Source organism: Candidatus Omnitrophota bacterium, assembly GCA_028699255.1.
In the GTDB taxonomy this organism is placed as follows: domain Bacteria; phylum Omnitrophota; class Gorgyraeia; order 2-01-FULL-45-10; family 2-01-FULL-45-10; genus FEN-1322.
This window is the reverse complement of record JAQVUX010000003.1, coordinates 57,672-173,014: the sequence shown is the minus strand read 5'-3', so window position 1 is coordinate 173,014 and position 115,343 is coordinate 57,672. Positions and strand designations below refer to the sequence as shown.

Annotated in this window: 116 protein-coding genes (2 of these 116 cut by a window edge); all 116 read right to left on the bottom strand. The window is 47.8% G+C overall.

Annotated elements, in window-relative coordinates:
- Positions 1-2,197 carry the 5' portion of a hypothetical protein gene (locus PHS46_03790; protein ID MDD3905639.1) on the bottom strand. It extends 935 nt beyond the left edge of the window, so the window shows 2,197 of its 3,132 coding nt (coding positions 1-2,197); the start codon lies at positions 2,195-2,197; its stop codon lies off the left edge, out of view.
- 203 nt (positions 2,198-2,400) lie between these two features.
- Positions 2,401-3,009, bottom strand: a complete 609-nt coding sequence (locus tag PHS46_03785) for an HAD hydrolase-like protein (GenBank protein ID MDD3905638.1) — start codon at positions 3,007-3,009, stop codon at positions 2,401-2,403.
- Positions 3,010-3,246, bottom strand: coding sequence for a hypothetical protein (locus PHS46_03780; GenBank protein ID MDD3905637.1), 237 nt, complete (start codon positions 3,244-3,246; stop codon positions 3,010-3,012).
- 15 nt (positions 3,247-3,261) lie between these two features.
- Positions 3,262-3,996, bottom strand: a complete 735-nt coding sequence (gene truA, locus PHS46_03775) for a tRNA pseudouridine(38-40) synthase TruA (protein MDD3905636.1) — start codon at positions 3,994-3,996, stop codon at positions 3,262-3,264.
- 45 nt (positions 3,997-4,041) lie between these two features.
- A complete protein-coding gene (locus PHS46_03770) occupies positions 4,042-5,061 on the bottom strand; it encodes an aspartate-semialdehyde dehydrogenase (GenBank protein MDD3905635.1) in 1,020 nt (339 codons plus the stop codon).
- Positions 5,062-5,078: 17 nt separating this feature from the next.
- On the bottom strand, positions 5,079-6,140 hold the full coding sequence (locus PHS46_03765) for a 3-isopropylmalate dehydrogenase (GenBank protein MDD3905634.1): 1,062 nt from the start codon (positions 6,138-6,140) through the stop codon (positions 5,079-5,081).
- Position 6,141: 1 nt separating this feature from the next.
- On the bottom strand, positions 6,142-6,636 hold the full coding sequence (locus tag PHS46_03760) for a 3-isopropylmalate dehydratase small subunit (GenBank protein ID MDD3905633.1): 495 nt from the start codon (positions 6,634-6,636) through the stop codon (positions 6,142-6,144).
- Position 6,637: 1 nt separating this feature from the next.
- Positions 6,638-7,915: a 3-isopropylmalate dehydratase large subunit gene (gene leuC, locus PHS46_03755; GenBank protein MDD3905632.1), complete on the bottom strand. Its 1,278-nt coding sequence runs from the start codon at positions 7,913-7,915 to the stop codon at positions 6,638-6,640.
- Positions 7,915-8,364 (bottom strand): N-acetyltransferase, encoded by a 450-nt coding sequence (locus PHS46_03750; protein ID MDD3905631.1) that lies wholly within the window; start codon positions 8,362-8,364, stop codon positions 7,915-7,917. Before PHS46_03750 ends, leuC begins: the two co-directional genes overlap by 1 nt.
- A 2-nt stretch (positions 8,365-8,366) precedes the next feature.
- Positions 8,367-9,125: an endonuclease III gene (locus tag PHS46_03745; GenBank protein MDD3905630.1), complete on the bottom strand. Its 759-nt coding sequence runs from the start codon at positions 9,123-9,125 to the stop codon at positions 8,367-8,369.
- Positions 9,122-9,868 (bottom strand): ATP-binding cassette domain-containing protein, encoded by a 747-nt coding sequence (locus PHS46_03740; protein ID MDD3905629.1) that lies wholly within the window; start codon positions 9,866-9,868, stop codon positions 9,122-9,124. Before PHS46_03740 ends, PHS46_03745 begins: the two co-directional genes overlap by 4 nt.
- Complete coding sequence (locus PHS46_03735) at positions 9,865-10,650, bottom strand: ABC transporter ATP-binding protein (protein MDD3905628.1); 786 nt, start codon at positions 10,648-10,650, stop codon at positions 9,865-9,867. Before PHS46_03735 ends, PHS46_03740 begins: the two co-directional genes overlap by 4 nt.
- Positions 10,647-11,459, bottom strand: coding sequence for an ABC transporter permease (locus tag PHS46_03730; protein MDD3905627.1), 813 nt, complete (start codon positions 11,457-11,459; stop codon positions 10,647-10,649). The genes PHS46_03735 and PHS46_03730 overlap by 4 nt, the downstream gene beginning before the upstream one ends.
- Positions 11,456-12,436: an ABC transporter permease gene (locus PHS46_03725; GenBank protein MDD3905626.1), complete on the bottom strand. Its 981-nt coding sequence runs from the start codon at positions 12,434-12,436 to the stop codon at positions 11,456-11,458. Before PHS46_03725 ends, PHS46_03730 begins: the two co-directional genes overlap by 4 nt.
- 14 nt (positions 12,437-12,450) lie before the next feature.
- A complete protein-coding gene (locus PHS46_03720; GenBank protein ID MDD3905625.1) occupies positions 12,451-12,816 on the bottom strand; it encodes a GIY-YIG nuclease family protein in 366 nt (121 codons plus the stop codon).
- Between the two features lie 155 nt (positions 12,817-12,971).
- Positions 12,972-14,576 carry a peptide-binding protein gene (locus PHS46_03715; protein MDD3905624.1) on the bottom strand — a complete coding sequence of 535 codons (1,605 nt, stop codon included), beginning with the start codon at positions 14,574-14,576 and terminating at the stop codon, positions 12,972-12,974.
- A 17-nt stretch (positions 14,577-14,593) separates the two neighbouring features.
- Positions 14,594-14,914, bottom strand: a complete 321-nt coding sequence (gene secG / locus PHS46_03710; GenBank protein ID MDD3905623.1) for a preprotein translocase subunit SecG — start codon at positions 14,912-14,914, stop codon at positions 14,594-14,596.
- Positions 14,915-14,941: 27 nt separating this feature from the next.
- The gene (tpiA, locus tag PHS46_03705) at positions 14,942-15,697 is read right to left on the bottom strand and encodes a triose-phosphate isomerase (protein ID MDD3905622.1); all 756 of its coding nucleotides are present in this window, start codon (positions 15,695-15,697) and stop codon (positions 14,942-14,944) included.
- 2 nt (positions 15,698-15,699) lie between these two features.
- Positions 15,700-16,917 (bottom strand): phosphoglycerate kinase, encoded by a 1,218-nt coding sequence (locus tag PHS46_03700; protein ID MDD3905621.1) that lies wholly within the window; start codon positions 16,915-16,917, stop codon positions 15,700-15,702.
- Positions 16,918-17,125: 208 nt separating this feature from the next.
- Entirely contained in the window at positions 17,126-17,773 is a 648-nt protein-coding gene (locus PHS46_03695) for an N-glycosylase/DNA lyase (protein ID MDD3905620.1), read from the bottom strand.
- Between the two features lie 5 nt (positions 17,774-17,778).
- Positions 17,779-18,684: an FAD-dependent oxidoreductase gene (locus PHS46_03690; GenBank protein MDD3905619.1), complete on the bottom strand. Its 906-nt coding sequence runs from the start codon at positions 18,682-18,684 to the stop codon at positions 17,779-17,781.
- On the bottom strand, positions 18,681-18,917 hold the full coding sequence (locus PHS46_03685) for a glutaredoxin domain-containing protein (protein ID MDD3905618.1): 237 nt from the start codon (positions 18,915-18,917) through the stop codon (positions 18,681-18,683). Before PHS46_03685 ends, PHS46_03690 begins: the two co-directional genes overlap by 4 nt.
- Positions 18,918-18,929: 12 nt before the next feature.
- Entirely contained in the window at positions 18,930-19,577 is a 648-nt protein-coding gene (locus tag PHS46_03680) for an HAD-IA family hydrolase (GenBank protein ID MDD3905617.1), read from the bottom strand.
- Positions 19,578-19,579: 2 nt separating this feature from the next.
- On the bottom strand, positions 19,580-19,975 hold the full coding sequence (locus PHS46_03675) for a class II SORL domain-containing protein (GenBank protein MDD3905616.1): 396 nt from the start codon (positions 19,973-19,975) through the stop codon (positions 19,580-19,582).
- Positions 19,976-20,012: 37 nt separating this feature from the next.
- The gene (locus PHS46_03670) at positions 20,013-21,200 is read right to left on the bottom strand and encodes a flavodoxin domain-containing protein (GenBank protein ID MDD3905615.1); all 1,188 of its coding nucleotides are present in this window, start codon (positions 21,198-21,200) and stop codon (positions 20,013-20,015) included.
- Between the two features lie 12 nt (positions 21,201-21,212).
- A complete protein-coding gene (locus PHS46_03665) occupies positions 21,213-21,740 on the bottom strand; it encodes a flavin reductase family protein (protein ID MDD3905614.1) in 528 nt (175 codons plus the stop codon).
- Entirely contained in the window at positions 21,737-22,582 is an 846-nt protein-coding gene (locus PHS46_03660; GenBank protein ID MDD3905613.1) for a thiamine pyrophosphate-dependent enzyme, read from the bottom strand. Before PHS46_03660 ends, PHS46_03665 begins: the two co-directional genes overlap by 4 nt.
- Positions 22,579-24,210 carry a 2-oxoacid:acceptor oxidoreductase subunit alpha gene (locus PHS46_03655; protein MDD3905612.1) on the bottom strand — a complete coding sequence of 544 codons (1,632 nt, stop codon included), beginning with the start codon at positions 24,208-24,210 and terminating at the stop codon, positions 22,579-22,581. The genes PHS46_03660 and PHS46_03655 overlap by 4 nt, the downstream gene beginning before the upstream one ends.
- 13 nt (positions 24,211-24,223) lie before the next feature.
- Positions 24,224-24,412: a ferredoxin gene (locus PHS46_03650; GenBank protein MDD3905611.1), complete on the bottom strand. Its 189-nt coding sequence runs from the start codon at positions 24,410-24,412 to the stop codon at positions 24,224-24,226.
- Between the two features lie 13 nt (positions 24,413-24,425).
- Positions 24,426-24,584, bottom strand: coding sequence for a rubredoxin (locus tag PHS46_03645; GenBank protein MDD3905610.1), 159 nt, complete (start codon positions 24,582-24,584; stop codon positions 24,426-24,428).
- A 14-nt stretch (positions 24,585-24,598) separates the two neighbouring features.
- On the bottom strand, positions 24,599-25,240 hold the full coding sequence (locus PHS46_03640; GenBank protein ID MDD3905609.1) for an NAD(P)H-dependent oxidoreductase: 642 nt from the start codon (positions 25,238-25,240) through the stop codon (positions 24,599-24,601).
- Between the two features lie 42 nt (positions 25,241-25,282).
- On the bottom strand, positions 25,283-25,690 hold the full coding sequence (locus PHS46_03635; protein ID MDD3905608.1) for an Rrf2 family transcriptional regulator: 408 nt from the start codon (positions 25,688-25,690) through the stop codon (positions 25,283-25,285).
- Positions 25,691-25,820: 130 nt separating this feature from the next.
- Positions 25,821-26,873 (bottom strand): type I glyceraldehyde-3-phosphate dehydrogenase, encoded by a 1,053-nt coding sequence (gene gap / locus PHS46_03630; GenBank protein ID MDD3905607.1) that lies wholly within the window; start codon positions 26,871-26,873, stop codon positions 25,821-25,823.
- A 79-nt stretch (positions 26,874-26,952) separates the two neighbouring features.
- Positions 26,953-27,960: a galactose-1-phosphate uridylyltransferase gene (galT, locus tag PHS46_03625; protein ID MDD3905606.1), complete on the bottom strand. Its 1,008-nt coding sequence runs from the start codon at positions 27,958-27,960 to the stop codon at positions 26,953-26,955.
- A gap of 4 nt (positions 27,961-27,964) precedes the next feature.
- Positions 27,965-29,005: a galactose-1-phosphate uridylyltransferase gene (gene galT / locus PHS46_03620; protein MDD3905605.1), complete on the bottom strand. Its 1,041-nt coding sequence runs from the start codon at positions 29,003-29,005 to the stop codon at positions 27,965-27,967.
- 14 nt (positions 29,006-29,019) lie between these two features.
- Complete coding sequence (locus PHS46_03615) at positions 29,020-30,321, bottom strand: CBS domain-containing protein (protein ID MDD3905604.1); 1,302 nt, start codon at positions 30,319-30,321, stop codon at positions 29,020-29,022.
- Between the two features lie 141 nt (positions 30,322-30,462).
- Positions 30,463-31,350: a glycosyltransferase family 2 protein gene (locus tag PHS46_03610; GenBank protein MDD3905603.1), complete on the bottom strand. Its 888-nt coding sequence runs from the start codon at positions 31,348-31,350 to the stop codon at positions 30,463-30,465.
- Between the two features lie 38 nt (positions 31,351-31,388).
- On the bottom strand, positions 31,389-32,330 hold the full coding sequence (gene fmt / locus PHS46_03605; GenBank protein ID MDD3905602.1) for a methionyl-tRNA formyltransferase: 942 nt from the start codon (positions 32,328-32,330) through the stop codon (positions 31,389-31,391).
- A 792-nt stretch (positions 32,331-33,122) separates the two neighbouring features.
- Positions 33,123-35,126: a primosomal protein N' gene (gene priA, locus PHS46_03600; GenBank protein ID MDD3905601.1), complete on the bottom strand. Its 2,004-nt coding sequence runs from the start codon at positions 35,124-35,126 to the stop codon at positions 33,123-33,125.
- A gap of 8 nt (positions 35,127-35,134) precedes the next feature.
- Positions 35,135-35,785, bottom strand: a complete 651-nt coding sequence (locus PHS46_03595) for a uracil-DNA glycosylase (protein MDD3905600.1) — start codon at positions 35,783-35,785, stop codon at positions 35,135-35,137.
- Positions 35,776-36,900 carry a glycosyltransferase gene (locus PHS46_03590; GenBank protein MDD3905599.1) on the bottom strand — a complete coding sequence of 375 codons (1,125 nt, stop codon included), beginning with the start codon at positions 36,898-36,900 and terminating at the stop codon, positions 35,776-35,778. The genes PHS46_03595 and PHS46_03590 overlap by 10 nt, the downstream gene beginning before the upstream one ends.
- An 18-nt stretch (positions 36,901-36,918) precedes the next feature.
- Positions 36,919-37,959, bottom strand: coding sequence for a GDP-mannose 4,6-dehydratase (locus PHS46_03585; protein ID MDD3905598.1), 1,041 nt, complete (start codon positions 37,957-37,959; stop codon positions 36,919-36,921).
- Positions 37,956-38,522: an HAD family hydrolase gene (locus tag PHS46_03580; GenBank protein ID MDD3905597.1), complete on the bottom strand. Its 567-nt coding sequence runs from the start codon at positions 38,520-38,522 to the stop codon at positions 37,956-37,958. The genes PHS46_03585 and PHS46_03580 overlap by 4 nt, the downstream gene beginning before the upstream one ends.
- Positions 38,519-40,258, bottom strand: coding sequence for a glycosyltransferase family 39 protein (locus tag PHS46_03575; protein ID MDD3905596.1), 1,740 nt, complete (start codon positions 40,256-40,258; stop codon positions 38,519-38,521). Before PHS46_03575 ends, PHS46_03580 begins: the two co-directional genes overlap by 4 nt.
- Positions 40,236-41,639: a hypothetical protein gene (locus PHS46_03570; protein MDD3905595.1), complete on the bottom strand. Its 1,404-nt coding sequence runs from the start codon at positions 41,637-41,639 to the stop codon at positions 40,236-40,238. The genes PHS46_03575 and PHS46_03570 overlap by 23 nt, the downstream gene beginning before the upstream one ends.
- On the bottom strand, positions 41,639-42,043 hold the full coding sequence (locus PHS46_03565) for a hypothetical protein (protein ID MDD3905594.1): 405 nt from the start codon (positions 42,041-42,043) through the stop codon (positions 41,639-41,641). The genes PHS46_03570 and PHS46_03565 overlap by 1 nt, the downstream gene beginning before the upstream one ends.
- The gene (locus tag PHS46_03560; protein ID MDD3905593.1) at positions 42,043-42,741 is read right to left on the bottom strand and encodes a glycosyltransferase family 2 protein; all 699 of its coding nucleotides are present in this window, start codon (positions 42,739-42,741) and stop codon (positions 42,043-42,045) included. The genes PHS46_03565 and PHS46_03560 overlap by 1 nt, the downstream gene beginning before the upstream one ends.
- Positions 42,734-43,792 (bottom strand): glycosyltransferase family 2 protein, encoded by a 1,059-nt coding sequence (locus PHS46_03555; protein MDD3905592.1) that lies wholly within the window; start codon positions 43,790-43,792, stop codon positions 42,734-42,736. The genes PHS46_03560 and PHS46_03555 overlap by 8 nt, the downstream gene beginning before the upstream one ends.
- Positions 43,773-44,540 carry a glycosyltransferase family 2 protein gene (locus tag PHS46_03550; protein ID MDD3905591.1) on the bottom strand — a complete coding sequence of 256 codons (768 nt, stop codon included), beginning with the start codon at positions 44,538-44,540 and terminating at the stop codon, positions 43,773-43,775. The genes PHS46_03555 and PHS46_03550 overlap by 20 nt, the downstream gene beginning before the upstream one ends.
- 113 nt (positions 44,541-44,653) lie before the next feature.
- A complete protein-coding gene (locus PHS46_03545; GenBank protein MDD3905590.1) occupies positions 44,654-45,670 on the bottom strand; it encodes a glycosyltransferase family 2 protein in 1,017 nt (338 codons plus the stop codon).
- A gap of 104 nt (positions 45,671-45,774) precedes the next feature.
- Complete coding sequence (locus PHS46_03540; GenBank protein MDD3905589.1) at positions 45,775-47,484, bottom strand: carbamoyltransferase C-terminal domain-containing protein; 1,710 nt, start codon at positions 47,482-47,484, stop codon at positions 45,775-45,777.
- Positions 47,485-47,539: 55 nt separating this feature from the next.
- The gene (locus tag PHS46_03535; protein ID MDD3905588.1) at positions 47,540-48,370 is read right to left on the bottom strand and encodes a glycosyltransferase family 2 protein; all 831 of its coding nucleotides are present in this window, start codon (positions 48,368-48,370) and stop codon (positions 47,540-47,542) included.
- A gap of 9 nt (positions 48,371-48,379) precedes the next feature.
- The gene (locus tag PHS46_03530) at positions 48,380-49,483 is read right to left on the bottom strand and encodes a glycosyltransferase (protein MDD3905587.1); all 1,104 of its coding nucleotides are present in this window, start codon (positions 49,481-49,483) and stop codon (positions 48,380-48,382) included.
- 11 nt (positions 49,484-49,494) lie between these two features.
- On the bottom strand, positions 49,495-50,616 hold the full coding sequence (locus tag PHS46_03525; protein ID MDD3905586.1) for an SDR family NAD(P)-dependent oxidoreductase: 1,122 nt from the start codon (positions 50,614-50,616) through the stop codon (positions 49,495-49,497).
- Positions 50,617-50,641: 25 nt separating this feature from the next.
- Positions 50,642-51,760, bottom strand: a complete 1,119-nt coding sequence (locus tag PHS46_03520) for a glycosyltransferase family 2 protein (protein MDD3905585.1) — start codon at positions 51,758-51,760, stop codon at positions 50,642-50,644.
- Entirely contained in the window at positions 51,757-52,839 is a 1,083-nt protein-coding gene (gene waaF / locus PHS46_03515) for a lipopolysaccharide heptosyltransferase II (GenBank protein MDD3905584.1), read from the bottom strand. Before waaF ends, PHS46_03520 begins: the two co-directional genes overlap by 4 nt.
- The gene (locus tag PHS46_03510) at positions 52,836-54,068 is read right to left on the bottom strand and encodes an O-antigen ligase family protein (GenBank protein MDD3905583.1); all 1,233 of its coding nucleotides are present in this window, start codon (positions 54,066-54,068) and stop codon (positions 52,836-52,838) included. Before PHS46_03510 ends, waaF begins: the two co-directional genes overlap by 4 nt.
- Positions 54,052-55,092 (bottom strand): MraY family glycosyltransferase, encoded by a 1,041-nt coding sequence (locus PHS46_03505; protein ID MDD3905582.1) that lies wholly within the window; start codon positions 55,090-55,092, stop codon positions 54,052-54,054. Before PHS46_03505 ends, PHS46_03510 begins: the two co-directional genes overlap by 17 nt.
- A 9-nt stretch (positions 55,093-55,101) precedes the next feature.
- Complete coding sequence (locus tag PHS46_03500; protein ID MDD3905581.1) at positions 55,102-56,082, bottom strand: GDP-mannose 4,6-dehydratase; 981 nt, start codon at positions 56,080-56,082, stop codon at positions 55,102-55,104.
- Positions 56,083-56,099: 17 nt separating this feature from the next.
- Positions 56,100-57,278 (bottom strand): glycosyltransferase family 4 protein, encoded by a 1,179-nt coding sequence (locus tag PHS46_03495; protein ID MDD3905580.1) that lies wholly within the window; start codon positions 57,276-57,278, stop codon positions 56,100-56,102.
- Positions 57,271-59,112 carry an ElyC/SanA/YdcF family protein gene (locus PHS46_03490; protein ID MDD3905579.1) on the bottom strand — a complete coding sequence of 614 codons (1,842 nt, stop codon included), beginning with the start codon at positions 59,110-59,112 and terminating at the stop codon, positions 57,271-57,273. The genes PHS46_03495 and PHS46_03490 overlap by 8 nt, the downstream gene beginning before the upstream one ends.
- Positions 59,112-59,939: a class I SAM-dependent methyltransferase gene (locus PHS46_03485; protein ID MDD3905578.1), complete on the bottom strand. Its 828-nt coding sequence runs from the start codon at positions 59,937-59,939 to the stop codon at positions 59,112-59,114. The genes PHS46_03490 and PHS46_03485 overlap by 1 nt, the downstream gene beginning before the upstream one ends.
- Positions 59,940-60,020: 81 nt before the next feature.
- The gene (locus tag PHS46_03480; protein ID MDD3905577.1) at positions 60,021-61,148 is read right to left on the bottom strand and encodes a GNAT family N-acetyltransferase; all 1,128 of its coding nucleotides are present in this window, start codon (positions 61,146-61,148) and stop codon (positions 60,021-60,023) included.
- 15 nt (positions 61,149-61,163) lie between these two features.
- Positions 61,164-62,078 (bottom strand): glycosyltransferase, encoded by a 915-nt coding sequence (locus PHS46_03475; GenBank protein MDD3905576.1) that lies wholly within the window; start codon positions 62,076-62,078, stop codon positions 61,164-61,166.
- Positions 62,075-62,974, bottom strand: coding sequence for an NAD(P)-dependent oxidoreductase (locus tag PHS46_03470; protein MDD3905575.1), 900 nt, complete (start codon positions 62,972-62,974; stop codon positions 62,075-62,077). The genes PHS46_03475 and PHS46_03470 overlap by 4 nt, the downstream gene beginning before the upstream one ends.
- Positions 62,971-64,932: a hypothetical protein gene (locus PHS46_03465; GenBank protein ID MDD3905574.1), complete on the bottom strand. Its 1,962-nt coding sequence runs from the start codon at positions 64,930-64,932 to the stop codon at positions 62,971-62,973. Before PHS46_03465 ends, PHS46_03470 begins: the two co-directional genes overlap by 4 nt.
- On the bottom strand, positions 64,929-65,573 hold the full coding sequence (locus tag PHS46_03460; GenBank protein MDD3905573.1) for an HAD-IA family hydrolase: 645 nt from the start codon (positions 65,571-65,573) through the stop codon (positions 64,929-64,931). Before PHS46_03460 ends, PHS46_03465 begins: the two co-directional genes overlap by 4 nt.
- Entirely contained in the window at positions 65,570-66,241 is a 672-nt protein-coding gene (locus tag PHS46_03455; protein MDD3905572.1) for a cyclase family protein, read from the bottom strand. Before PHS46_03455 ends, PHS46_03460 begins: the two co-directional genes overlap by 4 nt.
- Positions 66,238-67,107, bottom strand: a complete 870-nt coding sequence (locus PHS46_03450; protein MDD3905571.1) for an NAD(P)-dependent oxidoreductase — start codon at positions 67,105-67,107, stop codon at positions 66,238-66,240. Before PHS46_03450 ends, PHS46_03455 begins: the two co-directional genes overlap by 4 nt.
- A complete protein-coding gene (locus PHS46_03445) occupies positions 67,104-68,018 on the bottom strand; it encodes a phosphoglycerate dehydrogenase (GenBank protein MDD3905570.1) in 915 nt (304 codons plus the stop codon). Before PHS46_03445 ends, PHS46_03450 begins: the two co-directional genes overlap by 4 nt.
- On the bottom strand, positions 68,018-69,091 hold the full coding sequence (locus PHS46_03440; GenBank protein MDD3905569.1) for a histidinol-phosphate transaminase: 1,074 nt from the start codon (positions 69,089-69,091) through the stop codon (positions 68,018-68,020). The genes PHS46_03445 and PHS46_03440 overlap by 1 nt, the downstream gene beginning before the upstream one ends.
- Before the next feature lie 5 nt (positions 69,092-69,096).
- Positions 69,097-70,137, bottom strand: a complete 1,041-nt coding sequence (locus PHS46_03435; GenBank protein ID MDD3905568.1) for a class I SAM-dependent methyltransferase — start codon at positions 70,135-70,137, stop codon at positions 69,097-69,099.
- Entirely contained in the window at positions 70,086-71,069 is a 984-nt protein-coding gene (locus PHS46_03430; GenBank protein MDD3905567.1) for a radical SAM protein, read from the bottom strand. Before PHS46_03430 ends, PHS46_03435 begins: the two co-directional genes overlap by 52 nt.
- Before the next feature lie 2 nt (positions 71,070-71,071).
- Positions 71,072-71,809 (bottom strand): cytidylyltransferase, encoded by a 738-nt coding sequence (locus tag PHS46_03425; protein MDD3905566.1) that lies wholly within the window; start codon positions 71,807-71,809, stop codon positions 71,072-71,074.
- 33 nt (positions 71,810-71,842) lie between these two features.
- Complete coding sequence (locus tag PHS46_03420; GenBank protein MDD3905565.1) at positions 71,843-73,507, bottom strand: hypothetical protein; 1,665 nt, start codon at positions 73,505-73,507, stop codon at positions 71,843-71,845.
- A gap of 10 nt (positions 73,508-73,517) precedes the next feature.
- Positions 73,518-74,552 (bottom strand): radical SAM protein, encoded by a 1,035-nt coding sequence (locus PHS46_03415; GenBank protein MDD3905564.1) that lies wholly within the window; start codon positions 74,550-74,552, stop codon positions 73,518-73,520.
- A 21-nt stretch (positions 74,553-74,573) separates the two neighbouring features.
- The gene (locus PHS46_03410; protein MDD3905563.1) at positions 74,574-75,536 is read right to left on the bottom strand and encodes a glycosyltransferase family 2 protein; all 963 of its coding nucleotides are present in this window, start codon (positions 75,534-75,536) and stop codon (positions 74,574-74,576) included.
- Positions 75,533-77,890, bottom strand: coding sequence for a hypothetical protein (locus tag PHS46_03405; GenBank protein MDD3905562.1), 2,358 nt, complete (start codon positions 77,888-77,890; stop codon positions 75,533-75,535). The genes PHS46_03410 and PHS46_03405 overlap by 4 nt, the downstream gene beginning before the upstream one ends.
- Positions 77,891-79,477 carry a lipopolysaccharide biosynthesis protein gene (locus tag PHS46_03400; protein ID MDD3905561.1) on the bottom strand — a complete coding sequence of 529 codons (1,587 nt, stop codon included), beginning with the start codon at positions 79,475-79,477 and terminating at the stop codon, positions 77,891-77,893. It lies immediately after the preceding gene.
- A gap of 6 nt (positions 79,478-79,483) precedes the next feature.
- Entirely contained in the window at positions 79,484-81,292 is a 1,809-nt protein-coding gene (locus PHS46_03395; protein ID MDD3905560.1) for a hypothetical protein, read from the bottom strand.
- A 3-nt stretch (positions 81,293-81,295) separates the two neighbouring features.
- A complete protein-coding gene (locus tag PHS46_03390) occupies positions 81,296-82,339 on the bottom strand; it encodes a radical SAM protein (protein MDD3905559.1) in 1,044 nt (347 codons plus the stop codon).
- Positions 82,340-82,363: 24 nt separating this feature from the next.
- Entirely contained in the window at positions 82,364-83,380 is a 1,017-nt protein-coding gene (locus tag PHS46_03385) for a methyltransferase domain-containing protein (protein ID MDD3905558.1), read from the bottom strand.
- A complete protein-coding gene (locus PHS46_03380; GenBank protein ID MDD3905557.1) occupies positions 83,361-84,593 on the bottom strand; it encodes an N-acetyl sugar amidotransferase in 1,233 nt (410 codons plus the stop codon). The genes PHS46_03385 and PHS46_03380 overlap by 20 nt, the downstream gene beginning before the upstream one ends.
- Before the next feature lie 8 nt (positions 84,594-84,601).
- Positions 84,602-85,390 (bottom strand): imidazole glycerol phosphate synthase cyclase subunit, encoded by a 789-nt coding sequence (locus PHS46_03375; GenBank protein ID MDD3905556.1) that lies wholly within the window; start codon positions 85,388-85,390, stop codon positions 84,602-84,604.
- 7 nt (positions 85,391-85,397) lie between these two features.
- Positions 85,398-86,021, bottom strand: a complete 624-nt coding sequence (gene hisH, locus PHS46_03370) for an imidazole glycerol phosphate synthase subunit HisH (GenBank protein MDD3905555.1) — start codon at positions 86,019-86,021, stop codon at positions 85,398-85,400.
- 10 nt (positions 86,022-86,031) lie between these two features.
- A complete protein-coding gene (locus PHS46_03365; protein MDD3905554.1) occupies positions 86,032-86,952 on the bottom strand; it encodes a methionyl-tRNA formyltransferase in 921 nt (306 codons plus the stop codon).
- On the bottom strand, positions 86,949-87,932 hold the full coding sequence (locus PHS46_03360; protein ID MDD3905553.1) for a class I SAM-dependent methyltransferase: 984 nt from the start codon (positions 87,930-87,932) through the stop codon (positions 86,949-86,951). The genes PHS46_03365 and PHS46_03360 overlap by 4 nt, the downstream gene beginning before the upstream one ends.
- A gap of 18 nt (positions 87,933-87,950) precedes the next feature.
- Positions 87,951-88,616 (bottom strand): PIG-L family deacetylase, encoded by a 666-nt coding sequence (locus tag PHS46_03355; GenBank protein MDD3905552.1) that lies wholly within the window; start codon positions 88,614-88,616, stop codon positions 87,951-87,953.
- Between the two features lies 1 nt (position 88,617).
- On the bottom strand, positions 88,618-89,385 hold the full coding sequence (locus PHS46_03350) for a GNAT family N-acetyltransferase (protein ID MDD3905551.1): 768 nt from the start codon (positions 89,383-89,385) through the stop codon (positions 88,618-88,620).
- A complete protein-coding gene (locus PHS46_03345; protein ID MDD3905550.1) occupies positions 89,363-90,361 on the bottom strand; it encodes a hypothetical protein in 999 nt (332 codons plus the stop codon). The genes PHS46_03350 and PHS46_03345 overlap by 23 nt, the downstream gene beginning before the upstream one ends.
- A complete protein-coding gene (locus tag PHS46_03340; GenBank protein MDD3905549.1) occupies positions 90,358-91,419 on the bottom strand; it encodes an N-acetylneuraminate synthase family protein in 1,062 nt (353 codons plus the stop codon). The genes PHS46_03345 and PHS46_03340 overlap by 4 nt, the downstream gene beginning before the upstream one ends.
- A complete protein-coding gene (locus PHS46_03335) occupies positions 91,385-92,479 on the bottom strand; it encodes a class I SAM-dependent methyltransferase (protein MDD3905548.1) in 1,095 nt (364 codons plus the stop codon). The genes PHS46_03340 and PHS46_03335 overlap by 35 nt, the downstream gene beginning before the upstream one ends.
- Before the next feature lie 3 nt (positions 92,480-92,482).
- Positions 92,483-94,147: an asparagine synthase (glutamine-hydrolyzing) gene (gene asnB / locus PHS46_03330; GenBank protein ID MDD3905547.1), complete on the bottom strand. Its 1,665-nt coding sequence runs from the start codon at positions 94,145-94,147 to the stop codon at positions 92,483-92,485.
- 1 nt (position 94,148) lies between these two features.
- Positions 94,149-95,456 (bottom strand): UDP binding domain-containing protein, encoded by a 1,308-nt coding sequence (locus PHS46_03325; GenBank protein ID MDD3905546.1) that lies wholly within the window; start codon positions 95,454-95,456, stop codon positions 94,149-94,151.
- On the bottom strand, positions 95,449-96,603 hold the full coding sequence (locus tag PHS46_03320; GenBank protein ID MDD3905545.1) for a DegT/DnrJ/EryC1/StrS family aminotransferase: 1,155 nt from the start codon (positions 96,601-96,603) through the stop codon (positions 95,449-95,451). Before PHS46_03320 ends, PHS46_03325 begins: the two co-directional genes overlap by 8 nt.
- Positions 96,584-97,444, bottom strand: coding sequence for a radical SAM protein (locus PHS46_03315; protein MDD3905544.1), 861 nt, complete (start codon positions 97,442-97,444; stop codon positions 96,584-96,586). Before PHS46_03315 ends, PHS46_03320 begins: the two co-directional genes overlap by 20 nt.
- A 3-nt stretch (positions 97,445-97,447) precedes the next feature.
- Entirely contained in the window at positions 97,448-98,134 is a 687-nt protein-coding gene (locus PHS46_03310) for a hypothetical protein (GenBank protein MDD3905543.1), read from the bottom strand.
- 16 nt (positions 98,135-98,150) lie between these two features.
- Positions 98,151-98,645 (bottom strand): hypothetical protein, encoded by a 495-nt coding sequence (locus tag PHS46_03305; protein MDD3905542.1) that lies wholly within the window; start codon positions 98,643-98,645, stop codon positions 98,151-98,153.
- 75 nt (positions 98,646-98,720) lie between these two features.
- On the bottom strand, positions 98,721-99,821 hold the full coding sequence (locus PHS46_03300) for a GNAT family N-acetyltransferase (GenBank protein ID MDD3905541.1): 1,101 nt from the start codon (positions 99,819-99,821) through the stop codon (positions 98,721-98,723).
- The gene (locus tag PHS46_03295) at positions 99,794-100,600 is read right to left on the bottom strand and encodes a polysaccharide deacetylase family protein (GenBank protein MDD3905540.1); all 807 of its coding nucleotides are present in this window, start codon (positions 100,598-100,600) and stop codon (positions 99,794-99,796) included. Before PHS46_03295 ends, PHS46_03300 begins: the two co-directional genes overlap by 28 nt.
- Positions 100,601-100,610: 10 nt before the next feature.
- The gene (locus PHS46_03290; protein ID MDD3905539.1) at positions 100,611-101,360 is read right to left on the bottom strand and encodes an SDR family oxidoreductase; all 750 of its coding nucleotides are present in this window, start codon (positions 101,358-101,360) and stop codon (positions 100,611-100,613) included.
- A 3-nt stretch (positions 101,361-101,363) separates the two neighbouring features.
- Entirely contained in the window at positions 101,364-101,798 is a 435-nt protein-coding gene (locus tag PHS46_03285; protein MDD3905538.1) for a MaoC family dehydratase, read from the bottom strand.
- Entirely contained in the window at positions 101,785-102,024 is a 240-nt protein-coding gene (locus PHS46_03280) for an acyl carrier protein (GenBank protein ID MDD3905537.1), read from the bottom strand. The genes PHS46_03285 and PHS46_03280 overlap by 14 nt, the downstream gene beginning before the upstream one ends.
- Positions 102,021-103,805: an HAD-IIIC family phosphatase gene (locus tag PHS46_03275; GenBank protein MDD3905536.1), complete on the bottom strand. Its 1,785-nt coding sequence runs from the start codon at positions 103,803-103,805 to the stop codon at positions 102,021-102,023. Before PHS46_03275 ends, PHS46_03280 begins: the two co-directional genes overlap by 4 nt.
- A gap of 8 nt (positions 103,806-103,813) precedes the next feature.
- On the bottom strand, positions 103,814-104,191 hold the full coding sequence (acpS, locus tag PHS46_03270) for a holo-ACP synthase (GenBank protein MDD3905535.1): 378 nt from the start codon (positions 104,189-104,191) through the stop codon (positions 103,814-103,816).
- A complete protein-coding gene (locus tag PHS46_03265; protein ID MDD3905534.1) occupies positions 104,188-104,922 on the bottom strand; it encodes a transglutaminase domain-containing protein in 735 nt (244 codons plus the stop codon). Before PHS46_03265 ends, acpS begins: the two co-directional genes overlap by 4 nt.
- A complete protein-coding gene (locus PHS46_03260) occupies positions 104,919-106,721 on the bottom strand; it encodes a hypothetical protein (protein MDD3905533.1) in 1,803 nt (600 codons plus the stop codon). Before PHS46_03260 ends, PHS46_03265 begins: the two co-directional genes overlap by 4 nt.
- Positions 106,718-107,458 carry a class I SAM-dependent methyltransferase gene (locus PHS46_03255; GenBank protein MDD3905532.1) on the bottom strand — a complete coding sequence of 247 codons (741 nt, stop codon included), beginning with the start codon at positions 107,456-107,458 and terminating at the stop codon, positions 106,718-106,720. Before PHS46_03255 ends, PHS46_03260 begins: the two co-directional genes overlap by 4 nt.
- A 4-nt stretch (positions 107,459-107,462) precedes the next feature.
- A complete protein-coding gene (locus tag PHS46_03250; GenBank protein MDD3905531.1) occupies positions 107,463-108,194 on the bottom strand; it encodes a glycosyltransferase family 2 protein in 732 nt (243 codons plus the stop codon).
- The gene (locus tag PHS46_03245; protein MDD3905530.1) at positions 108,191-109,594 is read right to left on the bottom strand and encodes a radical SAM protein; all 1,404 of its coding nucleotides are present in this window, start codon (positions 109,592-109,594) and stop codon (positions 108,191-108,193) included. The genes PHS46_03250 and PHS46_03245 overlap by 4 nt, the downstream gene beginning before the upstream one ends.
- The gene (locus PHS46_03240; protein ID MDD3905529.1) at positions 109,591-110,688 is read right to left on the bottom strand and encodes a glycosyltransferase family 4 protein; all 1,098 of its coding nucleotides are present in this window, start codon (positions 110,686-110,688) and stop codon (positions 109,591-109,593) included. Before PHS46_03240 ends, PHS46_03245 begins: the two co-directional genes overlap by 4 nt.
- The gene (locus PHS46_03235; GenBank protein ID MDD3905528.1) at positions 110,685-111,899 is read right to left on the bottom strand and encodes a glycosyltransferase; all 1,215 of its coding nucleotides are present in this window, start codon (positions 111,897-111,899) and stop codon (positions 110,685-110,687) included. The genes PHS46_03240 and PHS46_03235 overlap by 4 nt, the downstream gene beginning before the upstream one ends.
- Positions 111,899-113,380 carry a radical SAM protein gene (locus PHS46_03230; protein ID MDD3905527.1) on the bottom strand — a complete coding sequence of 494 codons (1,482 nt, stop codon included), beginning with the start codon at positions 113,378-113,380 and terminating at the stop codon, positions 111,899-111,901. Before PHS46_03230 ends, PHS46_03235 begins: the two co-directional genes overlap by 1 nt.
- Positions 113,377-114,117 carry a class I SAM-dependent methyltransferase gene (locus PHS46_03225; protein MDD3905526.1) on the bottom strand — a complete coding sequence of 247 codons (741 nt, stop codon included), beginning with the start codon at positions 114,115-114,117 and terminating at the stop codon, positions 113,377-113,379. The genes PHS46_03230 and PHS46_03225 overlap by 4 nt, the downstream gene beginning before the upstream one ends.
- Positions 114,105-115,064, bottom strand: coding sequence for a glycosyltransferase (locus PHS46_03220; protein MDD3905525.1), 960 nt, complete (start codon positions 115,062-115,064; stop codon positions 114,105-114,107). Before PHS46_03220 ends, PHS46_03225 begins: the two co-directional genes overlap by 13 nt.
- 7 nt (positions 115,065-115,071) lie before the next feature.
- Positions 115,072-115,343, bottom strand: partial view of a radical SAM protein gene (locus PHS46_03215; protein ID MDD3905524.1) — the 3' end only. It continues 1,087 nt past the right edge of the window; 272 of the gene's 1,359 nt are visible here — the last part of the coding sequence; its start codon lies beyond the right edge, outside the window — the gene reads right to left on this strand; its stop codon occupies positions 115,072-115,074.

Below are 115,343 nucleotides of genomic sequence, written 5' to 3'. Positions count from 1 at the left end.
GAGCGTCCGACATGAAGTGCCTGCCGAAATCTCTAGGAGTAACATCATTCACGGCTGTATTTAATACGGTATTCGTCACCGGCTGATCGCCGGATATGGCTTCGGGCACAGTCATCGACGGTGTCCTATAATATTGACCCCACACGTAACGAACGCCAGCTCCACGGAAACGTTTGTCATTACAATACCCATAACAACGCTCTCCATCTTTTAAATAGTCTGAGTATTCAATCTCCTTCCGTTCCCTAAGCTCATCGAAATGGTCACTAATAGTATTGCGGTCCATATCAGGGAACTCTAACTCTTCCATAAAATCGGTTACCGTTAATAATCCACGACGCGCATAATCGTGCAGGTCTTCGGAATTTTTTATCCTTATGAGCGTCACATAAGCGGCGGCTCTCAGCTTTTCTTCTACTATCTTCTTCTTGATTTTCGCGTCCATCTTTTTTATGTCTTCACGGATTTGCTTATTGCCGGATGAAAATTCATCGAATATCGCGTATCGCACAACAGGCCCGTACTTTTTTCTTAATCTGTTCAGTAAAGCCTTTGCCGCTTTTTTGCCGGAAGCGCTAAGCTTATATGTAACCGGGCTGACGTCGCTCTCTATCTGATCGGCATCGCTATCTATAATATCTATGAGATAGCCCGCTTCCCTTAGTACTTCTCTATCGCGCCTTAAAGTACGGTCAGAAATATTCACAAACCCTGAAAAATCATCGGCTATCCTGCGATGCGTCTTTGCTGTGATCTTATCATCGAGTTTACCGCAATAGGCAAACAATAAAAGCACCATCGCCGGACTTCCCGGCAATTTTGTCTCAAATCTACCGGTCTTGGGATCTCGCGGCTGTGCTTGCGACGGCATGCTTAAGCCGAATTTCTTAAATGCTTCCGCAACTACACTATAGAAGGCGGGCCTAACAAGTTCGTTCAGCTGTCTGCGCATCTCTTCATTTTGCGCAAAAACTCCCGGCATCTTGATTATTGCCGTATCGCCTGTTAATTCTTCCAGGAATTTCTCCCACAGCAACTCCTGGGCGCCTGCTATAACTTCTCGGACATCGGCGAATTCAGTTACCATCAAAACATCGCTTTTACACGCTTTAGAAACTCTTTCGACTGACAGTTTAATATAGCGTTCGCAGGCGGACGTGATCAGCTTTTCAAGCTCGGTAGGATTCGAAGCAATAAAAGATTCTGCCGTCAGGCCTGAGTCGGCAATCTGCCCATGAATATTCTCATCCCAATCGGGAGTGTACTTCACATGCGTAAACATCACGCTTGCTATTTTTTGTTTTACTTCGGAGGGGATTGTTTCGGTAGCATTACTTTGATCTGTCCCCGCCTGCTCCGCGTCGGACTGCGCGACTTGTTTATCTGGAGCGTAGAAACAGCGGTTTATGAAACGCACAAGTTCTACGCCGCGCGCAAGCGTCTCGTCGGTTTCGGCCATATATGGAAACGCTTTTAAGAAACCCATTTCTGCGGCTTTGGCGTCGCGGCAAAACCACCTTACTCTCTCTTCGAGCTTATCGTTATTATATCTTGTTTCATTCGACAGGCAGTATGAACCCACAAACCACGCCCTTACGGCATCGCGCACGATACCTGTGCGGCCGTCGTCATGCGGCCTTTTGCCAAGGCTTGTTACTTCGTCGAGTAATAAACTGGCCAGGCTGAATGCCTCAGCATGCCCATCCTGATAAGTGTATGTAAAAATGACATCTCGGGACTTTATATTCTCCCATGCTGAAGCCATATATTCATGCACTGTCCATTTTTTTCTATCGCCGTCACGGCTCATCTTAGCGACGGGAAAGTCTCCCGGGTTATCGGCGCGATAATTATCCACAGAAACAACATCGCCCGGCAAAACTTTTTCGATCGCCTCAGCGAGGTTTTCGGCGTTAAATGCCGGATCACTTTCCATACCGGCCGGAACTCCGTCCAGAAGCCTGATACCGTTTGCCGCCGGTTCCACCGACGGGCTAAACTCCGCGTGGATCGTCTCCGATGACAGGGCATCTCTCAACGCGCTTGGCCCCTTCTTAAGAAGTCCGTCGCGAAGCATGTTAATCATCTCATCCTGCACAGCCGGCTGTGTAGTGCCGGGCATAGTGCCCAAACCATACGCGACGCTGTTGAGCAGAAACGCGCTCGCGACCACCAAGGATATTATTTTCGTTATCATATTCAAATCCCCTCTTGTTAGATTGCTTCGCTCGGCTTCGCCTCGCTCGCAATGACGGAAGAATTAAAATACTTTAATAATAAAAAAATGCCTGGCCTTTCTAGCGCCAAGCATCGTTGTCCATATAAACCGAATGCAAAAGTATGTTTAGTTTACCACAGCGGAAAGATATGTCAAGTGGATAAAACTAACTTTTTGAAATCTTAAATTACGCCGAGTTCGGAGAGCTGATCTTTCAATTTATCGGCGCCTTCGAAGCGGATAGAGGGTATGCCTAAAGCGGTCGCTTCCTTAATAAGGTCTTCGCGGTCGTCGATGTAAAGCATTCTCGACCTATCGCCGCCGGCGCGGCGCACGACATCGTCGAATATCGGCCGTTCCGGCTTGACGGCGCCGACAACAAACGACAGAACCAGCTCGTCGAATATCTTTATTATGTCAAACTTCTCCTCGATGTATTCGAAGTGCAGGCGATTCACATTGGACAGGAGAAACAACCGGTGGGTCTTCTTTAACTGCCTGGCAAGACGGCAGACTTTTTCGTCTTCCCGGAAAATATCATTCCAGATCGGCACAAAGTCCTCGTAGGATATTTTTATCCCAAGGAACTCCGTTGCCTTTATATAAAACCCCCTCGGAGATAACAAGCCTTTTTCGAAGGCTCTGGTTATCTCCGAGTCAAAAAAGAAATCATAGACCTTCTTCTGGTCCAGATTAAAAAGGTTAACCAGCTTCCCTGCGGAAATATTATGGTCGAACCTTATGACCGTATTGCCAAGATCAAATACTATCGTGTCGTATTTATTCTTCACTTATTTATGCTTCATCATCGCCATGCAGGGCATCTTGCCGTGCATATGGCCGCAAGGGCATTTGATCGCAGGTGCCGTATGAACCGCGATAAGGGCCGTAAGAAAGGTGAGCGCTATTATCGATACGCCGAGCGTATAACCAAGAGTTTTCAATACTGAAACCTGTTTCTTCGCGATAACGCAAAGAACGTAACCGAGCGCAAGCGATAGGCAAAACAAAAATACGTCTTTACACATATCATGCCCCCTTTTTTAATACCGCACCTTAACCATGCATAGCCCCTTGCCAGGCATGGTAGGCCCGGAAAATCTTATATCGCGTTTACGGATGATCTCTTTGACGCTATCGGCCGATATCTTGCCCCGGCCGGCTTCAATAATGGTACCGACGATATTACGCACCATATTATAGAGAAAACCGTTCGCTTCTATGTAAATATACACCATGTCCCCCGCTTTTTCAATTTCAATGTACTTCACCGTCCTGACGGCATTACCATCGGTACCGCCCGTAGCCCTGAACGAACGAAAGTCATGTCTGCCTACGATATGCCGGGCGGCGCGGCGCATAAGACGCAGATCGAGCTTGTAGTAACACTTTGCCGCGAAATGCCGGACGAGCGGATCCATATAATCGTTATTCATTATCGTATAACGATAGAGTTTCGAGCGCGCGTTTTTCTGGGCATTGAATTTCAACGCGACCTCTTCCGCGGCGGTTATCGCGATATCTTTGGGAAGATTGGTGTTAAGGGCCATCACAAGATTCTTGAGCGGTATCTTCGAGCGTGTCCTGAAATTGGCGACCTGGGCTTCGGCATGGACGCCCGCGTCGGTACGGCCCGAGCCTATAAGCGAGGGACGGGCGCCGGTTATCTTAGCGATAGCGTCCTGGATGACATCCTGGATGGCAAGGCCGTTCGTCTGCGATTGCCAGCCAGCATAGCGGGTACCATCGTAACGGATGGTGAGTTTGATATTACGCATAGTAACCATGTCAACCTACGCGGTAACCGCGTAGGTTGTATAATATTATATAAGATATTCCGCGATCTGAATCGCGTTCAAGGCGGCGCCTTTACGGATATTATCGGCTACAACCCACATTGAAATACCGTTCTTTACAGAATCATCCTGGCGGATACGCCCGACAAGGGTCAGGTCTTTACCCTCCGCATCTACGGGCATCGGGTATTTCTTATTCATGGGGTCGTCGATAAGCCTGACACCGGGCGCTTTCAGGAGAAGCTCGCGGACTTCGTTTGCGCTGATATATTTTTCGGTCTCGATATTGACGCTCTCGGAATGGGCGTAGAATACCGGCACCCGCACGCATGTGGCATTTACCTTGATCGAATCGTCGCCCATTATCTTGCGGGTCTCATTAACCATCTTCATCTCTTCTTTGGTATAGCCGTTATCCATGAATACGTCTATCTGTGGAATCAGATTGAACGCGATCTGGTACGGAAACTCCGTCGGCCTTATCGGTATACAGGGCACACTAAAGTGCGCCCTACCGGTAAAAATTTTAGATTGCTCCCATAATTCGGTTATCTTCTTCTGTCCGCCGCCGGAAACCGATTGAAAAGTAGTAACGACTATCCTTTTTATCTTCGCGGCCTTATGTATCGGGCAGAGCGCCACAACCATCTGTATGGTGGAGCAATTAGGATTGGCGATTATGCCTTTATGTTTTTTTATATCCTGCGGATTCACTTCCGGCACGACGAGCGGCACCTCTTCATCCATCCTGAAAGCGCTTGAATTATCGACGCACACAGCGCCCGCCGCGACCGCGCTCGGTAAAAACTCCATCGAACGCGAAGCGCCCGCCGAAGCCAGTACAATGTCTATGTCTTTGAAAGAATCGTGGGTCAGCACTTCTATCGGGTGCTCTTTGCCCATAAATTTGAGCGTCTTGCCCTTCGAGCGTTCGGAGGCAAGAAGACGTATCTTGTTGATAGGAAACGATCTCTCTTCCAGTATCTTAAGAAAACAGTTGCCTACGGCGCCTGTCGCGCCCATTATAGCTACATTGACTTTTTTCATAACTTGCTCGCTTATTCTTATAAGTTCGCTACCACCAAGTCCCCGACTTCTTCGGTCGAGTACCCCATCTTCCCCGCCGCTAAACTCTTCAGCTTCGCGCTCGCCACCTTTATAACGGCGCTCTCGATCGCCTTTGCCGCCGCGGGCTGGCCGATATTATCGAGGAGCATCCCGCCCGCGCATATAGCCGCGAGAGGGTTAATAATATGCTTGCCGGTGTATTTCGGCGCGGAACCGCCGATAGGTTCGAACATCGAAACGCCTTCCGGGTTTATATTGCCTCCGGCCGCGATTCCCATACCGCCCTGTATCATCGCTCCGAGATCGGTTATAATATCACCGAAAAGATTGTCGGTTACTATAACGTCGAACCACTCGGGGTTTTTCACAAACCACATCGTCGTAGCGTCGACGTGCACGTAATCTGTCTGGATGTCCGGATAATCCTTTTTCACTTCATCAAACGTTCTCTGCCATAGATCCCAGGCGTATGTCAATACGTTCGTTTTGCCGCAAAGAGTCAGTTTTTTTCTCTTGTTGCGCTTCCTCGCGAACTCGAACGCGTAACGGATACAGCGCTCGACACCCTTCCGTGTATTATAAGAAAGTTGTATCGCGACTTCATCGGCTTTACCCTTATTCTGAAACTCGCCCATACCTTTATAAAGCCCTTCGGAGTTTTCGCGCACGACGACAAAATCGATATCTTCCGGCTTCTTGTCTTTCAACGGACAGAACGCGGAGCTGTATAATTTCACCGGCCTTAAATTAATATACTGGTCGAGGCCAAACCTCGTCTTAAGCAATATCCCCTGCTCCAGGATACCGGGTTTTACGTCCGGATGACCTATGGCTCCTAAAAATATCGCGTCGAATTTCTTTAATCCCTCAAGCTCCTCGTCGGTTATCGTCTTGCCCGTCTTTAAATATCTGGCGCCACCGTAATCGAAAGGCGTTTCAGTATATGTAAAACCGAATTTCTTCGACGCCGCTTTCAGGACTTTTAATCCTTCGGCTACGACTTCAGGTCCTGTCCCATCACCGGCTATCACCGCTATCTTATAATTTTTTACCGCCATTTTATTTTTTCCTTTTTCTCTTTAATGATTCGATCAATCCGCCGGAGGCAAATATAGCCTGCATAAACGGCGGATATTTCTCTATCTTGTAAGTCTCTTTTCGCGTAAGGTTCTTTATTAGCCCGGCTTTCGTATCTATCTGCACCTCATCCCCCGCCTCGATCCTATCCGAAGCCTCCCTGGATTCTATTATAGGAAGGCCGATATTGATACTGTTGCGGAAAAATATCCTTGCGAAACTATCCGCTATAACGCACGATGCCCCGGCGGCTTTTATCGCTATGGGGGCGTGCTCTCTCGACGAGCCACAACCGAAATTTTTCCCCGCTACTATGACATCCCCCGGCTTCATCGAGCTTGCGAAATCTTTGACGATATGTTCCATGCAATGGCTCGCCAGTTCCGCCCTGTCGGTCGTATTGAGATATTTGGCGGCTATTATATCGTCGGTATTTATATCGTTTCCGAATTTATGCGCTTTGGATTTGCGTATCATATTACATCACCTCGTCCGGGTGAGTGATCTTCCCGGTTATTGCCGTCGCCGCGGCGACAGCCGGGTTGGATAAATAAACGGCGCTATTAGGATGCCCCATGCGGCCGACGAAGTTCCTATTGGTCGTCGCGATGGCCGTCTCGCCCTCGGCGAGGATGCCCATGTGCCCGCCCAGGCACGGCCCGCAGGTCGGCGTCGAGAATACCCCGCCCGCTTCCACAAATATCTTCGCGAGCCCCTCATTCACACATTCCAAGTATATCTTCTGCGTCCCGGGTATCACTATCAGCCGGACGGACGGGTTGACTTTTTTGCCGCGCAGTATCTTCGCGGCAAGCCTCATGTCCGTTATCCTGCCGTTCGTGCACGAGCCGATGACGACCTGGTCGACCGCGACATTTTTAAGCCGGCTGACCGGCTTTGTGTTGCTCGGCAGATTCGGGCACGCTACGACCGGCTCGGTTATCTTCCTGACGTCATACTCTTTGACGGCGGCGTAGACGGCATCTTTATCGCTTTCGTATATTTTTCCGAAACCCTGCCTCGGTTTATTTTTTATCGCTTTTATATATTTTGAAGTAATTTTATCCGGCGCTATGATACCGTTCTTCCCGCCGGCCTCTATGGCCATGTTGCACATGCTCAGGCGATCGTCTATACCGAGAGATTCGATGGTCTCGCCGCAGAACTCCATCGCCCGGTAACGCGCCCCGTCGACTCCGATGTCACCTATTGTATAAAGTATAAGGTCTTTGCCGCCGACCCATTTCGGCAATTTCCCGTAGTAAACAAATTTCATCGACTCCGGCACTTTAAGCCAGCATTCACCCGTCGCAATAGCCGCGGCGAGATCCGTCGAACCCACGCCCGAGGAGAACGCGCCCAGGGCCCCGTAAGTGCACGTGTGGGAGTCCGCCCCTATCACCAGATCTCCGGGCAGGACGAGCCCCATCTCCGGCAGGAGCGCGTGCTCTATCCCCATCCGGCCTATCTCGAAGTAGTTCTTCACGCCGTATTTTTTCGCGAATGTAGCCAGCACCTTGCACTGATTGGCGCTCTTCATGTCTTTAGCGGGCGCGAAATGGTCTGGCACAAGCACAACTCTGTTCCTGTCAAACACCTTCTTCGTGCCGAGCTTCTCGAACTCCTCTATAGCGAACGGCGCGGTGATGTCGTTACCCAGACAGAGATCGACTTTAGCGTCGATGAACTTGCCGGGGTGCACCTCTTTTTCTTTCGTGTGTTTCAGCAATATCTTTTCGGTTATCGTATATCCCATTATATTTCCCTCATCACGGCTATTTCCTTACATCCCGGAAAATAGACGCATTTAATGCACTCGCTCCATATCTTATGCGGAAGGTCGGATTTGTTGATCACATGAAATCCGAGCTTCTCGAAAAAACCCGGCGCGTAAGTAAGGGCGAAGACTTTTTTCAATTTGAGCGTCTTCGCCTCTTTCATACATTCGTTCAGGAGCTTCCTGCCTATCCCCTTACCCGATTTTCCCGGCGCGACCGCCAGCGATTTTATTTCCGAAAGATCCTCCCAGTCGATGTGAAGCGCGCAACATCCGCAGACCTTTTTGCCGTCCACATATACAAAGAAGTCTCGTATATTTTCATAAAGCTCGTTTAACGACCTCGGCAACATCTTATCGCGTTTGGCATAATAGCCGATAAGTTCCTGGATCCTTTTAACGTCGGTTACCTTAGCCTTACGTATCACGCTTACTCGCTTTCATCGTCATTGCGAGGATGCGGCTGACTGCCGAAGGCAGGCGAATCCGAAGCAATCTCGTTTTTAGATTGCTTCGCTTCGCTCGCAATGACGGATTTCTTTTCATATCCACAAAGGCCATAAACAACACAAACCCCGCACTTTGGGGTTTGCGATTTGCAGGTCCTGCGACCGTGCACTATTATACATAAATGGAAGGCGTATATCAAGTCCTTTGGAATAATTTTTGTCAACGCTTTATGCGCCTGTTTTATGTCCGTACCGGCGCCTATAAGGGACAACCGTTTAGCCACCCGGAAAATATGCGTATCAACCGGCATTACGGGCCTATCGAACGCGAACAAAAGGACGCACGAGGCCGTCTTCGGCCCCACCCCGCCCAGCGATTCGAGGTATTCACCCGCGCCTTCATCGTCTAAACGGTCAAGACCGGCCAAGTCAATCCTGCCTTCGCGCTTTTTTATCTCCGCGAGAACCGCTTTTATCCTGCGCGCTTTTATATTCGCCAGGCCCGCATGTTTTATTATCTCTGTTATCTCCGGTACCGGCGCGCAAAGCGCCCTCTCCCACGACACGAAATGTTTTTTGAGCGCGTTAAAAGCCGGGACAGAGTTTTTGTCCGACGTATTTTGCGACAATATCGTGCGCACAAGAACATCCACGGGCTCGTCTTTGACAAACAGCGCGGGACGGCCGTACGCGGCTTCAAGCAGATATAATATCTTCTTTGCTCTATCCCGAAGGTTCATATTTTATAGTCCGGAATCGATGAAAGTAATAATCTGGTGTACGGCTCCGACGGGTTCGAATATACCAACCGGGCCGGGCCCTCTTCTATTATCCGCCCATCCTTCATTACCGCAACCCTGTCGCACATGTATCTGACCACTCTCAGGTCGTGGCTTATAAAAAGATAAGTTATTTTAAAATCCTTCTGTATCTTTTTTAAAAGTCTCAATATCTGCAACTGCACGGTCACGTCTAAGCTCGACACAGGCTCGTCGCAGACGATAAACTCCGGGCCGGTTATCACCGCGCGCGCTATCGCGATGCGCTGGCGCTCCCCTCCTGAAAATTGATGGGGATATTTATCCGCGGATGTCGCGAGCAGATTAACTAACCCGAGCGCGTCGCGGACTTTTTTATCTATCTCCAGTCTACGCGTTACTGCGCCGTGCAGTAAAAGCCCTTCCGCTATTATATCGCGCACCCGCATCTTCGGATCGAGCGAACTATGCGGGTCCTGGAATATCACCTGGCGGCGACGGGTCGACAGTTTCACCCCGCCCGAATCCGGCTTTAAGATACCGAGGATGAGCTTTCCCAAAGTCGTCTTGCCGCAGGCGGATTCCCCGACGAGCCCGAAAGTCTCTCCCGCGGCTATCTCGAAACTTACGCCGTCGACGGCTTTGACCGTACCGAAGTCCTTTCGGAGATATCCTCTGCGTACCGGGAAATATTTTTTTAAATTATCGCATATCAATATGCTCATATAAGCGCCTTCACCGACTCCAAAAGCGATATCGTGTATTTCTCCCGCGGAGCATTCAATATATTTTTCGTATATCCCCGCTCGACCATCTTTCCTTTATACATCACACCAACCTCATCGCACATCCGAGCGATTATGCCGAAATCATGGCTGATAAAGAGTATCGACAGCTTCTCTTTTTCTATTATCTCCTCGAGAAGCTCGAGTATCTGAGCCTGTATCGTTACATCCAAAGCCGTCGTCGGCTCGTCGAGGATAAGAAGTTCCGGCGAATTGACAAGCGCCATGGCTATCATGATCCGTTGTTTGGTGCCACCGGAGAGCTGGTGCGGGTAATCATCGAATATCCTCAGCGGGTCGCGCAGGTGGACTCGCCTCAGATATTCGAGCGCGATCTCTTTTGCCTTCGCGTAGGGCATGGCGCGATGCGCCAGCACGGCCTCGGCCACCTGCCGGCCTACGGTAAACACCGGGTTGAACGAACTCGACGGATCCTGAAAGACCATCGCTATCTTTGATCCGCGCACAGCGCGCAGAGGCTCATCTTTCAATTTAAAAAGATCGGCGCCGGAGAATATAACATTACCGCTTACTGTCGCGCCGGGCGCTGAAACCAGTTTAAGTAGCGCAAGCGCCGTCATCGTCTTGCCTGAACCCGATTCCCCGACGAGCCCGAAGACCTTATTTTTTTCTATGTCGAAACTTACGCCGTCGACGGCCTTCACTACGCCCCGGGCGGCAGTAAAATACACCTTAAGATCATTTACCTGCAATATCTTCATATGGTTTCCTTCGTACGCGGATCCAGATTGTCGCGCAAAGCTTCACTCAGGAGATTATACGAAAGCACCGTAAATAATATGAATAGCCCCGGGAATACCGTAAGCCACCATGCCACTCCCAGGGTCGATTTGCCGTCCATCAGGATATTGCCCCAGCTCGGCGTCGGCGGTTGAACGCCGATACCCAGGAAACTCAATGCCGACTCCGTAAGTATGGCGCCGCCTATGCCGAGAGTGGCGCTCACGAGTACGGGGCCTATCGCGTTGGGGATCAGGTGCCGGACTATTATCCACACGTCTCCGGCGCCCATGACCCGCGCGGCGGAAATAAAATCACGCTCTTTGAGCGCTAATATTTCGGCTCGCACGAGGCGCGAGGTGCCCATCCAGCTCGTGGCGCCTATGACGGCCATGATATTGAATATCGACGGCTCGAGTATCGCTATCACGGCAAGTATCAGAAAGAACGTCGGGAAGCAAAGCATGATATCGACAAAACGCATTATGATAGAGTCCACCCTGCCGCCGTAATATCCGGCGATAGAACCGAAGAATAATCCTATAACTACCGCTATGCCCACAGCGATAAATCCGATGGAGAGCGATATCCTCGAGCCATATACTATACGGGAGAAAATATCGCGGCCGAGCGTATCGGTCCCGAATATGTGCGCGCCCGACGGGCCCTGGAGTATGGCATTCGTATCTATCGCCGACGGATCGTATCGCGCTATCAAAGGCGCGAAGAGCGCGAATAGCAGTATCACGGTTATGAATAAAAGCGCCGTCAGTGTCAGCTTATTCTTCATTCTGTCTCCGTAACGCGTATCCTCGGATCGGCGTATGAGTACGCTATATCGGCGAGGAGATTTCCCAGTAAAGTAAGTATCGCGCCTATCGAGAGGATGCCCATTATCGTCGGGTAGTCCCTCGCCATAACGGATTCATAAAATAACCGGCCCATCCCCGGGATGGCGAATATCGATTCGAATATGACACTGCCGCCTATGAGCCCGGGAACGGACAATCCCAATATCGTGATGACCGGTAACGCCGCGTTCTTCAGCGCGTGCCGGTATATGACCTGCCGCTCGTCGAGACCTTTCGCGCGCGCCGTCCTGATATAGTCCTGATGGATAACACCGATCATGGCCGAGCGCATGTACCTGGAGATGCCCGCCAGAGCCCCGAACGCCGTTATCGCCACCGGCAGTATCAGGTGCCTGGCGACGTCCAATATCTTTCCGGTTATGGAATAATATTCGAAATCGAGGGATTTGATGCCCGATATCGGAAGCCAATTTAAATTTATCGCGAATAAACTCATTAAAAGCAGGGCGAGCCAGAACTCCGGCACGGAGAATCCGATAAAAGCGATAACGGCTGTGGACTTGTCGAGGAACGAACCGCGTTTTACCGCCGAGATAACGCCCAGAGGTATCCCGACAGCTAATATCAATATCATCGCCAGCGCGTTTATGAGCAGTGTTATCGGGATGCGTTCGGCGATCTTGGAAGCGACGGGCCTATCGTCGACGTACGAGCGTCCGAAGTCGAAAAAGCAGAAGCGCTTGAACCAATCGAAGTACTGGACGTGAAGCGGCTTGTCGAGCCCATACAATTTGTCAAGCCGCTCGCGCGCCTCGAAAGATACCTTCGGGTTTAAGCTCGTCTGCATGTCGGTCGGTTTTCCCGGCGCGATATGTATCACGAGGAACGAGACTATCGTTATCCCGAAAAATACCGGTATGAGCCCCGCCAATCTTTTAGCGATGTAATGCAACATTTTTTCCTTAATCTTCAATCTTCCAAAATATTATTGTTCGAGCGAGCGACTGCGAGGCGAAGCCGAAGCAGGAGCGAGTCGAGAACATCCAAAGCAACTAAACAAAATACTACCACTATTTCCCCCCACTGCCCCGATATTAATTTCCTCTTCTTTTTCTGGCCCCATCCTTTAATTTGTTTTTCTCTCGTTCGTGCCGCCTCAATCTCCTCATGTTCCTCGATATAAGCCATTTTTTTCACACCATGCTTTGCAGTATAGACTCCACCCAGACCGGAAAGATGCTGATCATATCTGAGGTCGGGTTTCCAAGTCATTCCCGTATAGTATGTGCCGTCCTTGCATTCGATTATATAAACATACCATTTCCATTGATTCATAAAATGAACTTCTCGACTCGTCCAAAATTATTCTTCGAATACTCGGAATAATTTTGTCCTCGCTCGAAGAATATACTACGTTTTTCCACTCCGGGGGTGCCCTCTCACGCCACGACGGCACCGATTAAATTTTCCACTCCTTACAAGAGGAAATTTTACCTGTATCGTTGCTCACTTTTCGGCACGTACCACTTTATAAAATTGTACCCGATGCCGATGGGCGAGGATTCGACGTTACGGAAGCGCGAATTCACTATCGGCAACATATCGGCCGAATAGAGGAACATGTACGGCTGATCCGCGTAGATGATCTCATGCACCCGGCGGTATATCGCCGCGCGCCTTGCTTCGTCGAACGTGCGCCGGCCTTCCGCAAGCAGGCGGTCGACCTCCGCGTTTTTATACCCGATAAAATTAAACTCCCCCTCTCGAGTCTTTGACGAATGCCATATATCGTAATTATCCGGGTCGCGGCCGAGGAACCATCCCATGAGCACCGCCTCAAAACGCTTCTTGCCCAGGAATTCGCCGATGAGCGTGCTCCACTCGACGACGCGTATCTTCATCCTTATCCCGACGGCTTTAAGGTCATTCTGTATCATCTCGGCGGCGCGTTGCCGCTCACCGTTTCCCTGATTTACGAGGATCGTGAACTCGAAAACCCTTCTCTCCTTTTCGACCCACCCGTCCTTATCGGTATCCTCCCAACCCGCTTCGCGCAAAAGCGCCCTTGCCTTCGCGATGTTGTACGGAGCTGGCTTCACATCCTTATTGTACGCCCACGAATCCTTCATAAAAGGCCCGGTCGTAACCTCGGCGAGGCCGAAGAATATCGCCTTCACCATCGCGTCTTTATCGACGGCGTAGTTTATAGCCTGCCGCACCCTGATGTCGCCGAATCTCGGATCGGCGAGATTGTAAGCCATATAGGTATAACCGAAACCTGGATATCTGAATTTATTATAATGCCCGCGGAAGAATTTGTTACCCGTCTGCCGCGCATATTGCAGAGGCGATAGCCCGGCCATATCCACGCCCTGCGTCTGGAGTTCGAGAAATATCGTGGCGTCGTCGGGTATTATGCGGTATATGTATCTATCGATATAAGGCCTTCCTTCGAAATAGTCGCGATTCGAGACGAGCTCTATCTTCTCTCCCGTCCTCCACGATTTGAACTTATACGGCCCGGTACCTATGGGATTACGCGAAAAAGACGACTTATTCAGATCTTCGCCTTTCAGTAAATGTTCCGGCATTATCCACATGCCCCAGCTGGAAAGCGCCGGCGCGAACGGCTCCTTGTAAATAATTTTAACCGTATACTCGTCCGGGATTTCTACCGATTTTATCCTGTCGAAATCACCGCTGTACGGCGTCTTTACTACGGGATCAACCAATTTTTCGTACGTGAATAGTACGTCTTTTGCGGTAAATGGCGCGCCGTCATGCCAGCGCACATTTTTTTTCAGATGGAATACTATGACAGCGCCGCCGTCTAAGATTTCCCAATTCTCGGCGAGATCGCCTGTTATGCGAACGGTTTTATCGTATTTGATAAGGCCGTTAAATATCATGCCACAGATATCGCTTGAGGCCGAATCCGAAGCAAGTATCGGAATAAGCGTTCTGGGATCGCTTATAGAACTTACGACTATGGCATCGCCATGCGGGTCATCGGAAGCGCCCGACGAACCGGATGAGAACAAAAAAAATACCGCCAGGATAATCAGCGGTATTTTTATCTTTCGTACAACGAACATATTTATCTCATCATTTCTTAGAAATCCATCGGCTCGTCGGCTAAAGGATTTGCGCCGCCCTGGACAGGCATAGGCATCGTGGTACCCTGCGACACCAGAGATTTGCTCTGGTGGCTCGTCATGACTGCCAGCGCAAGGCATGTAATTATATAAATTATCGCCGAGGCCGCCGTAGCGCGCGCCAAGAAAACCGACGTCTTCGTGCCGAAAAGCGTCTGTGTCGAGCTACCGCCGAATGTTTCGCTTAACCCACCGCCGCGGCCCGCCTGCAGTAATATAACGGCTATCAGCACCAACGACGCTATCACGTGTATCGCAATGACCAACCCGTATAACATATCAACCTCGCTCTTTAGTTATTCGCTTTATAAACAGTTACGCACTATCTGGGCGAATGTCTCCGCCTTCAGGCTCGCCCCGCCTACAAGCGCACCGTCGACATCTTCCTGCGACATAAGTTCCTTCGCGTTCTCCGGCTTCACACTACCGCCGTATTGTATCCTCACGGATTTCGCGACGGAATCATCGAACATCTCTTTTATGAGGCCGCGTATATATTTATGTACTTCCTGGGCCTGCTCCTTGGTAGCGTTAACACCGGTTCCTATCGCCCAGACCGGCTCGTAAGCTATGATTACGCTCTCCATGTCCTCTTTCGTTAATCCGGCAAGCGAACCGGCAATATGATCCTTTATTACATTGAATGTTTTATTGGCTTTTCTATCTTCGAGCTTCTCCCCGACACAAACGATAGGTTTAATGCCCGCGGCCAGAAGAGCTTTTGCCTTTTTATTTACCATAGTATTCGTCTCGCCGAAAAACTGCCTTCTCTCCGAATGCCCCACTATGCAGTATCCGCAGGCGGCGCTCTTCAGCATTCCGCAGGATACCTCGCCCGTGAACGCGCCTTCCTTCTCCCAGTAAACATCCTGCGCTCCGAGGCCGATATTCGATTCCATGACGACCTCATTGACATCGCTCAAGGATACGAATGGCGGACATACCACTATCTCTATGCCTTCGGTATCGTATAATAGCCTCTTTACGGAATTGGCAAGATCGATCGATTCCGCTATGTTCTTATTCATCTTCCAGTTACCCGCGATTATTATCCGTCTCATTATTATTTCGCCCCTCCGCAACTACAGCAGGAACAGCCTTTATCCATCAGCGCGTCTATCCCCGGAAGGCCGCGCCCTTCGAGATATTCCAGCGAAGCGCCGCCGCCCGTCGATATGTGTGTCATTTTGCCGTCAACTTTGAACTTAGCCATGGCCGCGGCCGTGTCTCCGCCGCCTATAATAGAAATAGCGCCTTTAAGGCCCGCTATGAACTTCGCGACTTCTTCGGTACCTTTGGCAAACTTATCCATTTCGAATACGCCGACCGGCCCGTTCCATAGAATGGTTTTGGCGGTTTTCAGCTTGTCTTCAAAAAGCTTTATCGTCTTCGGGCCTATGTCGAGCCCCATCCATCCGTCCGGTATATTCTCACCGACGATCTGTGTTTCGGCATTCGCGTCAAATTTATCCGCGATGACGTTGTCGACAGGAAGCAATATCGGTATCTTCTTTTTAGTGGCTTTATCGAGCGCGTTCTTAGCCGTCTCGAGGCCGTCTTTATCCAGCTTGGAAGAACCTATAGTCTTGCCCTGCGCTTTCAGGAATGTGTACGCCATGCCGCCGCCTATAAGAAGCGCGTCGACCTTATCGAGCAGATTATCTATAACCTTTATCTTGTCTTTGACCTTCGCTCCGCCGAGTATCGCGACGAACGGCCTCTTCGGATCGGCAACGGTATTGCCGAGATACTGTATCTCTTTCTCCAATAGGAACCCGGCAACAGACGGCAGGTAGTGCGTAACTCCTTCCGTCGACGCATGCGCCCTGTGGGCTGTGCCGAACGCGTCGTTGATAAATACGTCGCCTAAGGACGCGAGCTTTTTAGCGAAGGCGGGGTCGTTCTTCTCTTCTTCGGCGTGGAACCTCAAATTCTCGAGCAATATAACATCGCCGGGCTTCATGTCCGAAACCGCTTTTTCCACATCACTGCCTACGCAATCTTTAAGAGCGGTAACGGGCCTACCAAGAAGTTCCCGCAGACGTTTTGCCGCAGGAGACAACCGCAGAGCCTCGTCCGGCTTTCCATCCGGCCTGCCGAGATGGCTCATGAGAATGACTTTTGCGCCTTTATCCAACGCGTATTTTATAGTAGGAACGGCTGACCGTATCCTTATATCGTCGGTTATATTCAGATTGTCATCGAGGGGAACGTTAAAATCGACCCGGATAAGAGCCCTCTTGCCCTTTAAATCCACGTCTTTTATCGTCTTCTTTGCCATTTTTAACTCCTAATGTTAAGGGATAAGATTATAGTAGCGTCGGCAGGTTTTGTCAAGGCCATTTCAGTGGACATTCAGTGGAGTGTTAAGTCTTAAATAAAATTTGGGGACGGTTCTTGTCGCCATCCCAGACCTGTCCCTTGATAGTATCTTAGGCCTGTCCCGTTGGGTTGGCAAGTGATTTTTGACGGAATACAACGAATCATTTTTATTTAAATACAAATCCTGTCTGCATGGCCCAGAAGAGTAAATCCATGTGCTCAAGGGGTATCCCGACCTTCTTTGAGAAGGCCCTCATCTTGTCTTCTATCTCAAGATAGACACTCCTTGCGCCGACGGAATCCGGCACGCGGGCGATCACCCCGTATTTTTTAAGATTGGCTAAAATATGCCTGTCCAATATGGCTATGTCCCGCCCTAAGCCGATATTGCGCAAAAAATGGCTCGCCTCCTTATATCCGAAGCCCTTTATATTCTCGACCAGCCATTCACGTACTTTAAAAACATCTTTAGGTTTTATGTGCCGTTTAATATCGATAGCGCCGCCGCCGGAAAAAATCTTCCTGGCGCCTATTATGTACTCGGCTTTCTTATTATGAAACCTCGCCCGCCCCTTTATGTGCGGGCGTATACGGGCGGCCGTGCCTTTAAGCAAAAGACCGCGTTTCTTAAGTTCACTTATAGCCAGGTCGCATTTAACGGCGTTGGCATTGGCGGTAAGGATGCAGTAGCAGAGTTCGGGGAATATCTCTTCGTCGCTTGCTTTATGGATATGCCGGAATTCGGCGAGACGCTTCTTTATTTGTGGACGGAGACTTTTATGCGCTTCTTTGAGGGCGCGGATGGAGTTATCCATAGATGTTATTTGCTCTGGTTTATATATTTGAAAGCGGCGAGGGCGGCCTTAGACCCTTCTCCTGCCGCTATGACTATCTGTTTTTCGGGAACATCGGTAACATCCCCTGCCGCGAACACCCCGGGAATATTGGTCTCATTTCTGCAATTAATCTTTATCTCGCCGCGCGCGTTCTTCTCTATCGTGCGGGCGAACTCGGAATTGGGCAGAAGCCCTATCTCCACGAATACCCCGCCCACCGGGATATCCTCGATCTTGCCGCCGCGCTTTATCTTTATGCCGGTTACGAACTTATCGCCCGATACGGCCGTCACCTGCGCGTCGTTTCGCACCGTAACCTTATCGCTCGCTTCCACTTTTTCGCGCATCACCGCGTCACCGCCCAGCGCGGAGGTAGCGTTCACGACATAGACCCGGGCGGCTATCTTCATCAGCTGAAGCGCGGCATCCAGCGCGGAGTTGCCGCCGCCTATGACCGCCACATCCTTGCCGGCGAATAGCGGGCCGTCGCAGGTGGCGCAGTAGGTAAGCCCCCTGTTCTTGAATTCCTTCTCACCCGGGACACCGAGCTCTTTGGAAACTTTGCCCGACGCTATTATAACCGCCTTCGCCTCGTACTGGGCCTTCGCGGTCTTCACGCGTATCACGCCTCCCGCCCTGACAATATCAACTGCAGGCTCGTTTTCCCTGACGGTAATGCCGTATTTACGCATATGCTCTTCGAACTTGCCGACAAGGTCCGGGCCTGTAATGAACTGGTAACCCGTATAATTTTCGATATCGCCCGACCAGGCCGCCTGGCCGCCGACATCGCCGGTGATGACGATAAAACTCATCCGCTTACGGGCGGCGTATACCGCCGCGGTAATACCGGCAGGGCCCGCGCCTATAATGATCAGATCGTAGATCATTTTATATCCAAAGCATCCTTTATCTTATCTTTATCAAATCCTACGATTATCGCGCCGTCTATCTCGATAACCGGAACGCCCATCTGGCCCGAGCGCTTTATCATCTCCTGGGCTTTCTTCTCATCCTCGGAGACATCTATGTCGTCGAATGGAATATTATTATCTTTAAGGTACTGTTTTGCCCGTATGCAGAACGGGCAGGTAGGCGTGCTGTAAACAGTTACTTTTTTCATACCGGTTACCTCCTATATTATTATGTTTTTCAACTCCGCGAGATCGTCTATCGTGAAATCCGGCTTAAGCGGTTCGACGTCCGCGGCCTTACCCAGTCCGTGGCGTATCCAGCAGGTCTTGATCCCCGAGTTCTTGCCGGTTTCGACATCGATAGCCATGTCGCCTACTATGAGCGCCTCTGGCTTGGCTATGCCCAACCGCGCGACATACGGATCCAGTACGCATGCGGATGGTTTAATGCAATTCTCATCATCGCCGCCGATAATATCCTCGAAGTAATCACGTATGCCGAGCGCCTTAAGCACGGCGTCGGCAAATCTCGCGTATCTATTGGTAAGAATGATCTTTCGTTTATTTTTGAAATATTCAAGTATCTCTTTGGCGTGTGGGTAGAGATACGCCTTATCCGCGGGATGCGCCATATAATAATCGCTGTACATCCCGGCCGCCTTATCGATTAGTCCGGCATCGTCCGAATCGAGGCTCCTGGCAACCAGGTCTTTTACCCCGGTGCCGACATAAGAGACTATACTGCCGAAGGATTTCTCGGGAAAGCCCATTTGCCGGAGGGCGTGGTTCATCGCGTTAACGATATCCTGCCTTGCGTCAATGAGAGTGCCGTCGATGTCAAAGAAGATGGTGTTTACTTTAATTTGCAAAATTACTTCACCCCTATTTTCTTCGAATCCTGCCATAGGCCGTGTATATTGCAATACGAGGTAGCCATAATGGTTCCGGGCTTGTCCGTCTTCATGGACAATACAGCCTCGGAATGGGTAAATACAGTGCTCGTATCCGCGCCGAGTGTAGACGCGCCATGCGCGTCAAACTCAGCCCTGCCTATCTGGTACGGGAACTTTTCACCGTCCGGCAAAAAGAATACCGCTATCCACATTATGTGGTGAGCGGTCGTGTTAGGATGCGCTATCTCCTTGCCCACACATACCGATATGCGAAAAAACTCGCCCTTTTTTACATCGGCGGGCGCGTCGATAACCGGGATGTGTTTCTCTTTTTTCCAATCAGCCGACTGGAATATTTCGTTTAACTGAGCCATATTGTCACAGCTCCTTCTTTTGTGTTATTATACCACGTCACTTTATCCTGCCCGCGAAATCTTTGCCAAATTGGTATGCGGTTTTTATCTCATTTTCATCCGGCATGAATTTCGCCGATACGCCGGGTTGCGCTATTTCCATTCCTCCCTCTTTTAACAGATTTTCGATAGAAGCTACGGCTCCTCCGGACCAGCCGTACGAACCGAATGCGGCCGCGATCCTGCCTTTAGGCTTCAATCCCTTCAGGAATTCGAGAAATCCCGCGATCGTCGTGAGCATATCGTTATCGTGCGTGGACGAGCCTATGATGAAACCTCTGGCATCAAGCATCTCCTTTATGACTTCCGTACCGTCGGAGACCGCTATGTCGAAAAGCTTAATCTCAACGCCGGAATCTATGAGCGCCTCCGCTATCTTCCGCGCCATCTTTTCGGTAGCGCCCCACATCGTCTCGTAGACGATAACCACTTTTGGCTTAGTCGTATTCTTCGCCCAGCGGACATACGAATCGATTATCTTTCCCGGACTGCGGCGCCATATAACACCGTGGCTTGGAGCTATCATCTTTATCGGGACACCCATCTTCACAATATCCTCTATTTTTCTTAAAATTAGCGAGCTCAACGGCCAGAGGATATTCCCGTAATACTTTGCCGCCTCATCCATCAACGCGCACTCATCGACCTCATCGTCAAATCGCCCGCCGGACGCCAGGTGCTGTCCGAACGCGTCATTCGACATAAGAAGTTCTTCCTCGGCGCAATATGTAAACATGCTGTCCGGCCAATGTATCATCGGCGCTTCGATAAAAGTGAGCGTCCTTTTGCCCAGTTTTAATTTGTCGCCGGTTTTGACCGCCTGAAAATCCCAATTCTCATAATAATTTTTGTACAACCCTTCTTTGCATTTCTGTGTACCGTAAACTTTCGCCTTCGGGCATAATTTCATAAGCGCCGGCATGGCGCTCGAATGGTCCCTCTCGACATGGTTCGCGATAACGTAATCTATCTTCTCCGGAGGAATTATAGCTTTTATATTCTCGATCAATTCCCCGGCGAATGAACCGAGTACCGTATCCACCAGGGCAATCTTCTCATCAACGATCAGGTAGGCGTTATAGGTCGTGCCTCTTTTCGTCGTGTACGTGTGCCCGTGGAAATTTCTGATGTTCCAGTCAACTACTCCGACGGAATATATGCCTTTCTTTATCTCAAGCGGTTTCACGTTTTCCTCCTGTTACTTTTTATCGATCGTCTCGCCCTTAATAAACGTCGGCGCGGATCTGGGCGTCGAGCCGTGTTTGACCATATGATAATAAGCATATGTCATCGGGTTGGCCTGTTTTAACATTTCAGACGCCGTCATTTTTCCCAAAAACAACGTGTGGGTAAGACAATCAAGCCTGCCGGTAACCTCTGCGGCGACATAGCATATGGAATGCTCCAACACGACGGGGCAACCCGATTCGAGTGTTTTAAAACTTATGCCGCTGAACTTATCCTCTTTCCGTCCCGTCCTGAACCCGAATCTGCCTATAAACTCGAGCGGCGCGTCCTCGCCGAGTACAGATACTGTAAAAACACCGCTGGTCTCTATAAGCTCATGCGTCAGGTTCTTCTTATTTATACTTACCGCTATCGTAACCGGTTCGCTCGTTATCTGGAAGACCGTATTCGCGATCTGGCCGTTTAGCTTATCGCTATTATAAGATGAGACGATATACATTCCGTAGCTTAAGTTGTGCAGAACGTTCGGATCCGTCATGGTCTGCCTTTCACCGTCGCCTCTACTTTGCGGCGTCTTTCGTCTATTGGCATTTTCTTAACGTTAAAACTATCTTCAAAAACCGGCGCTTCTTTTTTATAAAATACGCCCAACGCTATCTTGCCGTCCTTATTATAATCCCACTCCCGTATCTTAGCCTCCGCCGAGGCGTAATCATACGGATTGTGCCCGCTTAATTCATAAACACGTTTATCGTAATATTCGTACAGGTTGCAATATGTAACGCAAACCTGCAGAACATCAACGAGCGAAAAACCTTTGTGCAATATCGCTTCTCTGAATATTTTCTTTAAAAGCTCGATCCCGTGCGACGTACCTCGCGCCAAAAATGTCGCCCCGGACGCTAAAAGAAGATCCATCGGATTTATCGGCATCTCCTTAGCCCCCGATGGAGTGGAACGCCCCTTATATCCGTATGGAGAAGTCGGGGTATATTGCCCTGTGGTCAGGCCGTACACCCTGTTATTGTGTATTATGACCGTCATGTCCACATTACGCTTCGCGGCAAATATCAGGTGCTCCAGCCCTTCACCGTAAGCGTCTCCGTCGCCGGAGTGGCCTATGACCTTGAGGGCGGGATTCGCTATCTTTATCCCTGTGGCCGGCGGAATGACGCGGCCATGCAGTGAATAGAAACTGTTTACGTTGACATAATCGACTATCTTGGCATGACAGCCGATGCCGGAGACGAGCACGACATTCTCTACTGGCAGTCCTTCGTCGACAAAAGACGCGAGCACGGACTTCATCGCGTTCAATATGGAGAAGTTACCGCATCCCAGGCACCATGTATTAACGGCTTTCGTATCAAGGCCTTTCACGCTATCGCCTCCCGAAGTTTTCTTTCCAGCTCGTCCACGCTAAAAGGCCTTCCGTCGTATTTTAATATCTCTTTATCCACGCCGAGAGCGTGAAGATTCATCAGCTTTACAAGCTGGGCGGTCGCATTCGACTCGACGGCCAAAAGCTTCCTGACGCCTTTCATCGCCCGCTCCATCTGCATGGCCGGGAACGGTGACATATAGAGCGGCTGGATGACTTTTAACCCCATGCGCCCGGCGGCCTCTACGCACACACCTTTATTCGAGCCCCAGCATATGACGGCGATATCCGAATCTTTGTTACCGTAAGTCTTTACCATTTCGCACTGCTCAAGCTCTTCCGCCAGGCGATTGCCTTTTTGCAAACGCCGTTCCTGCATCTTAGCTGTCAGGGCCGGGTCTTCTATAGTTAGCCCCGCCTCATCGTGTTCGTAACTATTCACTTTTATAACGTTATCTTTTCCCGGGACGAACATGAGCTTTTTCCCGTCCCAGGATACATCGTCATCTATCCTTACCTCGGGCGATAAGTCAGCGTCAAAACTATATACCCCTTCCCCCATATTCTTATCGCTTAATATTATGGCCGGCATGCGATACTTCCGCGCAAGTTTCAAGGCGACCTGCGCCAGATAATACGCTTCCTCCGCGTCACCGGGCGCGAGAACAAGGCGCGCGAACTCTCCCTGTCCCGCGTTAAGCGCGAAATGCAGTTCCGTCTGCGAACTGTATGTGGGCAGGCCCGTCGATGGGCCGGGCCGCTGGCCCAGAACTATCACCACCGGCAGTTCCGCCATCGCCGAAAAGCTTACTCCCTCCGTCATCAGGCAAAATCCGCCGCCGGAGGTCCCGACCGCCGTCTTCTCGCCGCAGTACGCGGCGCCGAGCGCCATCAATATCACGGCGATCTCGCTCTCCGGATGGATCACTTTAAGCGAAAACTCTCCGGAGCGGCTCGCCAGGAAATGGAGTATCGGCGAAGTAGGCGTCATCGGATAAGAGATGTAGGTGTCGAGTCCGCCCATGACCAGGCCGAGCCCTATAGCTTCGTTGCCGGTGAATACGGGAAGGGGCTCCTGCCCCGTCGGCTCTATCCTGTATACCTTCTCGACAGCGTCGTATCCCCGGCGGGCAACCTTTAAGTTAATATCCGCCTCCGAGGAGAAACTATTCCTGAATTCCTTATCGAGCAGATCCCACGGCATATCCACCGCCTTGCACAACGCCCCTATACTGCATGAATTACGCGTTATCTCCGGGGCAAGCTCTTCCTTTAATATATTCGCCGCGGGAACCATCACGATCTTGTTCGCCCCACCCAGACCGTCAACTTTCACTACACCGGCGTCATAAATCACCATGGCATTGTCGGTCAATCTGTTCTTGTGCAGATCGAATGTCTCCTGGTTGAAAGCGAGGAGTATCTCCACCTTATCTTTATGCGAATATATTTTGCGGCGCGCGGCTCTTATTATGGAAAAAGTGTGTCCGCCGCGTATCAATGAAGGATAATCGCGGTATATATACAACCGGTAACCGAGCCGGTTCAATATATTCGCTATTATAAGTCCGGCTTTATCTATTCCGAAGCCGGCCTTGCCGCCGATAAGGATCGAGAAGTCTTCCACCCGATGCACCTTCTTATTTTGTTACCGTTATAGCCGTTACAGGGCATTCATCGCACGCCTTCTGGCAATTCTCTTCCGCCCCACCCGGAACTATTCCGACGTACACAACCGCTTTATCATCCTGCATCTTATAAACCTCCGGGCATGTGCTGACGCACAACCCGCAACCTATACACACATCCGCATCGATCTTTGCAGTCACTTTTTTCTCCTTGTTATATTTTTTCAAACTCACTTTTGGGAGCGCCGCACTCCGGACAGACCCAGCCGTCCGGTAATTTTTCGAAACTCGTCCCCGCCGCTACACCGTTATCCGGATCGCCCTTAGCGGGATCGTATATGTAACCGCACACAAGGCACTTGTATTTATCCATATCCGCCTCCTTTTTTATACCGTTTCGCCTATTGCATTGGCCGCCTGGACAGCCTCTTTTTTCGCCGCCTCGAGAGCGCGCGCCGCCGCCGCAGGATCCATATCCATCGGCTGGGCATTTATAAAAGTCATATCCGTAATGCCGCAGAATCCGAAGACCGTCTTCAGGTATGGCATCTGATGGTCTGATTTCGCCATCGGCCCCGTCGAAGAATAATCTCCTCCGCGGCTTGTAATAACTATCATCTTTTTATTTTTCGCAAGCCCCTCCACGCCATTGGCTGTATACCGAAAAAGGTATCGCGGCTGGAGGATGATATCGATGTAGTGTTTTAACTGGTACGGTATGCTGAAGTTCCACATGGGAGCGCTTAAAAGGATTACATCCGCCGAAAGGAATTGGCTGATATAACGTTCGATAATTTTCCACGCGTCCTTAAACTCTTCGGCAATGTCCTTGCCTCCGAGGAGCATGTATTTACCCTTAACCATCTTTATGGTCAATGGCTGTAGAGGTTCGTCGAATAGATTGATACTTTCTATCGCGCAGGCAGGATGTTTTTTGGAAAAAATATCGAGGAAGACGCCGCTTACCTTAAGCGTTCTGGAATCTTCGCCTCGTGGAGACGCTATTATATGCAGTAATTTTTTATGCATATCACTCATGTATTATACCCCATCCGTTAATTATACTTCCACTCATTTCTGGCTTTTTATCAATTCCGCTATTGTTATGGAATCCAGCTCCGACATCATGTATTTCTCGATCTTGTCGATCCTTTCTTTTAAAGGGCAAATTCTCCGATTGGGGCAAAGCTCTTTTTTTAACAAACACTCGGTCAGGCTCAACGGCCCCTGGAACGCTTTGGCAACCTTCATTATATATAGTTTATTCGCGGACATCTTAAGAGCGAAACCGCCGCCAACTCCTTTATACGATCTTACAAAACCCTTCCCGGTCAGAGACTGGAGTATCTTTCTTAAAAACGGCTTCGGGATCTTCAATGCTCTCACGAGTTCCGATACTGAAACTATATCGCCATCCTTTTTCGCGATAAAACATAACGCCCTTATCCCGTAGTCCGTATTACGCGTAAAAAGCTTCATCTTATAACTCTCCTTTTTCCTGCTAAATGATACCATATTAGTATCATTTTGCCAAGTAAAAAAAACCACCTGCAAACCGCGCAGGTTGCTTTACGGCAAAAACCGATAAGCAACCTGCGCGGTTAGACAGTTACAAACCTTTCTTCACCATATACTCGATAAGATCGACCACTCTGCAGGAATATCCCCACTCGTTGTCGTACCACGCGAGAACCTTGGCAAAGTTCCCATCGAGAACTTTCGTCATCTTCGAGTCAACCGTAGCCGAGGCCGGATAGTGGTTGAAATCGACGGAAACAACATCGTCTTCGGTGTAATCTAATATGCCCTTCATCTTGCCCTGCGAAGCCGCTTTAAGCGCCGCATTGATTTCCTCGGCGGTGGCTTTCTTCTTTAATAAGCAGGTCAAGTCTACTACGGAAACGTTAGCGACAGGTACGCGCATTGAGAAACCATCGAGCTTGCCTTTCAGCTCAGGCAACACAAGCCCTATGGCCTTCGCGGCCCCCGTCGAAGTGGGTATCATCGAAATTGCCGCGGCGCGTGCCCTGCGCGGATCCGGATGCGGAAGATCCTGCACTCTCTGGTCATTCGTATACGCGTGAATGGTCGTCATTAGACCCTTTTCAATGCCGAATAAATCGTTCACGACCTTGGCGACTGGCCCGAGACAGTTTGTGGTGCATGACGCATTCGAAACTACCGAATGGCTCTTCGGATCATATTTATCTTCGTTGACGCCCATCACTATCGTAAGATCTTCGCCCTGCGCCGGAGCTGAGATAATAACCTTCTTCGCCCCGCCTCTGGAGATATGGTTTACTGCGCCTTTTACCTCTTTGCCCTTCTTATTCACACCGTCATCCTTTATCGTGAATAATCCGGTGGACTCTACCACTATCTCCACGCCCAGCTCTTTCCATGGAAGCTCACCCGGATCCTTCTTCGCCAGCACCTTTATCTCTTTGCCGTTGACGACGATAGATTCGTTGCCCGCCTTCACATTCCCTCCCGGGAACCGGCCATGTACGGAGTCATACTTCAAAAGATGAGCCAGCGTCTTCGCGTCCGTGATGTCGTTTACGGCGACTAACTCTATCGACTTCGAATTCCTTTCAAGGATAGCCCTTCCGACCATCCTGCCTATCCTTCCAAAACCATTTATTCCAACCTTTACTGCCATTTTATTGCCCTCCGATTTGTTGTTGCTTCACCTTATACAAATCGCCCCGCCCGTATTCTCACCCCGGCGGGGCCATACTTTATTTATCCGGAATTACAACGCTCATCAGATCCTTCGCGGCGGTATGCGGCAGTACCGGATTAACATAAAAGCCGCTCCCCCATTCGAAACCGGCGACTTTGGAAAGCTTGGGCATTATCTCGACGTGCCAGTGGTAATCAGCTCTCTCATGACCGTTTATCGGCGAAGTATGTATTATAAAATTATACGAGGGATCTTTCAACAACCCTTTTATCCTGGCCAGGGAATCCCTCATAGCCCTGGCGAAAGACGCGACATAGTCCCTGTCGATATTTACGAAATCGGACATGTGTTTCTTCGGCAATACCCATATCTCGTAGGGAAACCGCGAAACGTAAGGACAAAACGCTACGAACAATTCGTCATTATACACTATCCTGTCTTTTTCTTCCAGCTCTTCCCGCACTATGTCGCAAAATACGCATCTGTCCTTGTAATCGTAATATTTGGCCGCGCCTTCCATCTCCTCATGCACCCTTTTGGGCACAATGGGAAGCGCGATAAGCTGGCTGTGAGGATGCTCGAGCGACGCGCCGGCGGATTTGCCGTAATTTTTGAATATAAGTATATATTTGAACCGTTTATCCCTGCGCAGGTCCAGAGACCTCGCCCGGTAAGCCCACACGACCTCTTCCGCTTCCGCGTGCGTTAAGTCCGCCATGTCCCTGAAATGGTCGGGCGTATCCACTATGACCTCGTGCGCCCCGACGCCATTCATGAGGTCGAATACGCCGATGCCTTCGCGGTTCAAGTCGCCCTCTATGCGGAGCGCCGGGAACTTGTTCGGCACGACCCTGACGGTCCAATTAGGAGTATTCGGCCCGCCGACTTCCCTATGCGCCACGATCTCCGGCGGAGTCAGCGTCTCGCCGCCGTAGCAGAAAGGACAGCTGTTCTTGTTGATCTTTGGCGGCTGTTCCGTAATAAGACTGGCGACTTCCGCGGGCTTATCCATCGGAACTATTATCCATCTCGCCGTTATCGGATCCCGCCTTAGCTCGTTCATTCCGTTAAACCTTTGCCTCTTTTACCGCTTTGCACGCGTCTTCAGGCGGAAGAGGATTTATATAAAAACCACTGCCCCACTCAAAACCCGCGACTCTGGTGAGTATAGGTAGTATCTCAAAATGCCAGTGATAATCCGACTCGATCGTCTCCCAGTAACCGCGGGAGGTGACATTGCGCCTGAACGGAGCCGTATGCAGTACAAAATTAAACGGAAAATCGCCTATAACTTTGCGCATCTTCGCAAAAAGCAATATCATAAGTTCCGCGAAGTCGGCTATCCTGGCCCTGTCCACTTTGTAAAAATCGCACGAATGTTCTTTCGGCATTATCCATGTCTCGAAGGGAAATCGCGCGGCGAATGCGGCCAATGCGACAAAATGTTTCGACTCGGCCATTACGCGTTCGCCCGAAGACAGCTCCTGCTTCAGCATATCACAGAAGATGCACCTGTCTTTGTAATCGTAATAAGCTTTACTGCCGGCGAGCTCTTCTTTGACCCTCTTGAGATTTACCGGCGTACCTATTATCTGAGTCCTGGCGTGCTGGATGTGCCCGCCGCCGGCCGCCGCGCCGTAATTTTTGAAGATGAGGACGTATTTTATCTCTTTATCTTTCTCGAGATCCTGTATCCGGTCGAGAATAACGTTATAGCTTTTGACCACCTGCTCTTTGGAAAGCTCCGCCTCCGTAACATGATTCGGCGACTCGACGACTATCTCGTGCGCCCCGCGCGCGTTTATAAGGTCGTACATGCCGTGGCCGTGTCGGTCGAGATTACCTTCTATCTGCAAAAGAGGCGATATGCTGGGCACCACCCGTATGTCCCAACCCGGGCCATTAGCCCGGGTGCCGTGCTTTCTCGAAGCATATATCTCCGGAGGCGTAAGTGATTCATTGCCTTCGCAAAACGGGCACTTCTCGCCAGGCGCCAAAGCCTCTTTCTCGACCGCGTTGCCCATAGCGAAATGGTCCGGCCTTTTGGCCCTTTCGGTCGAAATTATAACCCATCTTCCAACTACCGGATCGCGTCTTAGTTCAGGCATATTTAATTCGCTGGTTATTGCTTCAGGAATATAAGGAAATCGCTCGGGTTCACTACCCCGAGGATATTGCCGTTCTCGTCTTTCACTATTATAATTTCGCCCTTCCTCGCTTCCACCTTCTGCAAAGCGCTCTTAAGCGAGGTCTGCGGGCTCACCGTTATGAACTTCCTCTGCATTACCTTTGTCACCGAGGAGTCGAGTTCCATCGATACGGCCTCGGGGATTTTGAATACAACCTCTTTATTGATACTCTTGAGCTTTTCTTTTATAAAATCGTATAACTTCGAGATCAGTATCCTCTTGTAACTTATCGCGATCGGAACGAATGGTTTGCCTTCTATGAAATTAAGGTGAGTCTCGAGCGTCGATTGCCCCGCATCCTGATCGATAGCGAGAAGATAGCGCATCGAGCTATCCGGTATCTCGTCCACCCTGTCGGCCGGTATTGCGGCGAGATAGGCGAGCTCGTAGACGTCCTTCTCGTCGAGCTCAAGGAACGGGTACTTCTCTTTTATATAAAGGGCGAGTTCCTTGTCCTGATCCCTGTACACGCTTACATACTTATCGAGCGTATCGATAGCGTCGGATAAGAATACACCCAGCGCGACATCGACATTATAAAGCAACCCGCTGGCGACTATAGCGCCGTCATCGGATTGGCCGGGGCCCACATGATGCCTTATGTAGAGGTACTTAATGTGTTTCGCGACGCTCGGTTTGGGTTTTTCGTCTTCGACGATCAAGCCGCAAGATTTAAAATAGTTTATCCTGTCCTCGTTCTCCTGGTGGGCCAGCTGTTCGCCGTCCAAACCCATTTCTTCCATTATCTTAGTATTCACGAGGTAGCATTTGCCGTAACCGATTGTTATGCTGTAAAGCCCCTGGGTCTTCTTCCTTATCTCGGGGTCATCCCTCAACCCGCCCAGGTACAACCCTTTCAGTATGTCGTGATAATTTACTGTGCGCTCTTTAAACTGCGGAATACCGAGAAGAGGCCTGCCATTCTTTGTAACGAGCCGCTCGCGCGGATCGTCGGCAAAGACGCTGTCGACGTACTCGACTATCTCGTCGATCAGTTCCTGCCGCTTGGCTTTCACCACTCTGGCCGAACGCCCGAGGGCGCTTACGATGTCTTCCATGGTAGTGTTGACATAGGAGCGTTTATTGAATATACCGGCTCCATTGTGAGCCCTGCCCTCTATCGACTGCATGAAGACCAGATCCTCGATACGCGGGATGGTATAGAGCCGCTCCTGGGTCTTGAGGTTGTGAAAATCCTGCTGTATAAGTTCTTTTGGCGCTATCTTCTTCGGCATTCTGCTTCGTTTCTCCAGTTATTCTCGTGAAACTTCGCAGGAATCTCTACGAAGCTTCATACGGCCTGACTGCTACAGCGAAGTAGGATATTCTGGATTATAACACAGAGGAAAAATTATTTACAGAATTTTACTCTGTTTTTAGTTTTGGCGGGCACGCGCTCTGATAATTTTCCAGTACAAATTCAGGTCGACGGGTTTTATCCGCAACGCTTTCGTAAACCAACCCGTGGCGTCGTTCCATCTCTTCAATATCAAACAATCTTTACCCATGCCTTTATAAAATTGGAAAAGATATTGTTTATCCTTACTCATCGACGGAAAATGTTTCGTGTAAAATAGTTTTTTGCCTTCATGCCAGATAAGGGTGTCGCGACTAAGCTGGCCGCTATCCCCCGTATATTTATCGATTAACGGCATATTCAGGAAATATGCGTCCGTTTTTTGCGCGATCCTCACAAAGTAGTCGCAATCTTCCCACACCTTCATGCTTTCATCAAAAAATCCAATTTCACTGACCGTGCCCGCCCTGAGCATCCAACTGCTCGGAGGCGCTACCATAACCGCCCCGGGAAACTTATCGGAGGTCCTTTCTCTGGCTCCATACACAACATGCGAGACATCATGCCCGGAAATAAATAATCTGCTATCTCCGCCGGTAATTATATTGGCATTGGTGCATACCATTCCTATATTTTTATTTTCATCAAGGATTTTTAATTGCGCTTCGAGCTTGCCGGGAGCCCAGATATCGTCGGAATCCAGGAAAGCGATATATTCGCCTTTCGCGATCCTGATACCGTCATTACGCGCGGCGGAAACCCCTCCATTCTCGGAGCGGCCTATATATTTTATTCTTTTGTCCGGCATATTTCTTATGACATCCGGCGTATTATCCGAAGAATTATCGTCAATTATAATAATTTCGATATCATTACGATTTTGTTCAATCACACTTTTCATAGCCCGGGGTAATGCACCGGCCCTGTTATAAGTCGGAACAATAACAGATACTTTAACTTTTTCCATTATTCCTTTTAAAAAACCCGGTTCTTTATATGGATTTATTATTTACCGAATGTATACCCGCGGGCGATCCTGTGGCCGCGCACGAATGCGGTGGAGGTCATATCCTTCTTACCCTCGAGCTGTAGATATTGCATGACGATATCCCCTGAGCCCGTACGGACAACGACACCCGCATCGTCGGAGATATTCACGACCTCGCCCGGTTTTGCGGCCTCCGCACCCGAAGAAACAGGCGCGGCTTTCAGGACTTTCAGTATCTTTCCGTTATAATAGGTGTACGCGCCGGGCCACGGCAGAAGGCCGCGGATCTTGTTATGAATCTTCGCGGCCGGTTCATTCCAGTCGATGGCGCCGTCCTCTTTCTTCAGTTTCGGCGCATATGTAGCCGTAGCGTCGTCCTGTTTTTCAAAAGCGACCGCCTTTCCGCTCGCGAGGGCGTCGACTAATTCCATGAGGACGGAGGCGCCTATTTCCGAGAGCCTTTCGTGCAGAGTTATATTTGTGTCTTCCGAACCGATCGGCGTTTTGCGCTTCAATATTATATCGCCTTCGTCCATCTTATCGTTCATACGGATAATCGTAACGCCGCTCGTCTTATCGCCGTTTATTATCGCGTGATTGGTAGGTGAAGCGCCGCGATACGCGGGCAAAAGCGAACCGTGCACATTGACGGCATACAGCCTGGGGATCGCGAGTATGTCCTGCCGCAGTATCTGGCCGAATGATATGACGACGAAGAGATCCGCGCCGAGCTTCCTCAGATAGTCAACTGCCTCCGTAGATGAGGCATTGACGGGTTGAAACACGGGCAGATCGTTCGCCGCGGCCAACGCCTTCATGGGCGATGGCGATACCTTGAGATTCCGTCCGCGCGGCCGGTCGGGTTGTGTTACGACGGCCAGTACCTTATGACTGGATGCCACGAGCGCCCGAAGCGCCGGTATCGCGAACTCTGATGTGCCGAAAAATATGATGTTCATTCGTAGCTCCGCTTTCTTCTTTCCAACTCCTGGGTGAGGGGACTACGCTTCGCGCCGACCGCTCCATTTTTCCCAGCGTGAAAAATGTCGCTCGAGAAAAATCGCTCGCTCTCCCTCGCATATCTGCTAACCCTGGCTCGGGAACCATGCCCGCTCGCGATTTTTACGTCGCCGCGTAAGCGTAGTCCCCTCACCTATCCGGGCATTCTACGATTATACCTTATCTATTTCATTCCCACAGGTGTCTATGTTTCCACCCCGGGGTGGAAATAGGACGCTGGTGCTAATTTACTCTCGCTAATCGTCCAACCTCGCAGGTTATCTGAACGCTAACACCTGGCCAACCTGCGAGGTTATTCCGCCCGCGTTGCAATAACGCCCCCTGCCCGCCCCATCAGGAAATTTTTCGATTCCCGTCGAAGGGGCCCCGAGGGGTTGGTATGGAGCAGGGCGTAAAAATTGCGAGGCAGCGTACGAGCAATTTTTTTCGAGCGAAATTTTCACATGGCTGACAAATTTCGCGTCCCTGCGGAATACCAACCCCGAGAGGGAATGCCTCCCGGGAACGAAAAATTTTCCTCCCCATCCTTACCTGCCCGCCCTTCAATAAAATTTTTCGCTCAATCAGAAATGTGATGTGGCGATGTGGTTTGTGAGGGCCTTAAAAGTTCGAGGCAGCGTACGAGAACTTTTACGGAGCGCACTTTTTGCATGGCCAAAAATTGCGCGTCCCGAACAAACCACTCGATACAGCACATTCTGCCGCTACAGCGAAAAATTTTCCTCCTCATTCTACATCGACACCGGGTCGACGTCAACGGCGATGAGGACACCGTGCGGCCGACGGAAACCGGTGAGCGCTTTTTTGAGGAGCGCGCACATCACGAGCCGCTCTTTGTGCTTCAATATGATATTGTACCTGTAGTATCCACGCAGTCTGGTTATCGGCGCCGGTGACGGGCCGGAGATAAGCATCTCAGGGCCGGCCGTAGCTATCACGTTCTTCAATTCCTCAGCCGACTTTGCCGCCAGCGCGTCATTCCTCGCCCGGACGGTAACCTTTGTAAGGCTTATGAACGGCGGGAACATCAGCTCTTTACGCTCAATGATCTCTTCATCGTAAAACTTCTGATAATCATGCTTCGCCGCCGCGATTATAGCGTAGTGCTCCGGCGTATACGTCTGTATCACGACTTCCCCGCCGTCTTCTCCGCGGCCCGCCCTGCCGCCGACCTGCGTAAGCAGGTTAAACGTCCGCTCGCTCGCCCTGAAATCCGGGATATTCAGGCTCACATCCGCCGAAACGACACCTACTAAAGTCACATCCGGGAAGTCGAGCCCTTTGGCGATCATCTGCGTGCCGACGAGCAGGTTTATCTTCCCCGCTTTGAAATCACCGAGTATCCTGTCGTGCGAACCGCGTTTGGTGGTGGTATCCGAATCCATTCTCGCTATCTTCGCGTGCGGGAAACTGCGGCTTATCTCGCTCTCCACCTTCTCGGTACCGAGCCCCAGATATTTTATGTAATCGGATTTACAGCTGGGGCAGATATCCGGGGGATTAATCGTATAATTGCAATAATGGCATATGAGCTTCTTCGTCTCGTAATGATACACCATTACCGTGTCGCATCGTTTGCATTTAACCACGAACCCGCATTTCTTGCAGTTTATATATGTCGAAAATCCGCGCCTGTTTAAAAATATTATCGCCTGCTTACCGGCCGAAAGCATATTGGCAATTGCGTCGAGCAGGACTTTGGAAAATATCATTATTCTCCGGCGCGCGGCAAGTTCCATTCTCATATCGACTATCTTCGTCTTCGGCAGTAACCGCTCGTCGATCCTCTTTGTGAGCCGGACGAGCCTGTATTCGCCGGCCTTCGCCTTGTAAAACGATTCCAGGGACGGGGTGGCGCTACCCAGTATAAGCGGGCAGTTATTTATGCGGGCGCGTTCCACGGCGACATCGCGCGCGTGGTAACGCGGCACATCGTCCTGCTTATAGGAAGTCTCGTGCTCTTCGTCTATTATGATAAGTCCCAGGTTGCGGAATGGCGCGAATACCGCGGAACGCGCACCCACGACGATATTTGCCTTGCCGTCCTTTATCCTCTTCCACTCCAGGAACTTCTTCGCGGCCGTGAGACGCGAATGGATGACGGCGACGTGGCCGCCGAACCTCGAGGAAAAACGCTCGATCGTCTGAGGAGTAAGCGATATTTCCGGAACGAGCACTATCGTCTGCCGCCCCTCGCCAAGCACGTGCTCGATCGCCTGTAAATATACTTCGGTCTTGCCGCTCGCCGTTATACCATGCAGGAGGAAGACCCTGTGCTCATGTTTATCGATCGCTTCTATCACAGACTTTAACGCGTGCGACTGCTCTTCCATCAGGCTGTGCGGCCTCGAAGGGGCGTATTCCTCCGATGGAGACAAGGGCGCTTCTTTTATCCTCGAGCCGATCGATTCCTTACCCTTCTTTATCCCGGCGGGTATAACGGCCGCGATAGCTTCGCCCCATGAGCAGAAATAGTTCTCCTTTACCCATCGGGTAAGTTTGAGCATCTCCTCGCTCAATAGAGGCTCTTTATCGATAATGGAAATTATCGCCTTCACGTCCTTAACATCCGCGACATCGCATAACCCGACACAATAACCGACTGTCGCGCGATTCTGAAAAGGCACGAAGACGCGTTTTCCTACAGCTATGTCGTTCGACAATGCTTCAGGTATGGCGTAGTGGAACGTGCGGTCTACGGGAAGGGCTACTGCGATCTCGGCAAATTTCGGCATATTTCCTTTTAACGCAACTCTTTCAATATCTTCTTCATATCCTGCCAGACGAGTTTTTTATCGTCCGGATTTCTTAAAAGATAGGCGGGGTGGTACGTCGGCATTACTTTTATACCGTTATACTCCCGGAAGGCGCCCCTCAGGGCCGATATGGGCGTCTCCGTCTCAAGAAGAGTCTGGCTCGCGAATTTTCCGAGCGTACATATAACGCGTGGATTTATTATCTCCACCTGGCGCTTTACATTGTTTCGACAGGCGGCTATCTCCTCCGGAAGCGGCGGACGGTTTTGCGGAGGCCGGCACTTCAATATATTCGCGATGTACACATCCTCGCGCTTTAAGCCCATTGACTCGATTATTTTTGTCAAAAGCTGTCCGGCTCGTCCTACAAAAGGCAACCCCTGCTTGTCTTCTTCGGCGCCCGGCGCCTCGCCTACGAACATAAGCCGCGCTGTAGGATCGCCGGAACCGAACACGACATTGATTCTGGTGCGATGCAGTCCGCACTCGCGGCAAGCTAATACCTCTTTTTTAAGCTCGTTCAGCCCTTTCAAAGCTCCGGAGGAGGGCGCACAGCACTCCTCTATCCCGGATTCGCGCTCCAGTTCCAGATAAGACTTGATCGACGCTATTATATCGCCGGTGTCATTTATCCGCATATATCTATCGCCGCCTTAGCTATATCAAAGCAAGCCGCGGGCTTCTTTATGCCCCGTATCGCCTCTTTCATGGCCGCGACCCTGTCCGGATGCGCGATAAGGTACTCGACCACTTCTTTTAATTCCGAAGCCTTTGCTATCTTCACGGCCGCGCCGTGCTTTATAATGTATCCGCTGTTCCTGGTCTCCTGCCCCATTATCGGTGATATAACAATTATGGGAAGCTCCCGCGCCAGACTTTCGGAAACCGTTATACCGCCCGACTTCGATATCAGAAGGTCGGCTATGCCCATATATTCGTACACGTTATTTACATATCCGCACACTTTTATATTCGCCTTCATCGTTGCCTTCAATGCTTCCAGTTTCCCGACCAGCTCTTTATTGTGGCCGCAAACCGTTACGATCTGTAAAGGCTGGATATTACCGATCGCCTTTATTATATCCTCGATCGGGCCTACGCCAAACCCTCCGCCGATAACTAATATCGTAAACACGCCTTCTTTTAATCCCGCCTCGCGCAAGATCCGCGCGCGATCTACCGGTTTGGAAAATACCGGCTCTACCGGTATCCCGAGAACTTTTATCTTTTCAGGCGGAACGAACCATTTTAAAAGGTCATCGCGCGTATCCTGCCCGGCGACTACATACATATCGGTATGATCCGCCACCCACCAGGAATGCAGGCGATAATCTGTAACGACCGTAATAAGCCTGGAACGTATCTGGGCGCGCTTCTTCATATTCGACAGCACTTCACACGCGAAGAAATGCGTCGAGATTATTACGTCGGGGTCTTCCTTTTTAATATATGCGGCGAATTGCCGCGAATTAAACCAGTTATTGATACGGCGCACTTTGGCGACTAAAAGATTTACATAGAAATTATCGGTGAGATAATACATGAGCCCCCAGAAAAGAGGCAGTTTGTTTACCATTAAAAGGTACGACTCGAGATACGACCACTTGAAAAAAGCGTTGGTATGGTCAAGCGCGTCCTCTAATTTCACCTCTACGCCGTCGAGCTTCAATTCATCGAAAGCCGCCTTAACGGCAATGGCCGCCTTCTTATGGCCTATACCGGCTGTAGCGTAAAGTATCAGCACTTTTTTCATCGCCCCTCCCGCTCTTGGTTATTTAAATATCTCCATATTATCTCTTACCCAGTTTACCAGCATTTTAATTCCGTAAGCAGGCGCTATCTTAGGCTTCCAGTTCAGCTCTTTCGACACTTTCGTGATATCGGATATATAAACCTTCTGGTCCGACGGCCGCCAATCGCTGAAACTATAGACTGTCTTGATGCCGGTTTCTTTCTCTATCGCTTCTATGAGTTCCAGAAGCGAGGTCGTGTTCTCCGCGCCGCCGCCTATATTATATACGCCGTGGCGTTTATCGCTTTTAAAAAAATTGTCATACGCCGCGACGAGATCCTCGACGTAAAGTATATCCCTGACCTGTTTACCGTTACCGAATATCGTTACAGGCCTCTTCAGCAGATTGGATATTATGAAATGGGCTATCCACCCCTGGTCCTCAAAACCGAATTGTCTGATACCGTATATACAGCTCATCCTGAATACCGCCGTCTTCATTCCGTAAATATGCGCGTACTCCTGCACATATATGTCGCCGGTATATTTGCTCGCCCCGTAAGGCGTATGACCGGTAAGATCTATCGGCATATCCTCGGCTACCCCTAAGCTCCCGTCGAATACATAACGCTTTTCTTTCTCGGCAAGTTTTATGCGATCGACATTTTCGCCAAAAACTTTATTGGTGGAGCAATATACGACGCACGCATTCTTAGATTTCTGCCGCAGGCACTCCAGCACATTCAGCGTCCCATAGGCGTTGATGCTGAAATCCTCCATCGGTTCTTTCACGGATAACCCGACCCCCGGCTGTCCGGCGGTGTGTATACAAAGATCCACGCCTTTGCCGATAGCCGAAATTACGTCCCGCTCGTTTCTCACATCGCCTTTTATGCGTTTTATATTGCTGTATTTTTTCAGGTAATTCCAGTTGTATTCAACGCTCTTCTTGTCGTATTCGAATAGCTCCGAACGCATAAGATTATCGAGGACGGTCACCTGGTTGGCGCTATCCTTCGAGTATAACTCCGCCGCATGGCTCCCCACCATCCCGGCCCCGCCTGTTATAAGAATCCTCACGACACATCTCCTTCTTTCATTATATACTTTACCGCTTCCAGTAGATCTTTGACCACTATATCCGGTTTCGTTTCCCATCCCGCGATATCGTCACCCGATGTCTTGCCGCTCAATACGAGCACCGTCTTCATGCCCATCGCCTCCCCCGCCGCGACGTCCGTCCTGCCGTCGCCGATAAAGTAAGCGCCTCTGGCCTTTACTCCGAGCTCACGTTCGGCGCGCTCGAACATGCCGGTCTTAGGTTTACGGCAGGCGCAATTATCGCTATCCTGATGCGGACAATAATAGACTTTCTTTATCCTGCCGCCTGCCCTGGTTATCTCATCCAGCATTTTCGAGGTTATCCCGTCCAGCGCGGCCGACGAGAAATATTTTTTACTTATGCCGCCCTGATTCGAGATAACGATTATATCGTATCCCGCCACAGTAAGGGATTTAAGCGCATCCAGGGCGCCTGGCAAAAAATGAAAGTCTTCCCACGCGGTAACGTAGCTATACGTCGTCCAGCCGGCCGGATCCTTATTTATTACACCGTCCCTGTCTATAAATACCGTCTTTTTCATATCGCGCCGGGCTTTCTTATAAAAATATAATAATTTCCTATCGTATCCTTTATATAATATTTTTCCCGCACATATTTCTCTATTTCATCCGATATGCCGCCGCCGTGAGAAACACCCATCAGGTCCTTTTGCGCCAGGACAAGCTTCGTGTTCCCCGCGTCGAGATCCGAGATAACCCTGGCCTGATCGGATTTGCCAAACGCGTTCGGTATGAAGAATGTATAAAACGAAGCGCATCTCCTTTCGGAGAGGATATAAAAGGTCTCGCAAGCATGAAGGCAAAATATACTGTCGTTCTTCCCTGTATTATCCCGGATAGAGCGCGCTACATCCGAGACCACTTTACTTTCATCCGGAGTAGCCAGTATATGCTCAGCGTCAGGCGCCTCTACGCGAGCGGTCATGCCGATAAGCGGAGACGATGAGAATCTGAATGTCTCATTCATAAGATTAGCCGTCAACCCCACGCCACAGAGAAAAATCGCCGGCAGGGCAAAACAATATATGGCCGTAAATGTTTTATTTATGTTTTTAAACAGAAATTTCGCCGATCTTTCGAGCAGGTATCCGTAAAGAACGTACGCTATGGGCATCGTAGGTATCAGGTGCACATAGTCTCTCGCCGCAAACAACCCCGCCCATATATAAATAAGCGCGAATATCGCCAGGAAGAGCGCCATTTTTTCCCTGGCGTTCAATGCGCGGGGCTTCCGGAATATCAAATAACCCGACATGACAAAAATCAATATTATCGAAAGGGCGGGCAGGTTAAAAAAACCGTTAAAAGCCCCCTCCTTGATATGGTCCAGCGCATAATACCATCCGGATGAGCCTTTAAAAACATGATAAGCCGCGGCCACCAACGCGGCTATGAACGCCAGGGTTATCCCGTAAACCGCTTTCTTTTTTACAATCAACCGATACGCGAAAAAACCTATCAAAGCATAGAACCCGCCGATAAGAAACGACGCGGGAACTATATGAGGAAATGGGAAAAAATCCGCCCTCATCATCCCGGACTTATAACCATAACCAAAAACATAATAGATCATGCCCGGCAAAATACCTGTCGTATAAGCATGATTGATAACCGGGAATACGCCGATAAACGCGCCCGCGGCAAAATAGGCCGCGCCCGGAAATATCTTTTCTTTAGGATTAAGCATCTTCTCTAAGATAAAAAATCCGCATATAGCCGCGAACGCGGCGACGCCAAGGTTCTGTTTTGTAAAAAACAGGAAGCTCGATAGAAAACCCGAGAATATTATACACGGCTTACTCCCCGTCTCTATTGACCTGGTAAAGAGTAGCACCACCGAAAGCCCCAGAAGCAACCCCGTCCAGTTAAAGGAAGGATACGGTATGTGAGACACGCCCCAGAATATAAATAACAGTGACGGTATTATCGAAAAAATAACCGATGATATCCTGGATGAAACGAGAAATATAAGAAGCGTTATAAAAGCTCCCAATACGGCGGTGCTTATCCTGCCTACGATAAGCGCGTTACCGAATATTTTGAATATCAGCGCCTGCAGGAAATAAGCGATGGGCGGTGTATGCAGGAAAAAATCTTTATACAGTAACTCTCCGGAGAGCATCCTTATGCACCGGATATTAAAATAGCCCTCGTCCTGGAAGAGGATGCCGAACCTGCAAAAGAATAGAAAGTACGCCAGCGAGGCCAGGAATAAAGTTATGGCTATATTTTTCTTATTTATTATTAGTGAGCTCATTTGAGCATATCCCGTTTACGCGCATCGCGACATAGAACAACGCCAGCGGCAATACGTGAATCAACAGCCGGTTCAGGCTCGTACGTAAATGCCATGTGATACCTTGCGGCGTTATAAAAAATACAACCGCATATGAAAACAATATAAAAAATATAGGAACGATTATATACCTATTCTCCTCGGAAAAAAGTTTCCTGTATCCGGAAACGGCTAATAATAGAAACGCTATCCAGGACAGGTTCCAATATTTCACTCCGAATATCTGCCTCTGGTATTCATATAAAATCGCGAGCAGGCGCGTAAAGATAGTTGACGGGTCGTATTTCATAAGCACCTGCGCGTTAACCACGTCATTACCGACATTCATATATATTTTAAACAATGCCCAGGATATAAATAATACCGCCAGGATCAACACTGCGGATATCTGTCTTGAGTATGTAGCGAGTGAAAACTTCCGATCCCTCGTCTCATGGCAGGCGCGCATAACCAGTATCAGGATAAATCCAAAGAATGTTATCAATCCTTCATTTTTGGTCCACATCGCGAATATGCAGGAGAAGAACGCCGTCCAGAAATATGCCCATCCCATACCTTTTATCCATAGATAGAGCGCTAAGAATGTGATCGAGCCATAAATAGCCATCTGCATATCCGCATAACCGTTCGTCGCATAATTTGCAAAAAGCCCGGGCGAGGAGAGTAGTAAGGTAAAGATAAGCGCGAAGAGCCGGTTTGATATGACTTTATTCAGGAAAACATAGAATATTATAAGGAAGGCCGTAAAATTTATCGGGAACATCATTTTAACCAAATAATCATTGAATGTATTTATAAAAGTATAGAACCAGGCTTGCGCTATAGGCAGAAGAAGCGGATAGTCGGAATGAGCCCCATGAAATTTTGCCTCTATCATTGTAAAAAAATCGGGCGTGATCGAGCCTGTAAAATATATGACCTTTGCCTTCAGCGACCATATAGCTACCGCATCGTATGATTCGATAGGCCGTAATGATGCTATAAAGAAGATATAGCAAATGATCGCGGCCAACAGAAAAGCGATGATGGTTTCAAATCGGCTGAATTTATGAAAAATATTACTGCGCGCGCGGGTCTTAAAAAACCATTCTTTCAGGCGCGGCATATTGATAGCCGCGAAAAGAAGCCATGGCATGATTATATTTACTGTCGTGAATTTCACGCCTATCATGCCGAAGAAAAAAATCTCCAGCGATATGGCGCCAAGGCCGAAGAGATACGAAAAAGCCGCCGTTTCGAGAGACCCGAACACCCTGTCTTTATCATACGCGGCTATAATATTAAATCCCGCGAATGATGTCGCCAATACAAAACCGATAATCTGTAAAATATGTTCTGCCATCATATCCTCTTAAGAATGAACCTCGATTTATCAAGCTCTTTAAAAACAGCATACCCCTGCCGCGTATATCCCGGGTTATCGAAGACAAGTATATAATCGGCATCCTTCTCGTTAAGGTGCGGGTAGAGATAATATATTGTGCGGCGCCATTCTATCGTAAGGCCTTCGACTCCGCCGAGATCATAACTTGCGCCCTCCGGTAACGCGCTGTCGCAAAACTTCAAAAATTCATAGAGACGGTCATCATACGCATAAGATGCCCTGCCGGCGGCGTCACGCGATAGCAGAGTCCTGTACTCCTTAAAATACTTCTTCTTCGTGAGGTCTCTCGCGGTAAAATTGACCCACAGGACAACCCAGGCCAGAAAAAACACCAGGAATATCGTTTTTCTTTTTATCTTCATCAATCCGTGAACCTGAATTTTAACAGCGTCCAGAGCGCGCCAAAACCGTGCTTCCACGATATCTTCTTCCCTTCGGCATACGTTCTGCCGTAATAAGCTATCGGTACTTCATAGACTCTCAAGGATTTATCTTTCAATATCTTCGCGGTTATTTCCGGCTCTACGGAAAAATCGTTTGACCGTATCTTTATTTTATCTATCACGCTCTTCCGGAACATCTTGTAACAGGTCTCCATATCGGTAAGCGTGGAATTATACATAAAATTGGTTACGAACGATAGGAAATCATTACCCACCCTGTGCCAGAACATGTAAACCCTCTGCGGCCTGCCGCCTGATAGCCTCGAGCCGTATACCACATCAGCGGCGCCTAAAGCGATCGGCTTTATCATCTCTTTAAATTCTTCAGGATCGTACTCGAGATCGGCGTCCTGTATCACAACGATATCTTTCGTGGTATAGCCGAACCCGGTGCGTAGCGCGGCGCCTTTGCCCGAGTTTTTATCGTGGTAATATATCCTTACTCTGGGATCGAAATTTGCGCTCTTAAGAAGTTCGCGCGTTCCGTCTTTCGAGCAGTCATCGACTATTATAAGTTCTTTGACTATGTCGAGTTTAAGCACTTTGCCTATGATCTTCAAAACAAAGTCTTTCTCATTATACACGGGCATTACGACCGATAATTCCTCGTTATTCACTACGCCCTCCCTTCGCGATCGCTCCAACCATTTCAAAAAGTTCACCCGCATCCGGACTGACCGCAACCACCGACCCGTGTAACCTTTTCAAGCCCAGGAATATCTTAGCGAGCGGCCCATTGTCCGTAACTATAACCTCTATCTTTTTCTTTTTGCGTCTTTTAAAAACTGCCGCTATCGAACCAAGACCGAAGAACGCAGGGTCGACATCCACCCTTCTTATATTGATATGGTCCGGCCTCGCCGGCCAATCGGCGGTTCTCTTTAAAAAAAGATATACCTGATGTCCTTTGCCGGCTAAATCTTCCGCTATCCGGTTCACTTTTTCCGGAACGTTTTCGCCCCGTATAAAGTAACCCACCCTAACCGGCCTGGGCCAGCGGCTAAAAAATATCTTTTCGTTCTCGGCAAACATCCTGTCGTTATTTTTAAACTTCCTGAAGCTGACGTTTTCTTTATGGTGGACGTACGCCCCTTTAGCGCGAACGACCCGGAATCCGGCGGCCTGGGCCCTGAAAGAAAAATCGGTCTCTTCAAAATAACCGATATTGAATATCTCGTCGAAGAATCCTATTCTTTTTATCACTTCGCTCTTTATAAGCATGCAAAAACCGCGCGCCGCGTAAAGCTCCTGAACAGCGCCGGAGGCGCCGGAAGCGCCCGGCTCCTGCCCAAAGGTATTGCTCGACGGATTCACGATGCCGATATCCGGCCTGGATCCGGCCACACTGATCATTTCATCGAGCCAGCCGCTCGTAGCGACGGTATCGTTATTCATAAGGCACAGATACGGCGCGGACGACGAACGCAGGCCCTGGTTCGCCGCCTTTACGAAACCGAGGTTCGTGTCGTTCCTTATCAATTCCACATCAAGCCCGGCCCTGTTTTTGAGAGCGCGCAGATATCCGGCCGTCTCTTCGTCACTGCCGTTATCTATGATGATAAGCCGGTACGGATAACGCGTATGTTCGATTATCGATTCCACGCACTCGGCTGTTACGCCGGAGGCATTCCAGACCGGTATTATTATGTCACATCTTTTTGTCTGCATTCTCAAGCATCTCTTTATACTTTATATAACTCAAGAACTGATAAAGCCCGCCGGAATACGAAACGGTAAAACCGAGCAGGCCGTCTTTATAGCCTTTCTTCTGAACGTAGGCCTTCAGGAATCTGCTTAAAGCCTTGCGCCACATCTTCAGGAAATTGATCTTACGTTTCTCCTTGAACCATTTGCGCGCCTCGAGGGTAGTCTGGTTATTCAGGCTCTGGAAGAATTCGTGATAATCTTTGTAGGAATAATGAATTATGTCCTTCGTAAGCCTGCCGCAGGAGCCATCTATAAAAACGCGGGGGTGCACCTCCGCTTCTTCGTATTTGAAATGCTCCTTGTCGAAGAGCCGCACCTTCGGAGCCGGATACCAGCCGCCGTATCTTATCCAGCGCGCGCCGATAAAATTCTTTATCGGCATTGAATAAGCTTTGTCTTTCATTTCGGATTTGAATAGGCCCCTTAATTCAGCCTCAAGTTCCGGGCTTACGCGCTCGTCGGCGTCCAAGCTGAGCACCCATTTATTTTTCGCCAAAGAATAGGCGTAATTCCTGTGGCGGCCCTCGATATCCATCTTTCTGGACGAAACTTTATCCGTATACTGTTTCGCGATCTCCACCGTTTTGTCGGTACTATTATCGTCGAGCACCACAATCTCATCAGCCCAGGCAACACTCTTGAGGCAAGGCGCTATGTTGCTTTCCTCGTTCTTCGCTATAACGACTACTGAAACCGGTATCTTTTCCATACTCATGATAGTCCTTTGCTCGTCGTTGCGAGGAGCCAATTGCTGAACGTAAGGCGACGAAGCAATCTCGTTTTAGATTGCTTCGCCCTTTCGGGGCTCGCAATGACGGTTAGTTAGTAATAGCTTATCTTCGCTTTGTGAATAAAACTCAACGACGAAAGCACCCTTCCGGCCTTCTCGTTCCCTAAAATTATTTCGGTGAATTTCTTTTTCTTTTTTAAAATATCGAAAATGACCCGGGGATAAAACCAGCCTTCCGGGAGATATTTTATTATTATGTTCGAATGCTTCGGAACAACTATCGATTCTTTCATGAAATACCATATCCGGTTGCCGCCGCGCGCCAACGCCATCGCCTCGCCGTTCATCTTTTTCAGAAGGTTGGTATCCACTTTGTCGAGGATGTACGCCAGCCTTTTGGGTTTTCCCCACCGGAATTCGAATATTTCGCGATTGCGCTTGAAATCCTCATCGAAAGTTTTGACCTTGCCGAACGACGTATTTTCCCTGTGATAGACGTAGGCCCCGCACGCCCTCACGCACTTGTATCCCGCCTGTACCGCCCGTCTCGAAAAATCCGTATCCTCGAAGTTTCCCATACCGTATATTTCGTCAAAAGAACCTATACGCTCGATCACCTTGCGTTTTATGAGCATGCAGAAACCGATGCCGGCGCCCAGCTCTATGTATTGCCCCGCGTCTTTAGCAATGCGCGCGGCGTAAGATTCGAGCGGCTCGCCCTGCGCGCTCTTCTGCCCAAGGTTATTACTCGACGGGTTGACTATGCCGATGTCTTCCGCCGACTCCGCAATTGCCATCATCTCTTTAAGCCAATTTTTAGCAACGAGCGTATCGTTATTGAGCAGGCAGATGTAAGGCGCGGACGAGACGGCTATCCCTTTATTCACCGCTTTTACAAATCCGAGGTTAGTTTCATTCCTGATCACGGTCACTTCGGCCGGCCAGGCCTTGCCAAGCCCTTCCAGGTAAACCCTTGTCGCTTCATCGCTGGCATTGTCCACCAGGATCAGCCTGTAATCGGTGCCTCTGGTATTTTTAAAAACAGACTCTATGCAATCTTTCGTAAGCGCATGCTGGTTCCAAATCGGTATAATGATATCGCAGTTCATGAATCTCCTCTTCATCGCGAGAAGGTGCTTCTCGACTCGCCGGAATTTTTATTCTTCGAGCTTGTCGAGAAGATAAAAATTCCGTCTCGCTCGAAGAATAATCTCTATTTCCTTGTAACCAGATAATTTCCTATGGCCAAATGGTCCAGCCCGGAACCGAGATACATATTTATCGCGTCCTCCGGGCTGGCCACCATAGGTTCGCCCCTTCTGTTCAGGGACGTGTTTATCAAAACCGGAACACCTGTCTTTTTAAAAAACAGTTTTATCAATTTATAAAATCTTGGATTATCGCTGTGGCTCACCGTCTGCGGTCTCATGGTGCCGTCGACGTGCACAACCTCCGGGATACGCGTCTTCCACTCTTTCGCGGCGTGAAAACTCAGCGTCATGAACGGCGCGTCCATGTCTCTGCCGATCACCTCCGCGGAATGTTCCCTCAATATGGACGGGCAGAACGGGCGCCACTTCTCCCTGAACTTCACCATCTCATTTATGCGGTCGCTGGTACCCGGTATCATCGGATTACCGAGAATCGACCTGTTACCTAGGGCGCGCGGACCGAACTCCATCCTGCCCTGGAACCATCCGACGACCATGCCTTCGGCCAGAAGAGAAGCCACGCTTTCCTCTATGTCGGCGCAGGCCTTGCAGGATATCTCCGGACGCTTCAACGCGGATTCGATCTCCGCGCTCGAATAACCGGGCCCCAGATAAACATCCTTCATCGGCGCTATCTTGTCGCCAAGAGCCGCGGCGGCAAAGACAGCCGCGCCCAGAGGTGTGCCCGCGTCATGTGAAGCCGGCTGTACGAAAATATTCCGAACAAGCGGATCAGTAACGAGCTTTCGGTTCAGCGATACGTTCAGCGCGCATCCTCCGGCAAACGCGAGATTACCCGTTCTCCGCAATGTGTCACCCAGGTGGTGGTGCATTAAAGTTATAACTATATCCTCGAATATCTTCTGAGTCGCGGCGGCTATATGTATATACGGCTCGCGCAATTCGTCCCCGGTCCTGGGCGGGCCGAACCTGGCCACAAGTTTCTTCGGTATCATAGCGTCTTTGCAATACCTGCGCGAACTTATCGGCCAGACGTATTCCGGATTCGTGTGAAAACTTTTACCGTCGCTGAAAATAATGCCCGAGAGGTCGGCCTTCGAAGGATCGCCGTACGGCGCCATGCCCATAAGCTTGTATTCGCCGTCGTTGGGATCGAATCCGAGATAAGCCGTCATGGTCGAGTAGAACCTGCCTAAGGAATCCGGCAGGAATATCTCTTTTATCTTCTTTATCTTCCCGTCTTTGCCTTCAGCGAATAATGTCGAGGTAAACTCACCCGATCCGTCTATCGACATTATGGCCGCTTCTTCGAAGCCGGATAATAGATAGGCGCTGGCGGCGTGGGCTATGTGATGTTCGACGAAAAATATCTTCTCGGGCGGAAGCTCGATACCGAAATGGCGCAATGTATCACGGACATTCTTTTTTGTTCCGGCGCAAAGTTTCGGAGCCTTTGCTATGGCCTTATACGCGCGCGACGGCTCCGAAAGAAGCGTCTTGAGCGCATACGGCCACTTCCCGGCGTTAAAGGCCGTAAACGACCACGGGAACGCTACGGCGTCTATCTCTTTTGCCGATATGCCGGCCTCATTAAGGCAAAACTCTATCGACCGCAGGCAAGGTTTTCCCACCGCGTGCTTTTGTCTTATGAACCGCTCCTCTTCCGCGGCGGCGACAACTTTTCCGTCGATCACAATAGCCGCGGCCGGATCATGCAGGAAAAACGGCCCTCCGAATCCAAGTATATTCATACGTTACTACTCCATCGTCGTCATTGCGAGGAGGCCGAAGGCCGACGAAGCAATCTTATTTTTGGATTGCTTCGTCAGTCGCTTCGCTCCTTCCTCGCAATGACGCGATATTTTTATACGATCCCTGGTTCATCTCCCAGTATTTCGCGTATATAAGAAATCGTCTCCAGGCCGATAACATGGCGAATACAAGGCCATGTATACCGTCTTTATACCCTTTCTTTTTCATGTATATTTTAAAAAATAACTTAAGCGGTTCGATCGTAAGTTCTCTGCGAAGTTTCTTTTCCGGTATCAAACCCGATTTTTCGTACATCGACCTCGCCTCCAAGGTGCTGTAAAAATCCTGAGTCTCCACGTAGTGGCTCACATCCGGAAAATTATAATGCTCCATAGCGGCATCGATGTCTCCTATCGGCCCGTTTACTGTCAGCTTTTCATGTATCCGGTCCCCGGAAAATGCCGCTTTCCCTTTTTTGAAAAGCCGCAGAGGCCGGTGTTTATCCTCGCCGCCGGACGCAAGGAACCTGCCGCAAAAATTATTGACCCTCCGGAATCTGAACGCCGAAAACGGAGTTCCATTTTCAAGTATCCCCATTATCGCCGCCTTGAGCTCGTCAGTAACACGCTCATCCGCGTCCATCTGCAGTATCCAGTCGCCGGAGGCGTTTTCCGAACCCAGGTTCCTTTGAGCGGAAAAGTTATCGACAAGCGAATGCACCACCACGTTATCGGTATACCGCTTGGCTATCCGGGTGGTGGCGTCGGAGGAATTGTCGTCGATCACGATTATCTCGTCGGCCCACCTGACGCTTTCAAGACAGCGCTCGATGTTGCGCGCTTCGTTCTTGGTCAATACAACTACGGACAATCTTTGCTTCGGCACTATTAACTCCTAAAGGATTATACTATCTCTATCCTTGTCCTTTTTCTCTTTTACCAGTCGGAACACTTCTTCCTTCAGCGAATCGATGTCCTTAGCGAATACTAATTTCGCCGGTATCAGCCGGGCAAAAATATTCAGAAAATTATAAAGCCTCCTGTCATCGGTAAATATAAAATCTGTCTTCTTCTGTTCTTTTTTGCTTCTATTGGATACGATATACAGAAGAGCCGATATGTTTAAAAACAGCCTCGGGAATTTTAGTATTTTAATATTACTATGCTCATACGAAACCGGTTTTTTATCCCTGATTATAAATATCACCTTATTCTGGTCCGCGCACATATGCCTTATCAGCTCGTTTGAACCGGAATAATCCCGTAGCGCAAAGATAAGCCGTAACGGCCGGCCCCATCTCTTATAAAATACCTTCGCGTTCCGCTCCATCAGGAGCGCGATCTCGGACGCTTTCATTGTGCGGCTCGCCGTCATATTCCTGAGGTGATAAACAAATATACCCTTTGCCCTGACGCATCTGTAACCAGCATTTATGATCTTCAGGGAATAATCCCTGTCGTCGAAATAGCCGGGTATGTATATAGGCTCTAACCCGCCCAATCTGTTAAGGACCTCCCGTTTAACTAAAAAACAATGCCCTCTACACCAATCCGTATCTATCGCCTGTCCGGCGTATTTTTTCAACTCCATCGCGTACCCGTCTATATCGGCATTCGCGGGCTTTTCCCATTCCGGATTGACAGCTCCGACCTTCGGGTCTTTCTCGAATATTTTCACAATCCCGTCGAGCCAGCCGTCTGTAAATACGGTATCGTCATTTTGGAAAGCGACATATGCGGAGTCCTTTGATAATTCAAGGCCCCGGTTTATAGACCTGACCCAGCCGAGGTTCTCTCCCGGCTCTATTAAGATCATGTCGATCTTTCCGGCCCTTGAAATGTCCTTAAGATAACCTTTGATCTCTTCGGGGCTACCGTTATCGATAACTATAAGGCGATAGGGATACCCGGTAGTTCTGACCAGGCTCCGAATACAATTTTTTACAGCCCCGGACTGCCCGCACGTCGGTAATATTATGTCGCAACGCTTAACGCTCACCCGGCACCTTCTTATATTTTCAATTTCATTTTCGCCAGTAACTCGTCCGCTTCGCCAACCCTGTCGACCGACTCCGCTTTTTTGCCCCACTCGACCATCTCGGCCATCCCGTCGTCGAAATTGACTGTCGGGGCAAAGCCTATCTTCTTTATCTTCGATATATCCGCGAAGCAGTGGCGGATGTCGCCTATCCTGTATTCATTCTTTATGATAATCTTCGGCTCTTTGCCGTAAAGCCGGCTTAAGGTGTCCGCTATATCGCGAATCTTTATGGGCTTCCCGCTACCGACGTTGAAATTCTGATAATCGGCCTTCGGTGAATTCATTACAAAGATATTCGCGGCGGCTATATCCTTAACACTTATGAAATCGCGTGTCTGCAGGCCATCCTCATATATCAAAACAGGATTGTCGTTTTTTATTCTCGACTGGAATATCGCGCATACACCAGTGTACGGATTGGACAATGACTGCCGCGCTCCGTAGACATTGAAGAATCTCAAAGCGACAACCGGTAGCTTGTAAGCCTTGCCGAGATTTAAGACTATCTCCTCCTGGTCTTTCTTCGATATCGCGTATATCGAGTTCGAGCGCAGGGTCTTCTCTTCCGTCGTAGCCACCGGCGCCAGAGGCTTGCCGCATTTAGGACACGCATACTCCCATATCCTATTCTTCAAGTCTTTTTCACTTCTTTCCACCGGCTCGAAATCTCCGCAGGACGGGCATCTGTAAGTTCCTTCACCGTATATGCTCATCGAACTGGCGACCACCACCTTGCGTACAGCGAGTTTCGCCCTGTTTGTGATGATGTACTCCATCAGTATCGCGGTGCCGAGGGTATTATGGCTTACGTATTTTTCGATCTGGTACATCGACTGCCCGACGCCGACCTGGGCGGCAAGATGGTATACGGCATCGATACCGTCCAGCGCCTTCTTTAAATCCTTAGGATTACGGACATCGCCCGTAATATATTCCGCTTTTTTGTTAAGATAGTCAGGCTTCCTGCCCAGATGCACCTGCTCATCGAATATATCCAGCACCCTTACCTTATAACCGCGCCTTACCAATTCATCTACGAGGTGAGAGCCTATAAAACCCGCGCCTCCTGTAACCAGAACTTTTTCCACTATAAATGCCCTCCTGTTAATTCCCGAATCAGCGAAGTAAAGCGATTTCGTCCTTATACGCCATCCCCGGCTTAACCGGAATTATTTTAGCCGTATGTATCCGATAGAAAGTTTTTAAAAGACGCCCTATGCCGTCATTATTTACAAATACAGCGTCGTATTTTTTCCGCCTCTTGGTCCCGAATGAGCGCTCGATAAGCCTTACGAGTGTCTGCGCGGCTGAAAACCTGTCCGGCATAAAATTAAACTTTATATTCTGGTGGAGCGGCATATCTATCCTGCGGACGGCAGAATCCACTCTCTGCTTATTTCGCGCTTCATCGCCGTATATCCACAGGTTCACCCAGCACCAATCTCTCGCCATAGCAAGGACGCCTGAAAGCATATCTTCGACATATTGATCTTTTGTCCCGTCGGAGATAAAAAATGCCGCGCCAACCCTGAGATGCCGGGGCCATTTTTTTAAATACTCCTGCCGGCCCTTCGCGGTAGCGCTGTCTCTAACCCCTAACGCCTTAAATGAAACGTGCTGTTTATGGTAAACATAAGCGGAGTGAACTGAGGCGCAAAAATAACCGGCTTTGCCGGCTCTCATAGAATAATCGGTATCGTCGTAACCGCCTACGCCGAAAACTTCATCCAGGTAACCTATTTTATCGATAACTTCCCGCTTAATAATCGTACAAAACCCGAAGCACTGGTTCATCTCCATGTACCGTCCGGCGTTTTCCGCCACTTCGCGGGCGTATTCATCAACGGTTCTTTTAACATTATGCGCGTGACCGTCGCACAAAGGGTTCATAAGGCCTATCTCTTTGTGCGCCTCGGCAAATTCCACCAACCTCTCGAGCCATCCGTCTCCGGGCACGGTATCGTTGTTCATAAGGCAGACGTACGGCGCGGATGAGGCCTTCAGGCCCTGGTTCACGGCTTTTACGTATCCGAGATTTTCCTCGTTTCGTATAAGCAGAACCTCCGGAGTTCCCGCCTTTTTCAGGTCTTCCAGATAATTCCTCGTTTCGGCGGCGCTTCCGTTGTCTATCAATATGAGCCGGTAAGGATAGCGCGTATTTCCGATAAGCGCTTCAATGCATTCCCTGGTCGTTTCCGGCTGGTTCCAGACGGGTATTATGATGTCGCACTTCATTTTTTTAATATCTTCTCCGCCGCGTTAAAAACATCGTCTATTGAAATCCCGCCCAGGCAAATACGGTCTTCGCACTTTTTATACCTGAATTTTTTATAACACGGCCTGCAGGTAAGATCTTTTTTGCATACGACTATGTGTTTTCCTACGCTGGAATATGGGCCGTAAATTTTTTCATCCACAGGCCCGAATATTGATACAGTATTTACCCCCAGCCCTACCGCCATATGAAGCGGCCCTCCGTCATTGCTTATCACAAGGCGGCATCTGGACATGAGTCCCGCTAATTCCGGCAGTGAAGTTTTGCCGCAGTAATTTATAATTTTATTTTTAGATACGTTTAAAATATTGTCGCATATATCGACCTCTTTTTTATCGCCGAATAAAATAATCTTAGCGTTGTATTTTTCTATAAGCCTGTTCGCCAAAAGAGCGAAATTATTTTTATCCCACCTTCTGCGGGAAGCATCCGCCCCCCAGCTCGCCCCGCATCCCGGCACCATGCCTATTAAAAAGTCTTCCTTTTTGATATCTAAATTATTTAAAACCGTGTCCGCGGCCTCAAGCGATGGCTGAGAAGCGTATATTTTAACGGATGTTTTATTTTTCGCCGCATCGATACTTAAAAATTTTAATACCGCGAGGTAATAATCAACGACGTGTTTCTCATTGAAACCGTCTATGTCGATCCTGTCCGTAAGAAATCTTCCCCTGCCTTTATAGTTAAATCCGATTCTTTTTTTTATCCCGGCAATCATGGCGAAAAGGTTATATTGATACGCCAGAGAAAGATCTATGAGCACGTCAAACCTCTGCTTCCTGAGCTCCGCCAATGCTGAAAACATTTCCTTGAAGTATTCGGCCTTTGAGCGTTCCCACACATCTCTATGTTCGTCTCTTTCATACACGAATACCTTATTTAAATTAGGATCTGTCCTCAAAAGTTCCGCGGCTCTTTTATTGCAGATATACGCGATAAAACTATCCGGGAAGCTTTTGCGTAGCGCTTCGATAAGCGGAGTAGAAAATATTACATCGCCTATACCGAAAGGATTTATGATAAGGATCCTCTTGTTCATTCTCTCTCCCCGTACACATTTATCGCCGCGAACATAACTCCTGCCGCCAGCCAGAATAGCGCCGCCAGATTGAGAGAATACAGGTTTGTATCCACCGCGCTGTGCAATAAAAACGCGATAAGGCCGAGGTTGACACCGAGAACGATGGCATAAGCCGCCGGATCCCTTATCCTGGAAAGCGACCTGAAACCTTTGACGATAACCGCGCCGGCAAACAACAGGAACGCCGCCAGTCCGACCAACCCTATGTCGGCGGCCATCTGCAGATAACAATTATGAGCGTAACTGCCGCGCTTGCCGCGGTCGCTATCCTTACGGGTCTCTTTATACTCCACAAAAAAGGTATTAAGGCCGTTACCGATGATAGGATGTTTTTGCAATATTTCCATTCCATTCGTCCACATCACTACCCTGTCGTTGACGCTCACGGTAGCAAATATGTCGGGGATAAGCTCTTTCTTAATGAAGAGGACCGAAAATAATACGATTATAGCCAGAAAGATCAGCGCCTTTTTTAATCTTATAAAAAATATCATCGGGAGAAGCGCCGCCGAAAATCCCAACCATGCGCCTCTTGCCTTAGTAAGAATTAAAGAATATAGCAGGGCAAAAAATATTAACGCCGACATAATGGCGGCGCGAGGGTCCTCTTTTTTACAAAGACAATATACGCCGGCGGGAAATATGAACATTATTATCCAGGCCGCGAAATCATTAGGGAATGGAAAGGACGCGGTGGGAAAACCGATGATAAAAATGCCGGGCTCGTTCCTGTATTTAAAGGGTACGTATCCATGCAAAAAATCGCGGTGTGTAATAAAATATTGCACAAACCCGTCGACAAGAATGAGGACGCAGGATGCCGCGGCAACCATTACAAACCTGCGCACCCTTTGCCTTGTATTCAATATTTCTCTCGCTATAAGAAATAGCGCGGCAAATTTTAATGATTTCGAAAACAACGCCCTGATGCTAAGCGCGGGATACTGCGTATTCATCAATGAGACCGCGGATACTATAAGAAAAAGCGCGAGAAATGATTCGGCGTATGACCACCTGAACACGAGGCTTTCCTTCATCAGCACCTTCTTAACTATAAGACCAATGAGGGCCGTTGCTATCGTGATCTCTATTATCGATTTCGCAAAAGGCAGTGCAAATATGCAAACGTACAGCGACCATTCCGAGATCTTATCGCATGCCGACGCTATCTTATCCGTGCGAATCATTGGCCCCTTTCTTCCGCCCAAATTGCTTGGTATCGACGAAGCTTAACCGCAATCCGAAAGCCAGCATGGCCGCAAATGCCGCCAATCCTATACCGGTCCCGGCGATCCACCGCACCCTCGTTACCGCGACCGCGGCCAGACCAAGTAAAATACATATGCCATATACCGCCAATACCGTCCTGTAACGCTTAAATCCGAGCAATGCCAGTCTATGAGACGAGTGATCTTTACCGCCTTTAAATATAGAGCGCCCTTCCAGCGTCCTCATTATTGTAACAAGCGCCGTGTCGAATATCGGGTAGCCCAGGATTAAAATAGGTACCATAAGCGATGTCGTCCACGCGTATGTCTTCCAGCTTCCGAGAATGGCTATAGTCGACAGGATGTATCCTAAAACCAGGCTTCCTGAGTCACCCATAAAGATACTCGCTCTGGGGAAATTATATCTTAAGAATCCTAAAGACGCGCCTGCAACCGCCAGGGATATAGTGGTTACAAGCGGTTGGCCGTTCATATACGATATTATTCCAAAAAATATTGCCGCTATCGCCGCGATACCGGCCGACAGTCCGTTCATATTATCAAGTAAATTAAATGCGTTGGTGATACCGATTATCCACAAATAAGTTATAATGACACTCAGATAATAATTATCGATAAACTCCACCCTTAAACCGGCCTTTACCGCTATCATCGCGGCTACAAACTGCCCTAAAAGCTTGAAATTAGGCATCATCCCCATCTTGTCGTCGATAAGCCCGATGATGAAAAGAATAAACGATCCGAACATTATGGCCTTGATAGTGCCAAACGCCATAACCTGCTCCTTTGTCACTATGGCAATAAGAAACGCCGCGAATATACCCAGGCCTCCGAGAAGAGGCGTGGGATGCGCGTGCACCTTATTATTCTTCGGGTGGTCGAGATAATTAAGCCTCATAGCCAATTGCCTGACAAAAGGCATTATCAGATATGAAACAAAGATCGCTATAAAAAACGTCTCTATTATCTGTGGGATGTTCATTTTATACCCTTATTTTTTATTCTCTTTTTTTATATATTCTATGATGCCGGTCAGCATATCGTCCATGCCCACGGACGGCCTGAACCCGGTCGCGGATTTAAGCTTTGAAATGTCCGGCTCCCTGTGTCTCATGTCCTCGAACCCGCTGTCATAGGCTTTTGCGTATGATATGTGTTTTATCGTGGAGCGTGAATGCGTCATAGCTTTAGCCTTCTTCGCCAGGGCGTTTATCGTTATCTTGTTATTAGGATTGCCGATATTGAACGCCTCCCCTACCGCTTTCCCTTTTCTCGACAGAGCTATTATCGCCTTAACCGCGTCCGATACGTTTGTAAAGCACCTGGTCTGCTTCCCGTCGCCGTAAATGGTTATCGGCTCTCCGGCAATGGCCTGTTTTATAAAACGCGGCACGACCATGCCGTATCTGCCGGTCTGTCTGGGGCCGCATGTATTGAAAAATCTGACGATAACCACAGGAAGTTTTTTCTCCCGCCAATATGCCAGCGCCAGGAATTCGTCAAGCGCCTTTGTGCAGGAGTAGCTCCATCTCGATATTGATGTAGGGCCCAATACCCTGTCATCGTTTTCGTTAAATATGCGCTTGCCGGGCCTGTCCTTGCCGTATATCTCGGAAGTCGACGCCAGAATGACTTTCTTCTTCGCGGCGCTTGCCAGGCCGAGTACGATCTCGGTACCCCCGACATTGGTCTTTATGGATTCCAGCTGGTTCTCGATTATATACCTTACTCCGACGGCCGCGGCCAGGTGATATATTAAATCGCACTCCTTCACAAGCCGTGCCATAAGTTTATGATTCATTATCGTGTCAATGTGATATGAAAAATTGGGGTTCGATTTAAGATGCGCTATGTTCTTCATACTGCCGGTCGACAGATTATCGATAACAACGACCTTTTCCCCCCTATTCAGCAACTCCTCGGCCAGATGTGATCCTATAAAACCCGCGCCGCCGGTAATTAAATTTTTCATTTGCGATTCCTCTCTTTCTATTTTCTATTCTTACTAAGACACTCTTCGTATACGGATTTTATATCTTTCAAAAGCCGCTCCTTCGAATATTTCACGCGGACGAACTCCCTGCCGCGAAGGCCAATCGCTTCCCTTTCCTGCCCATTCTTCAAAAGTTTCAAAAGTGACGCGGAAAATCCGTCTATATCGTTATTGTTCGCGAGAATACCCGTCTCGCCGGGTCTGACAATGTCCTTGACCCCTCCGACGTCGGTCGAGATAACGGCTTTCGCGGAAGCCATAGCTTCTATCAAAGAAACCGGGGTTCCTTCGTTCAAAGACGTCAGGGCCACTACATCGAGGTCTGCGTATACCTCGGGCAGTTCTTTGATCCAGCCGGTAAATATTATGTCGCCAAGCCCCATTTTCCCCGCCATTTCAATAAGAGGTTTTTTGAGCTCTCCGTCACCTATTACAACAAATCTGACGTTCAGCCCCGGCGCGGTCTCCCTGATCTTCTTAGCCACCTTCAGAAAAAAAGAATGATTCTTTATGGGCACCAACCTGCCGACTATGCCCACCAACAGCGTATCCGAAGACACCCCCCACGTTTTACGGAACCTGCCTTTTACATTCGCACCGTCGAGAAATTTGTCGAGCTCAAGTCCCAGCGGTATCACAACGCACTTCCCGCTGTCCGCTATCTTCAACTTTTTCGATATCTCGCCTTTAACGCTTTCGCTCACCACAATAATTTTGTCGGTAAAAACGCTCAGCGCCCTTTCTATCCAGATAAATATCATAGCTTTCGCAGGGCTGAAGTAACCGTTAAAAACATGGCCATGGAAGGTGTGTATCCTCACAGGCACACCCGCCAACACCGCCGCTATTCGGCCGAGAGTCCCGGCTTTAGCGGTATGCGTATGCACTATGTCCGGCTTCTCCCGCCGGATTAGACAATAGAGCCCGAATAACGCTTTAATATCCTTTATTAAAGATATATCCCTGCCAAGATCCGGTATTATAACAGGCTCGACGTTGTTATCCCTGGCAAGATACATCATGTTACCTTCGGATTCGCTTATCCTGCCGGATACCAGCACGTCCTTATAGCCGCCTTTATTAAGACCGCTGTTCAATAATATCGTATGTATGGCCGGCCCGCCTATATTCAGCCTGGCAATTATTCTGACTATTTTTTTCACGCTATTACACATAACCTTTCAGGCGATAATATAATATAGCGACATATTCGTAAATGATGCCTCGGATATGTTTTAATTCTACACGTTTCTCGTCACCATAATAGTAACTGGTCGGAATGGGCGCGTATATGCATTCTATATCCGGGGCCACCTTTTTGCAGATCAAAGAAACACGCAACATATGGTACGGCGAGCTTATAATAATAGCGCTCTTCTGGTTCAGCCCCCTGATAAGGTCCATTGAGAATTTTATATTTTCATAACTACCCGAGGCGCACTCTTCGATGATTATTGCTCTCTCCGGGATCCCGAGAGATAATGCTAGCGCCTTCATGACCTCCGCCTCTTTAAAAACATACGTATTCCCCGATGAGAATATAAGCTCGGGCGCATATCCTTTTTTATAAAGCTCCACCCCGTATTTTACCCGCTCTTCGTATCCCTGGCCCGCTTTGCCGGATTCCCCTACGCCACCGGCAAGCACTATTATCGCATTTGCATTTTTTATAGGGGATGACAGCTTAAGCGGTTTTGCGACAAGCCATATAAAAGGCGTATGAAAGAGCAGAAGATACGCTATGGCGCCAAAAATAATAACGGGAGCCAGTCTTTTCTTGTACAACAATAGAAAATTATCCTTCCAATGTATAAGACGCTGACGCTCCTTCTCGATTACCTTCTCTTCGATAAGCTCCGACATCTTCTCTATCTTGACTTTCCAGGACCCTTCCCTTATCGCAACCTCGACTCTCTTTTTTACGGCATCTTCCGCGCTTCGCCGAGAAACGGCCCTATCTATATGGGCCGAAAACTCTTCTTTTGTCCGGCCTATCAGGACGGCATCTTCATTGCGGCTGTTAAACGCTTCGACCTCCGGGATAGCGGTAGATATTACCGGCTTACCAAGAAAAAGATACTCGTTTATTTTTGTCGGATACACGTTACTGGTATATTCCGATATCGTGTATGGGATTACGCAAGCATCGAATTGTGAAATATAAAGCGGCAGTTCCTCATATCTCTTCTGTCCTAAAAAATGAACATTGTCGATACCTTCAAATTCGGCTATGCTCCTCTGCAATGGCCCCACAAAAACGAAAGCTTTATCAGGGTTGGTTTTGGATAGGAACTTTATAAGCTCAAAGTCTATCCATTTATGCACACCCCCTACATAGCCTACTATCGGGTGACGGATCGCGGCGATATCCACAGGTGTCTCGCTTTTGCTTTTCAGAGATTTTTCATACACTTCCAAATTCACGCCATACGGGAATATCCTGACGTTATCGCTGTAAAGCACGCACTTGTCGTAAAGATTTTGGGAGGTCACGAATACAAGGTCGGCCCTCTCGAGAAGTTTATTTTCCGTGTGCCGTATCCGCCCCGCCTGGGGGGAACTGGCTTCAAAATTATCTATACAATAATAAACTACCGCCTTAGAATCCACGGCTTTGATTATATCGAGGACGAGCCCCGTGGGCAGGAATGTCCATATTATAGGATTTGAAAAACTTACCGATTTTATCCATCGTTTTAAGGCGGAGATGATAAGATGCCTATTAATAAAACGGGCTATGCGGGAATATGGGAACGGAAGGACTATCGGAGAATAGATATAAAGATTGTCGCCTTCCTTTCTGATACCCTTTACACTATGGATCCAGTTGCGCGCCCGTTTCATAAGCCTCGGAAAATCCTGCAGGGTTGGCGGCCTCACCCCCGTATTTTCGACGAACAATATTCGGTTGCCATTGGCGGCGAATGTCGACATTATCTCCTGATGGCCCTGCCAGATGAAATCCCAATCGATAGAAGAAATACATATAATATTTTCATTCTTAAGCATTACGCTTTATACCCCCATACTACCCAACCCGCCGTATCACGCAACCTGGTAATCTCTATATCTTTAAATCCACATTTTGCGAACATATCCCGAACACCCTGCCTGGAAAATCTGTATTCTATCGGCGCGGCAAATCTATCATAAATATCTCCCCGTAGCGAAAATGGCCCGGCGCCGAAATTGAACGGCATCTGGCCCGCCACATGTTTTGTAGAAGCGAATTTCGCCAGTATCTTCGACGGAACGGTAAAGATAATATAGACAAAAGGCGATGCCAGCCATGCAAGGACATAAAGCAGTCTCTTCGGTATGAGAACGGTAAGGCGTCTTACAAACGTTACTATTTTAAGCGGAATATATTTAAAAATATTCTCGGAGTGATCTTCATACAGATAGAGGAATGCCGGGCCGCCCCTCTTCAGTACCCGCGATATTTCAGAAAGACCCTTACCTGGAGCCGGTGTGTGATGCAGTACGCCGAATGAATACGCGAAATCAAAGCTCTCATCCTTCGCGGGAATGTCCAATGCCGAAGCTTTTACAGCAACAACATTTTTTAGCCCCGAAACCCGTTTGGCTGTTACATATATGCCGTCGCAAATATCTATGGTTATAAACTTAACTGAAGGGTTCTTTTCGGCCATAGCGCATACATCATAGCCACTGCCCGAGCCCACCTCTATGCCTGTCCGGCCCCTTACGATAGGCTCTTTAATAACCGCCTGCATCGCGGCATAATGATAACCATTGTACGGTATCTCATCCGCCGTTCTGGACCACAAAAGGCTATAGGTCTTTTCGGTATCTTTTAAGCCATTTATATGCATCGAGCTCATGTCCCGGTAAAATTAACAAGAACAGTATTATATTATGATTAGGACAAAGAATCAATATAATATAATAGGGCTTTACCGGGCGGGATGAGGGACTTTTTGATCCACAGCGGTTTTGCAAAATATCGCTTTCAAAAGGTCACTGCTCTTCTTAAGAATAACGCAACTCTTTACTGCGGCTCTTCTTCCGTTAAAAACCAATATCGTCTTTTTTTCGTTTATATTCCGGGTCCAATGGGCCTCATATGAATAAAAAGGGCCGTAAAAATCAAATCTTTTCAGCTTTTCATCGAAACAATATTTGATCAAACGGTATAGGATGGCCTGGCCGGGCGAAAACTGCTTATGTCCCGGGTATGCGTAGTTCACCGCTATCTTTGATAAATAGAATATACCATTGAACAAAAACCCGTAAATAGCCGCTATCGGCTCCCCGCCAACCTTTAGCACCGCCAGTAATAAGTGCTTCTTTTCGGATAATGCCCGAGAAAGTTCGTTGTAATATTCAACCTGCTTTCTGAGCTTTATAGAATTGGCCCCTTCTCCTTTCCACCCGGTATCTTCGATAGCAAAGAAAGAATCGAGCGAGACAGCGTCATATTTCGTTATTACCTCGAACTCCACTTTGCCTTCGCGGGACATTTTATTATTCATATTCCTTCTATTGTCCCTGAATTTCTTATTCAATCCTCTGAAATACTCATCGAAACTCCCTTTCATATCTATGTAGTATGAATCATCGGTGGTTTTTGTAATTGCATACATATTCCTGTCAGCAAGTTTAACGGTTAGCGCCTCGACAGTCTTGTAAGCCGTCGGAAACTTGTACAGGAGAAGAAGCTCCCACGTAGCGGATATATCGTCAAGGTGTTTTTTGACGGCGGTGAGAACCCTATCTAAGTCGCGCAAACTGCAAATAACATTCGAGCAGTCATTAAGGGACTGCAGACATGAAAAATTGAACACCTTTACCATCCTGTATGATGACCTGTATAATGGTAATATGCCTATAAGCTTTTCGCCGTCCCAGGCAGTTATTACGTGCAGTTTTTTATCCCGGCAAAGATATTTTAGCGCCAGATACACATACGAATGGGTAATGAAGGGCATCGGGTATTCCATGGAAGAAACGACGGAATCCCACCCCTCCCCGAGCGGAAGGAGCTCATCAAAATCTTTGATGACGCGTATTGTAAGGCTCATTACATGCTTTCGGTTCTATTTATACTGTATTTTAAACTTAAAAGCGGATGCCAGAAAAAGCGCATATGCTTTATAATTGAACGGAAATTCTTTCATCGCTTCATAACACCATCTTTTACTATCGGCGAAATTACCTTTATGGTTAAAAAGCCTTCCCGCCGCGGACATGACCGCGGAGCGACGCTTTTTCATCTTCTCCGCCGTCTCCTTCGTCTTTACCGTCATCTTGGCGAATTCCCGGTCAAGGAGCTTAAGCATATTTGCGGCATTCGCTCCTTCGCTGGCCTGAAAAGCGCCCGTATCCGTTATCCTGCAAGATCCGAGAACCTCAGGCATAAAATAAAATTTGTACTCCCGCGATAATCTCAGCCAGTATTCATAATCTTCTACCGTGTAAAGGTCCCTGTCCTCGCAAAATTTAAAACCATCCCCGAAAAACACTTCCCGACGGAAAATAACCGCGGAAGTGTGTAGGCAATTTCCGCTGAAGAGCAACTGGCTGTACATATCTTCCTGAAGTTGCGCATAAGAAGACTGTTTGACCACCTTATCGCCATTCACTATATTCTCATTGTGGCAGACGAGCGCGATATCCGGCATATCATCCAACACCTTAACGCTCTTTAACAGTTTATCCCGGTGCCAGAAATCATCTCCGTCCATAAGCGCTATATATCTACCTTGCGCCAGGACGATACCGGCATTCCTGCCGCACGCGGGCAATCCGCTGTTCTTCTGATAATAATACTTTATCCTGCTGTCTTTAAATCCCAAAACCACTTCCCTGGTATTGTCTGGAGAGCCGTCATCTAATACTATTATTTCAAAATCTTGAAATGACTGATTGAGCACCGACTTTATTGTTTCGCCGATATATCTTCCGTGATTGTATGCCGTGATAACCACGCTTACCGCGATACGGTCTTTCATAAGCACCCTTCCCGAGAATTTTTCATAAGGGCAAGCCCTTCTTTTAATCCCAGAGGGGAAAAACCAATTTCTTTCTCAAGTTTTTTCGTGCTATAGGAGGTATTCTTAGGCCGCGGGGCTATATTCGGGAAAAAACTGCTGTCTACGGCCTTGATCAAGCCACGGTTCAGGCCAAAAACATCCGCTATTTCCATGGCGTATTCATAGCGATTGACGATATCCCTGCCGGCAACATGATAAATGCCGCGACTGCCTTTCCGTATAAGCGCCCAGACCGATTCCGCGCATTGACACGACGATAAAGGATTATCGTAAATATCTGTCACCATATTTACCGGCTCGCCTTTCGGAAGTTTTTCCAAAAGCGCGGTAACAAGATTCTTCCTCTCATTGGCATTATTCCAGCCGTACATAAGTATCGGCCGGACGATTATATGGTCCTTTATCCGGCCCGTTACGATCGCCTCGCATTCCAGCTTCAATTCGCCATACTTGTTTATCGGATTAGTAATATCGTCTTCTTTATACGGCGGATGCCTGCCGTCGAAAACCGCGTTGGTCGATATATAGATCGACTTTATCCCTTTTTCTTCGCACGCGTTAATTATATTCCGCGTTCCCGCCACATTAGAACCATATGCGGACTCATAATGCGTCTGGCAAAAATCTACGTCTGAAGCGCCTGCCGTGTGAATAACCACGTCTATATTATTATTACGGATAACGCTACGAACGGCCTCCCCGTCCTGAATATCCAGAGAACGGTACGTCGCGCCATCGGCATCCTTTATCTTGTACTTGCCAAGATAGACACCCGTTATCTTATCGGAAACGTCCTTCGTCTCTACCAGGGATTTGCCCAGAAGGCCGGTCGCTCCCGTTATAAGTACGTTCATATTTTAGCCCTTGTCTTCAATATGTCCTCCCACCTACCAAGCTTTTCATCAAGACACCAGTACCTTCGTATAAAATCCCGGTATTCGCGTATCGTATGCAGGCGGTATCCGCCGGCGATCTTTTTTAAGGTTTCCGCAAGTTCCGCGGAAGATCTCACCTTGTGACAGTAGCCGTCAAAATCCGTCAACGGATTCAGCTGAATAGAATTCGGAAAGTACGGGACTATGACCTCACAACCGAAAGCGAGCGCCTCGATGGCAACTGTACTCGTCGGAACGATAACCGCCGTAGCCCGCGAAAGACAATCTGATATATTATCCGTGCGTATTAAATATCCTGCCGAGGCCCTGTCTATGCCCAGCTTTGCGAATATCTTATCCAGTGGTAAAGCGGCGGGATGCCATTTGAACCATACTTCCCAATCCTTGTTCCCGGCCGCGGCGGCATCGGCGATAACAACTAAAGGGGTCGACTCAGATTCTTTCAGGGATCCTGCCACCAGCAATATGGGCCGAGCCTCTGCCGGATGAGATATCTCCGACGTCAATATTTTATCGAGATACAAATAACGGATCGATTCGGCCTTGACTACGTCTCGATATCCTAAACGCGTAAAGTAATCATACGCGGCTTCGCCATTACAAACCAGCGTATCCGGCTGAGGCAGGGCCGAAACACCGTTTTCTATATCCAGCTCGCCCTTACCGTAAAGATACTGAAAATCATTCCTCGATACCGAGGTATGCAGAAACCCTATCGTCCCCATCTTCTCACGGTTATATTTTTTAGCGGCATTTAGCGCCTTTTCCCACGCCTGCATCTCACAGTAATAAAGACAGGCACCGATATTCGGAACGGTTGTAAAAATATTTTTAAAGGCGATAAAATGCAATATACCGTCGATACTTTTCGGGCCATAGAAGGATTCGTTCCACAGCTCTCGTATAATGGGCTCGCTTTCTTCTCCGAATGGCGCGGCCAAAAGTATTTTTTTATCAATATCTCCGATCAGCGAGCCGGCTATAAATACCTGACGTAGCCATAACGCAATACTTTTTACAAAATCTTTTAACGCGAGGAACTCCTCGAGCATGAAAAGTCTATCGCCGCCTTTGGCAAATCTCTCAGCAGTCTTGACCGCCTCATTAAAGCTACCGCTGTCCGGACCGAGGCAATACATTAAAAGCCAGGCCACCGGGATCCGGAGCTCTTTTAGCTTATCCTGGAGAGCCGTCGCATATTTATTCCTGAATACACCGTTATCTTTTCCGCTTATTTCGACGGCAGGAAAGTATGTAACAAAAAGAAGTGATTTCTGAGCCGGCTCTCTTTTCCCGAAGGGCCCGAGGACTCGACGGGCATAGCAGGCGCGCATAAAAAATTGAGCGCCGTAAAGGAAACTCTTAATAAGGTAGACCGCTACTGTCGTGCCCTTTTTGCGATACGCCGAAACTGTCTTTAGACACACATTATTTTTTATAGCGGTTAACAGTATGGACTTTCGCAAACCTTCATCCGACACCGCTTCGATACAGGCCTTATATTTCCCTCCGGCAAGCAAAACTTTGACCGCGCGCGCCTGCGCCAACCGAAAAAAGGCGTCTGTCTTGCATGTGCTCTTTTCGGCTAAAAAACTAAGCCACCAGGCGCTTACGTCATATCCGGGCAGGATCAGACGCTCTTTAACAGTCCGGGCACCTACTTTGCCATCACCTATATCGGCGGACCATTTCGATATGCCGCCCCTGATTATTCCGACCTGCTTTTCGGTTTCCGTTATGCTGTCTATATATTCGATGTCATTGAATTTTTCCCCGAGTACGCCTTTGACCCTGTCCGATATGATCTGTTCCGCTGTTAAGGGAAAAATAGCCACGCCTTCAGTGCTTACGGTATCCAGGATAAGCCTTAATTTTTCGATATCGATCGAGTTGTCAAAAATCACCAGCAGTTTCATCGCAACGATCCTATCTTCAGGTCGACCCCGTCGAGATCCTTCACCTTCGGGCAATCTATACCGGCGAATATCTCTTCATTGTTGTTTATCCGCGCGATGAATTTAACTCCATTCGATTTGGCCGCGGTGTAATCACTTAAAGCATCTCCTATATATACCGAGTCCGCGGGATCGGTACCATCTTCCGCGAGTATATTTTTAACCGAATCGGCCTTGCTGTTCGGGGCGCCGTATACGCCTTTGAAGAATTTTGCTATACCGCGCCTTTTTACTATTTCCTCTATCTCTTTTTGAGGCGTAGCAGATACAATAAACAGGCGATATTTCGAAGCACAGCTACTCAGGAATTCTTTTGCCCCTTTTACATACGGAACCGACACTACCGCATCCAGAACGAGCCGCGCGAAAGAATCGCAAAGCCTCCGGAACTCATCTTCCGGCAGAGAGCGTTTTAATATCTCGCTGTATATATAGCGGAATTTATCATAACGGGATACGCCTGTATTATTGACATGGTAATCGATTACTTTTTTCATAACGGCGGGGCCTTCCACTTCAAATAATTTCGCAAAGGCGCGCGTCTTTATGTCCACGGACTCAACAACCACTCCATCGAAATCTAAAAACACGTTTCTGATCATAGTATCCCTATAATGACGCATGGTGAGGCGTCAAGCGCTCCTCGGAAAACGGGAAACACGGCTACCTGGTCCAGTTTTTTTACATCCGCCGGTATATATATATCTTCCAGTAATAAAAGACCGCCCTTATCTTCCCCTTCGGACGAAAGCAATATCTTGTGTATTTCGCGCCCGATATCTCTGTGCAGATAGGACGAGAACGAGATGCAATCTATTCCTATAGTCTTAATCCCGGGAAAATTACTGCGCAACCACCTCGCGGCTTCCGTGGAAAGATACGGGTTTTTACGGCAATAAGTATCAGGATCCGACCTGTGCCGTGAAAATCCGGTCTTTATCAGCAGAATATCCGGAGCCGATGTGCCGATTTTTAATTTCATATCTTTAATTTCTACCATCTCATTTTTATCTTTCGGACAGTCGACAATCAGCGGTTTTTCGTAAAAAAACTCCGTACGAGCGCAATCAGCTATCGTCCTGCCGCCCCGATAAAAATGGCCGGAGGCCTCTATATGCGTTCCGGAATGGTTCGACATTCCGGCGTAATACGTGTTACAACTATCGCCGGAGCCTTGGTCTTTTATTTTTTTAAACTCCACGGGCGGAGTTCCCGGATACAGAGGCGTCTCGTCGTCTATGGGATACGATAGAGCGATAAGCTTTTTCATTTCAACCCTTCGTAGATACCCTGCATAGATTTCAGGATGCCCTGGCCCAGATCCAGATATGTCTTGCTAATATACCGCTTCGCTATCTTCGGCGTAAAGGTGTACGGGGTGATTTCATAATGAAAATTATTTTTAGGCGCTATATACTCTATGGCTATCGAATTGCCAAGCATCTCATTTATCATCAAAAGCAGGTCTTTCACTTTCATCTGCTGATTACCCGTTATAATGACATACTGCCCGGCAAACTCCTCCGATAATATTTCGACACTGCAACGGGCCGCGTCGTAGACATGGATGTATTCCCTTATCTCCTCTCCGTCCCCTTCGCGCGTTATCTTCTTTTCCGTGAGAGCCTGCTTCAGCATACGGTACATGAAGGTATCTTCGCCTGCGCGCGGGCCATACAGAGAACCGTACCGCAGGATAGTAAACTGCAATCCATAAACTTCGCTATAATTTTCGATGAGAAGTTCGCAGGCCTGCTTCGTACTACGATAGAAAGAACCGGTCTTACTGTACACATACACGGAGCTGGCAAATACGAAGCGCTTAACCTTCGCCTTACAACAGCTATCCAGGATAATAGTATTACCGAGAATGTTAAACTTTACCGCGTCCAGAGGGCGATGGCTAGATTCTTCTATATCGGAAATACCCGCGAAATTATAAACCACATCCGCGCCTTGCACGGTACGCTCAACAAGCTTCTCGTCCATGATATCGCCCGTAACCATCTTCTGTGAACCATGCAAATATTTTGAACGGGCAGTATCGTATATCGTAACATCATGACCCTGTTCCGTCAGGGTGTCGGCAACATGACTGCCTAAAAATCCGGAACCCCCGAATACTATCGCTTTCATATAGCGCCCCCCAGTCCTTTTAGTAGATTTTCAACCGCTTGTTTTTCCATCTGTATGCGCGACTCTTTTGCGTATGAACCCACGTGCGGGGTCAAAACAACATTATTTAATTCTATGAGAGGCCCCTTATAAGGTTCCTCTTTAAAAACATCCATTGCCGCTCCTGCAAGATGCCCGCTCTTCAAGGCGGAATATAACGCATCCTCATCGACGGCTTCTCCCCGGGAAATATTTATGAGCCAGCCGCCCTTCTTCATGGAAGATATTTCGGATCCTCTCAATATCGTCTCTTTCGTCGAAGCATGAACGCTAACTATGTCCGAGGTTTTAAGCAATTCCGCCATCGATACAGACTTAAATCCCGGCGATTTTTCTTTTATAAAAGGATCGTAATAAATAACTTCGCATCCAAAGACGGTTAATAATTCCGCCACCCTCTTTCCAATCCTGCCAAAACCTATTATTCCTACATGCTTGCCGCTCAAAAGATTGCCCATCGATTTTTCCCACACTCCGTTCCTAACGGCTCTGTCCATACGGCTCGTTTTGCGAAGAAGATTAAGGATAAGGCCTATCGTAAGTTCGGCAACGGCTTCCGTAGGAGCGTCCGGAGTGTTAAATACTATTATCCCATGCCGCTTGGCGGCCTCGAGATCGACATTCTCCATCCCCACTCCGCATCGCGAAATAACTTTAAGCCGCGGCAACCCTGAAAGCGTATCGGCGGATATGGTTTCCGTACCCGCGATGATCCCGACAGCCTCTCCGGCAACCCTCACGACCTCATCCGGCTTCAGTTTTCTGCCGTAAGGATTAAAAGTAACCGCATAACCCGCTCTCTCGCAGAATTCTACGGGAGACTTGTCGTATTCACCAAAAGATGTAGTTAAAATAGCGACTTTGGCATTCATTAAACACGTCCCTCCCTGCGCCATATGGCGAAAAAGGCCTTCCAGAACTTTTCCATAAGCCTCTTTTCTCCCGTAGTGATACGCATATAATCGGCGAGAAAATCCTGATTAAAATTGCCGCCGACCAGTATATTCTTTTTCGCAAGCCGCGCTATGATATCTTTTGTTCTCCGCCCGCATTTGATCAATATGAAATTTGCGGATCCATATACATATTCGATTTTATGATCCGATAGTTTGCGGGCAATATATTTCTTGCCCTCTTCGGACCGGTGTATCATTTTACGTATTATCGACGGGCTATCCAGTAATTCTGCCGCGAATAATACAGCGAGGCCGTTTACATCAAAACCCGGCGTTACCTTTCTCAAGCTCTCCACGATCTCTCTGGAAGCGGCGGCATAGCCGAGCCTAGCGTTCGCCATACCGCACAATTTGGAAAACGTTCTTAAAACTATCAGGTTTTTGAACTTCTTTATCAGGCGAATCGCTGTGCGGGGATAATAATAGAAATAGGCTTCATCTATCACGATAAGCGCGTTCTTCTCTGCCGCCTTCTTTACGATCCTCTGGATCGCGGCGTCGCTTATAACGCTACCCGTCGGATTATTAGGGTTCACTATAACGGCCATCCTGACGTCGTTTGAAAGAGCTTTTAAAAAATCTTCTTCCGGGAAGGAAAAGTCCGGGAGATACGGGACGCTTATCACATCCGCTTTAAATATTTTACAATATACGAAATACATAGCAAATGTCGGATCCGTAAGTAATACCCTGTCGCCCTCCGATATATACGCGTCGAATATATGCTTTATTGCCGCGTCCGACCCGTTCGAAAGAGACACGTTCTCCGGCAGGATATTTTCGCGCTCGGCGATCTTCTTGATCAGCCGGCCGCATTCCGGATACGACGACAAAACGTTTGAGTTGATCTTACCGGCTGTTTTCTTTACAAAGTTTCCGGGTAATCCCGACGGATTTTCATTCATATCCAGGCGCAGGCACCGTAGCCTCGAACCTTCCTTCGGCGGCGTCCTGTAGATATCCTTAAGATGTTTTTTCGCATCCGACATAAAAGTTATTCTCCCTTTTGGGCCATCACAAGCATATGACTGGATAGTTTGTTATCGGAAATGAACTTTTGGAAATTACTCAGAACGTTCTCATCCTGATCCAGTATATAATCGATGTAGCTGTTCTTATCCTTTATGTTAAAACCCGAGGAGCGTGCTTTTGAAATTATATCGACATCCAGAATGCCGGGTGTTTCCGCAAAGAGAACACAAAAACCGGCTCTTTCCAAAAGAACGCCGATAGAGCGCGTATTGAAATAATTCAAATGTTCCGGAGGTGTTATGTTCTTCGTTTCGGCATCCATGATTTTAAAATCGAATCCTTCACCGTTCGGCGTGGCTATAGAGATAAAACCTTTTCTCTTTAATACCCTTGAGCATTCTTTCAAAAAAACTGCCGGATCGGAGAGATGCTCGATGAGATCGTTTATAAAGATAGCGTCGGCAAAACCACTACCGGCATCTCCAATACTGCCTTTTAACGCCTGCAATCCCTGCTCGAGGCAAGCTTTGACACACGAGTCCGAAAAATCCATCGCGATAACGTCCTTAAAAAATCCGGAATTTTTAAGGCATAAGGAGAAAGCTCCGCTTCCCGCGCCTATATCGAGCGCGACACCTCCGCGCGCGGCCGGCGCTTCCCGCATAGCGCGTATCATTCGCTCGACGCGCGGCTTATATTGCAAAGCCTTCCGGGCGGCGTCGGCCTTGAGCAAAAGCTCCGTCCACATCTGCGGCGCTTTATAATTATTGTAATAATATGCTATCAGTTCATCCGACGGACGCGGCGAACAGAATAAGGTCAGGCATTTTTCGCATCGTAAGTGGCGAAAACCGTATTTACTGAAAACATATGCTCCGGAGGCGCCGCAAGCCGGGCAATTTACGTCGATAAACCTGTCTTTGTATTTTTCAAAGAAGGCTTCGCCGTCGAGCGCTCTCTGCGCAATAACTTTCTCGTATATATCCTGTGGCCTCATCAAGCCATAACTTTTCACGATACACCATCCCGTCGCGGCGTCTTCTTTATCTGAGCCGTTCTCCATGGACAACCGTTGCAATCCCCGGCCTCATGCGATCGACCGGATCTATGCAGTCGCCTCACTTCGTCGACTTTCGGATCATGCCAGCAATCATATATAGCTCTATCCTTTACGTTACCCGGAGATAAGCGTCCCGGGTCATCGTTATTGCACGGTAGCACATTCCCGTTCCATTCTATGGTCATGCGCTGCCATAACTGAGGACAGGCCCAATCAGCCGTAAGTCCGACAACCCTTTTGGACATATCGGTATAGTCGAGCATAGCAACTTCGTCGCCGTGAGAAAGCCAGAAACGTCCGTACTCATCCCGGTCAAATCCGGGATATTCGACCGACTGAATCCGTATTTTAGGATGCTCCACTTTCATCTTTTTTCTCAATCCTGCCAACGTATCGATATTTTTCAGGACGACGGCAAATTCCGCGTTAACGCGCATCTTCTCATAAGCCAGCGGATCGGTACCTTCCATCGATATTGATATGCGGTCAAGCCCGGCATCGATAAGTTTTTTAGCTATCTCTTCGGTAAGGAGCATACCGTTCGTATTAAAATAGACGTCCAGGACGCCTTTCTTCTTCGCGTAGCCGACCATTTCCGCTACATTCTTGTGCAATAACGGCTCTCCACGGTAACTGAGTTTCAAGGCCCACAATTTATGGCCGGCTCCTTCATCGATTATTTTTTTAAAAAGCGCCATATCCATATCGCCGAAAGAGCCCTTGCCGACATGCGGCCTCCTGTCACAAAATGTACACTTGAGATTACAGCGATTGGTTATTTCGATATCCAGATGCATCGGAAAATCCCGCAGAATGAAATTAGACGGGTATTCGGACCAGCATCGCCTGTATTCCCTATACTCGTCGGTTTTTCCACTATGAACCGATACTCCTCCCAGCGGGTTAAAATTACCGTCGGGTTTTATCTGCACCATAATTACTTTTCTCCGTATCCGTTTTTCTTCAGCCAGTATTCCGCCTGCGGTATCTGCCATTCATAATCGACGTCAAGCCCGCCCCACTGTTTCAACGGATATATCTTGCGGCCCATCCACTTCTGCGGAAGTAATCCGTCTTCAATATTATCGAGGCATCCCGGCCGCACCACCGATACGGCCACATCCGCGAACCAGGCGTCTCCCTGCGAATCCCTGTTGCAGTTGAATGTAGACGGATCGCCGAGCGCCTCGAAAGGTACGAACGGATGTAGCAGTCCGTCTTCCCCGATCCGGCGGGCGCGAAGCGGGCTCCACATGTTATATCGCGACACGGTAACGGCCGAGTCGTAAAGCGGGTTTGCGCGAAGGACTTTCACGCCTTCGTCTATCGTCTGTGGCGTCACCGTCGGGGCATTGCAAAACATGAGTATCATGAACTCTATTCTATCCGAGCCGTAAAGATCCCGTATCACTTTGTACCCGTGGAGAAAAGCGTCAAGCCCCGTGGCCTCGTTGGTGCACAACTCGGCGGGCCTTTTTATGATCTTGATACCGAGGCTGTCGGCCAGCTTCATTAAGTCTTTAGAATCGGTGGATAAAAATACTTCGTCTACGGTTGCGGCCTTTCTGGCCGCGGCCATGGGATAATACGACAATGGCTTGCCCAGCACAGGATACATGTTCTTTCCGGGGAATCCTACACTGCCTTCCCGTCCAAGTAAGAGCGCCGCTACCATGCTAATTACACCTCCTATTGAATGCGGCCGGACTCAAGCCAGCCGAACCTCTTTAATAAAACAAATCTTTCTGCTAAAATTACCTGCCGTCCCCGACGAGGATTCCACATTATCAACTTTTACTCCGTTACTGTATGATATCGGCCTGAGTAACGCGCGATCGATTCCGCCAAACCCATCGCCGGCTATAATCTCGTCGGTGATCCTAAAACCCCATTCTTCTGTCTGCAGGCACCGCCTGAGCAGAATAGCCCCCTTCCCATCCGCCACCGGCGCCGCGGATTGGTTTATCGCCGTCCCTTTCATCTTACGATACATATCGATAAGTTTCCTTGCGTAAAACGAAAACATCGGGATACTGCATGCTATCCTTAGCGCCAGCCGCGCTATGTACGGCGGAAAGAAAAATCTCGCCGGAACAAATTCCACTTCCGCGCTCATCCCATCTTCGGCAAGTTCCGATTTGCGATCGGCCTTGTAGCCACCTGTAAAAATATATTTTCCCGATGAACCGATCGGGCCGTAAACATAACCTGAGTCCTCGTATCTGCCGGTAACGCCGGAGAGCTCGCCGTTAAAATAACCTTTTATCGCGCCGCCGCCTGCAGGGATAAATTCCACATATATGCCCGGAGAAGAACGAGAAAATACGGCCGCCTTTTTAAAAAATCCTCCCGGGGTCTTGTCGTCTTTTTTATTACTATACGCTTTCGCAAAAAGTGATTCCTCGACCATCCTTTTTTTCAGTATCTTCGTGACGATGGGCAAATATCCCCACCTGCACAGGCGCAGGTCATCGGAAAGATATGGGGCTATTCCTTCAAACCCGGCGCTTCTTCCGTCGAAGAAGCGCGCTATCGCGGCGGCCTCAGGCGAATGTTCGGAGAGAAGCACCGTTCCCAACCTGGCAAGATAATTGTTGAAGCATATGCCGGCTTCCGCGGAAACGGTAAGATCCGGGTGAATGAAATTATATAAAAATGAATATAGTTTTCTCATGGGCTGTATAACAGAGTCGTCACTCATCAGCACATGGTAGAGCATCATATAGTCGAGCAGGACACTGCAATATCCCAGATCCATACCCGCTACCTCATTAAACCACCCCTCATCCGTCTGCGACCCAAGCACCTTTGCGCATTTCTCGCGCGCGGCCCGGCCATAATATTCGTTTCCCGTAATGCGGTATGCGAGTGCCAGGGCGGCCGCGGCCGCGGCTTCATGATTAGATTTAACATCATCGTTACGCTTCACCAGCCAATCCGCCGCCTTCACTATGACAGCCGATATCCTGGATCTATCCGCATCCTCAACCGAGTCTCCGAGAAGATACAGCGCTAAGCCGAAAGCGATGAGGCTGAATTCCGTCGCGGCAAAACCGCGCTCATTCTTGTACCATTCGTCGAAACTGCCATCGCCATGCTGAATCTTTGCCCAGAAAACGACAGCGGCGGAAAAAGAAGCGTAGAGATCCTTCTTCGACGGCATGGAGCTGTCATATATAGCCGGATGTGTCAGAAGACCAAGCGCGGCGCCCGCCTCCTGATAACGGGCATCCGCAAAGTCGGTCACCTTATCCCGCCAGTAAGCATAATGGAAACAGCCGTAAGCGGGTGAGACGATATTACGATCCTGCATGGAGATCAGCCTGCGACTGTTCTCTTTTATATAGTTCAGCTGATATTCAAAATCGTTCATGACCTCCCCCTTACCTCCGAACCGTCGGCAAATATGCTTTTACCAGGTCTAATAGATTTTTAATACTCAACAGCATCGATGGAAAAGCTATACATCTCTTATAGCAGGCGTTACAAAATTCATACTTACCCAACTTCTCCCGCACGTCTTTCAGGCCCCGCATACGTCGCCAAACGTCGTGCTTATCTCCTTCGAGCTTAAAAAGAGTAAAAGCGTCGCACGGGATAGAAACCGTGCCGTCGGGCCGTATATTCAGCGAGACATCCAACGCCCTGCATCTTGTGCCGAGCCCGCCATCCGTGATCAGACGGCGGTAAAAACCAGGGTTAGCCAGGACGTCCGGAAACATTTCTTTAAATTCGTCGAGCGTATCGAGAAAGTCTGCCTCACCCAGTCGACTATCTTGCTGGATACTACTAACCTCTTTTGCGTCTTCTGATGTTATCTTCGTCCTCATGGAATAAGTAACCATCGACAGATCCACCTGCACGCCCCACTCCCTGGCCTGCGCAAAGAGCTTCTTCAAATTCTCCCTATCCGCCGCGCGCGTAGCAACGCACACGATCATCGGCGGCTTGCCCGCTTTCACGAGAATCGGCACTAACTCCCGCACGCTTTCAAAAGCGCCCGGTGTGCCACGGATGGCGTCATGGACATCCCCGTATCCGTCAACGCTCAGGCGTATCATGTCTGCCTTCAGGATAGCGGATATCCTATTCTTCGCGTTCAATCCGTTCGTTGTAAATATAGACGTCATACCGCTCTTCTTTACGGCGTCCATTATGGCATCTATGTCGTTGCGAAGCGTCGGCTCGCCGCCGGTGAGTAGTATGATGTTCGTCCCAATCTCCGCAAGCTCTTCTATCATCCGGATGGCCTCCGGCGTATCCATCTCTTTGGCGGCCATATTCTTTTCATTGCAAAATGCGCATCGCATATTGCACCGGTAGGTCGTCTCCCAAACCGCTATGATTGGCCGCGGCATACCCAGCTTTATCGCCAAGATGTTCCCGAGAAGCTTTAAGCCGTACTTTATTTTTTGCATCTGTATCGCGTCCTTATCCTCTTAACATTCTTTCTCATCTATAAGACTCTCCACATATCCGGTAACTCCTTTTGAACCGGAGTGCTGGAGAATAAAATCACATACAAACCCTGTGAGGAATACGTTCAGCCCCAGTATACAAACCGTAAACGAAGCCATAAGAAGCGGCCTGTTGAACAGCATATACTGGGTTCCGAAACCAAATACGAACATAAGATGCCTGCACAATAGATATGCGGCAAGCAATGCTCCGGGGGCAATCAACATTATACCTATCGCGCCAAAAAAATACAAAGGACTGAACCTGTATTTGTATGTGAACAGGATCGATAGGATATCGAACAGTCCATGGTAACGAAAAGCAGGATATTTGGAAGAGCCAAATCTTCTCTTATCATGCGATATCGGAACCTCGGCAACTTTGAATCCCATAAAATAAGCCAAAAGCGGTATAAAACGGTGATGCTGGCCGTAAACCGATATATTCTTTACAACATTTGACCTGTATATTTTGAACCCGCAATTAAAATCATGGAACCTTATCCCGCCGAGACGTGATACAACATCATTAAAAACCCTGGAGCCAAGAACCCTCACGATGCCGTCTTTCCTGTTTTGCTTCCAGCCGGAGACGAGATCATACCCTTCACTTATCTTATTGATCAGGACGGGTATATCTTCCGGCCTATCCTGTAAATCTCCGTCTATGGTAATAACATAGTCCGAATGCGAATTCATAAACCCCGCGGTCAACGCGAACGACTTGCCGACATTCTTCCGTAAAAAGATAGCTTTAACATATTTCCTGCCGGCGCAAAGAGATTTGATAACGTCACGCGAAGAGTCTGTAGACCCGTCATCGACTATAAGGATATCGAACTCTTTCTCCTCTTTGATCGATCTGAAAGCAGTCTCGATCCTGTCGCATAATTCTGTCAGGCTATTGGACTCATTATATACCGGAACCAATACGGTGTATTTCATAACCAACCCTCTTTTCTTTTTTTGCGCCCGGACAAAACACAATAGACCGTTAAAAATAATACCCAGGAAACGATCGACACATATATGCCGGGCATAAATGCGCCGGTGTCGAAAAATAGCGTCACTTCATGCTTTCCCTTCGGGAGCAGTACCTCTTTGAATATATCATTACACTTGAACACCGGATAAAAAGCTTCTCCGGATCTGGCCTTCCAGAAAGGATGCCAGGCATCCGCGACTATGAGCATGTTCGCGGTTTCGCCGTAATAATCGAAAACCATCCTCCCGAAGGAAAATTCTTTCAACGAAACACCGGAGCCATCGGACACGCCCGCTCTATTTTCCAGGTAAAAGTAGGGGCGCGCGGCGGTATTCTTATATATGTATAATTGCCGCGCCTTCGCGGCCAATGACAAACCATCCGCCGGCGGCAGTTCGCGGAACGAATAATAATAAGATATCGCCGAGTCATTCATCATCTTCGATGTTATGAACGGGCCGGCGTCGAGCTCCCGCAAACTTCCGAGGCGCGTTTGACCATCGCCATTAAAAATACGAATGGTGAAATCCGCAACCGGCTTTTGCGAAAACGACTTGCCGGACGATATGCTCAACTTCGGTGCGTCCCAGTAACCTGGCATATACCGTCTTGGGGCGCCGTCCTCTTCCACCCAATTCTTTTTAAAACTCTCCAGGGTCTTTTTGGTCTTTTGGCTCGTCTTGTCCAGGGCGCTGTAAAAACGGTCGGTCGGTTTCAAGGATTTCACAAATTCGGCAATCTCGTTCTGGGCCCAAACCATCGGCCCTTTATGCAAAGGATATATGGCCCATGACAATAACAATGCATTTGCCAGAAGCAGTAAAGCCAGTCCATTTTTGTAAGTGGCGGAGATTTTATTCATATATTTCTTCGATGCAAAAATCCAGATCAGAAGCGCGCTCGAAAGATAGAACAGAATACTGCAAAGACCCATCCCCTGCTGAACACTTTTAAGATTAAACAGCGCCACATAAGAAACTAACCCGTCGGCGGCGCGGGATAAATTACCAAAAGGCAAGACCCGGATCAGTCCGGCTAAGCCGTCAAGCAGGATACCCGGCGATACTACCGAAATTACGGCAAAGACGAATAGCGCCGCATAAAAAAGACACAGGATGGCGGCTACAGCCGAACGCAGGCTTTTGCCCAAAAGACTCTTCATATTGAAATTGCCCGCCGATATCCCGGAAATAAATATGCCCAGAAGTCCTATTTGAAAACAATGGTACGCCGGCTGAAACTTACATAGCGGATAACCATTTATAATGAATTGCGAAAGATTGGCATATGCAGGCACGGCGCCCATAAAAAATTCGTGCGCAAACAGAACTACGATAAGCCACTTCATGGAAAATTCCCAGAATCCCGATGAGCGCTTAAAAAGAAAAACAATCAATACGAGTGGAAATACCACGGAACACATATCCCAACTCACTTTTGGCAACCAATCCATGCCGGGTAGTATTATATTGCCGGGTAGCCATCCGCAGTGAAATAGATTTATCAGAAAATACATCGCGGAAGCCGGGCTGAATACCCCCGCGGCATTATAAACCGGCTCTCTCAAATATCCGGAAAGGTTCTTTTCTATAAAAACAGAATAAAATATCCAGAAGCCGAGTAACACGGTCATCGTTATCGCCGTTAAGTAGAGTAGCACGGCTCTTATTACCAACCCGGCCCTTTCCTTTTTAAAGTATATCCAGAATGTCACCGCAAAGATACCGCTGACTATTAAAAGTTCCAAAAACGGCGCGAAGCTCCCGAAGAACCACACGAACCACAATAGGAATCCGGCGCGTAAAAGATATACCGTCTTCGGGTCTTTGAAATAATCATAAATGAGCATAAGTAAAAGCGGCGTACCTATAGAAAGCGTTATCCAGTGCCTCTGGAAGAAGAACTCATGCTGAAGCGGGCCGAATACTATCAAAGGCGCAAGGAACGCTGATATCCAGCGCATACCCGGCGCGACTCTCTTCAATAAAACATATTGCGATATCGCGGCAAGGATAAGAAGAAGAATAACGGATGAATTATATGCCAGCGCGGGCAACTTTATTATTTTTTCCCATATCGAGAATACCGACCAGGCATGCGCCATACCAGGATCCCCGAAAAAGAATGATATCCCGAAGCCCTTGTCCGGCCGCCATCCGTTCCCTATGGCGTTCCCATGAGAATAGCCATGAAGAAGCACCGCGTCATCATCCACAAAAAAGTCCGCCCCGGCGAAGAGTCCGCTATATCCGAATAGTACTATTGCGGCTATAAATAATACCGGGAGCCATTCGCGCTTTAGGATATCCGGCATCTACCTGTCCCTCCCCAATTTCTTCATGCCTGCCTCAATGGCGCTGTCGATATCGCTTTTTCTCAGCGCAAAGATGCCGGGGAAAAAATACAACACCGCGGCGGCCATAGCGGTATAAGCCAGTCCCGCCGAGAAAAAGTTCACAAAATTATTGCAGAAAAATCCCGTAAATCGCACAGCGGCGAATGATGCCGCGAAGGCAAGCGTCAAAAGCGCCGCCATGGTTGTGCCCTGCGCGAATACATATTTTCTGAATGAGAACTTGAGAGCCTTGGCCGTACCGTATAAAAGCGCATTGACCCCCAGACCTTGAAGCAATATCATCTTTAGAGCCAGTCCGGTCGCGCCGGCATCCAACCCATAAAGCGCGCGGGGGGCTATTAAAAAATAAGTCGCCGGGATACCTAACAGCATAAATAATATACTTATATTACTGTAAGATTTGGTCTCGCCCATCGCCAAAAAAACTGAGCCGCATGCCTGGCCAAAAACCTGGTAAATGGGATAAAATGCCATGATGAATAACGGCCAGACCGAATCCCTGTATTTATCTCCGCCCATAATCGCGACTATGTTCCCCGATTGCGCGGCGATAAAGCACGTCAAGAAAGTGGTAGAGAACAATAACACGGGCATATATTTCTGAAAGACACGGCTCATCTCTTTAAGATCCTGTTTGGCGTGCGAGATCGAGAATTCCCTGACCAAAAGAGGCGTCAGCGCCCCGGCGAAAATAAAACACAGCGCGCTTATCTGAAAAGAGAACCCGAAAAAGCCCTGTTGTATACTTCCGCCGAAAGCCTGCAAGAGCCATCTATCGAATATATTCACTACCATCCCTATAAGATAACAAAAGAATAAAGGATGGCTGTAAGTATAGAATTCTTTTATATATTTCTTTGCTCTATCAAAAGCGATGGTTATTCCCTGCCCAAGCAAATAGCCTTCCCGCCTCATTATATATATAAATGCCAGGATGAGGAAGCAGAAAACCGCATATTGAAGATAGAAAAAATTGGCCAGGGTAATCTGGTTGAAAATATATAACAGGACAACTATCGCGACGGTCAATACCTTTTGAAGCATCTTCGCCTTCTCGGCCATGACCGTGATACCATATGCGTCGGTCATGCTTGCCATAGCCTGCACTACCCAGCTCAATATACCGAACCCCGCGGCCAGATATATGTAAAATATCTCCTGCCCCGGCCAAAATCCGGCGTAAGCGCCGGTCAATACCGATACTACGACAAACGTCATAACACCTACCACGAGAAAAGCGGCAAAATATATATAGAATGAAACTAAATCCCTCTCCTCGGGGCGCTGTGAAAGCTTGGTATAAAAACACGCCGACGTACCCATGTCGAAGAAATTCGCTACCTGCGTAAAAAAATTGGTCAGGAAGCTGAAATCGCCGTATGCGCCCGGGCCCAGGCTCCGAGGCACGATGGACTGGGTAATAAATCCCATGCCGAACCCTATAAAGTTGGCAAAGAATTTATAGAGCCAGCGCTTCTTAAGGGAATCGCCCCGGAAGCGTTTCTCGCAGGCGATATTTTCCGGTATTATGTCCTGGGTATCCATACGCTATTAGCTCACCAGCTTTTTTACCAGCTCCGTTATATTTTTTTTCGCATCTTTTTTGTAGACATAGCGCTCGTAGAAACTATTGTCGCGCTTCTTCTCCAATTTCCCGCTGAAAAAAAGATCCAATTTCGGGATGATATCTTCGGCATTCTCTGCGCAATGCACCCGCTTCTTAAGCGCGTCCAAAGCGCCCGCTTCGATGGGCCTTACAACATTATGGTTCACTAAAAATATCTCCACGTCGCAGGCGATGGCTTCGTAAAGTGCCGTCGTGGCATGTTCCAGCAATACAGCCTTAACATCATAAAAATTAAGCGCATCCTCGAACGAAAGATTATTTATTAATTTGATATTCTTCATTCTTTCAAGAGCCGGCAATATCGCCAGATTATCGTAATTGGAAAAAGGCATGGGCTTTACCACTATATTGCGCCCTTTTACCCCGTCCAGGTATTCTACCAGCTTGAGCTGATTATTTAAAATGGTGTCCGGCATATCCCTGATCATGCCGCCCTCCAGCATAGACAGCGTTATCGTCGGTGGAATGAGTAAATCAATGACCGGCCTGCCTCGCCTTTTTTCCTTAAACGTTTTTGTCGTGCCGAATTCATGAATAGTTACCATGTCGAATTTTTTTTCGGGATAAGTTTTTGCCAGATCATTTTTATTGAACCCGTAAGATATGTAATCGGTGCACCTGGTCGCGTCCGACATATGGACGTCACTATTATGAAGATTGCCCAGAAGGCCGCCGTGTTGCATACCTATGACGGGCTTGTTATTTTTCAGGAGATATTCGGCCACTAAACCCCTCGGGCCAAAAACCGGCGAGATGCCCCATATTCCCAGCTTTATACCGTATATGCTATTCAATCGGTCTAACTCCTTAAGGCATCCTATGTATCTACCGGCTCCTTTATTGAACATCTCTTCCGCGTTTTTCATTATAATATCTCTGAAATAACGCCGGCTCTTGTCCGAATCGGTTCCCGCAAAGCCCCTTGGAACGATAGATATCTTATAATCATGCACAAGCCCCGCGGCGGAACCTGCGGGCAAAGGAGAATTGATATCATAGTATATGACATTATACCGTGACAACGCCAGCATGCGACGCAGGAAAGACAGGTCGCATAACGGTTCGATCAATACTATGGTTTTTCTCCCCTTTAACATCACAGAGTATCTGAGTTTAAGTAAAAGCTTTTCGAGGCGCGAGAGCAACTTCAAAAATACTACGTACGGATAGTCTATGACCTTCCGCCACTTTAAAATATCCGGATTGCCGATTACCGCCTGTGTCCGCGCGCCGGCCATGATAGCCGTTAATTTAACGCCGGAAAGCGTCTTCAACACATCCTCTATAGTAATAGCGGATTCTTCGTATTCATTTATCTTTTTGTTAAAAAAAAGTATCTCGCTTATACCGCTCTTCTCTATAGCCGCTTTAAGCGAGTCGTGCAGATTAAAACAAGTCAAAAACTGGAAATAGATGATATATGAAAATAGCGGCCGGAAAAGTCTGACGTCCCTTAAACCGGATCTTCCATTTATTCCTGCGGAATGAGCCGCGTCCAGAAGATCCACCGTTTCGTTCGCCATTTCATCCGACAGTTTTATATTCCGCGCCGCCTGCTCCGGCGCGATATACTTACACAGGGATATACACTCTATCCGGAACTTTTCTTTCAGAAACACATCCACGGATACGTGAGTGGAAAAAATAACGGTATCGTCCCGTAATAAAAGATCTATATTTTCCGCCGCGTAAAAAGCGTCTTTGGTATCATTGAGTATCAAGGCCCTGCGCATTATCTATTTTTCCTTCAAAGTTAACGGTTCATACTTTTCAGTACTATGCAGGGATCTGAGGCAATTAAGGCAGGCCTTATTAAGGGGTTTTTCCCCGCACAATTGCAACCTCAGGTCGCGCATATATTCCGAATTCCATGCATCCAGTATACTCATATCCCTGATATTCCCTATCGTCAGGTGCTTACAGAATTCGGAACAGCACGGCTTGTAATCCCCGTTCCAGGTGATATACAGCATCCTCTTGGGATATATGCAGTTTATTTTTTCGATCTTGTCATATCGCAATTCGTCTATGTTTTTTATATCGATAAGCGGCTGTACATCGACTTCATCCGCTATTTTGCTCCAAAAGTCTACGAATAAGCCTATCTCGGGTTCGGTTAGGTTATATTTTACGGCGGTCACCCTGAGAACCGGTAGTTTCGTTCTACGTTTTTCTCTTTTGTCGAGAAAATTGAATATGTTCGACATCAATTTATTAAAGTCTCCGCCCCTGGTTTTCCTGTAAGTCTCGCCGGTTACAGCGTCGACCGATATACTGAGGCGCGTTACATCACTATCCAATATGAGATCAATGCGTTCATCGTTCAAAAGCGTACCGTTCGTATATACCCACGTGTCTTCAAACTTATTTTCAGATATCCGCTTCATCACATCCGCTATCCGCTTATATACAAATACTTCGCTTTCACTGCCTATCCCTATAGAATATACACCTATCTTTTTGCATTCATCTATAAGCCGTACGGCTTCGTCGTATTCCAGTAAATGTCTCTCCGTCTTATCCTTATTAAATGTTCTGTAGCAGTGCGCGCATGACAAATTACATGAATCGCTGAAACTGAATGTCACAAAATACGGGAAGTCCGGCGTCTTACTGCCCTCGCTCACGCTTTCCCAAAGTTTTCTGTATTCGAGAAACTTTTTCGCCCTTTCGGGATGCCCGCTTTCAATATAGGAATCGTGTATAAAGAGATTTGAATCTTTTTTCCCGAAATGTTTTAAGTGGTCTATCGAATCTTTCCTTTTAACCAATTCTTTCATGCTATGCCTCGAAGGTTAAATGCGTCATTTTTTTCGTCCTACTATCCACATATGCGAAGATAGCAGATTATCCGCCAGGAAATCCTGGAATGAACGGCCCGCCTCATCCCATCGATCGAGGAGTACGCGCTTAAGGAAAGGTCTTCCCGATAGATCTATCTTCCCGCCAAGCGCCGCCTTCCTAACAAGCTCAGCATCGAGCCTGCCGGGTGTCGCTATATCCACAACATCGAAACCGGATCTTTCAAGAAGCCTTGAGAGAGACTCCGGGTGAAAGTAGTTTAGATGCTCATTATCGAATGTTGCCGAAAGTTTACCCAGCACATCTACGTCGAATCCTTTGACGTTAGGGCACGTTAAAATGATAAGGCCGCCTGTCGAAAGCAGTGACGCGCAACTGCGCAAAAAACCTGACGGATAAAAAAGATGTTCGATAACTTCGAAGGAAGCAACGACATCGACGGAAAGGCCTTTAAGCTTAATCTTCTCCACCGGCTTCTCTATTACTTCTATGCCTTTCTTCCTGCAAGTATCGGCCAAGCCGGGCGTCGGCTCTACTGCTATGATCCTGCGGAAAAATTTCACCCGCGCGGCCTCTTCGCAGAAGGTACCGAAACCCGCGCCGACTTCCAGGAGCGTCTTTGGCCGTAGGCCGTAACGCTTACAGAACTCCACCAGCTTTTTCACTCTGGGTTTGAATATTTTTTCCCTCCTGGCTGATTCCGAAGCCGGGAAGATATAATTATTCCAATATTCATAATTCTTGGAAGCCGAGTAATACTTCTCCAGTATCTCCGGCGTAGGCCTGGGGTTCACATATACCGTCCCGCATTTTTCGCACTTAACATATTGAAGCCCATACTTCGTAAACATCTTCCGCGAAGAACCGTTTTCGCAGGCAGGGCACGCGACCTTCACAAACTTTTTCTTGTACGACAGTAGCATCTTTATGTCCGAGGCAAGTAATCCTGCCTGGTCCGCCTTCAAATACTCCGGCCTTATATCTTCTTCGCTTATGATATTACTTTTTTGTTCGGCCATAATTTTCCTCTCGCATAAATTTAGCTCTCTGGGGGCACTTTAGATGAACCGGCCCGTAAGCGGAAGAACCGCCCCAGATATCGTCCTTTACCCATTGGCCGCCTTCTATGCGCCAGGCCCGCGGATCACGGAAAGTATCGCATATGGCGTCAAATTCCTCTTCGGTCATATTTACATATTTAAGCCACCGCTCCAGGTCACGCCGCGGCTTTACATGGTCGTACTTACGCACCATCTCTATTCCTTTTTCGCGCGTCATGACGCCTGCGCGTATATCCTTGGAAGCGTGATCGCTGGCCCTGCCATATCCGAATTTCACGAACTTCAGATAATCATGGATACCGTTCTCGTGCATATCATCGAGATTTGAAAAACTGCGGTAAGTGCGCTCAAAGGGTTGTTGTGCCGCCCTCCACCCGTATAGCTTCGTTACCAATTCGGCGTTCTTCGTGCCGTCCCAATCGAGATAGTTACTTAAATATATGCCGCGCACTCCCACGGAAGCTATCTCTTCATCAGGCGGATATTGCGCCCACAGAAGATCTTTAGGTCTTAGACCTTCCTTGAGTTCACTGCGGCCGAGCTTCTCCAGTCCTTCATCCGTAAAATCGTGCCAATCATATCCTCGCAACCCGTGTTCAAGACGGGTCTTCGCGGTAAATTCCACAAAATCGCTGTAAGAGTACATACCACCCATATCCATGAACCCATGTTCCCCCCACATCATAAGAGGTACTTTATGCCTGACCGCCTCCTGGATAGGAACCGTAAATATTCCGCAATGATTATGCCAGTTCATATCCCCCTGCAGTTTGAAACCGATGCGGTTCATTTTTATCAATACATCGACGCCGGGTTTGACAACTATGTGATCGCAATCGAAGAGTTCCCGCATCCGCGCGAGATTGTATTCGCCTTCCGGAAGATAATTATTACCGTGATATGTAACCAAAAGAACCTTCAGCCCAAGCTCTTTGCTGGCTATATGCGCCTGGTAATAACTGTCTTTTCCGCCGCTTACGGGGATAAGAATATCGTAATTATTTTTGGCTCGGTATTCATCCGTCAGTTTTTTCAACATCTGGAATCGCCCCTTCCAATCGATAACTTTTTTCTGACCCGCTACCCTGCATCCGGAACATACCCCTTTGTCGTCAAAGGTCAGCGGAGTGGCCGCCATAGAAGGATACATACACCTGGAACAGAACTTCATCCTATACCTCACATTCTTATATTTACGCCGCTCTTCGACAGGGCCCGTTTCCCGCCCATGTCGGACAATTCCTTAAAATGCCATATATTTGCCGCCGCGGCCGCGGAAGCTCCGGCTTTTATACCGTCCGCGTACTGTCCGTAAGCGCCGATTCCGCCCAGCGCTATGACCGGTATAGAAACAGCTTCGCTTACCGAGCGTATCATGCCAAGGTCATAACCATTGCCCATGCCATCGCGATCTATACTCTGGAGTAATATCTCCCCGGCGCCAAACCCTTCCGCTTTCTTAGCCCAACCCTCGGGACTCATCCCGGTCGCAGTACGGCCGCCGTCGATAAAAACTTCCGGGCTCCCGCCCTCATAGCGCTTCGCGTCTATACATACGACAACCGCCTGACTGCCAAAAATCTTTGCGGCCTGCGTAATCAATTCCGGCGTCTCGACCGCGGCGGTATTGATAGTTATCTTATCCGCCCCTCTTAAAAACCGTTGTCTCATGTCATCGATGGTACGTATCCTGCCGCCCCACGTAAGAGGCATAAAGCAGGTCTTGCTCACCTCTTCCAATATAACGAGAGGATCTTTAAGTCCGCGGACCTTGCCATCTTCCCGACGAAGGTCGTAATCATCCGATCGGCTTATATCCAAATAGATAAGTTCATCCACGTTCCATTGGTTGAATCGCTGTACCTCGATTATCGGATTACCGATTATCTGATGTATACTAAAAGCCTCACTGCGAACAAGCATCCCGTTTTGCAATAAAAGAACCGGTATCAACCGTTTTTTTAACATAATCTTATCAATTTCCGCTCAGAAAATTCATGAGCACTTTAAGCCCTGCCTTATGGCTTTTTTCCGGATGGAATTGTATCGCCGAGATATTCTTCAATTTTATACTGGCAACAAAATCGCCTTCATAGTCGCAGATACCGCTTACGATGTCTTTATCATCCGGCACAAGAACATAACTATGCAAAAAATAGAAGGACTGCGGATCCGGAAGGCCGGCATACAAGCCTTCTTTTTTTATAACCCTCACATCGTTCCAGCCTATGTGGGGGACACGAAGCCCGGGCTTCCCCTCGCCGAGACGGATCACTTTACCCGGGATCCAGTTCAACCCGGAACATTTGCCATGCTCGGTGCCGAAAGTCGCCAATAGTTGCATACCGAGGCATATGCCTAAAAAGGGTTTCTCTTTACCCAGCACCTCTTCTTCCATCACTTCGACCCATCCGGCATCGCGCAGGTTCCGCATGGCATCGCCGAATGCGCCTACTCCCGGCAATACGATCCGGTCGGCTTTACGAATATCCCCCGGATCTTTTACAATGACCGGAGAATGGCCGAGAACATTGAACGCATTGACGACGGATCTTAAGTTTCCCATCCCGTAATCTATTATCGCTATATTTATACGCATACGCCTTTATTCACGAAAATTTGCTCCCGACAGAAAGGTCTTGAACTGCTCTGCCATTTTCATATATTACATCCGATATCCATATATCGCCCTTCCCGGTTTTAACGAGGAACGACCGGTTATCACTTCTTCCCGTTACCTTTATTATCTCGCCGGGCCTGCCAGGCCCACACCTCTTCTGTCTCGAGAAACGCGAGCGCCATATGAAATATTTTTTCTCTCCGCTATACGTAAAGGCGCCCGGGTAAGGCCGCGTCAGCGCGCGGATCCAATTATGTATCACAAGCGAATCCTTACTCCAGTCGATTCGGCCATCCTCCGGCCTTCTTTTGGGCCATAAAGGATATCTATTTGATATATTCTTTTTCCGCTTTACCGTTCCGTCTTTTATCTTTGAAAGATACCCGTGCAATAATTCACAGGCGGCGCCGGCCGATTTACCATAGACCGTCCTGCAGGTATCTGTGATCATTATAGGAAAACTCTTCTGCGCGATAATGTCGCCCGCGTCAGGGTCCGGACAGCAGTAAAACATAGTAATCCCGGTTTTTGTCTCCCCTTTTATGATCGCCCAGTTTACCGGCGCACGGCCCCTGTATTTCGGTAAAAGCGACGAGTGAAATCCTACCGTCCCCGACCCTGGAATATCCAATATCTCTTTGCTCACTAAGCTTTGGCACCCGCATATGATAATAAGGTCGGGGTTTATCTTGCGAATTCTTCCAACATTGACCGGATCATTCACGTTCTTTATTTTAAATACTTTGATCCCGGCCTTTTTAGCAAACGGTGAAAAATCCACATAGCCCGACGTCGTGCGCGCATATTTTTTCGCCAAAGTAAATACAGCGGCAACTTTCCACTTATCCCGCACAACCTGCCGGAGGCATTTCAATCCTATCTCAACACTACCGATAAAAACTATCTTCATATGCGCTGTTCTCTCCCTCGTCTGACTATGAATCTCATGTGATTGGCGCATCCCGCCTTGTCTATGACAGCCTGCAACATATCGCAATTGCGGTATAAAAATTCAGACGCCTCGATGTCCTTCGCCTCATCGCGAAGATATGCATAGATATCCGGTATATCCATACCCTTTGTCGCGAAATATATCACTTCCAAATTATTCTCTTCCAGAATAGCCCGCAGGGAAGAAGGCGTAAAATAAAAAAGGTGCTCCGCCGGCATAACAAGATTCGATTTTTCCTTCATATACCGGAATGCCAGCGAATCGAAGTTCGGGGTATATATCATCGCAATACCGCCCGGCTTTAAAAGCTTACGGATATTGCGCACCATGTTCTTCGGGTCCGGTATATGCTCTATCACATCGAATAATGTAATAACATCGAACCCGGAGACATCCGGTTTTTCCGATAGCGGAACATCCCAAACTTTTATATTCAATTTTTCGGACGTGAATTTTGCCAGGCCTTTACCTAATTCCTGTCCTGCGATATCGTATCCCCTCTCTCTTGCCGCCTCAAGGAACCATCCCGTGCCGCATCCGACATCCAATAGCCGCGAAGATCCCGGCTCTGTAGCGGCATACTTCTCGATCAGTCCTAAACGCTCTGCGGCAAATCTCTTCTTCCTGTATTCGACATTGTCAAGATATCCGCTCCGGGCGAGCCCTATATAGCTGTTATCGCTGTAAACATCCGCCGTGTCGATCGGGAACTTATCCGTGTAGCCGCAACCGCACCCGCCGCACCTGACTATATTTACATCGAGCCGGCCAAAGACGATCTGCCTTACTCCGCTTCCGCAGAGCGGGCAACTCGTAACCGAACGCCACCCTTTTCCGCGCGATACATTATCCACGCAGATAGCGTTATCCTGCACCACTTTTTTAAAAAAGCCAGGTGGGCGCATCTCTTTAATATCGATTGGTATGAAATCTTCCATCACGCCATCCAGCATAGGTTAACTTTCTACCCCCCGTATCAACCGGAACGCTTCTGCGTATTCGACCCCGGCCTGTATTCCCCATCGCTTAGCATATACCCGCAAAGCCTCGGGTGATCTTGGATGAGGATACGGCCTGACTTCGCTTTTATAATACGTAAAAGCTTTTATCTTCTTATCTATGGTCTGGTTTATCTCCACGAATACGTTGGGTATAAAAACGCTTTTTTCGTCAACATCGTTATATTCGCTCGACGACGGCACAAAATACGTGAAGAGCCCCTTTATTTTACCGCCGGGTAACGGCCTTGCCGCAACAAGCGTTGCTTCATAAACAACAACATGATCACGATTGAGATCCCCTTTATCATGCGTATAAACCATATCCGGCGCGGTTTCTTTTATTATCCCCTCTATCTCTTTTATCACTTTCGTTATCGGCATAGCGTCGAGAAGCTGATTGGGCAGATTTTTAAAAATGATCCTTGAAACACCCAGCGCCTTTGCGCATTCCGTCGTGTTCGCCTTAAGAACCTTGGCCATGCCTTTCTTGTAGCGCGTAACAGCGCCATCCGTCAGAATCGCCACCGTTACTTCATCACCTTCTTTGATACGCTTTGCTATCGTACCGCCGCAACCCAATACCTCATCATCCGGATGAGCCGCCAATACTAAATGTTTCATATCACCACCTATGTAATATTGTTTTTACGCCTTCCATCCTGGAAAACCCATTCTTCATATAAAAATTCAGCGCCGCTTTGTTGCTAACCTGTGTTTCCGTAAAAATATCCATAGTCTTAAACTTTTTTGCAACATATCCTATCAGCTTCGAGCCTATCCCCGTATTGCGAAAATCGTTCAGAACGGCTACGAACGACAGTACCGCTTTTCGCGGATTTTTATTCTCATTAACAAGAATAACGCCGCCCACCCTGGCGCCTACGGTTACGGCAAATATATGCCTTAGCGGCGTTACTTTATAATTCCTCAGGTAGTTTATCCATAAACGATCCGCCTTATCCGGCGGAATATTCACATCGTTATGGAATCTGGTCTTTGTGAATGATGCCCCCAGCTCTTCATATGGCAAGTTCTTATTATCTTTTAACTCCACAACCCTGATATTGCCAACCTTTTCGTCGACCTTAGCGGACATCTGTCGCAAAGACTGATATTTAAGGATAACTTCCGTATCTATATATTTAAAACCCGCCTTCTGCAAAAAATTCACGATACCTTTACCGCAAGACGAGCAGACCTTTGCCGTGACAAAATAATTTTTTAACGAAGAGGCGGCAGTGTCCGCCATTTTATCGGAGATATCTAAGCATGGTCCGTCCAAATCCAGGATAAAAGATTTTTTACCGAAGAAGTCCGTATCCCATGCCAAATATCTGAAAGAGAGCGTGGCGTCTCCTATTTTTAATCTAATGTCTTTCGAGTATCTCATCCACAGCCTTTCTTATTTCGTCCGTCCTGTATGTCCCCTTCGGTGGAATCCTGTCCGGCTTCTCCAGTTTTTCTAAAAAAACGCTTTCGTTGAAATCCCGGAATCCTAAATAAGTGGCCCACCTCATCTTGTCGAAATACACACATCTTGCCTTCTGATGCTCATACGCCGCGACAAGTAAAGAAGGTGTCCGCGTCGCAATAAGTTCAAATGACGTCAGTCCGCCGGCGCCTACAGCCACATCGCAATTCATGTACTCGGCGAACATGTCGCTCACATTCTGCTTTACCGTATATTCGGCCGGATAATCCGATAGGGCGTCTTCAAGGCTACTCCGGTACCGGTATCCGCTTCCGACAACGACATGCAGTTTTAAATCCACCCTGTTCCTGCACAGGCTGACAATGACTTTTTTGGTAAGATCGAATTCGTCCGCGCCGCCCATGGCAACTAAAAGAGTTTCCGGTTCTTTCCTGTATATTCTTTTATTTATTTCGTTAAAATCAAAGCTCGCAGGTATAACCACATACTGAACACCGAATAATAACTTGGCCAACGGACACTTTTTACCGGCAAGCGCGCTATCGGCGTCAACATCCCAATTTACGGCAATATCCGCCCATTCGGGAACTGCCGCATCGAATATCACGCAAGCCCTGACGGCTTTTTCCGTTATGCCGCTATAATCGGCCAGGCTTCTCTCGGTAATCTCGAGCATAACAGCGTCGATATGATTGGCGGCTATATATTCATTCATCAAGGCCACTTCTTCTCTAATGGAAATATCTTTATCCAGCACCAGGTGGTTCGATAAGCCGTTTTTTTCTATAAGAACCGTAGATGCGTTACTATTTCTTACGATAAAATGCGCCTGCCATCCCGCGCGCTCAAAATACTTTGAAAGATTTATAAGCGACACAAGATCCCCGATGCCAATAGATGGTTTTGCGTCCGCCCTGAAGAGTATCTTCTTCACTTAAGTATCGAGCTCCATGTTATAGGGTCTTCAGGGCTCATGTCCCGCTTTGCGGTAACAACAAAATCTTTAAAAAGACTGACATATTTCGGTTCGAGGCCATGCGCCTTTTTACCCGGGCGCAGTATAGAAATATCCGAACACCTGATCCTGTCGCCTTTTTTAATGCTTCTTTTTGCGAATAACTTCATGAAAGCGAAGTCTCTTAGATATTTTTCATTGCGCCCTACTATCTTCGCGGTGTTGCCGTAAAATGTTTTGTCGATACGGAACCCGCATTTTTTTACCGCATCGGCCGATGCTTTCCTGATGTCCCCAACCATCTGCTTCAGTTCGCGAGGTTCCAGCGCAAAAAAATGATCCGGGCCTTCCATCTTTTTATCCAGCGTAATATGTTTTTCTATTATCTGCGCCCCCACATAGACGGATTGGACCGCGGCTTCGGATATACCGGCGGTATGGTCCGAAAAACCGATCATCAGATCAGGAAACGCCGTTTTTAACGTGCTTATGATCCCGAGATTGCAATCCCTCGGGGCCGTCGGATAACTTATATTACAATGGAGCAATGAAAGCCTGCCGTGGTGTCGTATCACCGCATCGACGGCCTCTTCGACCTCGCCAAGCAGGGCACCTCCCGTAGACAAAATTATCGACATTCGCTTTTTCGCGCAATGTTCTATAAGCGGTATATTCGTCACCGTATAAGAGCTGAGTTTTATCCGTTTCACTCCTTTTTCGGCCAGAATATCCGCATCCTTCATATCAAAGACGGATGAAAGGAAATCTATCTTCCTTTTTTTGCAATATGCTATCAATGGGTCGATCCAGCTATAGGGCAGTTCGAAACCCTTTACCGCGCCGTATATATCGTACGAGTATCCACCCCTTCGGCCCTTCCACTCCAGCTTCCCGGCGCTCTTCGGATAAAGAGATGCCGCCCGGAAAAGTTGAAACTTCGCCGCATCGCATCCCGCATCGGCAGAGGCGTCTATCATCTTAATACAATTCTCGAAACTGCCGTTATGATTTATACCGATTTCCGCTATTATGTACATCCGGCTTCTCCAGTATATAACGATGTTCTCCGTCTCCCCACATCACTGAATCCTCGGCGCTCCTGTGCGCAACTCTGTCCAGGTCGAACATGCCTTTTGATATTATCTTCCGGAATCTAAGGCCCAGCTCCTTAAACATACACTCAAGGTCTTTTCTGGAGGTATGCTCCTCTATGGGCACATGCCACGTATCCGCGAATATAAATCTATTCGATGGCATAAACATTATCTTCAATACTTCATTGGTGTACCCGGAGGGTACCTCTCTGAATATCTCGCGCATCTTCTTACGCGTATCCCAGAAAATACCTCCTTTTGCATAAATATATACAAACCCCTTGTGTCCGGGCTTCAGAACCCTTTTAAATTCCGCCAGACTCTTCCTGATAGAGGTGGAGTGATGCATCGTACCGTTGCAAAAAATAAAATCAAAGTAGTCGCCGGGATAAGGCAGATTATGGAAATTACCTTCGCGAAACTCGATGTTCAACCCCTTACCGCGAGCGATTTTCCTGTATGCCGCAAAAGATTGTTCAAAAAGATCGAGCGCGTAAACTTTCTTCGCGCCAAGAAGCGAGAGCGCGATGGAATACCTGCCGCTACCGCACCCCATATCGAGAACGACCTTACCTTTTATACAGCTCTCGATGATCTTACCCGGTATGCGACTGGAGATCAGTTTCTTGCTTTCTTCAATAATAGCCGTGTGCTCGAATTTTTCCCAAAGGGACGTATACAGGTCCGAGGTCTTCTTCTCCAGACCGGTATCGGGCGAAGCGCCGGCGCCGAATTTTTTAACATCGAAATCGTAAAACTTGATGGCCCTCGAGCTTTTATCCAAAAAATCATTAAGCTCGACTATCTTATTTGCTATGAATTTAACGGGCATCCTGTTATGAAAACCTTCATAAGGTTCATACGGATAAAGGAACCTGTACAGTTCATGACTGGCTATAATCACCAGATATGCTCCGCCGGATCTGTTCAGTTTTTTACAGACCTTCACAAACTTTTCAAGTTCGCTATAATATCTGGCCTTGTCCCTTGCTATCCCACTCATCGGCTAAGCTCCCTTTACCGAAAAAACCTTTTTCCAGTCCTCAAATACCATATTTTTATACGCCGTCCTGTTATATTTTCCGTTCTTATCCCACTCGAACCATTTATTCACCGGCGCCGAGAACCCGCGCTTATCGACCCTGTTCACGATCGCTTCGGGAATAAATTTCTTCGCCACTTCCTTGATAGCCCATTTTGTCACACCGTTGTGTATTTTATATTTCGACGGCATTGAAAAAGCGAACTGGATAAGCCGATGGTCAAGGAAAGGAGACCTGTTCTCCACGCTGAACGCCATGCAGGTCCTGTCATACATCTGGAGGAGCACCTGCATCGTAGTATAAAAATCATTAAGCCCCATCGAATGCATCACATCATTATTTATCTTGTCAAAATAAAACCCTACACTTTTATTCAGATATTTATTTACCTCTTCATCGAACTTATTCTCACACCTGTTTATTAGCTTCGCGTATCTTTCAACGGGACTGCCGTAGTATCTGTCGATCAGGTATGTATATTTTTCCATGGCCTCCAGTTTATGTATCTGCTCGTCGTGATACAGAAGAAAATATCTGTGATACCCCGAAAACATCTCATCCGCGCCGTCACCGGTAAGCACCACCTTTACGTCTTTATGCGCCCTCTCGAGGAGCATCCACAAAGAGAATGTAGTCCATATCGACGGAGTATCGAGGTGATATGCTATTTTATCCCTTGTACGTAGAAAATCTTTCTTGTTCGGCCTTACTATCGTCAGTTTCTTTTTCAACTTTTTTGCCACAAGCTGGGCATACTCAAGCTCATTGAAGTCATCGTAATCATAATGAACCGTATACAGGCGCGCAGGCTTGGCTATACAGGCAACGAGCGCGCTATCCACGCCGCCGCTTACAAAACAACCGTAACCATGAACGCTGTTTCCGGTCCTCAGGAGAACCGCGTCTTCGATAAGATCCGACAGTTTGCTTAAAACGGTCTTTTCGTTATCTTTCATTTCTATCAGGTTATCCCACGCCTTCCAGTAATCGCGCCTGGTTAATTTGCCGCCGCAAATCTCCATGTATTCGCCGGGGCCCAGAGAATATATGTTTTTGAAAAGGGTCTCTTTACCGACCGTAAACTCATATGTCTTGTACGAAATGGCTTCCTTGTTAAATTCGGGCTCGACCAATTCAAGCAGGCACTTCATTTCGCTGGCGAATGCTATAAAATCTTTGCCTTCCGTATAGAAAAGCGGTTTCTCGCCAGCCTTATCACGCACGATAAATACCTTTTTTTTGATATCATCGTATAAAGCGAACGCGTACATCCCGTTATATTCTTTAAAAGACGCCGGTCCGTTCTCGATATAATTATAAAGAACTGTTTCCGCGTCGGAGGCGGTCTTAAAAGCATATTTTTTTACCAAGCGCTTCCGTATATCACCGTGGTTGTAGATTTCGCCGTTATATACTATGGCGTAATTACCGGTCGAATCCTCATATGGGATCGCATGTTTCTCCCGATCAATGATACTAAGCCTGGCCATGCCGAGAGCGACGCCGTCATAAACCTTGACGTCTTTTTGATCCGGACCGCGGTACCGGATGAGATCCAACATCCCGGATACCAGCTTCTCCGAATCAAAACTTCTGTTTTCCGATATAAATCCTGCTATTCCGCACATTTTATAATGCTTTCAGTTTACCGTCACCGATCGCGTGATAAAGCGTAGAATCCGAAAATTTAAATTCTTTAAATATCGGAACATTGTCGATTATTATCGATGCGTTATAAATAGGTGAGCGCTTTATGTCAGCCTGGGTAATACGTTTATATTTGTTATGGCCCGTCATGACAAAAAAGGCGTCGATCTTCGGCATCTTTTTAAGGATATCCGCGTTCCTGCTAAACGGAAGTATCCGGGATAGCGCCGCCTTATCGTAAAAAGGATCGTCTATATAAACCTTTATGCCTAATCTGTTAAAATACTCCGCGAGTACGACTGAGGGCGAAAGCTCGATATTCTTCTGGTTGCCTTTTATGGAAAGGCCCATCAATAAAACGCTCCTGCATCCCATATTTTTTATGATATCGGCATAGGTCAATATCATGCTCATGTTGCTGTCTTCGGCCGTCTTCAAAAGCGAAAGGAAGTTCGGGTTAGCGCTCCCCCCTATTATATTCTGCACCGACGACAACATCTTGTATCCGAGCGCGCCTATACTGAGATGCGATTCATTCAGCTCAACGTCGTTTAAAAGATACTTTGTCATCTCCCTTATATTGGTATCGGGATAGGCGAATGCCAGCTGGTTTATGAACATCGAGGCAATGAACTGGAATCCATTCTTCGCGTTCTCATATATCTCAGCCTCTTTTATGGAAGACAGCGTTTTGTACCTGATGCCCAGGGCATCATAGAGGGCTTTGGCTTTTTCCAGAGATTCTTTGTCGTTTGCCGCCAGGACACGTTTTCTGTTCCGGGACATGAATTCTTCCAGGGTCCAGTCGCTCCTGAAAGCGGAAACAAAACTGCACCTGATCTTATGCGCATGAAGTATGCCGATAAAATTTTTATCGATACTTCCGGGCATCCCGGCCGATTCGAATATTACCAACGCGTCTTTCAGGCGTTTCTTATGTTTTTTAAATATCCCCGCTAATTCTTTAAGCAGGCTGTTGCCTTCCCTGTCCGCAGTGGGAAGCGCAATGATATGTATCTTTGCGTTAAATATCGTGTCGCTATTGGCGATATTTACATTAGACATATCTATGGGCGGTATATGACCGTTCTCCGTCCATGAATAGACCTGCTGTTTACCGGGGTATATATTCTTTTTAAAATTATTTCCGATCGAAGCGTTCGTAGGATCGAATATGTTGACCTTAAACCCTTTCGATAAAAGCCGCATCGCCTTGGTATATCCGAGATACCCTATACCCCAAACAGAAACCGTTTTACTATCCAGTAATTCGTTTTTAAACTTATCCATCCTGCCTCCTCAAAAGATCGTTTAGATTGGTAATGACATAGCCCACGTCGTCTTCATTCATAGAAGGGAACATGGGAATAGATAATATTTCCGAAAATACTTTATTCGCGACGGGAAAATTCTCTCCCGGGAACCGGGATCTGTAAAAACTATGCATGTGCAGAGGAATAAAATGCACACTTGTGCCGATATTGCGTTCTTTCAGCTTATTTATTAATGCATCCCTGCCCGGCACTTTTATCTGAAATATATAATAAATATGGAAATGCTCGTCCGAATCTTTAGTAAACCGGATGGGGGCAATAAGCTTGCGCCTGTAAATACCCGCGATCTCCCTGCGCCTGTCATTCATCGCGTCCAATTTGCGCAACTGCGCCAGGCCTATGGCGCCATGAAGATCGTCGAGATTATACTTGTAGCCCATCTCCTCTATATCATAAAACCAACTGCCGGATTTTTCGTAGCGCTTAAAGGCCTCTTTATTTATTCCAAAATAGCTCAATCTCTTTATCTTGTCGATAAGCGCCTTATCCCTGGAAACGGCCATGCCGCCTTCGCCCATCGCCAGATTTTTCGTCACATAGAAACTGAATACCGTAATATCCGAAAAGTTACCTATCTTTCTGCCGTTGTACCTGGTACCGATCGCGTGAGCGGCATCCTCTATCACTTTCAATTTGTACTTTTTAGCTATCCTGCTTATCTCCGCCATATCGCACGGATATCCGCCCATATGGACCGGGATTATGGCCTTCGTTCTGGCGGTGATAAGCTTCTCCGCCTTTTCCGTATCTATATTCAGTGTGTCTTCGTTTATGTCGCACAGCACTAATTTTGCGCCGACCCAACCAACAACCTGCGCCGTCGCCGCGAATGTCATTGTCGGCACTATTACCTCGTCACCTGCTCCTATACCGAGAGCCAGAAGCGCCAGATGCAACCCTGCCGTGCATGATGAAAGCGCCGCCGTAAATACATCGACGTCTTCCTTAAGATACGCGGACATTTCGCTCTCAAATCTCGCCACGTTCGCGCCCGTCGTCCACCAACCGGACTTTACCACAGCCAAAGCGGCGGATATCTCGTCGTCCGCAACGCACGGCCTTGATAAAGGTAGGAAGTCTTTTCTAAGATTTTTCGATAACATCGCCCGTCCCTTGTTTGCCGATCTCCGCGTACCAACAGTCGCAATCTTTACATACCGCATCGCTGAACTTAAGCTCCCGCTGTTCTTTTCTCAGGCTCGAATACCGTTGGCTGTGCCATATTTCCGAGATCGTATTGGCATTTACATCCCCCATCGGTTCCCCATCCCAGTCGTGGTTGCACCTGCCGGCCCGACCGCTGTCATAGATCAGCAGTTCGTAGAAAGGCATAACGCAGGTTTTCCTTTCCCGCCTGGGATTATTCATAGCGCCGAAAACACCGCCAACTGAATGCTCCTCGTATATGCGGACCCTGTCAACACGCGCGCGCCAGACATCCTTGAATATCGCGACATCCGTTTCTTTCGTTTTTTCTGTTTTGACCATGGAAGCCTGGGTTCTTACCCTTCCTTTATTAAATTGCAAAAATTTCAATATCCTGCTCTCGACGATTTCATAACGCGCCGGGATACGAGTCTTGTCATAATTGCCCGGCGTATCGAGGCTGAAGGAGATAAAATTCAACCCCTTTACTATCGCCTCGAATTTTTCTTCGGTCAGAAGCGTAGCGTTAGTGGCGAGCTGTATCTCTTTGAATTTTCCGGCGATATAATTTATTATGTCGTTAAATCTGGGATGAAGAAGGCTTTCCCCCCTCCTGTGCAGGACTATTATGGTCTCCGGATACGCGCTTGCCTCGTCTATTATCTTTTTGAACAGGGTAAAATCCATATAACCGTTCAGATTATCCAGGTAACGGCGCGGGCAATACGTACACCGCAGGTTGCAACTGCTGGCAAGCTCCAGCTCCAGTCTTTTCGGGAATTTCGGGATATCTGTCATCGCTTACCTGTTTTCTCTTAAAGCGTTAAAAATATCTTCGGATCTGAAGGAATATCCATCCCCTATCGACTTCAGCACTTTATTGCACAGATCCATGTCTTTCTGATGATCGACCGTTACCGATATGGCATTCAGGTCGCGGGGTTTTAATTCCGTTTTTATATACCTGATATTGAAATTATCAGGATTATTCCTGATATTGGATGTTACGTGCTCAAAATCGTTTTTAGAAGTTGCGGAGGTGGCGCTTCTCTTTAAGGCTTCGGTCGCTATTACCTCCGAATCAAGCCCGGCCATGCAATTTTTTTTGTCCGGGGCGGCATAATCAACCCCCTCCTTTTCGACCATATCGAACATCGCGTCGACCAATTCAATATCCACAAATGGCGAATCGCCGCATACACGGCATACCAGATGCGAGGCATAGGCTTCAGCCGCGGATATATACCTGTCCAATACGTTGTCCAGAGAGCCCCTGTAAACACATAATTTTTTAGAAACACAGTATTTAAAAAGTTCGTCGTCGCTTTTATCCGTCGAAGTTATAATGGCGATGATACCGGCTTTTTTGGATATCTCACAACGCCGATATACGAATTCGGCCAACGGGATACCGCCCAGCTTTAGCATCATTTTCCCGGGAAGTCTTTTTGACGACAAACGCGCCTGTATTAAAATAGCCTTGTTCATAATGCATGCCCGCCTATTATAATATCTTCTCCATAAGACTTAATGCCGTTGATGCCAGACTCTTCATATCCTCTATCTTCTTCATCCTCTCCCGGTAAAGCGCCGCTATCTTCCTCTCTTCTTCAGTCAACTCCGCACTGGCCGAATCAACTATCGTGTTGAATTCGCCAACCATCCCGGAGATTTCGCCGATCCGCTTCTGGACAGCCGTCCTGATCTTGTTGGAAAAGACTTTTTTGATATCAGTATCGGCTTCGTAATAATCTTTTCTCGAGCCTTTCACCCAAATATTCTTCACAGCCCCCCATTTTTCAAGTTCCCTTATATTAAGGCTGACATTGCCCTTACTTGCCGAAAGTTTTTCCGAGAGCTCATCGAGCGACATAGGCCTGTCACTCAGATATAGAAGGGCATAAAGTTGAGCGATGAATTTGTTGAATCCGAAGCTATCGCATAGCTTTCCTATACTCTCTATAAATTTATGTTGCGCTGACTCTAATTTTTCATTCATGGCCATCTCCAGTTTTCATTGTTTAAAACGTTTTAAACATAATACTACATCTTTAACTTATTGTCAATATTACGATTAAGATAAATCCATATCTGAATCCCCATTGGTAAGGAACCATGTTCGAGGATCTTTTGCCACAGTTACTAACCCATCCCTTCCATCCATATTATTTAGTGGATACATAAGAAATCTGCTATTGGAAACCGTATTAAAAAACCCATTCTTAATAACCACGGTTTTTACGCCTTCGTTCAGGATATCGCATTTTATAATATCCGCCCTGCCTTTAAAATAACGTGCGGCCGTGGCAATAAGCGCGCTACCCACTCCTTCTTCAGAAGGATCGAAAAATATATCTGAGATGGTTCCAGCTCGTAAACAACCCAGCGGGCCTTTACGCTTGATGCTCTCCTTTAGCACAACATAACCCCTCATAGATCCGCCGCGTGTCGCCGCAAAGATGCGATATCTCCAATATGGCTGATTGACGAACCTCCACTTCACTCTTTCGCTATCTCTTTCGACGGCGCAGGTAAAACGCCCGGAAAGTTCGCGCCACAATTCATTAAAACTCTCGCCTATATCCTTAATCTCATTTATCTCTAGAGCGCTCTTGCAGGCGGTAGTGGTAAAAAACGCGGACAGCGCATTTACATATATATTTCGACCGATATGCCCCATATCGGTAAACCCAAGCGTTTTAAAAAGAGGGTAAGATTCTTCATTGGTTCCGGATACCATCGCTATATCCAGCGACGCCGTTAATTCACCAAGTACATGCTTAACGAGAAAATAGCCTATTCCGGTATTTCTGAATTCCGGAAGCATGATAAGATCCTGAAACCATCCGCCCCTGAAATAGCTATCACCCGTTTTTACCATTACCGGCATGACGCAAGCCTGGCCGGCGATGGCGCCTTTTATCCTGCATATCCATATATACGGCCCTCCGTCGCGCGCATCGGGATTGTCCAGATATTCCCAGCGCCACAACCTGCGGGCCATTCCGGGATCTTTAAAAAGATAACCGTTAAATCTCCCCTTATGCGCCGTAACAAGAAATTTTGTATATTCCTCGTCATCCTTCATGGACAGGCGGCCGAATGAAACATCGGCCGATGCCCTCGCCTGTGCATCTGCGGCCATTTTTAGCGTAATGTCGTTATTCTCTGCCATAATCTGTACCAATCGTATGCGCCGCAAAGCTGTTTAGAAAACTCCCGCGTATCGTCCTGCCATGATATGCGCATCCTTTTAACAAGATACGGATCGTCGCCGGAGGAATTAAGCCCGGCTATGGTTGTCACCGCCGCCTTATAACCGCTATCCCTGACCGCTGTTATGGATCTGTCATCGAACGAACCGTAACATCCGAACGGATAAGCGAATATATCGACGGGGGTTTTGGTTCTGTCTTCCAGGATCTTCTTTGAGTCTCCGATCTCTTTGATAATCTCATCATCGCCAAGCAAAGACAGCTTCCTGTGACTCATAGTATGCGAGCCAAAAGAAAATAGCCCCGTCATGGCGAGTTCGTCGATATCTTTCCAGCCAAGGTACGAATCGTCCTTGCCGATAAAATCGATCGTCAAAAATATCGTCGCTTTAAAGCCGTACTTGCGCAACACCGGAAGTGCGTTAACCAGATTGTCCTTAAAACCGTCATCAAAAGTTATACAGACCTTCCGGGACGGCAAAGACGCGCTTTTACCGACTGCGGAAAACGCCTCCTCGCATGTCAATACTTTATAGCCACTCTCTTTAAGGAAGCGCATCTGGCCGTCAAAAAGCTCTCTCGGGGTAGTCATCTGATAATGATCGGCCGAAACCGGCAAAGCGGTTATCGAATGATAATTCAGCACGCGGAGCCCGTCTTTCTGAGGATTATTTCCAGAGAAAGCTCCGGCAAAAAGCACTATATCTGATATACTTTTTTTGATCGTTCGCCTGTTCACTATATAAACCTCACATCACACTGCCACCGCACACCGGTATATTAACTCCGGTTATATAATCTGAATCGCTGGAGCACAAAAAAGCCGCGACACGAGCTATGTCGACCGGCTCGGCCAGCCTTTTTAGCGGCGTTGTATAGGAAACTATCTCTTTCATCTTCGCCGGTAGTTTTTCTGTCATCGCAGTATTTGTCATGCCCGGCGAGATACAGTTTACCGTAATGCCCGACGAGCCGAGCTCCACGGCAAGCGCGCGGGAAAACCCCAGAAGCGCGTATTTGGCCGATATGTAATCGGCGAATTTTGACGGCGGCACACCCACGGTAACGGAAGAAAGTATATTTATGATTTTGCCGCGGCCGCGGGCGGACATGAATGGGACTACGCGCTTCACCATATTTAAAGCCCCCCGGAGCGTCACCTCATAATGTTTCTGGAACGACTTCCATTTTATATCCGAAAGCGGCGTGTACTCTATAGGCGCGCTGGCATTATTTATCAGCACATCTATCTTCCCGAATTTTTTCACGATCAGGTCAATCAATTTACCGGCCTCGTCTTCCCGTGAAACATCGGCTTTTACAACCACCGCGCGCCCTTTACCGGCTTTCTTTATGGCCGCCGCCGTACTTTCAGCGCCGGAGCGGTCTTTGTTATAATTTATTACGACGGACGCGCCGCGGCCTGCCGCAAGACGCGCCGTTTCGGAACCTATCCCCCTGCTGGAACCTGTAATTAAAATTACTTTTCCGCTCAGCATCTTTCACCTCATAACTTTTATATTCGAAACACCTTCTATAAGAACCTTGCCGCTCTTAGATTTTACGGCATGTTCCATAACGATTATTTTCAGAGCGTCGACTTTTCGTATAACTTTGCCGGTTGCCTTGACAATACGGCCCGGCCTCACAGGGCTTAAATACCTTATCTCCTGCTGTAATATAACGGCGTTTCTGCCGGGGCAGAGCATTCCTATCAGAGTCGAGAAAAACGAGGCCGCGAGCATGCCATGGACGATCGTCCCTCCGAACATCGTGGAGCCGGCGTATTTCTCGTCCAGATGCAGAGGATTGAAATCACCGGAAAGCGCGGCGAAGTTTTCCACATCCATTTGTGATATACTCCTGCTGAACGAATATCTACTGCCGATCTTTATATCCTTATATTCCAGCCCGGCGCTCGTTTTATGCTTCTTCAATCTTCACCCCGTATTTTTTTAAAGCCTTCTTTATGTCTCCCACATTCCTGACGGATATAACATCGTCCATGCTAAACTTAACCTTATAACTATTTTCCAGCTCGGTAACCAGTAAGAGGCCATGGAAGGAATCCCACTTTTTCACATTCTTGGGAGAGGTATTATCATTTATCTTGTTGGGGCTCACGCCCAGAACTTCGGATAATATTTTTTTCAGTGTTTTCATTTTGTAACCACCTTTATGTGCCCCGGTCTTTTAAATCCCCGCTTCACCATAAAGCGCCAAGTTTCGCCGTTGCCGGGCATTTTTACCCGCGCGAAACCGGATGATTTTAGGAATTTTTGTACCATGGAATTTTTCGCCGTCGGAATATATCTGCATATGATATGATTAAGATCCGACTTGCGGGCCGTCTCCACGAGAAAAGCCAGCACGGATTCTTCGACACCTTTGCCGAGCACTCTGCAACTCAGCAAAAGATCCTCGACCATGATAGCATCCTTTGACGCTTTAAAAGAAACCATCCCTGATATACCGCTATCCCCGAACCTGTCCTTTACGCTGATCGAATAGATCTCGGCGGCCTTATCGCTTGTCAGAGAGCGGACATCCGTATCCGAAAAGCGCCGTGTGGTAAAATTGAACTGATTGGTTCTCTGCGTAAGTTGCGATATCCTCGGAATAGAGAACGACCCGGAGCGTTCGATCCTGACCTCTATATTGAGATGAGCGAGAAAATCTCCTATATCGCCGAAAGATTTAAACGAGTCTTTCCGTTTTTTCTCCTCGGCATACATAGCGCCCCGCTTCATGTCTTCTTCGGTAATATGGAGAGTATCGAGATCTTTACATTCCCTGATCGTCCGCACATACAATGCGGCGTCGGGCGGCATCTCCAGCGTAAGCACTTCCGGCGCCATCTCCCTGACGAGCTGGCGATTTGCCTTATCGTCGTCTATATATATAATACTGTCGAGGCCGATATTTATCTCTTTAGCTATATCCACCAGGTTTCGCACTTTGTTTTCCCAGTTGATCCGTATCGCGGCAAAATGTTTTTCCCGTAGTATCATGTGAGGATGTTTTCTGATGACCGCGAGCGAGTCCTTTTCGTTGTTATTGCTGTTTATGGCAAGGATGATGCCCCGCTCGAAAAGGTTTAGGATATATTTCTGGAACTCAACGAACGCGTTGCCGGGCGCGGTCGGGCCGAGTCTTAAACTTGCAAAATCATCCTCGCCTACGATACCACCCCACAGCGTATTGTCGAGGTCGAGGACTATGCATTTTCGCATTTTAGCCTTAATGGCTTTCACGTATCGCATATATTCATCACAAAGAGCGGGTACATAGCTCTGACTTATCTTCATATCCGCTATATACCGCATCTTATCATCGGAGCACTCCATCTTTCCGGATTTGCTTAAAAAGGCATCATAATCAAATATATGCAACTGAGGGTTCATCCTTGAGGCCTCTTCCAACGCCCTGTTAAGAGCACGGATCATTTCGAAGAAACCGAATTTTTGCTTGGGCTCCAGTATCCCCATCGGAGAATAGGTCGGTACACTGAAATTATTGATGAGAAGTACCCCGTCGCAGTCTTTGGCGAAAGCTTTTGCCAGAGATAACAACTCCTTCCGCTTGGCTTCGACCAGAGATTTGCGGCCGCGTTCGGATAACCTGTAAGGAAAATAATAATTCTCCCCCAGAAGATCGATTATATCGATCATCATTATCGTCAGGTGCGGTTTGAATTTATACAATCCGCTCCCTTTATCAAGGATCTCCTGATTATACTGCGCATATTCCCCGACATAAGATTTCATAACGAGCCCTGCCTGACTGCATTTTACATTCAGCGCTTCTTTGACGCCTTTTAATGTGGAACTTCCCAATATGGCAACCCTTACTACCTTAGGATCCGGCGAAAAAACTGGGAATACCCTGTTCTTCCTATCGACCTTCCTGTCTTCCGAGTGATAATAAGCTACCGCGTTCTCCATAATTACCCCTATCGCGCTATCCTGGTTATGACCGAAAATGCTACGGCCTTGGTTTGCGAGTGTGAAAGGCTGATAAAAAACGAAAACTTTTTATTAATACCGTTTTTAGCAATGTTCACAACCGGCTCTCCGCTGTTTTTCCTGTTAAGTATTTCTATATCGCTAAATCCTGTATTTTTACGCGCTGAGCCCAAGGCTTTCAAAACGGCTTCTTTGGCGGCAAACCGTACCGCGAGATGAGGCCCGGGCTCGGAAAACGCATTACAATAACTAAGCTCGTTCTTTGTATATACGCGCCGGGCAAACCTCGAGTTACTTTTAATGGTTTTGAACCTGCGAACCTCCTCTATATCAACACCTATGCCGTGTATTGCCGAAGATATCATGCGGCCTTACCCTTCTCCAACCCTATCGCTTTCTTAATCTCGAATAATATCCTGTTCATTGGCATCTGTTTGGCGGGACGAAGAGTCTTTCCTTCCTCCACCGGCTTTAAACTATAGTAAAAATTCCTATACGGCACTCCTCCCCATGTCATATCGCCACCGATAGCCTTATCGATTATAGATCTGTCCCTTATTATATCTTCGATGGTAGCGATCCTGCCGTCGTTGGTCTTAAAATACTTATAGTAATAGGCATCGAAGGCGTGCCATGAATTGTTAAATTTGACAAACGCTATCGGATATCGCGCCTCTTTCTTATCGTTATATGTATCTTCATAAAATGCCGGTAAACCGCTGTATGCGCATAACGTGGTAAAAACATCCTGGAACTGATCGGCCACCCCATACCCGCGTATGATTATATTGAGCACGTGGTCATCGACTACGGGCCACTCCGAAGGTGTTTTTCTTATATTATCGTGCGTCCATTTCAGTATCGCCAGCGTCTTATCTTCGTCGGAACGGCAACCCGCCGTAACCTCTTTGGCAATCCTCGCGTATTCATAATGGCGCGATAAAAACTCTATCCACTTTACATAGAGCGGCATCGTTATAGTCCTTAATCGGCCGTCAACGCCCTGCGTTATCGAAACGTTGATATTGGCCAAGACTATGACAGCCGCCAAAAGGATCGCCAGTACTAATAATGAAAACTTTTTGCTCTTATTCATGACAGATTCTCTTTGGCTTTTTTATAAAACACCGTTATCCCGTATGCCATGAACAACATTATTACCGGGAGGACAACGCCTCTATATCTGGCATTCAGTACCCATACAAAACTGTATTGGAACGCTATCAGGGCAACGAATGATACAAGCGCAGTCTTGGCCGGTATATTTTCTTTTTTAAGAAACGCTGAGAATAACCCGAATATCGTGAATAACAGTCCGTAAAACTGCACGAACAGCGGGAATCCGAATACATATCCGCTTCCCGGATTTACAAGATAGAATGGATCGAAGGTGCCGAAATTAGGTTTGAAGAAAAATATTATAAACCGCTTTAAAAAACCGAACGTCATTAATCGCGCCACTTCGGCCGGATGGCCGAAAAACACCGCTATCGAACCTCTCATATCCTTGAATGGATTGAAACCCATACTGTCCAGCGTCTTATTTTCATCAATGCATTGCCCATCGGAAATACCTCCTGAAAACGCTCCTTGCAAACCGGTGGACGGCACGACATAAAATACGCCGTAGTTTCGATAGGTAATAAACCCCTGCACCGATATGAGAATAAGGAATCCTGCGAATAAAAACACGATCACCCTGAACGCCTTTTTCAATTTCATGCCGTTTTTTACAAAAATGCATATCAATGCCGCCAGCACGAACGGGAACAATAGTAGTTCAGGCCTTATTATCTGCGCGAGGCCGAAAAGACAACCTGCAAGAAAAGCCTCCTTCGTAGATATATTATAGATACGACTAAAGAGGCGCACCATATACCATATCGCGCATAAAACCACCGGTATGTATATCGCCTCCATCCCTATAACAACGGAAAGGAATATAAGGTTCATATCGATTGCCACAAAGGCGGCGGCTATGGACGGAGCCGATCTATTACCAAATATCGCCCTCCCGATACGATAGGTGATGATGGGTACCATGGCCCCCAAAAGCGACTGTATGAGCACTATCGCCTTAAAGTTGTGCACGCCAAAGATTTTGTAGGCGGCACCCAGAAAGTACCAGTAACCGAATCCGCTGACGTACAGGGCATCTTCTTTCGGAATGATGTTCCCTCCAGCCAATATGGTCGCAAATCTATCGTAGGAGACACCGTCATCGCTGGCGATTATGAAATTGGCGCCGGTTATTCCCAGGAGCCGCATGCCCCAGAAATATCTGATCGCTATCGCGGCTATTAACAGGGCAATTAAAAATATTCTTTCGTCTTTTAAAAATCCCGGTGCGCGGCGCCATATCTCTTTTACGAAAAACCGGGACCGGTTCAATAAAACCCCTAAAACAAAAAAGATTATAAAAGTAAACGCATAAAACCAAAGGGCATTTACCAGGAGCATCGACTCGACGACGACAAACGAAAAAACGGCAGGCAGGCAAAATACCGGTTTCAGCCGCCACGATAACGAAACCCCTGCGATTAAAGAGAAGGCGGCCGTCACTACCGTATAATAGAATATGCCGTAGAGCCCGAAGATACCCCTATTCCCGCCGAATGGGTCATTCTTCATCATCCCCAGCTTCATATCGGTCAAAAGATAAAATAACGATATATACACAGCGGCCGCGATCGCGGCATATGCTATATTTTTTATCTTTTTATTCATCAGCCGTGCATACAAAAAAATGAACATGACCGTTACTATAATATAAGGTAAAGGCACGTTGAATATAACACCAGCGCTAAATATATTCTTTATATAAAATATCCCATCGAAAACCGCTAAGTATGTTACAGCTGTAATGACGAATGCCGCTAAAAGCATCTTCTTCATATTGTGTCGACCTTATTTTTAATATTTTTCCTGGCTACCGAGATCAGAAAAGACCCTATCCGGCGGATAAGCGGATTTACTATGGATAGTTCTTCAAAAAAATTGTATACTGGTAAAAGCGCCGATGGGCCGTTCACATATCTATAAGTTATACCACCTATCGCGAACACATCGGACGCAAACCCAGCCTTCATGAACGCCACCCGCAAATCTTTGCGCGATAAAAGACGTTCGTTGGAAGTTATCCCCTTTGAAGAAAAAAACGGCGATTTTCTGTTCCTATATAACCACATGAAAGGATTGTCATTATTGGGATCGTAAGCAAAACATCTACCATCTTTTTTTAAAACCCTGTACGCCTCCTTCAAAACCGGTGACATATCAATAAAATGGTGTAGGACTCCGCTGAATACAGCAATATCAAATGTCTCTGCGGGGTAGGGCAGGTGCTCGATATCCAGAACGGCGTATTTTATGTTGGGATTTGCTTTTTTCGCCTTATCTATAAGCACCGATGAAATATCGACTCCCACAATATTCACGTTCGGATAGCGCTTCGCCAATCTCGCCGTAAAAGCGCCGCTACCGCATCCGAGATCAATTATTCTATCGCCCTCAGTAGGATGTGTCACCCTACTGAATGAATCTAGTATCCTGCTATACGCTTTTTCGGTCAATACATCATAATCATCTCCAAAATTATTGAAAAATTTCGCTTCTTCTATTTTATTCTGCATATGGTCAGGGTCTCCTAAGTTCATCCTTCAGCAGTATTCGCTCCAACCAAACATACAAAACCGTAAATAAATATTTTCTGCCCATCTCTTTCATGCGCAATTTGGAGACACCTGACTTACGGCCATACCAGCTAATCGGCATCTGTGCCACTTTAAACTTTCGGTTTACAGCTTTTAAGGGTATCTCGACGGTAATGTTAAAATATGGCGCCAAAAACGGTCGGCACGCTTCTATCACTCCCCTCCGATATATCTTAAAGGCATTGGTAATATCGTTTTGTTTTACAAAAAAAAGTGTACGGATAAAATTATTCGCGAGGCGATTTATGAAAAGTTTAAGCGGTGGATAGTCTTTGACTATGCTTCCTTTTATAAACCGGGATCCGAACACGCAATCGTACCCCTCTTCGATCTTGCGGAAATATCTGACTATGTCCTTTGGGTCGTCCGACATATCCCCCATTACTATCACGACCGCGCCCCCGGTAGCCGCGTCGAGCCCGTCCCGTACCGCCCTGCCGAACCCGCCGGGCGGCGTCCTGTCGATAATCTTTATCCCTTTAAACTTTGCCTGGAGTTTCCTCGCTACCTCAGGCGTAGAGTCGGTACTGTTGTCATTTACCAGTACCAGCTCATACTCTATCGCGCTCTTCACCAGCTCTTCGACCACTTCAGTTACCGCCTGCTGGATGCAATCTTCCTCATTATGCGCCGGCATTACTACAGAAAGCTTCATACGTCACCTCTTAATATTTTCACCATATTAAACGATGCCTTGGCCAGGAATTTTACTCTTTCAAAACTTTTAAGTTTATTTATTTGGCTCAATATCTTTTTGGGCCTGAAATAGAATGCCTTGTACGCCGCCTTCTGCGCTTTGATCATATCGTCCTCTGTCAGTCCCGGCAGTCTGTGGACTGGCCCGGTATGTATGCCATACCTGTCAAAATCCATGCTCAATAAACAGCCGTCTTCTTTAAGTTTGTCATAAACCTCTGTGCCGGGAAACGGCTTTAATATATGGAACTTAGCTATATCAGGGTCGAGTTTCACGGAAAAATCTATCGTCTCTTTTATCGTCTGCTTATCATCCCCGGGCAGGCCCAGCATGAAAAATCCCCATGTCTCAAATCCAAATCTCCTGGCCATAGCCACAGCTTTAATAGAAGTTTCGAGTTTTATGCCCTTCTTTACTCCGTCAAGAACCCTCTGACTCCCGGATTCGATGCCAAAAGCGATTGAATAAACCCCCATCTCCTTCAAATATCCCGCCATCTCTTCCGTAAAAAAATCGACCCGGACGCCGTTAACAAGACATATCTTGAAAGAGAGGCCGCGTTTTCTCATCAAATCCTTTAACTCTACTATGAATTTTTTATTGGTAATAAAATTGTCGTCCCATACATGTATTTCCTGAGTGCCGAAATTATCTTTAAGATAGGCGAGCTCGGCCACTACGTTTTCAGCGCTCCTGTATCTTATACGCGTCCCAAAAGTCTTTTTTGTACAGCAAAATGTGCATCGGCCCGGGCAACCCCTCGATGTCAATATAGGCGCTATCCTTTTCATGAGAGAATTGGGATAAGAATAAAGGTTTTTGTTCAGTTTATGCATTATGGGAAAAGGCAGGCTGTCCAGGTCTTCTATCAGGGGTCGCGGCGGATTATGTAAAATACCTTCCGGGCCCCTGAACGATAGCCCCAATATTCCACCCAGCGCCGCATCCTTTCCCAGAGCCTCGGCTAATTCTAATATTGCATTTTCACCCTCACCTCTTATCGCAAAATCGACATCATTACATTCGAATACATGATCAGGAAAAAGCGTCGGATGAACGCCGCCCAGCACTACGCGGGCATTCGCGCCGGATTTCACGAACGCGGCCAATTTGAAGGCACTCTTCACCGTCGGTGAAGTCGCGGTTATGCCTACAAGGCCATATCCTGTACGATCGAGTATTTCTTTAAGGCCCGCTTCGGTAAGACCCTGGGCATCCATATCCACAAGAGTAACTTCGTGCCCGCCCTTCTCCAGTGAGGCGCCCAGATACCCGAGCCCCATAGGAAAGAACGTCGGCACATCGGTAAACTTGCCGTATGCGGCTCTCTGCGACGGGTTTATCAGTAATATTTTCACCCGGACACCTCTTTTGAGTCCGATTTCGCGATACCAGATACAAGCGCCACAAACTTCGGGGCATTGCTCTTTACCGAATACAACCTCTCCACGGTCTGCCTGCCCCTGTCTCCCATTTTACGGCGAAGCTCCTTATCCTCTATAAGAATGGTGAGTTTCTTTATCCATTCTCTGGTGTTGGAAGCGAGAAAACCATTATCGCCGTCTTTTATGATCTCCGCGTTGACGCCGGCATTTGCCGCGACAACCGGCACGCCGCATGACATATAGAGAAGCGCTTTAAATCCACATTTCCCCCGGGTCCATTCATTGTTGGGCATTGGCATAACGCCTATATCGAAACTTTGCAAATCGGTTATCTCGTCTTCCATGGCCCATCTTTTATTTATAACATTCGGAAGCTTTGAATTGAAAGGCGACGCTCCTACCACCTTAAGGAACATTTTAGGATACCGGCCCGATAGCTCTTCGAGCGCCTCTTTAATAACGCGAAGAAAACGCTTTGTCGTATCACTGCCAATCCATCCTATAACGACCTTATCGTCCGAACCCGGCATCACGGGATGAGTATAACGCGCGGTGTCGACGGAACTCGGGATTATATGCACGTTAGCGCTATAATGTTCCGCATATTTTTTTAGATAGCCATTACCCGCGATAACCAGATTCGCCATTTTTATTATACGCTCTGTCTTACGCGGATTCTTCAGCCGTTCGATATAGACATTATGCTCGCTTGTGTTCGGCAGGTATATAGCGTCGTCGAAATCATATACTATCGGCTTGCCCATCATGTGCAGTATGCTTTCGATAATAGCTCCGCCCAAAGGATAGGCCTCTCTGTGTATAAATATCACGTCATATTTTATTGCTCTGGCGATATCCAGAATCCTGTTAAAAGTACACAGGGAAAACCAGAATATTTTTTTCATATAATGTTTCGGAAGATATAATACCTCGTAAAATTTTTTGTTCACAAATGGTCTGACTCTGGTCACTATCCCGGCGGAATTCAGGTAAGGAATAAACTGTTCAACCCTTATGCGATTGGAGGCTCCTTCGGAAGGATATGGAACTAAAAATAGTATCTTCATCTCAAGCTCCTGTATATTTCCAGATATTTTTCCACGCCGCCGGCGAGCGAAAACTCCTTAACGCCCGCATCTCTGCACCGTTGCCGTAAAAACTTGCCTTCAGCGTGCATTTTAAGTAATTCCAGAGCCGCCGACCTGTAATCATCCTCACAAAATCTATCGACGATCACTCCTATCCTGCCGCCGCGAACCAGTTCTTCCGTGTCTCCTATCCCCGAATTTATCACTACCGGTACCCCGCACGCCAGATACTCACCGAATTTCGTAGGAGAAGCCGCGGTCTTAGCAAAACCCGGTATCCTGAATATGATCCCGGCATCCGCCTCGGCAATATACCCGGGCATCTCTTCGTACCGGCCACTGCGGACAGTGTAATCCTCACGTTTCAAACGGCCGCCGACGGTATCCTCGACCATCCGGACAGGCGATTGCGTAACTATGGAAAAATGCGCGTTATTTTTATGCCTTTTTAATTCGCTAAAAAAATCCACCATCTCATTAAGCATATTCCATGTCCCGAGAGAACCGCTGTACACGAGTGTAAAACTGCCGCGATCGCCTGAGGCGTCCGGCCGGGCAGGCACAAACTTATCTACGTCAACACAGCATGGTATAACTCTCACCTTATCGTTTTTCTTCGACTTAAAAAAATTCTCCCCGAGGAAATCTTTCATCTTCCTCGACAGGACTACCACATGATCCGCGCGATTCAGGAATACCCTGTCGAGAGCATTTATAGACCTGCATAAAAACTTTGTCATCGCCCTGTTTTTCGGCCATAGCCCACCCTCCACATAATCGTATGCCATCACGCCGCGCCTGTCATAGATAAACCTTATCCCGGGTATAAGCAGAGCCGGCAATGCCATAGTGGCCGGCATTTCTGCCCTCACATGTATGATCCCTATCCTATTTTTCAAAACTACGAAGAAACAGAATATACCACCCAGGATAATATCAAAAAATGTTGCCAATACTTTCGGCCTCGCATGGTATTTAAGACGTAGCCACACTATCCCGTTTCTGGCCATACCCTCAGCCATTCTGGAAAGATATGCCTCGTCGCGCAGATTTTCTTTCTTTTCAAAAGAAACGAGATAAAATTTAAAACCATCTTTAGCCAGACGGCGTATATAATTCAATACCTGGGACTGCGCTATCGGCTCCAGCGCACCGTCGTAAGTTATGTAAAGCGCTCTTTGCTCGCTCACTATCGCCCCGCCCTGATCTTTTTATTTATACCGTTCAGCTTCGATATACTGCGCAGTGTCTTGACCAGCACTCCGCCAAATTGGGTCATCCCTACTTTGAGAAGCCGCAACGGATGCGCGGCGTTATCGAGTATAAAGTTCCATAAGTTTATTGGTAATATGGTCTTGAGCCGCGCCTCGTAATACATCTTTTCGAAAACACCTTCGGGCATGTCGGCATAATTTGTACCGGGTGATTCCTGGTCGCCGACATCTTCCCATCTGGGTAGAGGAGTGCCGTTCGTCTTCAGTTTTTCATAACTTGGCGTGCCGGGAAGCGGCATAAAGAGGTTGAAGCCTATCATATTGGCACGTATCTTCTTTATGAATGACGTAGTCTGTCTAAAATCTTCGATACGCTCTCCCGGATAACCCACGATGATATTCGCCTGGAAACGCAGGTGCGAACGCCTTGTGAGGGCCGCCGCCTTAACGCTATCTTCTATGCTCAGCTTTTTGTTCATCAGGTCAAGCACCCTTTGCGAACCGGATTCAAATCCATACTCGACGCCTACGCAACCAGATTCCTTCATAAGTTCGAGCAGTTCTTTCGTTATAATATTCGCCTTTGCCTGCGCGATCCATTTTATCTTTTTATTTATACCTTTTTCTATAAAAAGGCTCAGGATGTCCTCGGCGCGTTTCTTCGAACTTAGGAACATGTCTTCGGCAAAGTAGAGCGCTTCGACGTCATATTTCGTAATAAGCTCCTCTATCTCTTTTATAACTCTCGCCGGAGAATGGAATCTTACCTTGCCGCTAAATACAAGCGGACCGGCGCAAAAATTGCATCTGTAGGGACATCCGCGTGCCGTAAAGATCGACGTCGTGCGTAAGCTTAAGTTTCTGCTCGTAAAACGGCTCGGCCGGGTATATAGCTTCATATCTAAAAGATGGCGGGCTGGGAGCGGAAGCTCGTCTATGTCGGCGATAGGCATCCTATCGATATTAGAAACTGCGGAAGAGGCGGATCTGTAAGAGATACCCGATACGTCCGTCAAGGACTTCCCGTCGGCCAATTCCAATAGCGTAAACTCTCCTTCTCCTCTTACCGCTACATCGCATGAAGGCGCCTCTTTCATAGTCAAAATCGGCTCGCCTGATACATGCGGCCCGCCCACGACTATCATAGGTTTTTTAAAAGAGCTTTTTATCAGGTTCGACAGGTAAGCGACATCCGGCATATTGGGCGTTGTTACGCTTATGCCTAATATGCCCGGAGAAAATTGCCTGATCCTATCGAGTATAAAAGCGTCCCCCTTTTCGAAATCGAGATTATTTTTGCGCAATATCACATCCCTGTCCAATATCTCAACCTCATGGCCGCCCCTCTCTAATACGGAAGCTATATACGCAAGCCCCAACGGCGGCCAAAACTGTTTGTTCTCATCGACCTTGGCCCGCCGCCTGGAAAGAAGCGGATATATGAGCATGATTTTCATTTGAGAGATTTTTTTGCAACCGCTATTAAGTGCCTCGATATGATCCCTGGTCTTTCAGTTCCTCTCTCCAGAAGATAAAGAAAGCTCAGCATCTTAAACCATATAGACCTGAGAAAAAACCACACTAAAAACTTCGGACGAAATTTTAAAGATGGGACTTCGCCGGATATCTGCGTTTCTTCAAATCCGCAAATTTTTAGCACCTGCCGCAGGGATCGTTCAGTAAATCCTATCTCGTGCGTAAAATCTATATATCTTTGAAAGCCTCCCGACAATAACGCCATATTAGGCGTTCCGATAATAATCTTGCCGCCTGGCACAATAGATTTTTTTATAGCATCCAGGTATAAATATACTTTGTCCTTGGGAAAATGCTCGATGACTTGATTCATAACCACGACATCCCAGCCATAATTTTTGTCTAAGTAGTCTGGCAAATCATCGATCTTATCCGCCTCTATGCCGAGCTTTTTCGTCAGATCTATCTGGGCCTGTCCAAGATCCACCCCCTTGATCCTATTATAGCCGTGTTCCCGTAACATATAAAGGAGCTGGCCGCATCCGCACCCTACGTCAAGTATCTTTATGTTTTTATCGGGTGGTATGAATTTTAAAAACATCGCTTCACAGCCTTCCAAACTCCTTTTATTAGGAACTGTATGGTCAAGTTCTTTCGGCAGATCGTTCTTAAAAAGATAGTCCTTAAACAGCTTTTCCCTCATAGTCATTTGTGCCATCCGAGCCTCCATTTTTTACCGACATAACATACGATACCATAAAACATAGCAATATCTATCCAGAACATCAATGCGGTAAGTAAGGCGAATCTTCTTAAGTCAAGAAAGTATGGCAAAAGTCTGCCCGGCGATTTCTTAACAAGGATCAAGGCTGATCTGGCCAGAGCGCAGAAGACGAGAATAAAAAACCACGCCGGAGAGAAGGCAAAACCAAGCATAAAGAAAACCAATCCGGCCAGGTACATAAGTGTGACGGATCTGTGCCAATCATTGAATCTTCCCGCTATCAGATCGTGCATCGAATATAACGATACTTTTTTAAACACCTGTAAAAAATCTCCCGGCAGGTTCCAATGCACTATCGCTTTTGGATTCACCGTTGTTTTAAAATGCTTTTGCTTTATCCTGTCCATGAATATCTTGTCCTCCGCCGAGCGCAGATCCGGGAAACCGCCTACGGAGCGCCATACATCTTTTTTTATCATCGACGATGCGACAAAATATGTTCTCGTCCATCTACCGCCCAAGGATACCGGAGCCGATAGGGCAAGTAACGCGAAACATTCTTTAAAAAGAGAGTCTGTAACAGGCTCATACGAACCATAAGCCACTTTAAGATCAGGGTCAGCGCTGAACATTTGGGCAAGTTCCTCAAGCCAGTTCTTATCCAGGGTTATCCCCGCATCCGTCATGGCGATAAGCTCATTACCCGATGCCTCGATGGCGAGATTTCTGCCCTTACCCGGGAACGCGTCGTCCGTACGTACCATCTTTATAGGAAACCCCTTTTTTATATAATCTTCTATTGCCCTAACGGTATTATCGGTTGAACCACCGTCTGTTATAACTATTTCTTCGGGCACAAGTGTCTGGGCCATAATAGAAACCAGGAGAGGCCCTACAGCCTTTTCTTCGTTCTTAACTGGTATTATGAGAGATATGTTCATAGCGTTCCTATGACATGAAACATTTATTACAAATATCTATTTTGCCGCGTAAAAGCCCTTTCCTGAACTGCCTGTACTCCGGTGAATTCCATACTTTCGCGATATTCTTATCCTTTATATTCAGTCCGCGCAGTAAAGAAGCGTTGGAATCTATACAACATGCGGCTATGTCACCGGTGGAAGCTACGCAGATAGCCCTGTATACCCATCCGCACGAATTATTCTTGCTTCTTATAATCTTCTTTTTTGTATCCCTGTCGAGGACAAGCTCCTTTTTGG

Excerpts from the sequence above, each read along its gene's own strand:
- PHS46_03595 (MDD3905600.1), bottom strand. The coding sequence starts at position 35,785 with ATGCGGATAAATGACACCGGCGATATAATAGCGTCGATCAAGTCTTAT.
- PHS46_03415 (MDD3905564.1), bottom strand. The coding sequence starts at position 74,552 with ATGCAAAAAATAAAGTACGGCTTAAAGCTTCTCGGGAACATCTTGGCG.
- PHS46_03355 (MDD3905552.1), bottom strand. The coding sequence starts at position 88,616 with ATGAAACATTTAGTATTGGCGGCTCATCCGGATGATGAGGTATTGGGT.
- PHS46_03240 (MDD3905529.1), bottom strand. The coding sequence starts at position 110,688 with ATGAAGATACTATTTTTAGTTCCATATCCTTCCGAAGGAGCCTCCAAT.
- PHS46_03480 (MDD3905577.1), bottom strand. The coding sequence starts at position 61,148 with ATGAGCCTTACAATACGCGTCATCAAAGATTTTGATGAGCTCCTTCCG.
- PHS46_03315 (MDD3905544.1), bottom strand. The coding sequence starts at position 97,444 with ATGACAGATATCCCGAAATTCCCGAAAAGACTGGAGCTGGAGCTTGCC.
- PHS46_03385 (MDD3905558.1), bottom strand. The coding sequence starts at position 83,380 with ATGGCCGAACAAAAAAGTAATATCATAAGCGAAGAAGATATAAGGCCG.
- galT (MDD3905606.1), bottom strand. The coding sequence starts at position 27,960 with ATGAACGAGCTAAGGCGGGATCCGATAACGGCGAGATGGATAATAGTT.
- PHS46_03290 (MDD3905539.1), bottom strand. The coding sequence starts at position 101,360 with ATGCTGAGCGGAAAAGTAATTTTAATTACAGGTTCCAGCAGGGGGATA.
- tpiA (MDD3905622.1), bottom strand. The coding sequence starts at position 15,697 with ATGAGACGGATAATAATCGCGGGTAACTGGAAGATGAATAAGAACATA.
- galT (MDD3905605.1), bottom strand. The coding sequence starts at position 29,005 with ATGCCTGAACTAAGACGCGATCCGGTAGTTGGAAGATGGGTTATAATT.
- PHS46_03225 (MDD3905526.1), bottom strand. The coding sequence starts at position 114,117 with ATGGCACAAATGACTATGAGGGAAAAGCTGTTTAAGGACTATCTTTTT.
- waaF (MDD3905584.1), bottom strand. The coding sequence starts at position 52,839 with ATGAACAAGAGGATCCTTATCATAAATCCTTTCGGTATAGGCGATGTA.
- PHS46_03275 (MDD3905536.1), bottom strand. The coding sequence starts at position 103,805 with ATGGAGAACGCGGTAGCTTATTATCACTCGGAAGACAGGAAGGTCGAT.
- PHS46_03780 (MDD3905637.1), bottom strand. The coding sequence starts at position 3,246 with ATGTGTAAAGACGTATTTTTGTTTTGCCTATCGCTTGCGCTCGGTTAC.
- PHS46_03450 (MDD3905571.1), bottom strand. The coding sequence starts at position 67,107 with ATGAAAGCGATAGTATTCGGGGGTTCCGGATTTTTAGGCAGTCATGTT.
- PHS46_03565 (MDD3905594.1), bottom strand. The coding sequence starts at position 42,043 with ATGAAGATAAAAAGAAAAACGATATTCCTGGTGTTTTTTCTGGCCTGG.
- PHS46_03425 (MDD3905566.1), bottom strand. The coding sequence starts at position 71,809 with ATGGTAGCGGCGCTCTTACTTGGACGGGAAGGCAGTGTAGGATTCCCC.
- secG (MDD3905623.1), bottom strand. The coding sequence starts at position 14,914 with ATGTTATACGGGTTGGTCATTGCGATACACGTGATAGCGTCGTTGGTG.
- PHS46_03610 (MDD3905603.1), bottom strand. The coding sequence starts at position 31,350 with ATGGAAAAAGTTAAAGTATCTGTTATTGTTCCGACTTATAACAGGGCC.
- PHS46_03685 (MDD3905618.1), bottom strand. The coding sequence starts at position 18,917 with ATGAAAAAAGTAACTGTTTACAGCACGCCTACCTGCCCGTTCTGCATA.
- PHS46_03590 (MDD3905599.1), bottom strand. The coding sequence starts at position 36,900 with ATGAAAAAAGTGCTGATACTTTACGCTACAGCCGGTATAGGCCATAAG.
- PHS46_03580 (MDD3905597.1), bottom strand. The coding sequence starts at position 38,522 with ATGAAAAAGACGGTATTTATAGACAGGGACGGTGTAATAAATAAGGAT.
- PHS46_03690 (MDD3905619.1), bottom strand. The coding sequence starts at position 18,684 with ATGATCTACGATCTGATCATTATAGGCGCGGGCCCTGCCGGTATTACC.
- PHS46_03665 (MDD3905614.1), bottom strand. The coding sequence starts at position 21,740 with ATGACGGATCCGAACGTTCTGCACAACTTAAGCTACGGAATGTATATC.
- PHS46_03575 (MDD3905596.1), bottom strand. The coding sequence starts at position 40,258 with ATGAGCTCACTAATAATAAATAAGAAAAATATAGCCATAACTTTATTC.
- PHS46_03380 (MDD3905557.1), bottom strand. The coding sequence starts at position 84,593 with ATGAAGTTCTGTTCCAGGTGTATGTATCCTTCTATGGCGGCCACTCCG.
- PHS46_03455 (MDD3905572.1), bottom strand. The coding sequence starts at position 66,241 with ATGAAAAAGCTTATCGCTCTATCGTATCCCATAGACGACGAGACGCCT.
- PHS46_03770 (MDD3905635.1), bottom strand. The coding sequence starts at position 5,061 with ATGAAAAAAGTCAATGTAGCTATAATGGGCGCGACAGGCGCCGTAGGC.
- PHS46_03230 (MDD3905527.1), bottom strand. The coding sequence starts at position 113,380 with ATGAAAATCATGCTCATATATCCGCTTCTTTCCAGGCGGCGGGCCAAG.
- PHS46_03320 (MDD3905545.1), bottom strand. The coding sequence starts at position 96,603 with ATGTTATCGAAAAATCTTAGAAAAGACTTCCTACCTTTATCAAGGCCG.
- PHS46_03340 (MDD3905549.1), bottom strand. The coding sequence starts at position 91,419 with ATGTACATAATAGCGGAAATCGGTATAAATCATAACGGCAGTTTCGAG.
- PHS46_03280 (MDD3905537.1), bottom strand. The coding sequence starts at position 102,024 with ATGAAAACACTGAAAAAAATATTATCCGAAGTTCTGGGCGTGAGCCCC.
- PHS46_03310 (MDD3905543.1), bottom strand. The coding sequence starts at position 98,134 with ATGAACAAGGCTATTTTAATACAGGCGCGTTTGTCGTCAAAAAGACTT.
- asnB (MDD3905547.1), bottom strand. The coding sequence starts at position 94,147 with ATGTGCGGAATAGCAGGATTTATATCGGAAAACAGAAGTTTTGATTCG.
- PHS46_03545 (MDD3905590.1), bottom strand. The coding sequence starts at position 45,670 with ATGAACTGCGATATCATTATACCGATTTGGAACCAGCATGCGCTTACG.
- PHS46_03700 (MDD3905621.1), bottom strand. The coding sequence starts at position 16,917 with ATGGCAAAGAAGACGATAAAAGACGTGGATTTAAAGGGCAAGAGGGCT.
- PHS46_03520 (MDD3905585.1), bottom strand. The coding sequence starts at position 51,760 with ATGAAGTGCGACATCATAATACCCGTCTGGAACCAGCCGGAAACGACC.
- PHS46_03505 (MDD3905582.1), bottom strand. The coding sequence starts at position 55,092 with ATGAACATCCCACAGATAATAGAGACGTTTTTTATAGCGATCTTTGTT.
- PHS46_03675 (MDD3905616.1), bottom strand. The coding sequence starts at position 19,975 with ATGGCTCAGTTAAACGAAATATTCCAGTCGGCTGATTGGAAAAAAGAG.
- PHS46_03555 (MDD3905592.1), bottom strand. The coding sequence starts at position 43,792 with ATGCAGACAAAAAGATGTGACATAATAATACCGGTCTGGAATGCCTCC.
- PHS46_03760 (MDD3905633.1), bottom strand. The coding sequence starts at position 6,636 with ATGATACGCAAATCCAAAGCGCATAAATTCGGAAACGATATAAATACC.
- PHS46_03715 (MDD3905624.1), bottom strand. The coding sequence starts at position 14,576 with ATGTTCGTTGTACGAAAGATAAAAATACCGCTGATTATCCTGGCGGTA.
- PHS46_03395 (MDD3905560.1), bottom strand. The coding sequence starts at position 81,292 with ATGCGCAGGGCCTTGATACTCAATGATACCAAAGACGCTTTTTACGCG.
- PHS46_03490 (MDD3905579.1), bottom strand. The coding sequence starts at position 59,112 with ATGCTTAAGAATGAAAATATTATATGTATTTCTTCTATCGATTGGGAT.
- PHS46_03495 (MDD3905580.1), bottom strand. The coding sequence starts at position 57,278 with ATGTGTAATAGCGTGAAAAAAATAGTCAGAATAATTGCCAGGCTGAAT.
- PHS46_03335 (MDD3905548.1), bottom strand. The coding sequence starts at position 92,479 with ATGAGTGGGATAGCAAGGGACAAGGCCAGATATTATAGCGAACTTGAA.
- PHS46_03350 (MDD3905551.1), bottom strand. The coding sequence starts at position 89,385 with ATGAGATACTCGAAAGACATTAGATTAAAAATAGGAGACGCCACGCTC.
- PHS46_03470 (MDD3905575.1), bottom strand. The coding sequence starts at position 62,974 with ATGAACGTACTTATAACGGGAGCGACCGGCCTTCTGGGCAAATCCCTG.
- PHS46_03430 (MDD3905567.1), bottom strand. The coding sequence starts at position 71,069 with ATGGTGCAGATAAAACCCGACGGTAATTTTAACCCGCTGGGAGGAGTA.
- PHS46_03695 (MDD3905620.1), bottom strand. The coding sequence starts at position 17,773 with ATGGATAACTCCATCCGCGCCCTCAAAGAAGCGCATAAAAGTCTCCGT.
- PHS46_03465 (MDD3905574.1), bottom strand. The coding sequence starts at position 64,932 with ATGAAACTGCTGGTGATTTTTGACAACTCGATCGATATCGAAAAATTA.
- PHS46_03640 (MDD3905609.1), bottom strand. The coding sequence starts at position 25,240 with ATGCATAAAAAATTACTGCATATAATAGCGTCTCCACGAGGCGAAGAT.
- PHS46_03720 (MDD3905625.1), bottom strand. The coding sequence starts at position 12,816 with ATGAATCAATGGAAATGGTATGTTTATATAATCGAATGCAAGGACGGC.
- PHS46_03745 (MDD3905630.1), bottom strand. The coding sequence starts at position 9,125 with ATGAACCTTCGGGATAGAGCAAAGAAGATATTATATCTGCTTGAAGCC.
- PHS46_03410 (MDD3905563.1), bottom strand. The coding sequence starts at position 75,536 with ATGAAATACACCGTATTGGTTCCGGTATATAATGAGTCCAATAGCCTG.
- PHS46_03460 (MDD3905573.1), bottom strand. The coding sequence starts at position 65,573 with ATGATCAGAAACGTGTTTTTAGATTTCGATGGAGTGGTTGTTGAGTCC.
- PHS46_03305 (MDD3905542.1), bottom strand. The coding sequence starts at position 98,645 with ATGAATGAAAAATTAGAGTCAGCGCAACATAAATTTATAGAGAGTATA.
- fmt (MDD3905602.1), bottom strand. The coding sequence starts at position 32,330 with ATGAACATCATATTTTTCGGCACATCAGAGTTCGCGATACCGGCGCTT.
- PHS46_03420 (MDD3905565.1), bottom strand. The coding sequence starts at position 73,507 with ATGAACGATTTTGAATATCAGCTGAACTATATAAAAGAGAACAGTCGC.
- PHS46_03220 (MDD3905525.1), bottom strand. The coding sequence starts at position 115,064 with ATGAACATATCTCTCATAATACCAGTTAAGAACGAAGAAAAGGCTGTA.
- PHS46_03570 (MDD3905595.1), bottom strand. The coding sequence starts at position 41,639 with ATGGCAGAACATATTTTACAGATTATCGGTTTTGTATTGGCGACATCA.
- PHS46_03375 (MDD3905556.1), bottom strand. The coding sequence starts at position 85,390 with ATGTTAAAAAAACGGTTGATACCGGTTCTTTTATTGCAAAACGGGATG.
- PHS46_03735 (MDD3905628.1), bottom strand. The coding sequence starts at position 10,650 with ATGAAGATATTGCAGGTAAATGATCTTAAGGTGTATTTTACTGCCGCC.
- priA (MDD3905601.1), bottom strand. The coding sequence starts at position 35,126 with ATGCCGAAATTTGCCGAGATCGCAGTAGCCCTTCCCGTAGACCGCACG.
- leuC (MDD3905632.1), bottom strand. The coding sequence starts at position 7,915 with ATGGGATATACGATAACCGAAAAGATATTGCTGAAACACACGAAAGAA.
- PHS46_03765 (MDD3905634.1), bottom strand. The coding sequence starts at position 6,140 with ATGGCGGTAAAAAATTATAAGATAGCGGTGATAGCCGGTGATGGGACA.
- PHS46_03250 (MDD3905531.1), bottom strand. The coding sequence starts at position 108,194 with ATGAAGCTTTCTGTAGTAATGCCGGCGCATAATGAGGAAGATTGCATC.
- PHS46_03260 (MDD3905533.1), bottom strand. The coding sequence starts at position 106,721 with ATGAAGAAGATGCTTTTAGCGGCATTCGTCATTACAGCTGTAACATAC.
- PHS46_03730 (MDD3905627.1), bottom strand. The coding sequence starts at position 11,459 with ATGAAGAATAAGCTGACACTGACGGCGCTTTTATTCATAACCGTGATA.
- PHS46_03510 (MDD3905583.1), bottom strand. The coding sequence starts at position 54,068 with ATGATTCGCACGGATAAGATAGCGTCGGCATGCGATAAGATCTCGGAA.
- PHS46_03390 (MDD3905559.1), bottom strand. The coding sequence starts at position 82,339 with ATGAAAGAATTGGTTAAAAGGAAAGATTCGATAGACCACTTAAAACAT.
- PHS46_03365 (MDD3905554.1), bottom strand. The coding sequence starts at position 86,952 with ATGAAGATAGTTTTTATCGGTAGTGTTGAGATAGGATTGAAATGCCTC.
- PHS46_03645 (MDD3905610.1), bottom strand. The coding sequence starts at position 24,584 with ATGGATAAATACAAGTGCCTTGTGTGCGGTTACATATACGATCCCGCT.
- PHS46_03435 (MDD3905568.1), bottom strand. The coding sequence starts at position 70,137 with ATGGAGAACGGCTCAGATAAAGAAGACGCCGCGACGGGATGGTGTATC.
- PHS46_03300 (MDD3905541.1), bottom strand. The coding sequence starts at position 99,821 with ATGGCAGAGAATAACGACATTACGCTAAAAATGGCCGCAGATGCACAG.
- PHS46_03615 (MDD3905604.1), bottom strand. The coding sequence starts at position 30,321 with ATGCCGAAGAAGATAGCGCCAAAAGAACTTATACAGCAGGATTTTCAC.
- PHS46_03360 (MDD3905553.1), bottom strand. The coding sequence starts at position 87,932 with ATGGAAGATTTCATACCAATCGATATTAAAGAGATGCGCCCACCTGGC.
- PHS46_03475 (MDD3905576.1), bottom strand. The coding sequence starts at position 62,078 with ATGAAAGACCGTATCGCGGTAAGCGTGGTTATCACGGCATACAATCAC.
- PHS46_03635 (MDD3905608.1), bottom strand. The coding sequence starts at position 25,690 with ATGAAGCTTTTTACGCGTAATACGGACTACGGGATAAGGGCGTTATGT.
- PHS46_03500 (MDD3905581.1), bottom strand. The coding sequence starts at position 56,082 with ATGAAAAATTTAATTACCGGCGGCGCGGGTTTTATAGGATCACATCTG.
- PHS46_03445 (MDD3905570.1), bottom strand. The coding sequence starts at position 68,018 with ATGAATGCCAAAGTCGCTATTTTAACTACATCTTTTGGTGAATACGAC.
- PHS46_03540 (MDD3905589.1), bottom strand. The coding sequence starts at position 47,484 with ATGAATATACTTGGATTCGGAGGGCCGTTTTTCCTGCATGATCCGGCC.
- PHS46_03255 (MDD3905532.1), bottom strand. The coding sequence starts at position 107,458 with ATGCAGAATAAAATAGAAGAAGCGAAATTTTTCAATAATTTTGGAGAT.
- PHS46_03400 (MDD3905561.1), bottom strand. The coding sequence starts at position 79,477 with ATGGATACCCAGGACATAATACCGGAAAATATCGCCTGCGAGAAACGC.
- PHS46_03265 (MDD3905534.1), bottom strand. The coding sequence starts at position 104,922 with ATGAATAAGAGCAAAAAGTTTTCATTATTAGTACTGGCGATCCTTTTG.
- truA (MDD3905636.1), bottom strand. The coding sequence starts at position 3,996 with ATGCGTAATATCAAACTCACCATCCGTTACGATGGTACCCGCTATGCT.
- PHS46_03485 (MDD3905578.1), bottom strand. The coding sequence starts at position 59,939 with ATGCATATAAATGGCTTAAAAGATACCGAAAAGACCTATAGCCTTTTG.
- acpS (MDD3905535.1), bottom strand. The coding sequence starts at position 104,191 with ATGATATCTTCGGCAATACACGGCATAGGTGTTGATATAGAGGAGGTT.
- PHS46_03550 (MDD3905591.1), bottom strand. The coding sequence starts at position 44,540 with ATGGAAAAGATACCGGTTTCAGTAGTCGTTATAGCGAAGAACGAGGAA.
- gap (MDD3905607.1), bottom strand. The coding sequence starts at position 26,873 with ATGGCAGTAAAGGTTGGAATAAATGGTTTTGGAAGGATAGGCAGGATG.
- PHS46_03325 (MDD3905546.1), bottom strand. The coding sequence starts at position 95,456 with ATGGATAAGTTTAAAAACGAATTACTGGATAGTAAAACGGTTTCTGTT.
- PHS46_03740 (MDD3905629.1), bottom strand. The coding sequence starts at position 9,868 with ATGAGCATATTGATATGCGATAATTTAAAAAAATATTTCCCGGTACGC.
- PHS46_03440 (MDD3905569.1), bottom strand. The coding sequence starts at position 69,091 with ATGTCGGATGCGAAAAAACATCTTAAGGATATCTACAGGACGCCGCCG.
- PHS46_03405 (MDD3905562.1), bottom strand. The coding sequence starts at position 77,890 with ATGCCGGATATCCTAAAGCGCGAATGGCTCCCGGTATTATTTATAGCC.
- hisH (MDD3905555.1), bottom strand. The coding sequence starts at position 86,021 with ATGCGTATAAATATAGCGATAATAGATTACGGGATGGGAAACTTAAGA.
- PHS46_03725 (MDD3905626.1), bottom strand. The coding sequence starts at position 12,436 with ATGTTGCATTACATCGCTAAAAGATTGGCGGGGCTCATACCGGTATTT.